The 114,912-nt window shown below is 58.9% G+C and carries 105 protein-coding genes and 1 pseudogene (1 of these 106 only partly in view); 51 read left to right on the forward strand and 55 right to left on the reverse strand.

Translation table 11 applies throughout. The annotated features are described in order from the left end of the window. The 4 genes from AB8A38_RS29680 to AB8A38_RS29695 all read right to left on the reverse strand — a co-directional run. Positions 1-872: biotin/lipoyl-binding protein (locus tag AB8A38_RS29680; RefSeq protein WP_439088634.1), on the reverse strand; the 872-nt coding region annotated here is incomplete at its 3' end. Positions 873-892: 20 nt separating this feature from the next. Next, positions 893-3,235, reverse strand: a complete 2,343-nt coding sequence (locus AB8A38_RS29685; RefSeq protein ID WP_439088635.1) for a calcium-binding protein — start codon at positions 3,233-3,235, stop codon at positions 893-895. After that, positions 3,232-4,983 (reverse strand): type I secretion system permease/ATPase, encoded by a 1,752-nt coding sequence (locus tag AB8A38_RS29690; RefSeq protein WP_439088636.1) that lies wholly within the window; start codon positions 4,981-4,983, stop codon positions 3,232-3,234. The genes AB8A38_RS29685 and AB8A38_RS29690 overlap by 4 nt, the downstream gene beginning before the upstream one ends. A gap of 81 nt (positions 4,984-5,064) precedes the next feature. Further along, positions 5,065-12,036 carry a peroxidase family protein gene (locus tag AB8A38_RS29695; protein ID WP_439088637.1) on the reverse strand — a complete coding sequence of 2,324 codons (6,972 nt, stop codon included), beginning with the start codon at positions 12,034-12,036 and terminating at the stop codon, positions 5,065-5,067. A gap of 543 nt (positions 12,037-12,579) precedes the next feature. Between AB8A38_RS29695 and AB8A38_RS29700 the strand changes: the two genes are divergently transcribed. The 3 genes from AB8A38_RS29700 to AB8A38_RS29710 all read left to right on the forward strand — a co-directional run bounded on the left by AB8A38_RS29700 (position 12,580) and on the right by AB8A38_RS29710 (position 17,207). Then, complete coding sequence (locus tag AB8A38_RS29700) at positions 12,580-13,977, forward strand: sensor histidine kinase (RefSeq protein WP_439088638.1); 1,398 nt, start codon at positions 12,580-12,582, stop codon at positions 13,975-13,977. A gap of 171 nt (positions 13,978-14,148) precedes the next feature. Further along, complete coding sequence (locus AB8A38_RS29705; RefSeq protein WP_439088639.1) at positions 14,149-14,808, forward strand: response regulator; 660 nt, start codon at positions 14,149-14,151, stop codon at positions 14,806-14,808. 1,430 nt (positions 14,809-16,238) lie between these two features. Further along, positions 16,239-17,207 carry a DUF808 domain-containing protein gene (locus AB8A38_RS29710; RefSeq protein WP_439088640.1) on the forward strand — a complete coding sequence of 323 codons (969 nt, stop codon included), beginning with the start codon at positions 16,239-16,241 and terminating at the stop codon, positions 17,205-17,207. Between the two features lie 834 nt (positions 17,208-18,041). Here the strand turns inward: AB8A38_RS29710 and AB8A38_RS29715 are convergent. The 3 genes from AB8A38_RS29715 to AB8A38_RS29725 form a co-directional block, all read right to left on the reverse strand. Then, entirely contained in the window at positions 18,042-21,209 is a 3,168-nt protein-coding gene (locus AB8A38_RS29715) for an efflux RND transporter permease subunit (protein WP_439088641.1), read from the reverse strand. Next, entirely contained in the window at positions 21,206-22,378 is a 1,173-nt protein-coding gene (locus tag AB8A38_RS29720; protein ID WP_439088642.1) for an efflux RND transporter periplasmic adaptor subunit, read from the reverse strand. Before AB8A38_RS29720 ends, AB8A38_RS29715 begins: the two co-directional genes overlap by 4 nt. 295 nt (positions 22,379-22,673) lie before the next feature. Continuing rightward, complete coding sequence (locus AB8A38_RS29725; protein WP_439088643.1) at positions 22,674-23,375, reverse strand: gamma-glutamylcyclotransferase; 702 nt, start codon at positions 23,373-23,375, stop codon at positions 22,674-22,676. A gap of 246 nt (positions 23,376-23,621) precedes the next feature. Here AB8A38_RS29725 and AB8A38_RS29730 point away from each other — a divergent pair, with 246 nt between their 5' ends. Then, positions 23,622-24,530 (forward strand): LysR family transcriptional regulator, encoded by a 909-nt coding sequence (locus AB8A38_RS29730; RefSeq protein WP_439088644.1) that lies wholly within the window; start codon positions 23,622-23,624, stop codon positions 24,528-24,530. A gap of 290 nt (positions 24,531-24,820) precedes the next feature. Here AB8A38_RS29730 and AB8A38_RS29735 read toward each other — a convergent pair whose 3' ends face one another. Then, positions 24,821-25,462 (reverse strand): glutathione S-transferase family protein, encoded by a 642-nt coding sequence (locus AB8A38_RS29735; protein WP_439088645.1) that lies wholly within the window; start codon positions 25,460-25,462, stop codon positions 24,821-24,823. A 240-nt stretch (positions 25,463-25,702) separates the two neighbouring features. Here AB8A38_RS29735 and AB8A38_RS29740 point away from each other — a divergent pair, with 240 nt between their 5' ends. Continuing rightward, positions 25,703-27,289: an MFS transporter gene (locus AB8A38_RS29740; RefSeq protein WP_439088646.1), complete on the forward strand. Its 1,587-nt coding sequence runs from the start codon at positions 25,703-25,705 to the stop codon at positions 27,287-27,289. Between the two features lie 430 nt (positions 27,290-27,719). On the opposite strand, the gene AB8A38_RS29745 is transcribed toward AB8A38_RS29740, so the two are convergent. The 4 genes from AB8A38_RS29745 to AB8A38_RS29760 all read right to left on the reverse strand — a co-directional run bounded on the left by AB8A38_RS29745 (position 27,720) and on the right by AB8A38_RS29760 (position 31,962). Then, positions 27,720-28,919 (reverse strand): MFS transporter, encoded by a 1,200-nt coding sequence (locus AB8A38_RS29745; RefSeq protein WP_439088647.1) that lies wholly within the window; start codon positions 28,917-28,919, stop codon positions 27,720-27,722. A 14-nt stretch (positions 28,920-28,933) separates the two neighbouring features. Beyond that, on the reverse strand, positions 28,934-30,112 hold the full coding sequence (locus tag AB8A38_RS29750; protein ID WP_439088756.1) for an MFS transporter: 1,179 nt from the start codon (positions 30,110-30,112) through the stop codon (positions 28,934-28,936). Positions 30,113-30,221: 109 nt separating this feature from the next. Continuing rightward, positions 30,222-31,595, reverse strand: coding sequence for an NAD(P)-binding domain-containing protein (locus AB8A38_RS29755; RefSeq protein WP_439088648.1), 1,374 nt, complete (start codon positions 31,593-31,595; stop codon positions 30,222-30,224). 49 nt (positions 31,596-31,644) lie between these two features. Then, positions 31,645-31,962 carry an ArsR/SmtB family transcription factor gene (locus AB8A38_RS29760; RefSeq protein ID WP_439088649.1) on the reverse strand — a complete coding sequence of 106 codons (318 nt, stop codon included), beginning with the start codon at positions 31,960-31,962 and terminating at the stop codon, positions 31,645-31,647. A 237-nt stretch (positions 31,963-32,199) separates the two neighbouring features. On the opposite strand from AB8A38_RS29760, the gene AB8A38_RS29765 reads away from it, so the two are divergent. Genes AB8A38_RS29765 through arsH form a run of 5 tightly spaced genes read left to right on the forward strand, consistent with a single transcriptional unit; the run spans position 32,200 to position 35,260 of the window. Further along, complete coding sequence (locus AB8A38_RS29765; protein WP_439075254.1) at positions 32,200-32,571, forward strand: ArsR/SmtB family transcription factor; 372 nt, start codon at positions 32,200-32,202, stop codon at positions 32,569-32,571. Further along, positions 32,564-33,091, forward strand: coding sequence for an arsenate reductase ArsC (locus tag AB8A38_RS29770; protein ID WP_439088650.1), 528 nt, complete (start codon positions 32,564-32,566; stop codon positions 33,089-33,091). The genes AB8A38_RS29765 and AB8A38_RS29770 overlap by 8 nt, the downstream gene beginning before the upstream one ends. A 3-nt stretch (positions 33,092-33,094) precedes the next feature. Then, on the forward strand, positions 33,095-34,153 hold the full coding sequence (gene arsB, locus AB8A38_RS29775) for an ACR3 family arsenite efflux transporter (protein WP_439088651.1): 1,059 nt from the start codon (positions 33,095-33,097) through the stop codon (positions 34,151-34,153). Further along, positions 34,150-34,554 (forward strand): arsenate reductase (glutaredoxin), encoded by a 405-nt coding sequence (arsC, locus tag AB8A38_RS29780; protein WP_439088652.1) that lies wholly within the window; start codon positions 34,150-34,152, stop codon positions 34,552-34,554. Before arsB ends, arsC begins: the two co-directional genes overlap by 4 nt. Next, positions 34,544-35,260, forward strand: coding sequence for an arsenical resistance protein ArsH (arsH, locus tag AB8A38_RS29785; RefSeq protein WP_439088653.1), 717 nt, complete (start codon positions 34,544-34,546; stop codon positions 35,258-35,260). The genes arsC and arsH overlap by 11 nt, the downstream gene beginning before the upstream one ends. A gap of 31 nt (positions 35,261-35,291) precedes the next feature. Here arsH and AB8A38_RS29790 read toward each other — a convergent pair whose 3' ends face one another. After that, positions 35,292-35,696 (reverse strand): acyl-CoA dehydrogenase family protein, encoded by a 405-nt coding sequence (locus tag AB8A38_RS29790; RefSeq protein WP_439088757.1) that lies wholly within the window; start codon positions 35,694-35,696, stop codon positions 35,292-35,294. Between AB8A38_RS29790 and AB8A38_RS29795 the strand changes: the two genes are divergently transcribed. After that, positions 35,632-36,924 (forward strand): hypothetical protein, encoded by a 1,293-nt coding sequence (locus AB8A38_RS29795; RefSeq protein ID WP_439088758.1) that lies wholly within the window; start codon positions 35,632-35,634, stop codon positions 36,922-36,924. The genes AB8A38_RS29790 and AB8A38_RS29795 overlap by 65 nt on opposite strands. Before the next feature lie 196 nt (positions 36,925-37,120). Here the strand turns inward: AB8A38_RS29795 and AB8A38_RS29800 are convergent, their stop codons facing one another. From AB8A38_RS29800 to AB8A38_RS29825, 6 genes are all read right to left on the reverse strand, one after another. Further along, the gene (locus AB8A38_RS29800) at positions 37,121-37,300 is read right to left on the reverse strand and encodes a hypothetical protein (RefSeq protein ID WP_439088654.1); all 180 of its coding nucleotides are present in this window, start codon (positions 37,298-37,300) and stop codon (positions 37,121-37,123) included. Between the two features lie 148 nt (positions 37,301-37,448). Next, on the reverse strand, positions 37,449-37,670 hold the full coding sequence (locus AB8A38_RS29805; protein ID WP_439088655.1) for a hypothetical protein: 222 nt from the start codon (positions 37,668-37,670) through the stop codon (positions 37,449-37,451). Between the two features lie 648 nt (positions 37,671-38,318). After that, positions 38,319-38,831, reverse strand: coding sequence for a hypothetical protein (locus AB8A38_RS29810; protein WP_439088656.1), 513 nt, complete (start codon positions 38,829-38,831; stop codon positions 38,319-38,321). 22 nt (positions 38,832-38,853) lie between these two features. Next, the gene (locus tag AB8A38_RS29815) at positions 38,854-39,129 is read right to left on the reverse strand and encodes a hypothetical protein (RefSeq protein WP_439088657.1); all 276 of its coding nucleotides are present in this window, start codon (positions 39,127-39,129) and stop codon (positions 38,854-38,856) included. 769 nt (positions 39,130-39,898) lie between these two features. Continuing rightward, complete coding sequence (locus tag AB8A38_RS29820; protein ID WP_439088658.1) at positions 39,899-40,144, reverse strand: hypothetical protein; 246 nt, start codon at positions 40,142-40,144, stop codon at positions 39,899-39,901. Between the two features lie 316 nt (positions 40,145-40,460). Beyond that, positions 40,461-40,715 (reverse strand): hypothetical protein, encoded by a 255-nt coding sequence (locus AB8A38_RS29825; protein WP_439088659.1) that lies wholly within the window; start codon positions 40,713-40,715, stop codon positions 40,461-40,463. A gap of 108 nt (positions 40,716-40,823) precedes the next feature. Between AB8A38_RS29825 and AB8A38_RS29830 the strand changes: the two genes are divergently transcribed. Then, positions 40,824-41,039 carry a DUF6894 family protein gene (locus AB8A38_RS29830; RefSeq protein ID WP_439088660.1) on the forward strand — a complete coding sequence of 72 codons (216 nt, stop codon included), beginning with the start codon at positions 40,824-40,826 and terminating at the stop codon, positions 41,037-41,039. A gap of 529 nt (positions 41,040-41,568) precedes the next feature. Here AB8A38_RS29830 and AB8A38_RS29835 read toward each other — a convergent pair. Continuing rightward, positions 41,569-41,922, reverse strand: a complete 354-nt coding sequence (locus AB8A38_RS29835; RefSeq protein ID WP_439088661.1) for a response regulator — start codon at positions 41,920-41,922, stop codon at positions 41,569-41,571. 293 nt (positions 41,923-42,215) lie between these two features. Next, the gene (locus AB8A38_RS29840; protein WP_439088662.1) at positions 42,216-42,659 is read right to left on the reverse strand and encodes a hypothetical protein; all 444 of its coding nucleotides are present in this window, start codon (positions 42,657-42,659) and stop codon (positions 42,216-42,218) included. Positions 42,660-43,522: 863 nt separating this feature from the next. Here AB8A38_RS29840 and AB8A38_RS29845 point away from each other — a divergent pair. After that, a complete protein-coding gene (locus tag AB8A38_RS29845; RefSeq protein WP_439088663.1) occupies positions 43,523-43,846 on the forward strand; it encodes a hypothetical protein in 324 nt (107 codons plus the stop codon). On the opposite strand, the gene AB8A38_RS29850 is transcribed toward AB8A38_RS29845, so the two are convergent. From AB8A38_RS29850 to AB8A38_RS29860, 3 genes are all read right to left on the reverse strand, one after another. Further along, on the reverse strand, positions 43,820-44,092 hold the full coding sequence (locus tag AB8A38_RS29850) for a hypothetical protein (protein WP_439088664.1): 273 nt from the start codon (positions 44,090-44,092) through the stop codon (positions 43,820-43,822). The two genes, AB8A38_RS29845 and AB8A38_RS29850, sit on opposite strands and share 27 nt — an antisense overlap. A 462-nt stretch (positions 44,093-44,554) precedes the next feature. Then, positions 44,555-44,743 (reverse strand): hypothetical protein, encoded by a 189-nt coding sequence (locus AB8A38_RS29855; RefSeq protein ID WP_439088665.1) that lies wholly within the window; start codon positions 44,741-44,743, stop codon positions 44,555-44,557. 864 nt (positions 44,744-45,607) lie between these two features. Continuing rightward, a complete protein-coding gene (locus AB8A38_RS29860) occupies positions 45,608-45,934 on the reverse strand; it encodes a hypothetical protein (RefSeq protein ID WP_439088666.1) in 327 nt (108 codons plus the stop codon). Positions 45,935-45,962: 28 nt separating this feature from the next. Between AB8A38_RS29860 and AB8A38_RS29865 the strand changes: the two genes are divergently transcribed. Beyond that, positions 45,963-46,208 (forward strand): hypothetical protein, encoded by a 246-nt coding sequence (locus AB8A38_RS29865; RefSeq protein ID WP_439071618.1) that lies wholly within the window; start codon positions 45,963-45,965, stop codon positions 46,206-46,208. 147 nt (positions 46,209-46,355) lie between these two features. On the opposite strand, the gene AB8A38_RS29870 is transcribed toward AB8A38_RS29865, so the two are convergent. After that, positions 46,356-46,607 carry a ribbon-helix-helix domain-containing protein gene (locus tag AB8A38_RS29870; protein WP_439088667.1) on the reverse strand — a complete coding sequence of 84 codons (252 nt, stop codon included), beginning with the start codon at positions 46,605-46,607 and terminating at the stop codon, positions 46,356-46,358. Beyond that, positions 46,608-46,853 (reverse strand): hypothetical protein, encoded by a 246-nt coding sequence (locus AB8A38_RS29875; protein ID WP_439088668.1) that lies wholly within the window; start codon positions 46,851-46,853, stop codon positions 46,608-46,610. It lies immediately after the preceding gene. A 162-nt stretch (positions 46,854-47,015) separates the two neighbouring features. Here AB8A38_RS29875 and AB8A38_RS29880 point away from each other — a divergent pair, with 162 nt between their 5' ends. Together AB8A38_RS29880 and AB8A38_RS29885 are read left to right on the forward strand one after the other, a co-directional pair. Continuing rightward, entirely contained in the window at positions 47,016-47,336 is a 321-nt protein-coding gene (locus tag AB8A38_RS29880) for a hypothetical protein (protein WP_439088669.1), read from the forward strand. Continuing rightward, positions 47,336-47,683, forward strand: a complete 348-nt coding sequence (locus tag AB8A38_RS29885) for a hypothetical protein (RefSeq protein WP_439088670.1) — start codon at positions 47,336-47,338, stop codon at positions 47,681-47,683. The genes AB8A38_RS29880 and AB8A38_RS29885 overlap by 1 nt, the downstream gene beginning before the upstream one ends. Before the next feature lie 351 nt (positions 47,684-48,034). On the opposite strand, the gene AB8A38_RS29890 is transcribed toward AB8A38_RS29885, so the two are convergent. Together AB8A38_RS29890 and AB8A38_RS29895 are read right to left on the reverse strand one after the other, a co-directional pair. Continuing rightward, on the reverse strand, positions 48,035-48,679 hold the full coding sequence (locus AB8A38_RS29890) for a hypothetical protein (RefSeq protein WP_439088671.1): 645 nt from the start codon (positions 48,677-48,679) through the stop codon (positions 48,035-48,037). Positions 48,680-48,769: 90 nt separating this feature from the next. After that, positions 48,770-49,015, reverse strand: a complete 246-nt coding sequence (locus AB8A38_RS29895) for a hypothetical protein (RefSeq protein WP_439088672.1) — start codon at positions 49,013-49,015, stop codon at positions 48,770-48,772. A gap of 183 nt (positions 49,016-49,198) precedes the next feature. Here AB8A38_RS29895 and AB8A38_RS29900 point away from each other — a divergent pair, with 183 nt between their 5' ends. Next, positions 49,199-49,426: a hypothetical protein gene (locus AB8A38_RS29900; protein WP_439088673.1), complete on the forward strand. Its 228-nt coding sequence runs from the start codon at positions 49,199-49,201 to the stop codon at positions 49,424-49,426. Positions 49,427-49,988: 562 nt separating this feature from the next. Here the strand turns inward: AB8A38_RS29900 and AB8A38_RS29905 are convergent. The 3 genes and pseudogenes from AB8A38_RS29905 to AB8A38_RS29915 all read right to left on the reverse strand — a co-directional run bounded on the left by AB8A38_RS29905 (position 49,989) and on the right by AB8A38_RS29915 (position 53,444). Further along, positions 49,989-50,623: pseudogene (locus tag AB8A38_RS29905) on the reverse strand (DsbA family protein). 8 nt (positions 50,624-50,631) lie between these two features. Further along, the gene (locus tag AB8A38_RS29910) at positions 50,632-52,713 is read right to left on the reverse strand and encodes a protein-disulfide reductase DsbD family protein (protein ID WP_439088674.1); all 2,082 of its coding nucleotides are present in this window, start codon (positions 52,711-52,713) and stop codon (positions 50,632-50,634) included. Then, positions 52,710-53,444 carry a L,D-transpeptidase gene (locus AB8A38_RS29915; protein ID WP_439088675.1) on the reverse strand — a complete coding sequence of 245 codons (735 nt, stop codon included), beginning with the start codon at positions 53,442-53,444 and terminating at the stop codon, positions 52,710-52,712. Before AB8A38_RS29915 ends, AB8A38_RS29910 begins: the two co-directional genes overlap by 4 nt. Positions 53,445-54,012: 568 nt before the next feature. Between AB8A38_RS29915 and AB8A38_RS29920 the strand changes: the two genes are divergently transcribed. The 9 genes from AB8A38_RS29920 to AB8A38_RS29960 all read left to right on the forward strand — a co-directional run bounded on the left by AB8A38_RS29920 (position 54,013) and on the right by AB8A38_RS29960 (position 61,239). After that, positions 54,013-54,363 carry an ArsR/SmtB family transcription factor gene (locus AB8A38_RS29920; RefSeq protein ID WP_439088676.1) on the forward strand — a complete coding sequence of 117 codons (351 nt, stop codon included), beginning with the start codon at positions 54,013-54,015 and terminating at the stop codon, positions 54,361-54,363. After that, on the forward strand, positions 54,360-54,785 hold the full coding sequence (locus tag AB8A38_RS29925; RefSeq protein ID WP_439088677.1) for a YeeE/YedE family protein: 426 nt from the start codon (positions 54,360-54,362) through the stop codon (positions 54,783-54,785). The genes AB8A38_RS29920 and AB8A38_RS29925 overlap by 4 nt, the downstream gene beginning before the upstream one ends. 1 nt (position 54,786) lies before the next feature. After that, positions 54,787-55,236 carry a DUF6691 family protein gene (locus AB8A38_RS29930; RefSeq protein ID WP_439088678.1) on the forward strand — a complete coding sequence of 150 codons (450 nt, stop codon included), beginning with the start codon at positions 54,787-54,789 and terminating at the stop codon, positions 55,234-55,236. Continuing rightward, a complete protein-coding gene (locus tag AB8A38_RS29935) occupies positions 55,236-56,042 on the forward strand; it encodes a sulfite exporter TauE/SafE family protein (protein WP_439088679.1) in 807 nt (268 codons plus the stop codon). Before AB8A38_RS29930 ends, AB8A38_RS29935 begins: the two co-directional genes overlap by 1 nt. Before the next feature lie 3 nt (positions 56,043-56,045). Then, the gene (locus AB8A38_RS29940; protein WP_439088680.1) at positions 56,046-56,957 is read left to right on the forward strand and encodes an MBL fold metallo-hydrolase; all 912 of its coding nucleotides are present in this window, start codon (positions 56,046-56,048) and stop codon (positions 56,955-56,957) included. Positions 56,958-56,994: 37 nt separating this feature from the next. Further along, entirely contained in the window at positions 56,995-57,372 is a 378-nt protein-coding gene (locus AB8A38_RS29945; protein WP_439088681.1) for a rhodanese-like domain-containing protein, read from the forward strand. A gap of 513 nt (positions 57,373-57,885) precedes the next feature. Then, positions 57,886-58,329 carry a hypothetical protein gene (locus AB8A38_RS29950; protein WP_439088682.1) on the forward strand — a complete coding sequence of 148 codons (444 nt, stop codon included), beginning with the start codon at positions 57,886-57,888 and terminating at the stop codon, positions 58,327-58,329. A 1,303-nt stretch (positions 58,330-59,632) separates the two neighbouring features. Next, positions 59,633-60,739, forward strand: a complete 1,107-nt coding sequence (locus AB8A38_RS29955; RefSeq protein WP_439088683.1) for a histidine kinase dimerization/phosphoacceptor domain -containing protein — start codon at positions 59,633-59,635, stop codon at positions 60,737-60,739. Between the two features lie 29 nt (positions 60,740-60,768). Further along, a complete protein-coding gene (locus AB8A38_RS29960) occupies positions 60,769-61,239 on the forward strand; it encodes an EAL domain-containing protein (RefSeq protein WP_439088684.1) in 471 nt (156 codons plus the stop codon). Positions 61,240-61,545: 306 nt separating this feature from the next. Here AB8A38_RS29960 and cysK read toward each other — a convergent pair whose 3' ends face one another. Next, on the reverse strand, positions 61,546-62,601 hold the full coding sequence (gene cysK, locus AB8A38_RS29965) for a cysteine synthase A (protein ID WP_439088685.1): 1,056 nt from the start codon (positions 62,599-62,601) through the stop codon (positions 61,546-61,548). Positions 62,602-62,864: 263 nt separating this feature from the next. Here cysK and AB8A38_RS29970 point away from each other — a divergent pair, with 263 nt between their 5' ends. Continuing rightward, positions 62,865-64,646: an adenylate/guanylate cyclase domain-containing protein gene (locus AB8A38_RS29970; protein ID WP_439088686.1), complete on the forward strand. Its 1,782-nt coding sequence runs from the start codon at positions 62,865-62,867 to the stop codon at positions 64,644-64,646. 206 nt (positions 64,647-64,852) lie between these two features. Here the strand turns inward: AB8A38_RS29970 and AB8A38_RS29975 are convergent, their stop codons facing one another. The 4 genes from AB8A38_RS29975 to AB8A38_RS29990 form a co-directional block, all read right to left on the reverse strand. Then, complete coding sequence (locus tag AB8A38_RS29975; protein WP_439088687.1) at positions 64,853-65,047, reverse strand: hypothetical protein; 195 nt, start codon at positions 65,045-65,047, stop codon at positions 64,853-64,855. Positions 65,048-65,430: 383 nt separating this feature from the next. Further along, positions 65,431-66,156 (reverse strand): hypothetical protein, encoded by a 726-nt coding sequence (locus AB8A38_RS29980; protein ID WP_439088688.1) that lies wholly within the window; start codon positions 66,154-66,156, stop codon positions 65,431-65,433. Positions 66,157-66,184: 28 nt separating this feature from the next. Then, on the reverse strand, positions 66,185-67,063 hold the full coding sequence (locus tag AB8A38_RS29985; protein WP_439088689.1) for an alpha/beta fold hydrolase: 879 nt from the start codon (positions 67,061-67,063) through the stop codon (positions 66,185-66,187). 94 nt (positions 67,064-67,157) lie between these two features. Beyond that, positions 67,158-68,108: a Bug family tripartite tricarboxylate transporter substrate binding protein gene (locus tag AB8A38_RS29990; protein ID WP_439088690.1), complete on the reverse strand. Its 951-nt coding sequence runs from the start codon at positions 68,106-68,108 to the stop codon at positions 67,158-67,160. A gap of 385 nt (positions 68,109-68,493) precedes the next feature. On the opposite strand from AB8A38_RS29990, the gene AB8A38_RS29995 reads away from it, so the two are divergent. Then, entirely contained in the window at positions 68,494-69,330 is an 837-nt protein-coding gene (locus AB8A38_RS29995; RefSeq protein ID WP_439080096.1) for an alpha/beta fold hydrolase, read from the forward strand. Between the two features lie 85 nt (positions 69,331-69,415). On the opposite strand, the gene AB8A38_RS30000 is transcribed toward AB8A38_RS29995, so the two are convergent. Then, positions 69,416-70,294, reverse strand: a complete 879-nt coding sequence (locus AB8A38_RS30000; RefSeq protein WP_439088691.1) for a LysR substrate-binding domain-containing protein — start codon at positions 70,292-70,294, stop codon at positions 69,416-69,418. Positions 70,295-70,372: 78 nt separating this feature from the next. On the opposite strand from AB8A38_RS30000, the gene AB8A38_RS30005 reads away from it, so the two are divergent. Further along, positions 70,373-73,219, forward strand: coding sequence for a winged helix-turn-helix domain-containing protein (locus AB8A38_RS30005; protein WP_439088692.1), 2,847 nt, complete (start codon positions 70,373-70,375; stop codon positions 73,217-73,219). A gap of 4 nt (positions 73,220-73,223) precedes the next feature. On the opposite strand, the gene tehA is transcribed toward AB8A38_RS30005, so the two are convergent. Both tehA and AB8A38_RS30015 read right to left on the reverse strand, forming a co-directional pair. After that, positions 73,224-74,198 (reverse strand): dicarboxylate transporter/tellurite-resistance protein TehA, encoded by a 975-nt coding sequence (gene tehA / locus AB8A38_RS30010; protein WP_439088693.1) that lies wholly within the window; start codon positions 74,196-74,198, stop codon positions 73,224-73,226. 44 nt (positions 74,199-74,242) lie between these two features. Next, positions 74,243-75,550: an MATE family efflux transporter gene (locus AB8A38_RS30015; protein WP_439088694.1), complete on the reverse strand. Its 1,308-nt coding sequence runs from the start codon at positions 75,548-75,550 to the stop codon at positions 74,243-74,245. A 326-nt stretch (positions 75,551-75,876) separates the two neighbouring features. On the opposite strand from AB8A38_RS30015, the gene AB8A38_RS30020 reads away from it, so the two are divergent. Both AB8A38_RS30020 and AB8A38_RS30025 read left to right on the forward strand, forming a co-directional pair. Then, on the forward strand, positions 75,877-76,521 hold the full coding sequence (locus AB8A38_RS30020; RefSeq protein ID WP_439088695.1) for a response regulator transcription factor: 645 nt from the start codon (positions 75,877-75,879) through the stop codon (positions 76,519-76,521). A 40-nt stretch (positions 76,522-76,561) separates the two neighbouring features. Then, entirely contained in the window at positions 76,562-77,365 is an 804-nt protein-coding gene (locus AB8A38_RS30025; RefSeq protein ID WP_439088696.1) for a sensor histidine kinase, read from the forward strand. A gap of 263 nt (positions 77,366-77,628) precedes the next feature. Here the strand turns inward: AB8A38_RS30025 and AB8A38_RS30030 are convergent, their stop codons facing one another. Both AB8A38_RS30030 and AB8A38_RS30035 read right to left on the reverse strand, forming a co-directional pair. After that, positions 77,629-79,392: a CocE/NonD family hydrolase gene (locus AB8A38_RS30030; protein ID WP_439088697.1), complete on the reverse strand. Its 1,764-nt coding sequence runs from the start codon at positions 79,390-79,392 to the stop codon at positions 77,629-77,631. Positions 79,393-79,434: 42 nt separating this feature from the next. Continuing rightward, positions 79,435-80,397 carry a Bug family tripartite tricarboxylate transporter substrate binding protein gene (locus tag AB8A38_RS30035; protein ID WP_439088698.1) on the reverse strand — a complete coding sequence of 321 codons (963 nt, stop codon included), beginning with the start codon at positions 80,395-80,397 and terminating at the stop codon, positions 79,435-79,437. Positions 80,398-80,466: 69 nt separating this feature from the next. On the opposite strand from AB8A38_RS30035, the gene AB8A38_RS30040 reads away from it, so the two are divergent. Then, on the forward strand, positions 80,467-81,513 hold the full coding sequence (locus AB8A38_RS30040) for a LysR family transcriptional regulator (protein WP_439088699.1): 1,047 nt from the start codon (positions 80,467-80,469) through the stop codon (positions 81,511-81,513). Positions 81,514-81,557: 44 nt separating this feature from the next. Here AB8A38_RS30040 and AB8A38_RS30045 read toward each other — a convergent pair whose 3' ends face one another. Beyond that, positions 81,558-81,758, reverse strand: a complete 201-nt coding sequence (locus tag AB8A38_RS30045) for a hypothetical protein (protein WP_439088700.1) — start codon at positions 81,756-81,758, stop codon at positions 81,558-81,560. Positions 81,759-82,465: 707 nt separating this feature from the next. Here AB8A38_RS30045 and AB8A38_RS30050 point away from each other — a divergent pair. From AB8A38_RS30050 to AB8A38_RS30070, 5 genes are all read left to right on the forward strand, one after another. Continuing rightward, positions 82,466-82,783: a hypothetical protein gene (locus AB8A38_RS30050; RefSeq protein ID WP_439088701.1), complete on the forward strand. Its 318-nt coding sequence runs from the start codon at positions 82,466-82,468 to the stop codon at positions 82,781-82,783. A 280-nt stretch (positions 82,784-83,063) separates the two neighbouring features. Next, positions 83,064-83,639 carry an RNA polymerase sigma factor gene (locus AB8A38_RS30055; RefSeq protein ID WP_439088702.1) on the forward strand — a complete coding sequence of 192 codons (576 nt, stop codon included), beginning with the start codon at positions 83,064-83,066 and terminating at the stop codon, positions 83,637-83,639. Between the two features lie 196 nt (positions 83,640-83,835). Beyond that, on the forward strand, positions 83,836-84,435 hold the full coding sequence (locus tag AB8A38_RS30060; RefSeq protein WP_439088703.1) for a hypothetical protein: 600 nt from the start codon (positions 83,836-83,838) through the stop codon (positions 84,433-84,435). A gap of 7 nt (positions 84,436-84,442) precedes the next feature. Next, complete coding sequence (locus tag AB8A38_RS30065; RefSeq protein ID WP_439088704.1) at positions 84,443-84,778, forward strand: DUF6634 family protein; 336 nt, start codon at positions 84,443-84,445, stop codon at positions 84,776-84,778. Further along, entirely contained in the window at positions 84,775-84,996 is a 222-nt protein-coding gene (locus AB8A38_RS30070; RefSeq protein ID WP_439088705.1) for a hypothetical protein, read from the forward strand. Before AB8A38_RS30065 ends, AB8A38_RS30070 begins: the two co-directional genes overlap by 4 nt. A gap of 628 nt (positions 84,997-85,624) precedes the next feature. Here the strand turns inward: AB8A38_RS30070 and AB8A38_RS30075 are convergent. Continuing rightward, on the reverse strand, positions 85,625-85,798 hold the full coding sequence (locus AB8A38_RS30075) for a hypothetical protein (RefSeq protein WP_439088706.1): 174 nt from the start codon (positions 85,796-85,798) through the stop codon (positions 85,625-85,627). Positions 85,799-85,906: 108 nt separating this feature from the next. On the opposite strand from AB8A38_RS30075, the gene AB8A38_RS30080 reads away from it, so the two are divergent. Continuing rightward, entirely contained in the window at positions 85,907-86,698 is a 792-nt protein-coding gene (locus AB8A38_RS30080) for a phytanoyl-CoA dioxygenase family protein (protein WP_439088707.1), read from the forward strand. 352 nt (positions 86,699-87,050) lie between these two features. On the opposite strand, the gene repC is transcribed toward AB8A38_RS30080, so the two are convergent. The 3 genes from repC to repA form a co-directional block, all read right to left on the reverse strand. Next, positions 87,051-88,283, reverse strand: coding sequence for a plasmid replication protein RepC (repC, locus tag AB8A38_RS30085; RefSeq protein ID WP_439088708.1), 1,233 nt, complete (start codon positions 88,281-88,283; stop codon positions 87,051-87,053). Positions 88,284-88,435: 152 nt separating this feature from the next. Further along, a complete protein-coding gene (repB, locus tag AB8A38_RS30090) occupies positions 88,436-89,437 on the reverse strand; it encodes a plasmid partitioning protein RepB (RefSeq protein ID WP_439088709.1) in 1,002 nt (333 codons plus the stop codon). A gap of 79 nt (positions 89,438-89,516) precedes the next feature. Continuing rightward, positions 89,517-90,710, reverse strand: a complete 1,194-nt coding sequence (gene repA / locus AB8A38_RS30095) for a plasmid partitioning protein RepA (protein WP_439088710.1) — start codon at positions 90,708-90,710, stop codon at positions 89,517-89,519. Positions 90,711-91,158: 448 nt separating this feature from the next. Here repA and AB8A38_RS30100 point away from each other — a divergent pair, with 448 nt between their 5' ends. Further along, entirely contained in the window at positions 91,159-91,404 is a 246-nt protein-coding gene (locus AB8A38_RS30100) for a type II toxin-antitoxin system VapB family antitoxin (RefSeq protein WP_120286850.1), read from the forward strand. Further along, positions 91,404-91,799: a type II toxin-antitoxin system VapC family toxin gene (locus AB8A38_RS30105; RefSeq protein WP_439088711.1), complete on the forward strand. Its 396-nt coding sequence runs from the start codon at positions 91,404-91,406 to the stop codon at positions 91,797-91,799. Before AB8A38_RS30100 ends, AB8A38_RS30105 begins: the two co-directional genes overlap by 1 nt. Before the next feature lie 36 nt (positions 91,800-91,835). On the opposite strand, the gene AB8A38_RS30110 is transcribed toward AB8A38_RS30105, so the two are convergent. Further along, entirely contained in the window at positions 91,836-92,975 is a 1,140-nt protein-coding gene (locus AB8A38_RS30110) for a site-specific integrase (RefSeq protein WP_439088712.1), read from the reverse strand. A gap of 122 nt (positions 92,976-93,097) precedes the next feature. On the opposite strand from AB8A38_RS30110, the gene AB8A38_RS30115 reads away from it, so the two are divergent. Both AB8A38_RS30115 and scpB read left to right on the forward strand, forming a co-directional pair. Continuing rightward, a complete protein-coding gene (locus tag AB8A38_RS30115; RefSeq protein ID WP_439088713.1) occupies positions 93,098-94,039 on the forward strand; it encodes a DUF1403 family protein in 942 nt (313 codons plus the stop codon). A 1-nt stretch (position 94,040) separates the two neighbouring features. Beyond that, entirely contained in the window at positions 94,041-94,691 is a 651-nt protein-coding gene (gene scpB, locus AB8A38_RS30120) for an SMC-Scp complex subunit ScpB (RefSeq protein WP_439088714.1), read from the forward strand. 569 nt (positions 94,692-95,260) lie between these two features. Here scpB and AB8A38_RS30125 read toward each other — a convergent pair. The 3 genes from AB8A38_RS30125 to AB8A38_RS30135 form a co-directional block, all read right to left on the reverse strand. Further along, positions 95,261-95,452, reverse strand: a complete 192-nt coding sequence (locus AB8A38_RS30125; RefSeq protein ID WP_210291521.1) for a TenA/THI-4 family protein — start codon at positions 95,450-95,452, stop codon at positions 95,261-95,263. Positions 95,453-96,480: 1,028 nt separating this feature from the next. Then, positions 96,481-97,719 carry an APC family permease gene (locus AB8A38_RS30130; RefSeq protein ID WP_439088715.1) on the reverse strand — a complete coding sequence of 413 codons (1,239 nt, stop codon included), beginning with the start codon at positions 97,717-97,719 and terminating at the stop codon, positions 96,481-96,483. A 60-nt stretch (positions 97,720-97,779) separates the two neighbouring features. After that, positions 97,780-98,400, reverse strand: a complete 621-nt coding sequence (locus AB8A38_RS30135) for a cytochrome b (protein WP_439088716.1) — start codon at positions 98,398-98,400, stop codon at positions 97,780-97,782. A gap of 210 nt (positions 98,401-98,610) precedes the next feature. On the opposite strand from AB8A38_RS30135, the gene AB8A38_RS30140 reads away from it, so the two are divergent. From AB8A38_RS30140 to AB8A38_RS30165, 6 genes are all read left to right on the forward strand, one after another. Then, positions 98,611-99,000, forward strand: coding sequence for an OsmC family protein (locus AB8A38_RS30140; RefSeq protein WP_439088717.1), 390 nt, complete (start codon positions 98,611-98,613; stop codon positions 98,998-99,000). After that, positions 98,997-99,698 carry a VIT1/CCC1 transporter family protein gene (locus AB8A38_RS30145; protein WP_439088718.1) on the forward strand — a complete coding sequence of 234 codons (702 nt, stop codon included), beginning with the start codon at positions 98,997-98,999 and terminating at the stop codon, positions 99,696-99,698. Before AB8A38_RS30140 ends, AB8A38_RS30145 begins: the two co-directional genes overlap by 4 nt. A 137-nt stretch (positions 99,699-99,835) precedes the next feature. Continuing rightward, the gene (locus tag AB8A38_RS30150) at positions 99,836-100,306 is read left to right on the forward strand and encodes a hypothetical protein (RefSeq protein ID WP_439088719.1); all 471 of its coding nucleotides are present in this window, start codon (positions 99,836-99,838) and stop codon (positions 100,304-100,306) included. Between the two features lie 172 nt (positions 100,307-100,478). Beyond that, positions 100,479-101,618 carry an efflux RND transporter periplasmic adaptor subunit gene (locus AB8A38_RS30155; protein WP_439088720.1) on the forward strand — a complete coding sequence of 380 codons (1,140 nt, stop codon included), beginning with the start codon at positions 100,479-100,481 and terminating at the stop codon, positions 101,616-101,618. Then, complete coding sequence (locus tag AB8A38_RS30160; protein WP_439088721.1) at positions 101,618-104,695, forward strand: efflux RND transporter permease subunit; 3,078 nt, start codon at positions 101,618-101,620, stop codon at positions 104,693-104,695. Before AB8A38_RS30155 ends, AB8A38_RS30160 begins: the two co-directional genes overlap by 1 nt. Beyond that, complete coding sequence (locus AB8A38_RS30165; RefSeq protein ID WP_439088722.1) at positions 104,692-105,012, forward strand: DUF3240 family protein; 321 nt, start codon at positions 104,692-104,694, stop codon at positions 105,010-105,012. Before AB8A38_RS30160 ends, AB8A38_RS30165 begins: the two co-directional genes overlap by 4 nt. Positions 105,013-105,093: 81 nt before the next feature. Here AB8A38_RS30165 and AB8A38_RS30170 read toward each other — a convergent pair whose 3' ends face one another. From AB8A38_RS30170 to AB8A38_RS30180, 3 genes are all read right to left on the reverse strand, one after another. Next, positions 105,094-105,864 carry an MgtC/SapB family protein gene (locus AB8A38_RS30170; protein WP_439088723.1) on the reverse strand — a complete coding sequence of 257 codons (771 nt, stop codon included), beginning with the start codon at positions 105,862-105,864 and terminating at the stop codon, positions 105,094-105,096. Between the two features lie 183 nt (positions 105,865-106,047). Further along, positions 106,048-107,103, reverse strand: coding sequence for an alpha/beta fold hydrolase (locus tag AB8A38_RS30175; protein ID WP_439088724.1), 1,056 nt, complete (start codon positions 107,101-107,103; stop codon positions 106,048-106,050). Between the two features lie 246 nt (positions 107,104-107,349). After that, positions 107,350-107,670, reverse strand: coding sequence for a helix-turn-helix domain-containing protein (locus tag AB8A38_RS30180; RefSeq protein ID WP_439088725.1), 321 nt, complete (start codon positions 107,668-107,670; stop codon positions 107,350-107,352). A gap of 364 nt (positions 107,671-108,034) precedes the next feature. Here AB8A38_RS30180 and AB8A38_RS30185 point away from each other — a divergent pair, with 364 nt between their 5' ends. Both AB8A38_RS30185 and AB8A38_RS30190 read left to right on the forward strand, forming a co-directional pair. After that, positions 108,035-108,622 (forward strand): class I SAM-dependent methyltransferase, encoded by a 588-nt coding sequence (locus tag AB8A38_RS30185; RefSeq protein ID WP_439088726.1) that lies wholly within the window; start codon positions 108,035-108,037, stop codon positions 108,620-108,622. A gap of 89 nt (positions 108,623-108,711) precedes the next feature. Further along, positions 108,712-109,449 (forward strand): YoaK family protein, encoded by a 738-nt coding sequence (locus tag AB8A38_RS30190; protein WP_439088727.1) that lies wholly within the window; start codon positions 108,712-108,714, stop codon positions 109,447-109,449. A gap of 432 nt (positions 109,450-109,881) precedes the next feature. On the opposite strand, the gene AB8A38_RS30195 is transcribed toward AB8A38_RS30190, so the two are convergent. Continuing rightward, positions 109,882-110,541 carry a response regulator transcription factor gene (locus tag AB8A38_RS30195; RefSeq protein WP_439088728.1) on the reverse strand — a complete coding sequence of 220 codons (660 nt, stop codon included), beginning with the start codon at positions 110,539-110,541 and terminating at the stop codon, positions 109,882-109,884. Between the two features lie 81 nt (positions 110,542-110,622). Continuing rightward, positions 110,623-112,200 (reverse strand): sensor histidine kinase, encoded by a 1,578-nt coding sequence (locus AB8A38_RS30200; RefSeq protein ID WP_439088729.1) that lies wholly within the window; start codon positions 112,198-112,200, stop codon positions 110,623-110,625. A 402-nt stretch (positions 112,201-112,602) separates the two neighbouring features. On the opposite strand from AB8A38_RS30200, the gene AB8A38_RS30205 reads away from it, so the two are divergent. Continuing rightward, positions 112,603-114,912: the 5' portion of a peroxidase family protein gene (locus AB8A38_RS30205; RefSeq protein ID WP_439088730.1), read on the forward strand. Its footprint extends 5,331 nt past the window's final position; 2,310 of the gene's 7,641 nt are visible here — the first part of the coding sequence; the start codon lies at positions 112,603-112,605; its stop codon lies beyond the right edge, outside the window.

Genomic DNA, 114,912 nt, shown 5'->3' on the forward strand with positions numbered 1-114,912 from the left:
TCGATGGCGAGCTTGCGTTCGTTCAACTCAGAAATTCGGGCATCAATTAGTCTGAGATCACGCTGCGCCTCGGTGCTGGCGTTTTGATCGACGGCAATAATCTGTACGCGAATTTCGCTAGTCCGGACCTTCGCACGGGCGATGCTAGAGATGATTTCGCCGCGTTCGCCGCGAATCCGCGCCCAATCCCGGTGAACCGAATAGACGCGGGTGTATTCGACGATCTGCTTGGCAAAAAGATCATTCAGCTTGTCCCGCTCGACGCCCACGAGCTTGATCTCTTCCTCCTTAGCTGCCAGACGCGCTTCCATTCCGTTAATTTCTTCGCCGGTTTGAGCAATGCTCAGCTCAAGCTGTTCCTTCTGGCTATCTCGACCAAGCTTGTTGCCTGCAAACAAGCGCCGTTCTCCCAGAATCACAGTATCAACTGAGGTCGAGATTGCTGGAAGTTCGGCAGGGAATTCAATGGACGGCAAGTTATCACGCTCAGCGATCAATCGCGCCTGACGCCCCAGGGACTCGCCAAGCTGCGACCGTACGATCAGGTGTTCGGCCCTAATCTGCACATCATCAAGCGTCGCGAGAATCTGCCCCTGCTTGACGAAATCACCGTGCCGGACGGCGAGAGTCTTTACGATACCTCCATCCCTATGCTGAACTTCTTTTAGGTTCTGGTCGACTTTCGCCACACCCGCCGCGACAACGGCCCCCTCCAGCATTGCCAACGCGGCCCATCCCCCGCAGCCGGCCACCAATAGTAGAACGAGTGTAAGACCTCCCACGACACGCGGCCATATACGGAAGGAACTGCCGCGAACGGGCTTCGGCGCGACAACTTCTGCCTCAAACTGTCTAGCGTCAAAATGTTTCATTATCCGAGGTCCTGCCTGCTTTAGCTTATGGCAACGGTGAACTGGAGCTGGTGATGGCCGGCGACTTCGATGGAGAAAAAGTCGTCTGAATCCGGTCGGTCATGCACATCCACCACGGTAAATTCACCTTCATCCAGATGTTCGAACCGAAAGCGAACCGGTCGGTTATCCTGATTGCCTTGCAAATAGATGTCGTCGAACATATCCGCGATCTGCTGCCCGGCGTCCGTTTCTTGCAAATAGGCGATTTCGTATGTCGCCGCAAAAATGCGATCGCCCACCGTGAAGTCGGTGATCTTGCGGATCAGGAGCGGCTCCTGGTCGTCATCGCTGCGTTGAAACTCAAAACGATCCCTGCCCGAGCCGCCGGTCATGGAAACGGATCCCGAACCGGCAATCAGGCGATCGTCCCCCCCTCCACCAATGATCTTTTCAAACGAATTGATCAGGTCGTGACCAATGTCCTGACCGTCCGCGCGTCCATTCGCAAGGTCGATGGTGACGCTGAGAGTCGCGGTGGCATAAGACAGTGTATCTGAGCCGTCGCCTCCATCGTATTGATCACTCGCAGCATCAGCGGTTGCCGAAACCTGATCATTGCCCTCCCCGGTCTGTACGACGTCCTCGTCCGCACCATCCGCGACGACATCGTCACCAATTCCTCCGATCAATCTGTCGTTGCCCGCCGCCCCATCCATTGATAGCGACCACGCTCCAGCGGTGATTGTGTCACCGCCACTTCCGCCAATCACCGCTTCAAATCGCGCGATCTGGTCGTTTCCGATGTCCGCGCCGCTCGCTGCATTATTTGCGACGTCGACTAAAACTCCGGATGTCGCAGTCGAATAATCCAAAGTGTCGATGCCCGCGCCGCCATCGTAGCTGTCCGCTTCGCCGTCTGCAGCCGCAATTAGATAGTCATCGCCCGTGCCGCCATCAACGGTGTCGCGGCCGACACCATCGAAAAGTGTATCGTTACCGTCACCGCCAGTGAGGAAATCATTGCCGGCACCGGCAATCACAATGTCCGCGCCATCGCCGCCGTCGAGACTATCGTCACCATCTCCACCGTCGAGTGTGTCGTTGCCTCGATCGCCACTAGCAAGATCTTCCCCCGCACCGGCAAGAATGATGTCATTACCTGCGCCACCGAACAGCACATCATTGCCATGTTCACCCATCAAGTTGTCGTCGCCGTCTTCGCCGTAGATCCGGTCGTTTCCTGCCCCGCCAAAGACGATGTCATCGCCAGAACCTGCAAACACAACATCATTTCCCGCACCGGCATAGACGACGTCATTGCCGGCCCCAGCGACGATGTGGTCGTCACCCCCTCCACCGATAATGACATCATTGCCTTCGCGCGCATCTATATTGTCATTGCCGTCGCCAGCGTTGATGGTATCAGCGCATTGCGTACCAAGAAGATTGTCGTCCCCGCTGGTTCCGAGAATCGGTGGCGCTGCCACGACATTAAAATAGGCTACTTGAGGTACAACGACGAACCCGTCAGTGATGAAATAAGTCAACTTGACCGGTCCGAGCATTCCCTGATCATGAACAAAAGACCAATCGCCGTCGGCGCTTTGGCTCACGCTCCCAGAGTTCGCAGACAAGCCGACAACACGAAGACTGTCGCCGTCAGCATCGCTAGCGCCTGCCAGAAGAGCGAGCATTGAAATCAAGAACGCCTGACAACCATATATGTCTTGGAGATATATCGGACCGTTGATGCGCGGCGCCCTGTTCCGCGCCGTCTCTGGATTCACGCCTCCGGGATTTGGAATGTCGATCAGGGGTGGACGCGGTCCTTGCGGCTGAGCGCCCGATCCTCTGCTGTCTCCATCTCCGCCGCCGCCGCCGCCGCCTCCGCCGCCTCCGCCGGTTCGCCCGGTGTCACCCTGCCCCGCTGGCCGGTCATCCTTCGGGCGCTCCGGATCGATCGATGATCCGGAACTTAGGTGCACAACAGGTGGCCGTTCCAGCCCATTCCCATGCGTAACGGAGCTGTTCTGTACGCCCTCTTCCGATTTAGGCAGGACCGGAGCATCGGATCTCGACGATCCTCGCGTCCGTTCCGTGCCGCCAGTTACGTCCTCTTCTGATTCTGCTTCGCCTTCGACGCGTTGTTCGTTGTCGCGTCCGTCTTCGCTGCTCTCTTTATTAGGCTGTTCGTGCTTTTCGTCCGCGCGCGCTTCGACGCGAATCGGCAGAAAGCTGCGCAGATAGGCTACGCAACTGGCCAAAAATAAAAGAAAGACAACCGGAACAAGACTTCCCTTGTGGTTGTCGCTCTCGACAAAATCATCGCGGCTCTGCTTCGCCGGTCCGGATTCCTGCTTGGTGGCCCTGGCTGTAATCATGCTGGCCTCCTGACCATTGTTTGCTGATCTTCTGTAACCGGCTTGGCAGCTCCCTGCAGACCCGGCGTCATAATGTCGTGCTTATTGCCGAAAGCGACCATCCGGCCGTTCTGTACGATGGCGACGAGGTCCACCGCCACAAGCGCGCTTGGCCGATGCGCGATGACGATCGTGATCCCCCCGCGCTCGCGAATACCCTCGATCGCTCGCGTGAGTGCTTCTTCGCCTTCGCCGTCAAGGTTTGAATTCGGCTCGTCCATGACGACGATGAAGGGGTTGCCATAGAGGGCGCGTGCCAACGCGACGCGCTGTCGTTGACCGGCGGACAAAGCCGCGCCTTGCGGACCCAGTTGGGTCCGATATCCCGACGGCATCTTCACGATCATCTCATGAACGCCAGCCGCTTTCGCGGCGTCGACAACCTTACGAAAGTCGGGCTGCGGCTCGAACCGACAGATGTTCTCTTCGATTGTTGCATCCATCAAGCTAACTTCTTGTGGCAGGTAGCCGATGTGCTGGCCAATCTCGTCCTCGCGCCATTGGCTAAGATCGGCCCCGTCGAGCCTCACACTTCCACGCAGCACCGGCCATATGCCGGTCAGTGCACGCACCATGGTGGTCTTACCGCCCGCACTGGGGCCTATGATTCCAAGCGCCTGTCCCGCCTCGATCTCGAAGTTGATATCGCTCAAAATAATTTGGCCTGATCCCGGGGCAGCAATGGTCGCCTTGTCCACCGTTAGACGCATGCTCGGGGCTGGTAATTGCATTGGCTGGTCCGCGGCAGCAAGAGCGATCACCGTATCGCGTAGCCGCGCATAAGCCATGCGTGCTGCGATAAACGACTTCCAGTTTCCGATCGCGAGATCGACTGGCGCGAGCGCGCGCGAAGAGGCTACCGAACATGCAATGATCGCACCGGCGGACAATTCATTCTTGATTGTTAAATATGCGCCAAGGCCAAGCAGCGCCGATTGCAGGATCATGCGGAAGACCCGAGAGACAGCTGCAAATGTACCTGTGATATCGTTGGCTTTGGTCTGCAATTCCAGATGCTCGCCGTTTGCCTCGTTGAAACGACCCACAGCTCGCCCGGCAAAGCCCATGGCCTTGAGAACGTCGGCATTGCGCGCATTGCAGTCGGCAATCGTGTTTCGCGCGAGCGCCGCCTTGCGTGTTGACACGCTGAGTCGTTTTGTCAGCACTTCGCTGATAACCGTCATAACCGTCAGAAAGAGCGCGCCCGCGATCGTCAACGCACCAAGCAGCGGATGAAGGAAATAGATGAATGCGAGATAGATCGGCATCCAGGGTAGATCGAACAGTGCTGCCGGTCCCTGACTGCCCAGGAAACCACGAACCGTATCGACATCGCGACCCCGCTCAAGAGCCTCCGATGTCGAAAAGCCAAAACGCGGCATATCGATCGCGACCCGGTGCGCGAGTGGCGCAATCTTCTTGTCCATCCGGGCACCGACACGAACAAGCACTTGGGACCGGATGACGTCGAAACAGCCCTGAAACAGATACAGCCCCACAGCCAGACCTGAGAGCACGACCAGCGTCGGTATGCTTCCGCTGGTCAAGGCTCGGTCATAGATCTGCATCATATATAGCGAGCCAGTCAGAGCCAGAACGTTGATCAGCCCCGATACGATGAACAAGAAAATAACGATTCCGCGCAAGCCGCGCGTGAGTTCTGCAAGGCTCCTGCGTTTTGCGGGAGTGAGTTCTTTTGATTTTACCATTGTGATGCCGCCCGGATTTCAAACTCAAGAGGACGAGTTGGGAGCAGTGGATCAACGATCCACCGCTCCCAATCTTGCAGACTAGAGCCCGACGTTGGCCGCCGTCAGCTGCTGATGCCCAGCGATTTCGATCTTGAAATCGGCATCCGTGTTTCCATCGATGTTGCCCTGCACGATTGTGAAGTCACCGTCGTCTCGTGACACGAAGCTAACAGCCAGTTGGCCCGCGGCACTGAATGCCGCACCATTGATCAGCTCGAACGCCTGATCGCCAGTTGCAGTCATATTGGCATCGATGCCGGTGAGGTCGATCCGGTCGCCCGGCTGGAATCCGAGGATGGTGTCGCCGTTAGTGGCCGACGCGGATGTGAATGTGAACGTGTCATTACCTAGACCGCCGTTCATCACGTTGACGGCATTACTCGCAATGATGACATCGTTCCCGGATCCGGTTGTAACGTTCTCAATGCCCCAGATCGTGTCATTACCGGTCTGCGAGCTTGATACGCTTCCATTGGCAAAGGCGGCCGGGCCGGAGCCCATATTGACGGTGATGTTGGCGGTGATCGCCGACATATTGAGGGTATCTATCCCCGTCCCGCCTTCACTATCGTCACCGAAATAGACATCGTCGCCGTCAGCCACCTCCGCCACGATCAGGTCGTCGCCGGCACCGCCGAACACCGTGTCTGCTCCGGCGCCGCCATTGATCAGATCGTTGCCTGCTTCACCCAGGATACGGTCTGCTCCGGATTCGCCGTAGATAATGTCGGCCTGGTTACCCCCGAACACCTGATCGTCGCCGTTGCCGGCGAAGATCACATCCCGGCCGTCGCCGCTGTTGACGAAGTCGGCACCGTCGCCCGCCGAAATCGCATCGGCTCCAGCATTGCCGATCACGACGTCATCACCATCGAATGCAATGATGTTGTCGTCGCTTGCCGTTCCGACTAGCACGTCCATCTGCTGGGTTCCGGTTCGGACTGCGCCGGTTGACGGGACAGCATTCCCGGCTTCCTCGTTGTCTTCGTCATCGCCACCACAATCATCGTCGTGATCGCCGGAACCCACCTGAGGGCCAGCGCCGGCTGCGACGTAGCTGATGCTGTGGGCACCGTTAGTTAGGGTCGTTACGCCGTTCGTGACCGTCTCATCGTAGTCGGCGGCCGTCGTACCTGCAGGCAGTTCGATCACATCCTGCGGACGCAGAGTTCCAATGATGGTGTCGTGGCCCCCATTGGAGCGGAACACGATGCGATGCGCCGAACTCAGGGCGGTGATATCCACGGTGTCGTCGCCGACATTGCCGTCGATGGTGATGGTGCTGAAGTTGAGGCTGGTGTTCGGCAGGTTGAAGTCGCCGATCACCGTGATCGTGTCGCCGCTCGAAGCACCGCCGTTCAGGCCGCCGCCGTCATTGGCGGTGACGTTGGTGGTGTTGATCTGGATTTCCTCGATGTTGTCGAGTTCGGCAATGACCGAGGCATTGTTGGTGCCGTTACGTGTGATCACAATTTCAGTGCCAGCGGCGAGCGAGGAAAGGTTATTTCCCGCCACAGCACCCCATGCCGCTCTTGTATAGATACGGAAGGCTTCGGCAGCGGCAACACCAGTGAGCACGTAGGTGTCCGAGGATGTATCCCGGCCGGCGGTTATCGCGGTCGTGCCACCATCGATGATATCGCGGCCGTCGGTGCTGAGCTGAGTGATCGTGTCGGCGCCTGAACCGCCACGGATCGCATCGTTGGCCGCTCCGCCATTGATGGCATCGTTGCCCCCACCGCCCTCGATGGTGTCGGTACCGCCAAGACCCAGCAGGGTATTGGCATTGCCGTCGCCGGTGATCGTATCGTTACCGGCGCCGCCGGTGACGTTTTCGATGCCCGACACGAACGAGAAGCCCGATGCCGCGCCGTTGTTGAGATCCACCGTGACGGAACCCGCCGACGTATAGATCAGGGTATCGGTGCCACCGGCCAGGTCGGCCGTAACCGATTCAACGCCGGCAATGGTGCCGCCCTCGAACAGGGTAAGCGCCGTGCCGTTGAAGGACACGTCGAGCGTCTCACCACCGCCAGTCCCGGTGATTTCCAGCGCGTCGATATCAGCGCCGCCGTCCACGGTATCGGTGTCATCGCCGAATGTGTAGCGGATGGTATCGTTGCCGGCACCGCCGTTGACGATATCGTTGCCGTCGCCACCGGTCAGGGTGTCGTCGCCGATGCCGCCGTTCAGCGTGTCGGTGCCGTCCTGGCCGAGCAGCGTGTCATTGCCACCGTTGCCGTTCAGGGTGTCGTTGCCGGTTTGGCCGAATATCGTATCGTTGCCGATATTGCCGCTCAGGGTGTCGTTGCCAGCAACGCCGCCATAGATGATGTGATCGTTCGTAAGCGTTATGGCGATCGTATCGTTGGCGTTCGATCCGGTTCTGATCGTGAAGGTCTCGACACGGGTCAACCCGGTGTCGTCCGTCACACGGACATTGAGCGTGTAAGTGGCGTTCGTGCCCATGGTGCCGCCGGTGCGCGCCACCGTGCCGCCGTTGCTCACCGTAAAGCCTGCGCTGCTCCCGGCCAGCAAGGCGTAGGTGAAGGTACCTGCACCATTGGGATCGACTGCGCTCAGGGTTGCAATCGTGCCGTTCCCGGGGAGCGTTGTGTTGCCCGGCGTGACACCGTTCCACTGGATGTCAGTGGGCGGACGCGGCACGTCTATTTCCACGTCGGAGAAGCGCAGGCGCTCCATGTTGCGGAGGACATCGATGCCATCCAGACCGCCGGGTGTGAACCCACCTGCCCCATCTGGAATCAGATGCTCCACCCGGATACTGCCATCCGCATTACCCGTGATCGTGTAGTTTGCCCGGATATCGGAGAAGACGGCGGTGTCGGTATCGCCAACTCCAGTGGCCGAGACGATGTCGCGGACGATCTTGAGCTGGCCGGGATTGACTGTGCCGGACAGAACCGAAGAGACCAGCGTCGTCATCGAGTCATGGTAGCTAAGGACTGTGTTGCCGGTCGGACCATTGGCGTCGAAGCTGGACATGACCGCGATGCGGACCCTCAGCCACTGGTCGCCATCGAGGATGTCGTCGCCGCCACGGCCTTCGATGAGGTCGCTGCCGGCACCGCCGAGGAGGATGTTGCCCCCGACAAAGCTGCCCTGGGCATCGAACGAGGCTGCCCCGGCGCCAACTAGCAGCTGCTGCAGACCCTGGATAAGGGCTATGCCCTCGGCATCCAGGGCACTGCCGCGGAAGCCTTCGGTCGGCACATCCGCGGCGGTGACGTCGGTACCGCGGATCACGTCATCCTTGGTCGAGCCCGAAGCACCTTCCACCTGGGTGAATGTATCCAGTGCCACATTAGCTGGAAGGACCGGGACGCCGGGAAGTATCTGCCGGGCGAGATCGACATCCACGGCGAAGTTCATGTCGCCGTAGATCGTCCAGTCGTAGCCGGACATGCCGTCGAACTTGCCGCGGCCAAGGCTGCCGAACCAGATATCGTCGCCGCCTTCGCCGATGAACTCGTCGAAGCCGCCATCGCCATGGAACACGTCGTGACCCTTGACCGCGTCGGCCTGGAACTGGTCGTCGAAGTTATCGCCGACCGCACCGGTCCAGGCGCCGACTTCGATCCAGTCGTCGCCTTCGCCACCAAGCGTCTGCTCGGTGGTCTTGCTGCCTAGCACGAAGTCGTTGCCGACCCCGCCAAAAGCCTCGTCAAGCATATCGGCACCCAGGACGATGAAGTCCTGCCCCGCGTCGCCGACGATCAAATCGACGCCGGCGCCAGCATTGATCGCATCGTGTCCTGCCCCGGACCGGATAATGTCGTCGCCGAACAGATCGGTGATGATGTCGTCGCCGTCGCCGCCGAAGTAGGAGTCGTTTCCGGCGCCGCCTTCGAGCCGATCATTGCCGCCGTCAGCATAGAGCGTATCGTCGCCTTCGCTGCCGATTAGGATGTCGTTGCCATTGGTGCCACCGAGCAAAACGTGTTCAATGCCGGTATATTTCAGGTAGTTCGAATCCGGGCCAACCGTGCCGGGGTTATTACGAATAACCAGCGGGGTAAGAATGCTGCCGCCGGTCGGATCGTTACCCAGGTTGTCGGCGGATTCGTCGATCGCTGTGCTCGGATCGTCCAGTAGGATGCCGTCTTGGCCGGCAGTTTCACCGAGGCCGGGATTCCATTGCTTGGTCCGGTCGATTTCCAGAATAAGGCCGGGCGTCGAGAAGACGTCGGAGGGCAAATGGCCCGCGTCCGCGTTGAGGCTGATGATTTTGGCGAAGGTGTTGTTTTCCATTTCCGACAGGAAATGCATGCCATCCAGGCGCTGCAGATAATAGAACCGGTCGCCGTCCTGTAGTTGCTCGAGCTGGACTTCGAACACAAAGTTGAAAGTCGAGCCGAGCATGCCGCCAAACGGCAGGATCTTTTCGGCAAGACCACCAATCCACAGGTCGATGTTGTCGAGTCCGGTGGTCGTGACGCCGCTGGGCAAGCTGGCCCACGCGCCGGTGCCGTTCAAGAAATCCTCCGCGTCAGCCGGGACGCTGATCGTGCGGGCTTCATTCGCCGCAGTCGCCGGGTTATCGAGGATAGACTGTGGCGTGCCAAAGATGATGGCCATCGCCGCAGCGCGCTTACCTTCAATCGTTGCCTCGCCAGTAATCGAGCTGTGCAGGCCATAGGCGGCCATGAAGTTGATGACCGAGGCTTCATTCTTGAGATTGCCGGCAAACTCCACCCAGCTATCGTAGGGCTTGAGTTCTGGCGCGTGCGAACTTGCCTCGAAGAACTCGCGGCGAGCAGCATTTAGCGAAGGAACGCCTGCATCCCGGCCGCGCGCGAGATTGATGGTGGCCAGATCGAGCGGCAGCCCCAGCAGATTGTTGCGCAGGGCACTGGTGACGAACTCGTCGATTTCATTGCCAACCTGGCGCGTCATTCCGCGGATGATATCACCAGCGGCGATGCTGTCGGCGACGGTGTGGCCCGTATCGAACTCGATCGGGTTGAGAAAGCCTTCAATCAGGCTGATCTGATCATTGGTGAACGAAGCATCCAGCCGGTCGATCTGCTCGGTCAGCATGGAGTGGCCGAAGCGGTAAACCACATGGGCGAACTCAGCCACGATGGCCGGGTTAATGTCCGCGTGATACCCGTCCGGAACTACGAAGAAGTCGATATTGGGTTGGATTTTGCGCGCAAAGTCCTCGAACACCGTATGCTGATATTGCATTTCAGTGCCGAACTTGGCTGCCTGGAACAAGCGCTCGCCGTCCCAGGTCAAGGTAGCGGCATGGGCTGCAAGGGCGGCCGGGTTCGTCGGGATGGCATTGACCTGCGCTTGCGTCAGATCGATGTCCAGCCACTCGTTGATAAAGGCCATGTCCTTGCTGGCGAGCACGATTTCCTTGGTGTGCTCGACCAGACGGTTGTGCTCGGAGTGGAAAATGTGATGCACGGCAGTCAGGCCGATATTCTCGTTGACACGGCCGTCACCGGCGATGAAGTGCGCATCAAGCAATTCGTTGTCATAGACCGCCGGGTTGTTGCCGGGGTTCAGCAGGCCGATTTCAATGTCGCCGTCCGCAATGCCATTTGGCACCGCGTCATGGGCAATATCTGCCAGGAATGCCGCATTGATGCGGATTGCGCTGGCGAGGCCGACCGGGGCGGCAAAGGTGCCGGAGATGACGACGTCATCGGCAGTATTGGGAACGCCATCGGCGCCAACGCCGGTGATTATCTGGGCAAACCCGGCGGCATTTGGGATGAAGTTGCCGTAGGCGTCGGTGCGGAGCAGTGGCACAGCGCCAACATCCTGGTCGGTCAGAAGGATGCCAAGCATCTTGGCCTGTTCCTTGACCTCGGCCCAAGTGGCCATGCCGCCCGGCTGAGCGCCTCCGCCTTCGATGAGTTTACCAGTGGCGTGCGGCTTGCCATCCACACCCATCGCGTACTGCCGCAGGAAAACCTGATGCGAAGCGTGCGAGGTATAGGTCTGATTCTGGTCAACGAAGGGCGTTGTGGTGTTGACCGGGCGGGTGTCGTCGGCCGTTCCCATGATGCCGTCGGCACCGGGGCCTACCGTAGCGCGTGTCAGCACCATGAAATTGGTCGGGCTGCCCGCCACATAAAGCGGGTCGTCCGGCTGCAGCGGAACAAACACTGTGCCGCTGCCGCCCTTGTTCACGAGATCAAGGCCGTGATCGAAGAACTGGCCGAACAGGGTGAACCAAGAATTGAATGGAGCCGACAGGCCTGCGTCAGGTGCCACGTTGGTTACTCTGACGTTATCGCCATCCATGACGATTCCGAACGGCTCAAGCGCCGCATCGCGAACGATGCTCGCGGCTTCAAGATTGACAACCGCGACATCGTGCGCGGCAGTCGCCGCTGCCAGCGTATCTATCGCAGTCTGCTCGGCGGGTGTCGGAGGTGTGTCCGGATTGCCATCGCTGAGGGCGTTTGCCGCTGCTTTGGCATTATCCATGACAACGCGCGACTGGTATTCCGCATTGGAGACCGGCTTGTAAACGTCGTAAATGGCCTGCACCAGGGCCACGTTGGCGAGGTCCGCGGCCACGAGACCGCCAACCTGCAAACCCTTGATGATGGCTGCCGGATTGCCCAGGGTCTGGTCGACGATCAAGTTGGAGATTGTGCGCAGACTGGAGTCGAAGACCATCGAACCAGGATTGTTGGAGGGATTGTAGTTGGTCGGCACTGGGGGGCCGAAGCCGGGCGGGATGGTTTGGGCCGGCCGAAACACCGGATCGAGCAATTCTGGGAATGGCAGATCGGCCGCGCCCCAATGTTCCTGGCCCGGCAACAGGTTGTTGTATGAACCGTCGACGGTGCGCAGCCCAAGGCTCAGCGTATAGGCGGGAACCGAGCCAATCTGACCGGCATCCCCTACACCATAGAGCGGGGCAGCGTTCGGATCATCCGGGTTGGCAACATAGGCGGCGTGCTTCTCGGCGATCTTGATCTGCTCTAGAATGAATTCCAGATCGCTCTTGATATAATTGGCCATTATGCTCTCCCTATGTAAGTCGTTTCACCCTTGAGCCCGTCTGCGACTATTCCGTCCGACAAATTTCTATGTCCAAACGGAGTTCACAATGAAGCTGGTGGTCATGGCTGGCCCCTCTGGCGTCAGATCCACGCTAGGGTCGGCCTGTTCAATTGCTTAGGGGACAAGGTCCGAGCAGCACTCGGACTGAAGACCAATCACGATAGGACCTTGGTCTGACGACCTTGTGTCGGTACCGGGAGAACATTCAATGGTCTTGGGTGCAGGAAAACGCGTTTTGGATCCGTGCGTCCGCCCAATGATCTGTATTTAAATTTGTATCGGAGCCGACCATCGGCGAGCTAGCATTGCGGAATAGCTCGCGGTCCGGCGGAAGGATAGATGCGACAGTTTCAATCGTGATGCTTTCGCTTAGTTATCGCTTTCAAAAAAATGCAAAAAATCCGGCTTTATCCGGCACCACCCGTCGATTTCTCATTCTGCCTATCAGGACATCAAATGCGATTTCATTAACTCGATTATTCTCCAAAGCGGAACCTCGAAATGATCTGGCACCGACTCGATATCGGTCACAAATCAAGCCTCTTTCGACAATTCTTCATTGCCGCCACGCTGACGATCGTCATTTCCATGACGATGCTCGCTTACTTCATCTCGCGCCAGCTTGAGACGAGCATGATGGAAACGGCAGCCGAGGAAGGCGCGATTCTAGTCGACGTATTCCTTGGCCCCTCCCTACAAGAGCTGGCAACGTCCTCGACGCTAACTTCCAGCACGGCACTAACACTGGACAATCTGCTTAAGACAACCATCGGTGAGCGCACTAAGGCGCTAAAGGTCTGGTTACGAGATGGTACGTTGGCTTATGCAACCGACAAGCGGCTCATCGGGCAGAAATTTCCATCTGCCGAACGGGATGCGGCGTTTGTCGGTAAGGCTTTTGGCGGATTTGCGGATACGGACGATGCAGAACATCAGACAGAACAGCCATTCGAACGACCGTTGATCGAGATTTACGCACCAATCTATGCGACGGGAAGTCGCGACATCATTGCAGTCGGAGAAGTATACAATAGTGGAGCGCGCTTCACCGCCGAACTACAGACGATGAGGGTGACCACAGCCAGCATTGTCGGCGCCGTTACCGCCCCCATGATGATCATACTGTTTGTGACGGTATGGCGCGCCAATGCCGTTGTTTCGGGTCAGCGGCTCTCGCTTCAAAAACGAATTGACGAGGCTCAAGCACTTGCAGCGCAGAATGATCAGTTGCGCCGCACTTCCGAAGCCGTACAACTTGCCGCCATGCACTCCAACGAACGCCTGTTAGGAGAAATCGGACAAGATCTTCACGATGGTCCCATTCAACTCGCCAGCGTTTTGGCACTTAAATTGAGCGAACTTGCTGACACAAATCCGAACGCGACACGTGTATTGTTGACGAACGTTATAGACCTCACTTCCAATATCCTCAAAGAACTGCGCGACATCTCAACCGGCCTCGTGTTGCCTGAGCTTGACGGGCTCACCTGCGCCGAGACAGTTCAGCTCGCAGTGTGGCGCCACGAACGAAACACGGCGACCAATGTGACATGCGAGATCGATTCATTATCTTTCCGTCCAGAACAGTCACTTCAAGTATGCGTGTTTCGTGTGGTTCAGGAATGTCTGAACAACGCATATGCGCATGGAGACGGCCAGGACCAACATGTGACAGCGTTCCGGGATGCATCGTCTGTGACGATCATTGTGGGCAACAGCGGGATCACCGAATTCAGCACGAAACCTTCGTCTGGCAGAGGCGCGCGGCTCGGGCTGTTGGGCCTTCGCAGGAGAGTGACGGCGCTTGGCGGCAGCTTCTTCGTGGAACCGCAAGATGACCGTATGACAGTGACCGTAACGCTTCCAATATCAAAAATATCGACCCCCGCGCAACCTTAAATAGCAACGTATAATCAGCCAGCGCGGAGCTTAACGCTAAGTTAAATTTGACATTTACAACGCCTCTAAAGCGTGCACAGTTTAGCTCATTGTTCATGCACACTAGCATGCGTATTTGTACATATTAGTCTTGCTTGATTTAAAATTCCTCAGCGATTTGTGGGGCTTGTAATGAGTTTAATGTCCGTCGCTTTGGTGGATGATCATCCATTAATGATTGAGGCGATATCGTCACTGCTTCTGCGGTCCGGTAGATTTGACGTCGTTGCTACAGGCATATGTGCGAATGATGTGGTCGATATTTGCACACGAAACACGCCGCAAGTCATCGTCGTCGACCTGAATATGCCGGGCGATATTTATACTGCAATGTCGGCAGCTATTTGCGCTTCGCCTTCGACAAAGGTTATAGCCTTCACCGCGGCGACGGGTGTCGATTCAGCAATACGTGCACTCGACTCCGGCGCCACCGGCTATGTATTGAAAGGCAGTAGCTCACGCGAGCTCATCGACGCCATCACAGCTGCGCATTCCGGCGAAACCTACATCACACAACATTTTGCCAGCCGCGTCATTGCCGCCTTGCGAGATACATCATTACGGCGTCGGGCTGCCGAAGCCGTGAAACTGAGCATTCGCGAGCAGCAAATCGTTCGCCTCCTCCTTCATGGAAAAACGAACAAGGAAATCGCGCTTACGATCCGCATTAGCGAGAAGACTGTGAAACACTACATGACGCTGCTGATGCAGAAGCTTCACGTTCGAAATCGCCTAGAAGTTGTCATTGCGGCCCAAAAGCTGGATGAGCGAGGCGGGGCAGCTGTTCACTAGTGCGCATGGGGTCGAGACGATAGCCCAAAGTTGTCGACACAAGGCGCTGAAACAGCGACCATAAGCGAGGAGAAATAACACGCGAACCTCGTTGTCGAGCTCGCTAGTCAATCGGCGACTTCTGCTTCGTAACGTCCCCCGGTCCCTCGCCCGGCCGCGACGCGCCGAAAGTCAGGGAGCCGCTTAGCCGTTCTGCACGCTCCCATGTACGTCTTGACCTTCGAGACCAAACCCCTGGTCGGGAAGGAAGCGACAGCCAGCTATTATGCTCGTGCTCAGGAGCGAACGAACTGAGCACTGAGCCGATAATGAAAAGAGGTCGACGACCAGCGGAGAAAATGACGGAGGTTCGCATTGACGCGAGCCGCCCCGGCATAACAAAAAACTTCAAGAAGCCACCAAGTCCTGCTTCCCCCGTGCGCCTCCGCATCAAAAGCGGTCATGGATCGCCAAAGTCATCGCAAGACGTTCCGTGGATCACGTCTGTGACCTACCGCCCGGGTACGTCCGGAAGGGTGGTGGGCAGATTAGACGGCGCCATCTGATTGCGATAGTGCGCGAGGACCTGAAGCCGGATGGCCGACGAAAGACACTGCCCCAGCCGACGTAATTGCGCCAAAGCAGATCTCCGTTCGGGTGCTGCTCGTCGAGTACCGCAGGGCCCCCTGTGACGACACCCGCCCTCGACACAATCGTGTTGAACGAGACTAGTTCGCCCCGAGCGTCGCGTAACCAATCTTGAGCGACACCATTTTAGAACGCGAAAGCTATTGGTTGATTCGCGCAGTCTCGCATCAGCGCTTCTTCTTGTGTCTATTATTCAACCCCAAGGCTGGCTGGGGCTTGCCGGAGCCTTCTTCGCCCCGTTCGTTTGAACGCTCTGCTGAATCGATGGCTTGATCGGGGGCCGCACGTCAAGATCCGTAAAACTGATCAGGTCGTTTTTCCAAAACGGCCTCCACGCTCCTGACCGTTTTCCCGTGACGCCTCCCCGCCATCGGGTCAAATGGCTGGATGCCAGACTGCTTCCGCCACCGATTGAAAATGGGTCGAAGAGCATAGACATTGAGCCAGGCGACTATGAGGTCCTCGTAAACGAATAGCGCACTGGCGGTACCTTCCTTCAGCACGAATCCGCTTTGTCGAGCTCGACCACGTCGGCGAGCCAATTCGTGCTTCGGACGATCCGCTGCGGCGTCACTCAGCCGAACAGCGCCGCTCACAATTCGTCATCGGCATTGAACATCTGACCGATGAGGAACTTGAGGCATCCGGAACAAATGCGAAGCACGGGCCGCAGGCGAGAAGGTCGGAGCGAGTTGCCATCTCATCATTGTTGGCGCGCTTACTTCATTTCCATTAATCTTGCCGCGTTTATTGGCTTGCGATGACGAGCTTGCCGCGCTGCGGCTTAAAGATCCGGAGTCTGTATGAGCGTTGGACTGATCGCGCTGCTCGACGATATTGCCAGCCTTGCGAAAGTGGCTGCAGCTTCGGTCGACGACGTTGCCGGACAGGCCGCTAAGGCCGGCGCGAAAGCGGCGGGCGTGGTGATCGACGATGCCGCGGTTACTCCTCGTTACGTGACGGGCTTCAACGCCGCGCGCGAATTGCCGATCGTCAAGAAGATCGCGGTCGGCTCGCTGCGCAACAAGCTGTTGTTTCTACTGCCGGCGGCACTTTTGATGAGTCTTTTTGCGCCATGGGCCATCACGCCGCTGCTGATGATCGGTGGTGCCTATCTCTGCTTCGAAGGCACCGAGAAGGTGGTCGAAGCGGTCCTCCCCCACCATGCGGCTGACGCCAATCAAGTTCGGACGCCGGCAGCCGAGCCTCAAACCATGGAAGATGACAAGGTCGCCAGCGCGATCAAGACGGACTTCATCCTGTCGGCGGAAATCATGGCCATCACACTGGCGGCGATACCGCCGGGGCCTTTCGTCATTCGCGCAGTGGTGCTCGCTCTGGTGGCGATCGGCATTACGGTGATGGTCTATGGCGGCGTCGCGCTGATCGTGAAGGCTGATGATATCGGCCTAGCCCTGGCAAAGGGCGATACAGCGTCGCCGTGGGGGCGGATCAAGGCCGCTTTCGGACGCGCGCTGGTGCGCGGCATGCCGTACTTCCTGCGCGTGCTCGGCGGCGTCGGAACCGCGGCGATGATCTGGGTCGGCGGCGGCATTATCGTCCACGGCCTTGCCGAATACGGGCTGACGGGCATCGAACACCTGATCGCATCTGCCGCGGCACTGGCAGCACGTGCCCTGCCGGCGATCGCCGGCGCCGCAATCTGGACTGCGACCGCGGCTGGGTCAGGCGTGGTAGGCCTGCTGCTCGGCGCGGCACTGCTACCCGGAGCCCATTACATCATAGCGCCGCTCTGGGCCCGGCTCAGATGACCCCCTTCAGAACGGCAACGTCAGCCAACGCATCCGCACGCGCATTGAATGGTCTATTTACTCATATGAATGCCCGAAGTGTTGGTTCATCCACACAGCGGCTGAGAAAGATAGAAGGCACATCGAGTTGAACAACGGAGGGCTATCACGGACCGAGATCATTCTGATTTTGACGGGGGTGTTGGCTGCTGTTTCGGCAGTCGGGTATTGGAGTTTGAATCTCTCTCGAACAGCTCAGCAACGACAGCAAATGCGGGAGCACTATGAACTGAAGAGAGAGCTCAATCGTAATGATCCCTTAAAATATTTGCCGGACGCTAAATCGCGCTAAACCTACACGCTCTCGCGCAGAGAATGGACAATTGCCTCGCCTGACGTGTTGTTAATTCGGATAGAAATAAGGGCCAAAGTATGGGATTTCGTGCAAACTTAGATATGAAGCTCAGGCCTTGGCCCCACGTCGCATTGGCCGCCCTATTAGGCGCCTTGGGTGGCCCGATCATTCCCGCATTCAGATACGGGTCGCTCGTCGCCAACGTCGCCGCCGCTATTATGGGATCTGCTGTTCTTTCTGTCGTGGCTTGGAGTGTATTGCGACAACGCGGACTGCCTATCAGCGACTGTTCAAGACATGGTCGACGCCCGACAGCGCAAGAAGTCTTCACGGTCAGGCTCCAGATAAATTACGGTCCATGACACTGAGTTCTTGAGGACGTGATGGAAGCGCGCTCAAGTATTCGCGGAAGTGCCTTGTGACGCCTTCGCGACGTTTAGCGCCAGCAAACGACAGAGCGCCCACCCGCCGGGACACGGCGGATGGGCGCAACCCAATCGTCAGACCGCCGCGGCGTGCGTCTGAACAGAGGATTTGGCGTGCAGTTTCTTAACACCGAACGCACGTCGTACGACGACGTAAAACACCGGCGTAAACACCAAGCCAAACAGTGTCACGCCCAGCATTCCGAAGAAGACCGCGATGCCCATCGCCTGCCGCATCTCGGCACCCGGGCCGGACGACGTGACGAGCGGCAGGACGCCCAGAATGAACGCGAAGGATGTCATCAGGATCGGACGGAGGCGAAGCCTCGCGGCTTTCACAACAGCCTTCACCATGCCGTTGCCAGCATCTTCGAGCTGACGGGCGACCTCGACGATCAGGATCGCGTTCTTGGCGGCCAGGCCGACGAGGACGATGAAGCCGATCTGCGTCAGGATGTTGATGTCCCCGCCTAGCATTCGGACGCCAGCCGAACCCGACAGCAGACACATGGGCACAATCAGCAAAATCGAGAGCGGCAGGCTCCAACTTGCGTACTGCGCTGCCAGGACGAGGTACACGAACACGACGGACAGCGGGAAAATCAGCAGGCCCATGTTGCCGGTCGTGGTCTGCTGGTAGCTCAGGTCGGTCCATTCAAAGCCGATGCCGGGTGGCAGGATTTGCTTGGCAAGCTCCTCCATCTTGGCGACACCGTATGCGGCGCCCACGCCGGGCAGCGTATCTCCGTTCACTTCCGTTGCCGGATAGAGATTGTAACGCGGCACGCGATCGGCACCGAATGTATCGACCAGGGTGGCCACGTTGCCGAGCGGCACCATGTCGCCTGCCGCATTCTTGACCTTGATCCGCGTGAGGTCTTCAGCACGCTTCCGGAACGAGAGATCGGCCTGCGCGGTGACGTGATAGGTTCGACCGTACATGTTGAAGTCGTTGATGTAGCTTGAGCCGAAATAGGTCTCGATCGCCGCATTCACGTCCTGGCTTTGGACGCCCAGCATCTCGGCGCGTTCACGATCCAGCTCGACCTTGGTTTGCGGCGTTCCTGCCGAGAACGTCGTGTAGATGCCGACGAGACCGGGTGCCGCATTGGCAGCGGCAACGAGATCGTTGGTCGCTTTCGCAAGCACTGCCGTGCCTAACCCGGTGCGGTCTTCAAGCCTCAGCGAGAAGCCCCCTGCACTGCCAATGCCCGACACCGGCGGCGGTTGGACGATCAGGATGTTCGCGCCGTCGATTGAGGCCACGCGCTTGGTCAGTTCAGCCTGGATCCAGGCTGCAGTCTGACCGTGCTTCATGCGCTCCTCGAACGGCTTGAGAACGACATAGGCGGCCGCCGAACTCGACGAGATCGTCTGGGTGGCCCCGGAGAACCCCGCAAAGGTCGGCAGATGCGAGACGCCCGGAATCTCAAGTGCGATGCGCCCGACCTCCTTGGCGATCTCGGTCGTGCGCTCCAGCGAAGAGCCAGCGGGAAGCTGCGGGATCGCGATGATGTAGCCGCGATCCTGGGCGGGAATGTAACCCTTTGGGCTTTCGATCAGCAGATAGCCGGTCGCAGCCAGCAGCACCGCATAGACGGCAAGCATCACCTTCGAATGGCGTACCAGATGGATGACGAGCGAGCCGTACATCTGCGAAAGTTTTTCGAAGCCGATATTGAACCGGTCGGCAGCCTTCGATCCGAGGCGTTGCATACGCCCTCCTCCGCCATGTTTGGCGTGCCGCTCCAGCATCATGGACGAAAGCGCGGGTGACAGCGTGAAGGAGTTGAAGAGCGAGATCACCGTGGCCACCGCGATGGTGATGCCGAACTGACGGAAGAACTGGCCGGACAGTCCCGGCACGAACGCCGTTGGCACGAAGACCGATGCCAGCACCAATGCGATGGCGACCAGCGCGCCGCCGACCTCACGCATCGTTAGCAGGGTCGCTTCGCGGGCGGTCTTGCCTTCCGACAGGTGCCGCTCGACGTTCTCGACGACGACGATGGCGTCATCGACGACCACGCCGACGGCGAGCACCAGGCCGAACAGGCTGAGGTTATTGATGGAGAACCCGAACGCCGCCATCACCGCCATGGTGCCCACCAGTGACACAGGGATAGCCAGGATCGGGATGATCGACGGGCGCCAGCCCTGCAAGAAGACCACGACGACGATGACGACTAGCACCATCGCCTCATAGATGGTCTTCACCAGTTCGTGGATGCTGTCCGCGATGAAGCCCGTCGGATTATAGCCGATATCGTAGGCAATGCCCTTCGGGAAGTCTTTGGAAAGCTCGGCCATTGTCTTGGCGATCGCGTCCTGCGTCGCCAGCGCGTTCGCGCCCGGTCGCTGCAGCATGGCCAGCGCAACCGCAGGCTTCTCGCCGAGGTAACCTCCGGTGGAATAGGTCAGCGCCCCGAGTTCGACCCGCGCGATATCCTTCAGGCGAACGATATGCCCGCCGTCCACGGCCTTAACGATGACGTTGCCGAACTCGGCGGGCTTCTTCATCCGGCCCTCGAAGATCAGGGTCGATTGGAAGGCCTGGTCGGCGACGGGTGGCTCCGCGACAACGCCACCGGCCACCTGGGTGCTTTGGGCATTGATCGCCTTGGTGATGTCAGCAGGCGTGATGCCAAACGACGCTGCGCGATCCGGATCGAGCCAGACACGCATGGAATATTCGCGAACGCCGAAGAGCTGGATGTCACCGACACCGTCAATGCGCTTGAGCACGTCCACGACAGCGCGCAGAGCGTAATTCGAAACGTATAGCTGGTCATAGCTGCCATCGGGTGAATACAAGAACACGCCGCTCAGGATGGTCGGTGAAGACTTCTTCACCGAGATGCCGTTCCGCTGAACCGGCTGAGGCAATCTTGGCACGGCGAGTGCGACGCGGTTCTGAACGAGAACCTGAGCCTTGTCGAGGTTCGTGCCCTGTTTGAAGGTCACCGTCAGGTTCAGGCCGCCGTCGGAAGTGGCCTGGCTGTACATGTACAGCATGTCCTCGACGCCGTTGACCTCCTGCTCGATCGGCGTCGCCATGGTGTCGGCGACGGTCTGCGCGGAGGCGCCGGGATACATGGTCGAGACCACGACCGTCGGCGGGACCACGTCCGGATATTCCGTTACGGGTAGCGTGAAGTATGCAACGCCGCCGATGATGACGGTGACGATGGACAGCACGATCGCGAAGATCGGTTGCCGTACAGAGAGTTGTCCGAGGTTCACAGCACGTCTCCTTTTGATGCGAATTGTTCTGGCTTGATGGCTTCCATGCGCACGGTGACCTTGGCGCCCGCCGTCACGCGCTGCAGTCCTGACACGACGACGCGGTCGGTGGGCTCCAGCCCCCGAATGACTTCGCGCATTCTGCCGAACATGCGGCCGAGTTCGACATTCCGGACGGTCACGCGGTCGTCGCTGCCGACGACGTAAAGCGCCTGCTGCGATGAATCACTGGCAACGGCAGAGGCTGGCACCAGGACGGCTTGATGAGCGGGCTCTGCGGCGAGCGACACACGGACGAACTGACCTGGCGTGAGCACGTGGCCGGGATTTGCGATACGCGCCCGCAGGCGCAGAGTACCGGTCGAAGCGTCGAGGCGGTTCTCTGAGAAATTCAGCTTGCCACTGAAGGTCGGAGTCTTGTCGCCCGGCAACGCCATCACGACTTCGCCTCCTGATGCAAATGCGACTGTCTGGTTGCTTTCCTTGCCCGCGCGGCCGTAGCGAAGGTAGCTCTGCTCGTCGATGTCGAAATAGGCGTCGATGGTGTCGAGAGAGACGATGGTCGTCAGCAGCGTGGCATTGGCATCGCCGCCCGCGACGAGATTGCCCTCGCTGACCAGTTTTCGGCTGATGCGTCCGGCGATTGGCGCACGGACCTGCGTAAAATCAAGGTCGAGCTTCGCACGTGCCAGCGCAGCGGATGCAACGTCTACCGCAGCCTCGGCGCCCTGCTGGTTCTCCGTGCGCTGGTCCAAAACGTTCGTCGCGATCGCCTGCGTGGTGATCAGCGACCTCGCGCGAGCCAATTCCTTATTGGCCAGCGCAAGCTGAGCTTTCGCCTGAGCGAGTTGGCCTTGGGCCTGCTGCGCCGTCGCCTCATACGGGCGCTGGTCGATGACAAACAGGAGGTCGCCCTTCTGGACGTAATCGCCATCCTTGAAGGCGACACGCTCGACGTAGCCGCTCACGCGCGGGCGGACTGCAACCGTGTCCACCGCTTCCAGGCGGCCGGTGAATGTGTCCCAACCGGTCACTTCCTTCACCAGCGGCGTCGAGGCCGAGACGGATGGATCGGCAACCGGTGCTGCTACGTTGGGACTGCACGCGGCGAGCATCATTGCCACGATGCTGACCGTTGCCAGCGATGTCAGGGTGCGTCCGTAGGTCATGTTCGAAGTTCCTAAAAATGGGCGAGCAGCAGGGTTCGGCGCTTTGCAGCGTCGGCTTGTGTTCTGTCGGTTTGGATTGAGAGAGTTTCCGTTCCGGAAGCGACGACCTTCAAGGACAGGCCCGTCGGCTCATTGACCGGTGCCGTTTATGATCAGGGTCCGCGAACGAACTTGGCGGTGCATGCCTTCATGGAAGTTCTCTCTTCTCGACAGTTCTGAACCTAGCCACCGCCATGGAAAGATAAACCGCGCGAAACGCGCCAGAGTGTCTCTCGTTCGGATACAGTCGCATCAGTCAGCCAATCGGACCTGGATTCTTTTGCTCGAACGACTGCACGGCTGCGACCTCAGCCTGCAGCAATTCGAGTTCGGGATCGTGGATGCCGTGCGACCGCAATCCCTCGCATGTCCGGAACAGGTAATCTGCCGAGCTACCTAGTGCGCCAGACGCTGTTGCGAGCCTACGGACCATCTGCTCCTGGCTGAGAAGTCCGTCGTATTGGCTGCTGCCGCGATCGATCGTGAACGCGATCCCGCAGCCAAATTCCTTGCCCTCACGGTCCCGGAGGCCAAGCCAGCGCGGCACATAAGCCCCGGACACCATCTCGCGTTTCCAGAGCATCGCCAGTTCGGCATCGACAGCGGCACCGGTGATCCGGAAGGCGACGCCTTCGCAGTCGCCGCCTTCATCGAGTCCGAGCACGAGACCGGGGTTATCGGCCGAACCGCGACCGGCAGGAGTGGCCAAGCAGAAGGCGCGGTGCCACCCAGTCACCCGCGCAACGCGACGCTCTACGAAATTGACCGATGGATTCCAGATCAGGGAGCCATAACCGAATAGCCAGACGCTTTCCCGCGGCTTGGCAGCCAGCGTCAGGAGTAACGACGCCTCGCGCTCCGCCTGAGACAGGATTCGAAGCGTGGGCGCATCCTTGGCGATTATTGCATCGACGGCACCGGCCTCGATCATCTCCCGGGTGAGGTCTGGCTTCTTCACAGCGATCCCTTTCGTGTCAGGTCTCGATATGAGCGGAGGAAACACCTGAGATAAACGGTGCTCCGGGAGACAGTTTGGCTCCGCAATGGAGACAATTAGCAATTTCTCGAATTCTCTTGTGAATTGAGATAATTGCGGTCGATGGGAACAATTATCGGCCCTCGATCCTAAAAAACGAGCCTTGAATGAACAACCGCGGGATATAATATTGAGAAAACCGATCAATTATATCCATTCAGGTAACAAATGTCAGTCAACGAACTGCCGATCCACGACATCGCGACATTCGTTGCGGTCGCACAGCACGCGAGCTTCACCCGTGCCGCGGAGCAACTCGGCACCAGTAAATCCAACGTCGGCAAAGCGGTGCAGAGGTTGGAGGCGCGTCTCGGCGCCCGGCTCCTGCAGCGGACAACCCGAGCTGTCAGGCTCACCGAGGATGGAGAAATCTATCTTGAGGCGGCACGCAGCGCCCTGGATGGACTTAACGAGGCCGAGACCGCCCTTTCCGCGCGACGTGACGAGCCGGTCGGCCGTGTCCGATTGGATATTCCGATCGGCTTCGGCCGTCTGCTACTTCCAACCTTGCACCGCGTTCGCCTGCAGCATCCGAAGGTCTCCGTCGAACTGAACCTGAGCGATAGACAGTCGGACCCCGTCAAGGACGGCTGGGACATTGTCGTCCGTGCGGGCATGCTTCCTGCCGAAGGCGAGATGACCGTCAGGAAATTGTGCGATGTCAAACTCGCGCTGTACGCTTCGTCCGACTATCTTGACCGGCACGCATTGATCGCGTCGGCCGATAATTTTTCCGATCACGAAGCCATTATCTTCCGCGCCGGCAACGGAAAGACTAGGCCGTGGACGCTGAGCGATGGTACGCGCACCTTCCAGACTGCTCCGCCTGCAAGCGTCATCACCAGTGATGGGCGCGCCTTCATCGATGCAGCGATTGCAGGCATGGGCATCGCGCAAATCTTCGACCGCGTTGCCGCTCCTCACGTCGAATCCGGTGAACTGCAGCACGTGTTGCCCCAAGCAGACGTCGAGGGACCGCCGATACACGCTCTGATCCCTGCGGGTCGGCGCATGCCGCCCAAGACCCGTGTAGTGCTAGATGCGCTGGTTGAGTTCTTTAAAAAGCCGATGCCTTGATCGTCGCCGGGTGGTCGAGGCGAACCTCACCGCATGTTCCCGATCATCCTCATTCTGGGTGAACGATTATCGCTCGCGTGGACGACCAATTCAGCTCGCTATCTGACCTCGATCAATTCTTGAAATTCCAAGTGAAAAGCGGACCGCCGACTCGCATTAGCGGCCCGCTCTCTTTGACGCGAAGGCGTTATGCCGCCTTCGACGCCGAAGCACTTGGATAGTCGGGGCATCCGCGATGATCACCGCCGTGGAGCGATGACCAGTCCGACCGCAACCCCGGCGATCCGCAGTTAAGCGGCCAACTGACTGCGATGCTGGACGGCGATCTCCGCTTCGTCCTTCAGTGCCTTAACGACTGACGGGACAGCATCCATGCGGTCCTTCCAGGCCATCACATGCTGCAGATGCTCGATGTGAGCGCCGGACCGCTTGTGCCAGAAGGTCGCCCACATGTAGGCGTCCGCGACCGTCATCTTGTCGCCGGTCAGGAACGGCCGACCATCCGACAAACGGTCATCCAGGACTTTGTAGGCGCTCACGATCCTTCCACGCATCCAGGCGGTGCCCTCTTCCGTCAGCAGCTTGCGCATCAACGGAATGTGCTTCTGGGCGATCTCGGTCGCGATGAAGACGAGAAGCTGGTCGAACTGGGCGCGTTCGAACGTGCCGCGCGCCGGGATCAGGTTCGCTTCCGGATGCTGATCCGCAAGATAGGACGTGATGACGATGGTTTCGGACAGGAGGTCCTTCTTTTCGTCGTCGAGCGCCAGTACCGGCACGTACTGCATGGGATTGAGTTCGGCGAAGTTGTCGTTGTTCGACGTCGACTTGCCGAAAACATCGAAATGGATGAGTTCCGGCGCGAGCCCGAGTTCGTTGGAAATGATCTGCACTGCCTGCGAACAGGTCTGGTCTGCGATGTAGAGTTTCACTGTCGTGTCCTTTCGAGGAGTTCGTTTGCGACAGTCGAGAAATAGTCCTCCCACCTCCTTCGATAAACGCGCCTTGGCGATCCTCTCTGTCGCTTCGATGGCGACAATCGGAAAGGCCAGTAAACGCTGCGAATCTGCGGAATGTCGCCTGGGGGAGGACAGTGTGTCCATCCGCGGAGCGTTTAACGCCGGGCGCGGTGTCTTTAGTTGAGAATGACCTCAACCATTCAGGAACGTCCGATGTCCCCGACCAGCCAATCTGCCAAACATGGCGGAGCACTTTCAGTACTCTTCGCAGTGTGCCTTGCCGCCCTTACCCTGCCTCTTAGTTTCTCCGGTGGCGCGATCGCAACGCCCGCCATCGGCCGCGATCTTGCGGGTAGCGCGGCGATGGTGACCTGGATCACCAACGCATTCATGCTCACTTTCGGAAGTCTTCTGCTTACTGCAGGTACGCTCGCCGACCGCTTCGGTCGCAGGCGCATCTTCGCCGGTGGCGTCGCGCTTTTCGTCGCTGCCTCGATCGCTTCAATCTTCGCTCCGACCATCCTCGCTATCGACCTGCTTCGCGCCGTGCAGGGCGTCGGTGCTGCCGCCGCTCTCGCAGGCGGTTCAGCCGCCATCGCACAGGAATTCGAAGGCCATGCCAGAACCAAGGCATTCTCCATGCTTGGCACAACGTTCGGCATCGGCCTCGCCTTCGGACCGGTGATCATGGGCTTGCTGATCGAGCGATACGGCTGGCGTTCCATATTCGTCACGACGGCGGTGGTCGGCCTTGTTGCGATCATGCTGGGTGTGCCGCGGATGCGCGAGACGCGTGATCCGGATGCCGCACGGCTCGACTGGCCCGGCGTCATCACTTTCACCGGGACGCTCTCCCTGTTCACCTTCGCAGTAATCGAGGGCGCGTCCATCGGATGGGGCAATCCGATCATCGTGGGTGCCTTCACAGGCTCAGTCGCCCTGCTCGCTGCGTTTGTGGCTGCTGAAAGCCGCAACGACCGGCCGATGCTCGACCTTTCTCTGTTCAAATATCCGCGCTTCGTGGGCGTGCAGCTTCTACCGATCTCGACCTGTTTCTCCTACGTAGTCCTATTGATACTTCTTCCAATCCGGTTTGTTGGTATCGAGGGCCTGTCGGAGATCGAAGCGGGCCTCATGATGCTGGCATTGTCGGCACCAATGCTTGTCGTGCCGTACGTCGCGGCAGTTATGACGCGCTGGGTATCACCTGGCGTATTATCCGCGATCGGGTTGTTGGTCGCTTCGGTCGGCATGCTTTGGCTCGGCAGCGTCGCCCCCGGCACAGGCGTGTCAACGATCTCCCCACTTCTCGCCAGTCTCGCTGCGGTACCTGCGATGATTGTCATCGGTTTCGGAGCGGCAATTCCATGGGGTTTGATGGACGGCCTGTCCGTATCGGTGGTGCCAAAAGAGCGCTCAGGTATGGCGTCTGGCATCTTCAATACCTCGAAGGTCGCTAACGAGGGCATTTCGCTCGCGATCGTCACCGCAGCACTGGGCGCGATGACTGCGGGGAACATTGAGAGAAAGGTTTCCCTGTTGCCGTCCCAAGTTCAATTGCTACCGGAAATAGCTCAGGGGATCGTAGCAGGTGATCTTTCCCGCGTCGCACGACTAATACCGGAAGTCCCGCACTCGACGCTTGTCCAAGCCTACTTCTCGGCCTTCCAAAGCGTGAGCTATGTCCTGGCGAGCATCACGTTCTTCGCGGCGATTGTCATCTTCGTGTTGCTCGGTCGGACCCGGCCGACTGAGCTCTCATCGGCAGATGAAATCCGCGTTGAAGCTCCGGCGGAATAGCCGATACAGCCTGAGGAGGGTTGGGCTTGTCGGATCGTCCACTTCGGCGAAGTCTTGTAGAACTCGAAGCCAACGGCATATGACGACTTTTTTGGCGTCGTATGCCGTTGGAGGATGCGAGCAATCCGCAACAAGTCTGGTTGTCCAGACGATCAAGGCGTTTCCACGCCGTGTTCGTCGTCCTCGACACTCAGAAGATCACCGATCAATTCACGCCGTAATTCTGTCATGCCGATTGGCACGAGGAATAACCCGCTTACGGTAGTCGTGGACGACAGATTGACCCACCCACGCTGTCGCATGGACTCGCCTAAACGACTTCTGGAAGCGCCATTGTCTGCTCATGGCGTCGATGCCCTCTGGCGAGGTCAGAGAACGATTGGCAGCCCTCCTTGACCCGCATGACTGGGCGCCACACGACCTTTCGCACTCAAGATGAGGAGATCGGCTGAGGGACCGTAGCCTTGGCTGTTGCAGCTCCCTTTCGCTGCCGCGATAGGAAAAGGAGGGCGAGAAGCGCGGCGATGCTGAGCCCGGATGAAACGATCAAAACACCCCCACCCATGATGCCGATCAACAGGCCGAAGCCGAGTGGCGCCATCGCCTGACAAATTCGGGACGGTGCGCCTAGAAGACCGAGACGATATCCGTAATTCTCAGACCCGAAGACCGATAGGGGAAGAGTGCCGCGCGCGATTGTCAGGATGCCGTTCCCTGCTCCATGCAGCAGTGCGAATGCCGCGGCCGCGCCTCCCCCGAACAAGGCGATGACGCCCGCGCCGATAGGATGCGTGAGGCATGCCAGACTGGTTGAGAACAGGGGGTGGTAGCGGTTCAGTAGCCCTGCCTCGACGATACGCGCAGCCACTTGGGCCGGGCCGATCATCATGCCCGCGAAGACCGCTTGAGCGGGTGTTGCACCGAAACTCTCCACGATCCGCGGAAGATGAGCCGCCATCGCCGACGTTACGGTCCATGCTGCAGCGAACGCGAAAGACAGCAGTACCATCATCCTGTCCATCGGGATGTGCGGCTTTGCAACGGGGCCTTCGCTTCGGACGACAATCTCCGTCTTCGGAAGGAAGAACAGGTTAAGGGCCAATCCGATGACGATATGCGCCGCCGCCCATGCATAGCATGTGCCGCGCCAACCGATCGTATCGACGCCCAGTGAACTCAGTGGCCATCCGATCGTGCTGGCGAAGCCCGCCAGAAGCGTGATGCCGGTGATTGGACGCCTTGCCTGATCGCCGAATATCCGCCCGAGCGCACCGAATGCCGCGTCGTAAAGACCCAACCCCATGCCGATGCCGAGCAAAAGCCAAGCAAGACTCAGCATCCACAACGAAGACGTCAGCCCGAGCAGAGCAAGGCCGCCGGCGAACAGCAGGTTAGATGCACACAGAACCTGGCGACCGCCAACGCGGTCTATCTGACGGCCGACGCGCGGACCAAGCAGTCCGGAGATCACCAATGACGCCGAGAATGCGGCGAAGAACCAATTGGTCGAAATGCCGAGGTCTCGCGAAATCGGATCCGCGAGTATTGCCGGAAGATAGTAGCTGGAGGCCCATGCGAGCGTCTGCGTCGTTCCGAGAGCAAGAATGATGGGAAGTTGACGCTGTGTCATGCCTGCCTGCGCATTCAGATAACCGTTTGATTTGAAGTTTTGGGTTGCGACCACATCAGGGCGAGTGGGCCGAGCACGATGCCTGCCGCTAGAACCCCGAAGGCGGGAAGCCAGGCGGAAGCTGCATACGGTCCACCGAATGCGTCGAGTGTCGCGCCGACGCACCAGGCACCGAGAGCGCTGAAGCCGAATCCGACCGTCGAATGGACGGCCATTGTTGCACCACGGTTCTCGGGATTGGCCGACATCGCCATACCAGCAGTCAGCGCGCCGGAGTCGGCGGGGACGGTGATCGCATAGAGCAATATCAGCGGCACCAGTAGCCAGGGAGAACCGTCCGCGCAAATACCTATCAGGAGCGCAACTGCGGCCGATGCGAACATGAAGGTCGTGAGGGCGCGGCGACGACCGATGCGCAAGGCGACTTCGTTGCCCAAGACGCTGGACGGCATCGCCAATATCGAGAATGCGAAGCTGATGGCGATCGGGGTGAGCAGCGTACCGCCTCCCCCCTTGGCCGCAACGAACGTCCAGAAAGCAACGAGCCACGTCCTGATGCCATAGAGCTCGAAGCAATGGGCGCCGTAGCCAAGTATGAAACCCATGGCAGACCTGTTCCGGAAGACGGGTCCGAAATTCAGTAAACGTCCTTTGCTGGGCGTCGGAGCCATCGGCTTCAGAAGCAGACAGATAAACATCATCGCCAACGGACCGGCCGCCGTAACGTAAAACGCCGCCCGCCAGCCGAAGCTTTCAGCCACTAGCTGGGAGACCAGAAAGGAAAGCCCAACGCCGAGCGAGAAGCTCGACGTGTAGAACGTCACAGCGCGGGACGAGTCGCCCGGATCCAGTCTGTCGGTCAGCGCCTTGAGGCCCGGCATGTAGGCACCCGCAAAGCCGATGCCTGCCAACGCCCAAAGCGCGGCACCCGACCACAGCCCCTCCGCGAACAATCCGAACATCAGCGTCGCGAAGACACTTAACGCCGAACCGGCAATCAGAACGATGCGCGCATCGATCCTGTCCGTCAGCGTAGCCAGGAACGGCACCGCGAGCATGTAGCCCGCGGCATAGCTGCCCGCCAACAATCCGGCGTTCGCCCCGGTCAATCGCCACTCGGGAATCAGGAACTGCGCAAGGATGGAAGGCACTACGACGTGCGGCAGCAAACTTCCGAGTTGCCCCAGGCACATTGCGATGATGGCGGGACGCCCCCGCAAGTTGCCGAGACGGATCACTCCTTGCGATCCACAAACAATGGGCGCGTCCCGCGCGGCAGGCCGTGAACGCGCCCGATAACGATCATGAACATCCGCACCCCGATTTGCCGTCCTGCTTCGCCACGGCATCGGCGACGCAGCAAGCATTGTCTACTGTCGGTGCGGGCCCGCCGCAACACGTGGTGACGTCTGCCGACGAACGTGAACACACACCGGTTTCCGGAAGGACCAGTTCGACCCGTCCAGCGGCGTCATGGTCTCCCGCGATCTGCGCCGCGATCGAACGCACCTGTTCGTAGCCTGTAATCATCAGAAACGTCGGCGCGCGCCCGTAGCTCTTGATGCCGGCAAAATAAAAACCGGGCTCGTCTTGCGCCAACTCGCGTGCGCCGTGAGGACGAACGGTGCCGCAGCTATGTTCGTTCGGATCGATCAGTGGCGCCAAGGCGATCGGACATTCGATTGCGGGGTCGAGTTGGATGCGCAACTCGCGCACAAAAGCCAAGTCGGGACGGAAGCCTGTGGCCACGATGAGCTCGTCAGCGATAATCTTGCGTCCGCAGCACGCCGATCCGGCTGCGATCCGGAGGCGCCCGTTTTCCAAGGTCAAATGGGTCGTCTGGAAGGCTGGCTCGACCTTGATGTCACCTGCCGCGACCAAAGCCGCAAACGCGGCTCCCAACTCTCCACGGGCTGCAAGCTTATCGTTGGCGCCGCCACCAAAAGCCTTGGCGGGGTCGGTACCACGCAAGAGCCAGATAACCTCTGTGCCTGGCTCCTGGGCTTTCAGACGCGCGAGGTCCGTCAGGGTACCGATTGCGGAGTGGCCTGCCCCGAGAACAGCAACCGTTTTGCCAGCATAACGGGGTCGGTCCGCTCCGAGCACGTCGGGCATCGCATACGCGATCTTGCCGGCGGCCTCCTTCTCACCGATGGCAGCGAGACCGTTGGCACCCGCCGGGTTCGGTGAGGCCCACGTTCCGGAAGCGTCGATCACGGCGTCGGCCCGGGCGACCCGCTCTCCCAGCCCTTCCGCATACCCAGTGTTCTGATAGTGGATCTCGAATGGCGCGAGGTCGCGGCCCTTGGTCTTGAGCTTGTCGAAGCCTTGGCGGCTGATATCGGTGACTTTGCTCGATGTCAGAATGTGAGACTTCAAGGGCGTCTTCGTCGCCAAGGGCTCAAGGTACCGCTCAACCAGTTCGGATCCCGTGGGATATTGATCGGGAGCCGGCGAATTCCACCCTGTCGCCTCAAGCAGACGTCCTGCTGCGCGGTCGACGTTGTATTCCCAAGGCGAGAACAATTGCACGTGGCCCCATTGCCGGATCGCATGACCCACCTCAGCGCCTGCTTCGAACACGATAGGCGTCATGCCTCGTTCCAGTACATGGGCGGCAGCGGCAAGCCCAACCGGTCCTGCTCCGATGACCGCGACAGTCTTTGGTTCAGTCATTCATTCCTCCTATAATACCAGAATTATCGAATTAAAGATCTTTGATAGATCAAGCGGCGTCGTTTGCATCCTTGCATTCGACGGCGTCCGCGCAGCACTCGGCAACGAGGAAATCCACCAAGCCGCGCATCACGTCGTAGTTTGCATGACAAACGAGAGTCGTCGCCTCCCGGACTTGAGTGATCAGCCCGGCAGCCACCAGCGTCTTGATGTGATGCGAGAGCGTCGAAGGCGCTACCTTGAGTTTGTCCTGAAGGCGCCCCACCGGCAGGCCGATTTCACCCGCTCTGACCAGAGTACGATAGATCTTCAGCCTGGTCGGATTGCCAAGGGCTTCAAGGCGGGCCGCTGCATCGTCTATTTTCATTTCAATAGGCTGCGCCTTTCCCGAGCCGTCGTCAACCGTTATTCTAGAATTATAGAAATATCGTGAACGCCTCCACTTCCCAGCGACGTCCCGGGGTAGCCCTGCTCTTCGAGCTAGAAAGCCACTACCCGCCGCCTCCTTCGTTTCAATGCCCACGTCATGATTTAAACATCGCCTCGCTTCACGAATAACTGAGGCGGGTTGACAGGCTGCCTATACTTCCATAAATCCCGATATATGAAAACACTTGAAGCGATCGAAGCGTTAGGCGCCCTGGCGCAGGAAACACGGCTCGAGGCATTTCGTCTCTTGGTAAAGAACGAGCCAGATGGCGTCGCCGCAGGGGAACTGGCCCGAGACATCGGTGTTCCGCAGAATACGATGTCGACACACCTGGCGATCCTCACGCGCGCCGGTCTCGTCACCGGCGAGCGCCACAGTCGTTCGATCATCTACCGCGCCAATCTCGCGACCTTCCAGGCTTTGACCCTGTTCATGGTCCAGGACTGCTGCGGCGGCAGTCCTGAGATCTGTGCTCCGCTCCTCGAAAGCCTGACGCCTTGCTGCCCGCCCAAGTCCAAAAAGAGGAAGGAGACATCCCGTGTCTGACCGGATTTACAACGTATTGTTTCTCTGCACCGGCAACTCCGCCCGCTCGATCCTGGCCGAATCGATCCTGCGCAAGGACGGCGACGGCCGCTTCCGTTCTTTCTCGGCCGGTAACACACCGAAAGGTCAGGTCAATCCGTTCGCACTTCGTGTGCTGGAAAGTCTCGACTACCCGGCCGACGGTATGCGGTCGAAAAGCTGGACTGAATTTGCAGCGGCTGACGCGCCAGTAATGGATTTCGTTTTCACAGTCTGTGACAGCGCCGCTGGCGAGTCCTGTCCGATCTGGCCCGGGCAACCGATGACGGCCCATTGGGGCATTGAGGACCCCTCAGACGTAGAAGGGCCTGACCTTACGAAGCACACAGCATTCCTCACCGCCTTTCGGTACCTGAAAAACAGGATTGCAGCCTTCACGGCCCTCCCTATCGACAGCATCGACCAACTCTCTCTGGGGACGAAACTCCGTGAGATTGGACGCAGTGATGGCGCGACCTCCAACCGTCCCGGCGTGGCCTGATCGATGAGCATATTCGAACGCTACCTGACCCTTTGGGTCGCGCTTTGCATCGTGGTCGGCGTTGCGCTGGGCCACGTGATGCCTGGTGCATTTGGAGCCATCGCAGGCGCTGAAGTCGCGAAGGTCAATCTACCCGTCGCCGTTCTGATCTGGCTAATGATCATCCCAATGCTGTTGAGGATCGATTTCGGCGCGCTGGGAAAGATCACCGAACACATGCGCGGCGTCGGTATCACGCTCTTTATCAACTGGGCGGTCAAACCGTTCTCGATGGCGTTGCTGGGAACGTTCTTTATTGGCCACGTCTTCGCGCCATTGCTACCCAGCGAGCAGGTTTCATCCTACATCGCCGGTCTCATTCTGCTCGCCGCAGCCCCCTGCACTGCCATGGTATTCGTATGGTCCAATCTCGTCGGCGGCGAACCCCACTACACGCTCGGCCAAGTCGCCCTCAACGACGTGCTTATGATCTTTCTGTTCGCGCCTCTCGTTGGCCTGCTTCTTGGCGTGGCATCAATCACCGTCCCATGGGCTACGCTGTTGTTGTCCGTCGCCCTCTACATCATCGTGCCAGTCATCATCGCGCAGGTCTGGCGACGTGCACTTCTCGGGGCCGGCATTCCAACCTTTGAACGGACCTTGAATCGGCTGCAGCCGCTATCGCTCGTTGCCCTGCTCGCGACGCTGGTGCTGTTGTTCGGCTTCCAGGGCGAGCAAATCATCGCGCAGCCAACGGTAATCGCTATTCTCGCGGTGCCGATCCTCGTCCAAGTCTACTTCAATGCCGGTCTTGCCTACTGGCTCAGCCGCCGGTTCGGCGTGGCCTGGTGCGTGGCGGCCCCGGCAGCACTGATCGGTGCCAGCAATTTTTTCGAATTGGCGGTGGCAGCAGCGATCAGCCTGTTCGGCCTGAATTCCGGAGCCGCGCTGGCGACGGTCGTCGGCGTGCTCGTCGAGGTTCCGGTCATGCTATCCGTGGTCAAGATCGTCCAAGCGTCCCGAGGTTGGTATGAATCCGGCTCGCATCAACCAACTGCTAAAAGCGTGGAGGCCCGGTCGTGACGGTGACCATTTATCACAACCCCGACTGCGGCACGTCCCGCAACACATTGGCCATGATCCGCCAGAGCGGTGAAGACCCCGAGGTCATCGAGTACCTCAAGACGCCTCCGTCGCGAGATCGGTTGAAGGAATTGGTCGAAGCAATGGGCATCCCCATCCGATCTCTGCTGCGCGAGAAAGGAACGCCCTACGGCGAACTCGCCCTGGCCGATCCGAAACGGACCGATGACGACCTGATCGATTTCATGTTGGCCCATCCTATCCTGATCAACCGGCCCATCGTGGTGACCGACAAGGGTGTGAAGCTTTGCCGCCCGTCGGAGGCCGTTCTCGATATTCTGCCGAACCCGCACATCGGCCGCTTCGCCAAGGAAGACGGCGAGGTTATCGATGCTGGCTGATCTCCCGAACATCGACCCTGCCGCCTTCCGGCTTCCGGATGCGACCGTCCTGCAGCATGACCCGCTCGTCGGTCACCGGCCCCGCATCCTGTTGCTCTACGGCTCGTTGCGTGAGCGGTCGTTCAGCCGCTTTGCCATCGAAGAAACCGCCCGCCTGCTGAACGCTTTCGGCGCGGAGCCTCGCATCTTCAACCCCACGGGCCTGCCGCTTCCGGACGACGCGCCGGCGACCCATCCGAAAGTTGAGGAACTGCGTGAATTGTCCGCCTGGTCCGAAGGACAGGTCTGGTGCAGCCCGGAACGCCACGGGGCCATGACCGGCATCATGAAGGCCCAAATCGACTGGATCCCGCTCTCCATTGGCGCCGTGCGCCCAACCCAAGGCAAGACGCTGGCCGTCATGCAGGTCAGCGGCGGAGCGCAGTCGTTTAATGCCGTCAACCAGCTTCGCGTGTTGGGACGGTGGATGAGGATGATCACGATCCCCAATCAGTCTTCCGTTGCCAAAGCGTACGAACAGTTCGACGACGCGGGGCGGATGAATCAGTCCCCCTACTACGATCGCATCGTTGACGTCGCCGAGGAGTTGATGAAGTTCACACTGCTCACTCGGAGCATCTCGGCGCATCTGACAGACCGCTACAGCGAAAGGAAGGAAGCCGCGATTGAGGTCTCAAGACGGCTCAACCTGGAGAAAGCTGTCTGATGCTCGCAAAGTCCTGCCTGAGCGAAGTAGCCTATCGCGCGCCTCCGTACTGCTTCATCGCTTCTCTCGCCAAGGTCATTTTCATGACCTCGGTCGATCCCTCCGCGATCTGTGCAATGCGCGCCACGAAATAGAGCTGTCCGAAGCGACTTTCCTTCAGCACGCCCAGGCCACGGTGAATCTGCATCGTCCGATCGAACACCCGGCACGGCGCGAAGCACTTGACCATCGCGGCTTCCTTACGCGCGTCGAGACCCTTGTCCAGCATCCAAGCCGTCTTGTAGGCCATCAGCCGGATTTGCTCGATATCCCATCTTACAACTTCTGATAAATCCTGACGCAGCCATTCTACTGAAGAAGCGAGCCTAGATGTGAATATTAACATCACCGTTGAATGCGACACCTGCGGAGAAAAGACAAATTGCCGGATCGGCATCTCGAACCGCGAGGAGCAGCCGTTCCGTTTCTGCTGCCAGACCTGCGGCTCACCTATCGACATGATCCTTCGCCAATCGAGAGGCGGTGAATTCCACGGCGCGAAACAGATCCAACCCGATCTCTATCCTTTCGACGACAAAACCAATTTCGTGGATCTCAGTCTCGATTTCCCGGTAGCGTTCGGAAAATACGTTATGGGAAAGACGCCCTTCATGGAGGCGTTCCGCCGTATCGGTCATGAGGCTATGGGCCTCCATGGGTCGCGCCTTGCCTATCTAACGGAAGAGTCGGCTCCTAAGCAGCGTGTGTTTGCGCTCCTTCTGAAGCTTTTCCGCAACGAGAAATGGACGCCGTTCAAAACGAGCTGCAAGCGAAATTTTAATATCGAGGTCAAGTCTGACAAGCCGGAAGATCGGGCGGCCGCACTTTACCGCATCATCACCAACGTGATGATGCCGTTTGCGTATCCCAACCAGGACGAGGAAGCCTCCGACTATAATGGACGAATTATGCAGGAGTTGGCCGGAAAACACCCCGGCTCACTGCGGGCCTTCATGGCTGAGATCATGGGAAGTGGCTTCCTGAAAAATCTCCAGAACGCCTGTCTGGAGATTTATCCGAAGATCCTCGAGGCAGAGCTTCCGTTGCGGCCCGTCCTGTTCCTGGACTTTGACCAAAAATTTGCCAACAATCCTATTCCGTTGCGGATATCGAATGAAGCGTTCGAGTCCTATAAAGACCTTTATAAAGATATCTCGGAGATCGTGTCCCGACAGCTCGTTTTGGTCGCCGGCATCAATAACCTTCTCAAACGTGACAACCATAACGCCTTCAAGTCCGACATCGGCATGACCAAGGGCGGCAAAGACTTCACACCGAAATCACTGCATGACTTCGCCGACGTCCCCTTCGGCAAAAAGCTTGGCTTTATCGACGACTCTTGGTTCGAACCGCTTAAGGATGGCGCTGACAACCAACTGCGCAACGCAATCGCTCACGTCAAAACAGACTATGACGAGGTCAATCAGGTCGTAACCTACTATCCTAGGCTAGAAGGCATGTACCAGGAGAAGGCGGAGCAGATAACCTTCATACAGTTCATGAAGCGACTGCTGCAGACCTACCGCGAGATGCGGCGGTTGAACCACCTCATCAAGGGGCTTTTCTACCTGCAATACCTCATCATTGATCGAGACAAACCGGCCGCATCGACTCCTAAGGCTTAAACCGGTGGAGGTCCTGCCTTCACTCGCTCAACCATTTCGGCAATGGCATCTCGTTCAAAGATCAGCCCGGCACTTATGTCTCGCCAGCGAAACGATCCAAAGTGCGGGTTAGTGACCGGGTTATCGCGATCCAGCAGCCATTGCTGGCCAAACTGGAACGTCTCTGTTGCAATCATATCGCCAGCTTGGAGATGCGTTAGCGCGCGGTGACCGTCACTAGCCAGTAGAATACCGCGCCGACCGCGGAACCGCCCAGCAACGCCCGCCGTCGCGTCAACACCGTTGCGAAGATGAGATTAGCCAGACTTGGCCACTTTCCATATGCGCGCCGCAGTGCCGGCACATGGCTCAGTAAATCTCCGATCTGCTCACCCATCTCCGCCTCCATTCCGCTAGGAACATAATCTGAACGGATTGCGGCGGATTTATGAGGCTTATAGTCTTATCAGGAAGATTCCCACAGCTGCCACAGCGATGAGCCAGGCAGCAGCACGGCAATCGGGGTGATCCTTCGGCGAGGCGGATTAGAATTTTGCATGGGCCGAGATCACGGAAACGCAGGCCCGTTTGCGCTGCACGCCCCTCAAGGAGCCGACGACCTTCATCACCTTGCCGAAGCCACAGGTGCCGCTCTGGACGTAGGCCACGGCGAAGGGGTTTAGGGTGAGCGGCTCACGAGCGAGGATGGGTTGAGCGGACGCCTGCCCGGCCCACAGCAATGCGATACCGAAAATAACCGTACGCATAACGCAACCCCATCACCCAACAACCGCATACAATGCGGATCTTGAGATTTAGTTGCTTCTGAAGCAACCCTATCGGTCGGCGAGCAGGACATTCCGGAAGAGCCGGCGCATGAACTCCTCCGGGTAGGTCGCGTGGCTGCTCCTATAGGCTTTATGCTCATATCCCCTAGCTACGCGGTTAGGCACAGACGACAGCTGCTCCCGGGGCGACCCAGGCGGGCTGTCGTCGTGGTCCCGGATTTGCCGCTTTAGCTCACAGAGCTTAGCCATCGCAAAAGCCCGTTCAACCTCAGTAAGGCGTTCGCCGCGCACATGGATGCAGCGATGCATCTGTGGAAGGCCGTCACCGATGCTAGGGCTGAGCGAGACGCGTTTAAACGCGCTTTCCGGACGAAGCACGTGGATTGCCTCAGACTAACCAAGAAAGACGGCCCAAATGGCGAACCAAGTTAAACGAACCATCAGCATTTCGCCGGAGAGCGACTACGAGATCCACCGGCTGGCAAAGATGTAGGGCGTTCCCGTCTCACAAGCGCGGGAGAGATGCTATCACTACGCTGCGGCGACCTTCGTAGGGCCTGAGACAGTTGCCAAGGTGGCGCTGCTTCGCCAAGCTCAGGTCAAGTGGAAATGCTGGAGGCCGATCAATCAGCTAGTCTGGCATAAACGTAAAACCCGCCCTTGGCTGTCGTAGCTGCGCAGCAGGCGATAGGTTGCGAAGAACGATTGCCAAAACATTACGACCTTCTCCAGCACAATAATTGCCTCAAGCCACTGACCAGGCTCCGTCTCTATTTCGAGCAGCATTTGCTGATAACCTGGTTCAACGTACCCTGGCTCGGCATACGTGCCGGTTGACCGCGTTCTCAGGCCGCGCGGAATGAAATGCTTACTGCCGTTAGTCAGCCCCTGCACGACTGGAAACCATCCTTCACTTTGATCGAGCCAGACCTTGAATTCGCCCAGCCTCCTGACGCTTCCCATCTTCTCGCGGGTAACTTCGTCATCCTTGAGCCAGTCACCCCAGATCCATTCGTGCAGATGATAGAGCGACGTTGCGGAGTTGATCGCATGACGCGTCGAACGTGACTGCTCGGCAAAATCGTCATAGTCCTCGATCATCTTTCCATAGTAATCGACTGAATTTCGAATATCGAACATCGTCACTCCCCTACAGGGGCAACTATACAAACAGGCTGTTGTCCAGCGCAAACGCTCCCGCCCACGCGGCGTCCGCCTCGTCTTCTTTCAATTCTACGCCCCACCGCGCCTTAGCCGCAGCCTGCATGTCCGGCTTTTTGGCGTTGCCTTTGCCGGTCGCGTGAATCTTCAGTCGAGCGAGATGGATCGCCGACCACGGGAGCCCCGCCAGCTCGCAGGCGAGTACGGCAGCTCCAAGCATGGGGAGGAGAGCTTTGATGCTGGAGAACTGTCCAGAGAACGGCTCCTCGATACACACACCGACGCAATCCGGCCCGGCAAAGCGATTGATGATGCGGGCGACGCTGACCGTGCGGTGACCGATGTTGCTTTCAAGCCGAATTGTCTGGGCATCAAGACCTCCATCCGTGAATACTCTGGCAACCCCAGAGTCGTCCCCAGATCCAAGCCGAGAATAAATTTACGGCCCAATCACGGCGGCTTCGCTTGGTTTTCCAACAACGATGAGTGGAAGCTTCCGGCCCTTGGCCGAAACTAACGCGTTGACCTTCTCAGTCAGACTCACAGGGATTCGTAGAGAGACCGTAGGCTCGCCGTAGCGACCGCTGCCAACATGACGGCCAGCGCGGCGGCGAGTTCCGCCTCTTGCCTCTGGTCGTGCGTGTCTGTCCACCATTGATTGATTCTGCTCTGCATATCTGATCCTGGCAATACGCTCTTGATGATCTGGTGCGCATCCGCTTCGATACGGCATGCGCGTGCTTTCAATGATGATGGCGGCGATGACGGCTGCGGCGCTCATTGCAACCGCAATATTTTTGCTGTCAGTGGCCTGGCTCTAAGTATCACAAGAGCAATAAGGGCAAGCCAAGCGCCAGCAGGAAAATGACGAGAACGCCAAGTCCTAGGTTATCGTCGCCCCTTAAGTCTCTTGGGGTCGTCGCTTCGACCGTCGACATTTTTCGGCCTGACAATAAGCCAGCCACTTATCGACGAGCCATCCAACGCCCGTCTGCTGGCGCCTGAAATATATTTGATTTCCACCCATCGCCATTGTCATGGCCCTTCTACGAGGCCACTTGAAGCGTGCGCGCTTCGAGAGCTTCCATGTATTGAGCAATGGCTCTGTTTGAGAGCAGCAGGCGGCTTCTTACCCCCTGCCGGATCATGGTTTCCACCGAGCGGAGCAAAATGTGCGAGCAGAACTCTGCGTCCTCGATCTCGCCTGCCCGTTCCAGATAATCCCATGCAATTTGGATCGCCTCTTCCATGAGGACAGCGAGGTGAACCAGTTGGCCAGGGTTGTTTCTCATGCCTATTCAAATGGCACGAATTGGATTCGTTCCGCGCTGCTACCTTCTAAAGCCTAAGCTGGAGCGATCCTGGCGCGCTCGCGGGTTCCCTAATAAGGCGGTCGCTTCAAGAGGTCCGGCAACCGGGAAATACCCTTAGCAATCCGCCGCGCCTCATCACGTGATAAGGACTCGTTCGCATATTGGTAGTTACGAGCGTGAAGGTCTTCCCGGTGAAGGATGACGCAAATCATAAAGCCATTGGCATCCTTCACGCGGAAGCAGTCCCGATCCTCTTCCGTCACCCAAGGCGCCGGAAAACGCCGGAGGTTGTCCATCACATCCTGCGATGGTCTGGTACGCCCCGAATGGCTTTGCCGCTGGGATAGGTCCGCTGCTTGAGGCGCTCTTCGCCGTTCAACCGGTCACGCTCCTGGCAAAGCGCATCGACCTTGTCCTGCATCCGCTCCAATAGAGCCACGGCGGAGGCGGTACTGATGCCGGCCTTCTGAAGGGATGAGATGTCTTTCTGCTGCCGCTTGATCTGCACGCGCATGCGCGTGATCTCGGCCTTAATGTGGTCGAGTCCCATGAGCCAATTCCTGATGATGGGCCATAGAACAAAAAGAGAACGACAGAGTCAACAGGCTTGAGCCTGGAACTCTAAGCGCTCCTCGCAATTAACGGTGCAGGAGACAATATGCCCAAGTATCACTTTCCTATTGTTGACGGCACTAAGCTTCCCGATCCTACCGGCGTAAGCCTGAGGAACGACGAGGAAGCAAAGGACCACGCCAAGCTTATCGCCCGTACTGTCGGTGCGGCGGGTGTAAAAGCTGAGCGCAGTGTTCTCGCGGTAGACGATGACAACAACGAGGTACACCGCGAGCGTGTGCCGAAATCGGGGGATACTTAGGTCTGCCGCAGCCTGTTTTCTTCTTCAACCCCGCGGGCAATTCTCGCTTTCTTCACAGCCCGTATATCGGGGAAGGCACAGCCCAGGCGACGAGCCTCCTTCTGAACCGATGTTATTCGACGCTTGAAGATAACGGCGCAGCGGGCCGCACTTACCCCGCTCCTCACCAGCTCAACAAGCCGGGTGCTATCTTCTTCCGTCCATGACCTTTTTGTCGCACGCATGAGGCCCAACCTCCCGGGCCGCACAACGCTTAGAAGCTGGCGTAGTTCCGCTGAAGTGGTAAAAGTTTCGGTGGCTTCGATATCTCGCGAGTGTAAATTCAAGCGTACCCGAGAGACAGGATGTTACCCAACACCGACCACATTACCCGCCCCCACTGCGCAAAATGCTCGACGCGTACCTATCTGATGCGGAGGTCGCCGATGGCCGAGGGCGTTGAGCTGAGGACATTTGAGTGCCCAACCTGCGGGGAGGTTGTTGAACAGGCAGCAAGACCTCCGTTGGAGACTCCCTCTTGGCCGGAGACCTAGCTCATGTTCTCGAACGTCCGCATTGCGGTGACCACGTTCCTTCCCAGGTAGGGCTTGGGGATAAATAACGCGTTGGCCGGTATGCTCAGTGGCCGAGCCTTGCCAGTCGTTATGATGATGTGAACAGGCGGCCATCGGTCGCGGACAGCGGCGGCAAGCTTCAACCCATCCATCGAGCCGGGCATGTCGATATCCGTGAAGACGAGATGGACGTCCTGGCGCGCTTCTAGGACCGCAATGGCCTCATCAGCAGTACCGACCTGGATCACTTCAAAGCCAGCGTCCGTTAGCTCTTCGCTGACGAAATCCCTAATGAGGACTTCGTCCTCGACGACTAACACTGTTGGCATCGGGCCTCCCCGAGGGTGGGCGAATGACAGGCCACAACTGCCGAAGCTATCTAGTCCAAATTCGTTCCGTCATTAATCAGGGGGATTTAGACCTGAATTCCGCCACCCCTTGGAGCGCTCATCCACTTCATCTTTTATCTTTTTGCTGGAGCCTTCCGACTTCCCTCCGGACTTTTCGGTGGGGCCTTTTTCGGACTGGTTGTTAAGGGCATCGTCTCGTCTTGTGGACATGACACACCTCCAGTTTTTCAGCCCAAATAATGCGGTTCCCCAGCAAGAGTTCCGCGGGCCAACTAGCCTGCCAACCTCATCAGTTCACGTTTGCGTTCTAGGACATGGTGACCGCAGGCTTGGCGGACGCTGCGAACAAACTCAGCGACGCTCGGCTCCGTTGCTTCTCCCAATATCGACCAACGGACGGCCTTGGACACGGCGTAGATCGGCAAGTCGCCAACAGCCTCACACCAGACCTTGAGGTTCATCTTGACGTTTTCCTCCCCCCAAATGTCCTCCATTTGTGCCCCGTCAGCAATGTCTGAATGAGATCCATCAGCTCCGGCATGTTGTCCCGGCTGGGCCTGGTGGTTTGACCCAGCATCCATACCGATTGCTTCAGTGCGTCCGACAATTCCGGCGTTAAGGTTGGAGGGGTAACTGGTGAAAGCAGCCTGCCCTCGAAGTCCTTCGGGGCGCTGTCCAGTGAGTTCAGCCAGTGCTGAACGCTTGGCGGAAGCCATGACGTCACGGCTGCCAGGGCCGCCTTGTCCGGTTGCTGCTGAACGAGGAGCAGAGCTTCTTGCGGCGAACTTGGCCGCGTTACGGCACTAGGTGTCCCAGCAGAGGTCGTGTGTGCCTGGAGCGGATGCTGATGTGGTGATTGCGAAAGCGTGCCCACTCATCATCGATGTTGGGGAGCTGCCCGGCTCTTGCGCGGAATTCGTCGGGGATGGTGGCACGGTCTTCGAGAAGGACTGCAATACTTGTGAGAGGCGTTGGGGACTTTCGTTGGTTCGGGAGATACAGAGGGACCTACTTTTTCTGTTTTATAAGATCAGTATTACTAGTGGTGGATTTGCCGTCGCCGGTTAAACCGTCGACGGTTTTCCAGTCCGTGGTGAGCATCATCCGATAGATGGTGCCGACGAACATGCCGCCTTGGCGTGCGACACTTCTGGACCCATCCACGGACAAGAGATTCCCTCATTGCTGCGCGCAACGTGGCACGGCCTTCCGTCGATTCCGCAAGAAGCGCGGCTTCGTGAAAGATCCATCCCGTTAGGTTTGGAGAACATGAGGCCGTAAAGGCCTTTAGCGCGAAGACTCAGCGCTTTGTCGCGCAACAGCGCGTTGCAGACCATCGTGAAGTCTGTCGTAGGCTTCTCTAATTGAAAATTTGTGCCGTCATCCACGGCACCTTCTTTCTGTTAGTTGTCGATGCACCGGCAGTAAACGACGGGCTGATGAGGTGCATGTCACCGGCCTTAAAAGAATCATGCGGGAGCAAATCGTATACCTCAACAAATTTCGTGCATGGCGATGCAAGCGAAAAAGGCCCCCGCGAGGGAGCCCTTCCGTCTAGATACTCCGACGATCAGTAGCGATGACCATGGCGATGCATGTGACGATGGCCGCGCTTCACGATGACGACCTTGTTGGCTCGATGCCCGCGATGGTAGCCATGATGATGGCCCCCGCCATGACGAACCACTACTGTCTGAGCATCAGCCTGCGACGTTGCGGCAGGAACAGCGATGCAGATGGTAGCGAAGGCAGCCAGAGCCAAAAGAACTTTTCGCATTTTCTTCTCCCTATGAATAAGCGGAGAATGAATGCACAAAGGCACGGCCCGTTCCGCCGTCGCAGGATAAATTTCCTGAACAAATATTCAGAAATGTTCTCAGACCTGCTGTTGCTTGCGCCGTAGCGCCTCTACGCCCGCCATACCTGCGGACACCATGCCGCCGAACGTGTACTCACCCGCGTTCACGCGCTTAAGTATCTTCTTGGCGATGAAGCAGCGGTTCTTGTGGTTATCCAGCTCGCGCGGCAAGACCTCGCACGCTTTGGTCAGGGCCATTTCCATTTCCAGAATTGCACGGTTTCCAAAGGCGTCGACAACCAACGGCGCTGCGGTTACTGGCGGTCGGGAGAACACCTCTTCCATAGACATGATGACCTCCTTCTTTTCTCAATATCTCGCAGCCGTTGTTTTGGTTCCATACGCGCTCACACGACTTGTGATGCAGCGCATGTACGTCGCGGTGCGATTTCCTGAATTAGCATGACGGTCTCTCTCCACAGCGAGACATCATCACGCTGAGCGCATCAGCGTTCAGCTTGAGTAGGCGCACACTCACTTCGTCCACGATGACGCACTGTTGCTAGCCTCCACCCTCTCGAAACCATCCATGATGTCCCTGTTGGCATCATGTGCGAGAAGGAGTTTCCTAGCTAGGCCCAGTACGACGCAGCGGAAGAACTCGCCAGCTTCGCGGTCGGCATCAATCCCCACGTCATCGTCGTTCGACGAAGGCACCTCGCCCTTCCCGGCGCGGTTTCCGCCGGACCATCCAGCCAACGCATTTGTTTGAAACGAAATGAAAAAGCCGCCCTGTAACGGGGCGGCTTTTGCTTACGCTCGTTCTCGCTGACATTTCGCGAGAGGAATACCCAGGTCTTGGGCTCGTCGCTTGATGATGCTGATGGGCCGTTTCAACTTCACGGTCATCAACGTCAGGCTCTTACCTGCATCCGCCATCGAGCGGAGCAGCTCTTCCTCGGCCGCCGTCCAATGAGGAAAGCGGGTGATGGTCGTAGGCATGACAATGCGTCTCTAAAGCCAATGAGACAGGGCTATGGCGCTCAAAGGCGTCGCTTCCGGGAATACTCGATAGATGATGCCCAATGGTCGGTTTGCAAGTTCGTACACGGAATTTTTCCATGTCCCCGCCCGCTTCCTGAACCAATTTATCTCTGACATGCATCGACTGAAGCGTGCGCCGAAAACGATAACCAGCGTGCGAAAGGGACGACTATGAGTGGCTTCGCCGTCATACTCGGTACAACGATACTGACGCTGTCCATAGAGGTTACAGCGGGGTATTTAACCGGTTCTGACAGGGACGACTTTATAAAGGGGGCGGTCGCCTCCTGGGCCGGAGGAAGTCGAGACATGGATGCGCGCGCCATGGGATGAAGCGATGGCGCTTCAGGAGCGCATATTTCCTGACGACGCCCTCAGAATCGTGGCAAAGGGGCCGTCAAAATACGATGGTGACCCTGCCCAATGAAGTTCGTCGACCCCCGCCCTTATGCCACCCCAAAACGCTCCGGATCAACGAAGGCCGCATGCCGATCGGGGAATAGAATTCGACCTTCATATGGAAGGACAGGGCGAGCGTCGCGGAATACACGCTTGGCCGCGACAAGCTCATAGCCGACGGCATTATTAAAATGCACGAGTGCGGCGGGTTCTTCATGTGGAAGGAGCAAACGCCCGAAGGTGAACTTCGCGGCACAGATCAACCGCAGGACGCCTAGCTTACTCTCGCTGTGCTTTGAAAGCCTGGTCGGGCGGCGCGCGGCTGCCAGAGTTGCGCAAGATCAGCGCCCCTCCGAGCACCAAAAGAAGAAATACGGCAGCTACTACATATGGCCTTTGCCGCATAGGACATCCTGACCGCAGTTAATTCGGCTTCGCGGGCAACTTACCAAGGTCCTTTTCGGTCATAGGCGCATCGGCCGGTTTGACTTGTCCCGCCTCCTGCTCCCTTGCAGTCTGCGCGTGCTGCATATTCATGCCAACAAACGTCACGATGATTATCATTGCGACCGCAGCGATGACGGCGAACTTCCCGGCTCCGCGCGGTGGCGGCGTTGGCTGACCTGTCGGCATCAAGCTCTTTCGTTTGGAATAAAGATCGAACACTTCCGCTCGCACGATGTTCCGCGCATCCGTGCTGCGTAACGCCGCAGGGCTGATCACTGGTTGCGGAACGACACCGGCCGCCAATCATTGAGGCCCTGGAAGAGGAGCTCTCATGGCAAACGATATGCATACCGATGGCCGAGACCTGCGCAGCGGCACCTACGATCCGATTTCTCCTGCGGGGAAGCAGCAACCTCATCAAGTGAAAGACGCCCCCACGGCCCATGAGGCCGCTCAGCACGGTGCTGATGTAAGAAGCCAGCCGCTACCGGGCACTGACGATCCCATCCCGGAAGGGCTGCTTCGCGAGCGTAAAGGGCCGCTCAACTCACACACTGGCCGCCGGCCTGCAGATTGATGAGGAACTTATGAAGTTTTTCAAACCGAATGACGATGGGAATGAACCTGCCCCGCTGATACTGATCGGAGTAGCCTTAATTCCCCTACTCGGTGTGCTGGGGTGGGTCTTTGGGCTGTTTGGCTGAGCCCGGTCCAAGCCTGAGCATTATTGTCCAGCGCTCGATCGGATCTGCTTATAGTGATTTAGGGCAAAAATTCTCATAGCCGACGAAAGATTGGCTCTGCCGCGGCCCTCAGCGATAAAGTTGATTAGATCCGTCAGTCGCTGTTCGCGTTCTTCAGCGATTTCCTTGATCGAATCCCAGAATTCATCTTCCAGACTTACGCTTGTCTTGTGTCCCCCAATCATGACCGACCGCTTACGGATTGTACCTTCGGAGCCGTGAGGGCTCGCCACTTACTTTTTCTCCCGTCTAACCCCCTTAAACTTCTTTGCCACTGTCGTCTTCTTAGCGGTCTTCTTTTTCGCGGCGGCGGCTTTCTTCGTGGCAGCTTTCTTGGCCTTCTTAATGGCCATGAACTCACCGGACGTCTTGTCCCGCTTCGTCCAGGTCGATGCCCCGCCCATGGTTGTCTTGGTCTGACTCCGCTTTTTCACGGCGCCTTTGCGGGCATTGTCGCCCGTCGGTTTGTTGGTAGCCATCGTTAGTCTCCCGAGCACCGCGATACCGCGGCAGACTGAAAACGAGAATTCGATCAACAAGTTCCCGACAGCTTCGGAACGAATCACTAGCGTCCAGCTTGAATCCGCCGTCAGTTACGTTGGAGTTCCAGTATGCGTCAGTCCCGTTGGACACCCTCTATCGTGCCGAATATCGGCGATCAAAACGTCTATCTCGTTCTGGACTGCTTCGAGCGATCGGGATGTGCGTGGCGCGAGACCGACGCCGGGGAAACCGACTTAGAGACCGTCATCAAAGACCTGATGGCTGGCCAGTATAATGATCCGCAGCGAGTGATCGCCTTCAATACGTTCGAGCATTGGGCGGACGACGTGTCCGAGGACGTAGCCCGGGAGATCAGGCGCCGAGCTGATCTGCGCCATGAAGACCTAAGCTCGTCCATCGAGGATTTCGTGATCCGCCATGCCGGCCGTGAGCGCCAACTCGCGCTGAGGCTGGTCTGATGCCCTGGTCGACACCTTTCCCCGCCCCGATTGTCCTGCCGGATGGCGGCGAGCTAGTCACGCTTCGAGATGCTGGTGCGTATATCACCAACCTTCCAAAATCTCAGCACGACAGCGCGCCGTGGCAGAATGCAATGCACGTTCTGATCCAGGCCGCGGATCACGGCGGGCCGATCGAGTTCGCGCGCCTTGGCATGATGCAGGCGCTCTATCCCAGAGGCACGCCTGTCTATGATGCTGTCGATAAAGACCCAAAGTGGCGCAATCGCGCCAAACTGGTGAGGGATCGGCGAGAGATGAAATCGGCCCGTTTCAAGTTTGGAGAATTTTGCTCGCTCTTGCGGTGACGGCGAGCGTGATCGGCGCGGCTTATCTGACCATCGCTTTCATGATCGGATTCATGAAATAAGACATCGACATCATCATGAAGGCGTTGCACGACGCTCAAGCATTGCTGGGCGCATACATCGAGCCCGGCCCACGGGGCAGATCTTCTTCCAGAATTGCCGTCAAACTAAGCCCTCTTGTTTACTGATCCGGGCGACGATCATGAGGCTGCTCGAGTAACAAAAAAGCCGCCCGGGCATGACACCGGACGGCTTTCTGATGTGGCTGCCCGCTCTGCGATCGTTCCGGGGCAGCATTGATTGATATGAAACTGCGAGTGGGCGCCGCGAGCTTCGAACAATAATCGTCGGTTAGACCATCTGCGAAAAGAGATAACCGGGGGCGAACGGCCCATCTTTGCCCTTTTCCTCAAGCCATGCACCTTGCGTGAGCGCAGTATCCGCTTTCAGGAGTTCGAGTATCGGTGCCTTCGTGATCTGCGCGTTGAGCAACCCGACGGGATCCTGCTCGTCGTTCATCACTGCGCCGAAAGACTGCAACACTGCTTTGATCCGGCTTGCACGATCCCCGGCAAGATCTGGACCGACCATTTTATCGCCGGCAAAATCGATCTTGTCGGAAAGAAACCTGTATTCGTCGGCGATCTCGACCCCACCGCTATTGTAGACTCTAGCAATAACCTTGCCGTTGACTTTTATTTCGGTGTGAATGTTTTTGGTCTGATTGTCATCCCGGCCGCCGCCGCTCGGTGGCCCCAATTCTGCGCCTGACGCGAACGCCTCTGCTGGACTGATCACCGGATGATCTGCCAGCCACGCGGCTTTCATATCCTCGGCCGTGATCTTTTGCGGCTCGATTTTTGCGATCGTGTGAAGCCGGTATCCGAGACTTGTGCCGGCAGCGCGGGAATGCCGAACTGTGGCGACGATACCAATCCTGACGAGGGAGCGCCGATCATGTTGGCCTTCTATCTTTTGTGCGATTCGGTGGTCCATTTCAGCGCCAGAGCCTAAAGAAAAACTTAACCGCCCCCGTTAGATAGCCGCATAAAGGGGCCCGGCCAATATCGCTGGCGCTGGGCTAGTTTACAGAGACAAACAGGACAGAGTCTGATCGTTGTCGGCCCAAGTCTCAAAGTCTGCCGTGACGCTCTCCGCACCAACGGACGCAGGCAAATTGTCGGGCGGGCGCAGCGTCGGCCTGAGCGATAAATTACTGACCTCAGCGATAACGAATTCAGCTTCGGCGCGCGACGCGAATTTTAGAACCGGCGCTCCCAGAGCGAGAACCATAAATTCTCTGCCAATTTGTTTCACCGAATACTCACTCATGGATAGCTTAATACCTAAGCTATTCTCGGGTTCCTTCGCAAATGGCGAGATTGCTGCATCGCAAATAAGTCGTTAACAGAGCTGACAATACCGCTTCGCTTTTTATTTAAGTATCACCAGACGATGCGGAAGCCGCCAGTGCCCTTGTAGCTGCGGTTCAAGGCAACGCTCGATATCGTGCCCGTGGCGTTACGGGACCGTGCCGACCAGTTTCTCGAGATCAATGCGGCTTGGTTCGATGAGGTTCTGAAGGATCTCTGCGAGAACGTTGGCTGGGATTTCTTTCCGGAAAACGCTGCTGCCTTCGTCACAGTCCTGATCCCGAAACTTGAAGCTTCGAGCCCTGAGACGACTTGGCGCTGGCGAGCCGAGCCCCCAAGCGACGAGGAGTTGGGATTCTCCGATCCCTAGGGTCGAGCTACTGCAATTTTGCGGCATTATGGAGCACATCAGTCCCAGGCTCTCGGCGCTCCGACAGTCCGCGCTCCCGCCAGCACCACCGACGGTCAGGGTGATTGCTCGATCGTCGCCGATCATCGATTGCGATAGGGCTTGGCAGAGTTTCAGGAGATAGGGCTTCATTTGCACGGTGCCGATTGCCGCCGCGGCGTGCAGATGTTGCTGGACGGCGGCTACCGAGATTAAACGCAATGGCTGTCGAATATCAGGAAGAGGCGCGGGCCATCGAGGCACGCGCAGGCCTGCCGCTCACAAGAGTGGCCGAGAAGACGGCGCATACATTAAAGTTGAAGTCGGCAGGATAGCCGGCTGCTCACCTAGGAACGGATATTCTCCTCTTGGCCGCGGATCGGAACGACGCGGTTGGTGCTGACGAACAGTTTGGAGGTGGACCCGCTTTCAAGGCGGCGCCAAGAACGGCCTGACGCGTATGACCGAGATGAGAACCCCTTCGTTACCAAATTCAAGACGCCGGAACCTCGGTCGTGGCTCGCGACACGCTCGGCGTCCATGTTCAGTTTTTCTGGCGGGCGGCAGCTCGTGCATCCGTGATAGCCTGTTTGAAGCCGGCCGAATTCAGCACGCCCGGCACCCTGAATGTGCCGATAATGAAGGCAGGCGTTCCCTGGAAGCCAAACGCTTCCGCTTGTTCGTTGTTGCGAGCCAGCAGAGCTTTTATCGCGGACTTGTTGGTTTCCAGTCCTTTATCGCACGGTCGACGTCGACACCCGCATCTCCGAGCACTTTCCGAACGATTTCTTCGCTCAGCTTCGTCGGGGCGCCGATCAAGGCCGCGTGCGCCTCCTGATATTTGTTCTGATATTTGGCCGCCAGAACCATTTTGGCGGCGTATTGCGAAGCACCACCGAAGATCGGCCAGTCTTTCAGAACAATGCGCAGCTTGCCGTCCTCTTGCGCGATCTTGGCGAGTTCGGGAGCGACCTTCTTGCAGTACGGGCACTGATAATCGAAGTATTCCACGATCGTGAGATCGCCCTGTGGATTTCCGATGGCCGGCACCTCCGGGTCGCGGAGTACGCTTTCCCTGAACGCATCCTCTCCTTCGCCCCGCGCGGCTGGCGTGAAATTGATGAGAACTCCCAAGGAGAGCGTGGATGCGACGGCGACGCGGATGATCGATTTCTTCATGGTATGACCTATCTGGGTTGGGAGCTATTGGACGCTGCCGTGGCATCGTTGAACGCGGCGGACACGGATGAAGTCGAGAGGATTTCGGAAAGCGCGATTCCGTTCGGCGCCCCAGGGCCGAACACAATATTGAATGGAATTCCGAAACGGCCGTGCTGGCGCAAAAATCCAGAGATTTCGGCATCCGGCTTTGTCCAGTCGGCACGCATGGGCACGACGTCGGAAGAAAGGCGGTTCGCCACTTCCGGCTTATTGAGGACGAGCGCCTCGTTGATTTTGCAGGTGATGCACCAATCCGCCGTGACGTCTACGAACACGGTGTGGCCAGCACCGACGAGCGCCTTGAGGTCGCGGTTTGAATAGGTGCGCCACGGGATTTCGTCCTGAGCTTGGGTTCGAGGCTGCGACGTCACCAGGGCGAACACCGCCGCGCTGACGATGATCGCTGCTGCCACCACCCTTTTTGGAGTGACGTGCTTCCATAGAACCAGGAAAGTGAACAAGGTCGCACCGAGAGCGACAGCGAGACGGCTGTCGCTTACCTCTGCAAGGACGAAGAGGAGCCAGCCTGCACTCACCAGTAATGCCAAACCAAACAGCCACTTCACCCGCATCAGCCATGGCCCTGGCCGTGGCACGACACTGGCCAGTGCAGGAAACGCGGCGACAAGCAGATAGGGTGATGCCATCCCGACGCCCAGTGCGGCGAAGATAACTAAGATCTCGACGGTTCCTTGCGAGAGCGCGAAACCAACCGCCGTTCCGACTAACGGTGCGGAACAGGGAGTGGCGAGCAGTGTTGCCACAAACCCGCTGAGGAAATGCGCGGCGGCCGACGTGCCGCCAGCGATACCGCTTACTCGCGTAAGAAAGCCCGACGATACCGGAAGATGGATGAGATCGAACTGGTTGGCTGCGAATAGCGCGAGGACGACTGCCATCCCAGCGAGAAACATCGGCTGTTGGAACTGGATCCCCCATCCGACACTGGCTCCAGCTGCCTTCATCCCCGCCAGCACGCCGGCCAGCAGAAGAAAGGAAACCAGGATCCCTGCGGCGGAAGCTGCGAATCCCCTGCGAATCTGGCTGCGGCTGGCGGTGCTTCCGTGAACAAATGAGAGAAGCTTCAGTGAGAGTACCGGAAAGACGCAAGGCATGAGGTTCAGAATGAACCCGCCCGCCAGCGCGATGCCGATAAGAGCGAGAATACCGCCATGTGAACCGATTGCCGATCTGGGGTCTTGAGAACTGTCTGGTTTGGCAGCTTCGCTTGCCTGCGGTGCATGTGACACCGCCAACACCGCGGCTCCTCCAGACACTATCGTCGCGGTGATGGGGCGAGCCCGGATGCTCAAGGCGGTCATGCCGGGTAAGTTCAGGCTCAAGGTGGCACGGTTGTCGAAACCGAACGTCACGACTGGCTTGTCGCCGCTCAGCGGTGGATCGCTGTCGACGAACGCATCCAGCTCAAGCAGGGGTTTGGTTGAGGAAACGGTTAGCCGCAGGGATGCAGGGCCGGTTGTCGATCGCTCCACCGCGAGAACGGAGAGCACTTCCGACGTCATGAGGGGCACTTTGTCCCGCCAGCGATCGATCGTCGCCTGAGACTGGCCTCTTGCTCCTGGTTGGATCGTGGTAGAAAGCACGCGATCCTCGCGCACGCAGATCGTGCTGCAGGCGTAGAGAGCGATTTTCAGTTGAACCTTCGTCTCAATGGCGGGATCACGAACCCTGATCCTGACGGGAAACAGGACTTCATGCGTATATCCGATCGTCTCAATGCCTTGAATGGAAAGGCGGGACGGCGCCGGCCAATTCACCTCTGCATGGTCGAGGTTCGACGAGCCGGACCAGTCGAACTCTGATGGAAGGCCGGCGTCGCCCGGCGATTTCCAATACGTCTTCCAGCCCGGGCCGAGGTCAATCCTAACACCGATCCACGCCTCGCCGGCTTCCGAGTCGCCTGTCAGAAAGTCGGCCTTGATATCGGGCTTATAGGTCGACTCCCCGGCCGACGACTGGCCGTGCGCCGTGGGCGCCATCAAGATCAGAGCGAGCGCGGCGAGCGCGGCGTATGCAGGATGCCTCATCGCTGCACCTCAGCCTGGGGCCGCGCATTCCCTTCGATCGAAGTCCCCGCACCGGCCTCCCGCTCAGAGAGAACAACGACCTTGGAGCCCACCGGCACGCGATTGAACAAATCGACCACGTCCTGATTCAAAAGCCGGATGCATCCGCTCGATACATTTTTGCCAATGCTCTCGGGTTCGTTGGTGCCGTGTATACGGTAGAGCGTGTCCTGGCCGTTCTGAAAGAGATAGAGGGCGCGGGCACCGAGCGGATTTCCGATCCCGCCGGGCATACCCTGACTGTACTGCTTGAGCTCGGGTTGCCGAGCGACCATGCTGGATGGAGGAGTCCATGTCGGCCACTGCGCCTTGCGGTGGATGTCTGCCGTCCCAGACCATCCGAAACCGTCGCGGCCAACGCCGACGCCGTAGCGCATGGCGAAGCCGCCCTCCTGCACAAGGTAAAGAAACTTGGCATAGGGGTCGACGACCATGGTACCCGGCGGCTGCGAGGTAGCGTAGCGGACGCGCTGCTTGACGTATTTCGGGTCGATGGTTTCGGCTTCGACCGCGGGAATCCGGACACCGCGGTCTGAAAGAGCGGCGTATTGCGGTTGAAGAGGTGGCACAAAGGACGCCTGTTGCAGAGTTGCCTGGTTGCAAGCTGCCAAAAGGACGGTCAATCCGGCTGAGCAAACGACGCGCAGAAACGGATGCGCCACCGCACCGAGTGCGGTTAACGGCGATATCATGATAATTCTCCGAGGATCTATGGACGCAACGGGGCGTCAGCGCGAAGCTGACGACGTTATGCGAAGATCCGCGGAGGTCTGAACTGGGGAGCGCAGAACCACTGCACGTGCAGCGTCGCGTCCATGAAGTGAGCTGCTCCGGCAGCCGAAGACAGGGGTTCAAGAACAACCGAAGTGGCCGCTTCGAGTGCGACCATGGCGCCCGCGCTGCAGGAAGTTCCGACGGCACCCGGGACCATGCGCTGGCACGGCTTGCCGCCTTTGAGCGCATTGTCCTTTACGAACAAGGTCTGGAATGAGGTCTCCGCCCTGGACAACCCACGCGTAGACGGCGACTGCAGAAGTGATGCGCACAGTCCCGCCATACAGAGCAACGCGAGCACGAAACGAGACAGGCTCGTCCGGCGTCGGGTAGTTCTCCTGAAATAGGCAGGGTTAGGATGCATCGACGCTTTCTCTCCATCGGCAGGCCAACTGGCAAATCACCTGTCCGTGATGCCGTCCTGTTCCATACTTGACAATATATAAGGAATAGCTAATTTAGCGATTGCTAACTAGAGGCCCCACGATGTCCATCGATACTAAAGATTTTGCCGATTTTCAGAGGAACGCGGCCGAGGTCGTGGGAATCCTGAGCGCGCTCGCCAACGAGCGGCGCCTGATGATTCTCTGCCGGCTGGTGGAATGCGGCGAAGCAACCGTAGGCTCGCTTGTCGACGCAGTCGGCATAAGCCAGTCCGCATTGTCCCAGCATCTGTCCAAAATGCGCGATGAAGGCATCGTCACGTTTCGTAAGGAAAGCCAGACGGTCTGGTACCGGATCGCCGATCCTCGCATTGAGAAGCTGTTCGCGACGCTTCACCAGCTGTTCTGCCGCACCGCTCGTAAAGCCGGCAAGCCTAGGGGAGCGCGCCGATGACCGAGTTCACTCCTGGATCCGCGCTTGCTGGCGGCTTGCTGATAGGCGCGTCCGCCTCGCTGCTGTTGATCCTCAACGGAAGGATTGCGGGTATTAGCGGAATCGTCGCCGGCCTGTTCCAGCGCGATTTCCGCGAGGTCGCATGGCGCGCCGCCTTTGTGGTCGGCGTGGTGCTGGCGCCCCTCCTCTACGGCGTTCTTTTCGGTCCCCTGACCACGGTCACCTTCGATGCCTCCACGGGAGTGATAGTCGTCGCTGGCCTGCTCGTCGGCTTCGGCACACGCCTCGGATCGGGATGCACGAGTGGTCACGGCGTATGCGGCCTGTCGCGTGCATCGCCGAGATCGTTGGTCGCGACCGCCGTGTTCATAGTCACCGCCCTCGTCACGGTTTTCATCACCCGTCACTTGATCGGACATTGAGATGCTGTTGCTCTCCGCATTCGCCGCTGGCCTGCTGTTCGGCCTGGGGCTCGTAGTTTCTCAAATGGTTAATCCCGGGAAAGTCTTGGCGTTCCTTGACGTCGCTGGAGCATGGGATCCGAGCCTTGCTTTCGTAATGCTAGGCGCCATCGCCGCGTCCGCATTCGGATATGTGCTGGCGAAACGCGAGGGCAAACCGGTCTTTGGAGACAGGCTGGAAGTTCCGAGCCGGCGCGATTTCGACAAGCGCCTAGTCGGAGGTGCGATCCTCTTCGGTATCGGCTGGGGCCTCGCGGGTCTGTGCCCAGGTCCTGCCCTTGCAATTATGCCGCTCGGTCTATGGCAAGCTTGGATCTTCGTGGCCGCGATGTTGGTGGGCATGGGCCTGTTCGCCGCACTGCCCTCCGGTAAGTCAGATGTCGCTTCGCTGTTCCGAAAGGTCGACGCGTGATGCCGGATCTCGTCACCAGCCTGCTCAGCATCAGTTCGGGCGGGATCGTCGGCCTTGTCCTCGGTTTGGTGGGCGGCGGCGGATCGATCCTCGCGGTCCCCCTCTTGATCTATGCGGTTGGGGTTAAATCGCCGCATGTCGCTATCGGAACCAGTGCCGTGGCAGTGGCGGCGAGCGCGCTCGGCAATCTGTTTCCTCACTGGCGCAACGGAAACGTCAAATGGGCCTGCGCGGCGGTATTTGCGTCGGCCGGCGTCATCGGCGCATTCGGCGGGGCAGCGGCCGCGAAGGCGATGGATGGTCAAAGACTTCTTGCGCTGTTCGGCCTTGTGATGATCGTGGTCGGCGCTCTCATGCTTCGTGGACGCCGTTGCGAAGGCGACCCAAATGTGAAACTGACGAGAGAATCGGCCAGCAAGCTTGTGCCCACTCTCGTCGGCATCGGCTTCATTGTCGGGATGTTCTCGGGATTTTTCGGCATCGGGGGCGGATTTCTCATCGTTCCCGGCCTGATGCTCGCGACCGGCATGCCTCTTACCTCAGCGATCGGGACGTCGCTGTTCGCCGTAAGCGCCTTCGGCGCGGCCACCGCCGCCAGCTACGCCCTCTCCGGTTTCGTTGATTGGCCGATGGCAGGCCTGTTCGTTCTCGGCGGCCTCGGCGGCGGCGTCATGGGAGTGCAACTCGGGCAGATCCTGAGCGCGCAGAAGCGAGGCCTGACGCTTGTGTTCGGTAGTCTGGTTATCATCGTGGGGATTTATGTCGTCGCCCGCGGATTTTTGCCAGTGGCGCAAGCAGGAGAGTAGAACATGGCAAGTCAGAAGCCGGAGCGTGCGGGTCAACCGATCGTGGCCGGATTTTACGAGAAACGGACATCAAGCATTCAGTACGTGGTCGCCGATCCGGAAACGCGAGAATGTGCGATTATAGATCCCGTGCTTGACTTTGATCCGAATTCGGGAGCAACGGCAACACGATCGGCCGATGCTTTGCTTGAGCATATCGAACGCGAACAATATAGGCTGGTCTGGATCCTGGATACCCATCCGCACGCCGACCATTTCTCCGCCGCAGGCTATTTAAAATCGCGAACCGATGTGCCCACCGCGATCGGCGAAAAAGTAGTGGAGGTCCAGAAATTGTGGAAGCGCATCTACAACTACTCGGATACTTTTGCCACGGACGGTTCGCAGTGGGACAAGCTGTTTGCCGACGGAGAGCGGTTTCAGATCGGCAATCTGGATGTCGAGGTCATGCTTACGCCCGGCCACACGCTAGCATCTGTAGCTTACCTCGTCGGTGATGCCGCCTTTATTCACGACACGATTTTCATGCCGGACGGCGGCACCGCTCGCGCTGACTTTCCGGGAGGAAGCGCGCGGGCGCTATGGGCGAGTATTCAGAAGATCATGGCTTTGCCTGATCAGACCCGCTTGTTCACCGGTCATGACTATTGTCCAGCGGGACGCAAGAAACCGCTCTGGGAAAGCACTGTCAGACAACAGCGGCTCGAAAATATTCACCTGACCAAAGCAGTAACTGAGAACGAATACGTCGCCCTGCGCGAGCGCCGGGACCGTGAGCTGCCGATGCCCAAGCTCATCTTGCATTCGCTGCAGGTGAATATTCGAGGCGGTCGGCTTCCGGAACAAGAGATGAATGGCAAGCGTTATCTGAAAATACCGCTTGATGCCCTCGACGCAGCACCGTGGGCTGATTGAGCGAACGGGTTCCACGCCGCTTGTAAGGACAGCCAATATGAAAAGTGCAAAACAGCTTGTAAGCGACGCCAACCAACAGATTGAAACGCTCACTCCGAATGAAGCCATCGAGCTCGCTTCGGATAAGGGCACTGTCTTTGTCGATTTGCGAGAGCCTGCCGAAGTGGAAAAAGGCTCTTTCCCCAATGCGGTGCATGTACCACGTGGACTCCTAGAATTTCAGATCGACCCCCAAAGTCCCTCGCATAATCCGAAGCTTGCGGGCAAAAACAAGCTGGTGCTGTATTGCGGCTCGGGAGGCCGTTCGGCATTGGCTGCCAAAACTTTGAAAGACATGGGTATAACGAACGTGGCGCATGTCGCTGGCGGCTTTCCCGCTTTGCAGCAGGCAGCAAGCGCTCGAAAGACACTCTAGCTCAGTTCTGACGATTTCCTCTCCCGCGACATTGCTGTGAATTTTAAGAGATCGACAAATAGCGAGAGGACGCGCGCTTAAAGAACGACATGTGGTGGGGTGACGCAGGGCATGTGCGTTGTCGATGATGGTCGCTGCAATTTCCAACGATGCCGGCGCTTTCAACGACAATCGAAGTGGGGAACGGACGCTCGCCGGTGAGCCTGCCGTAGCATTTGATTGCAAGCACTGGCCGCTCGACATTTGTTCGAAACGGTTGGGTCCAGGCAAATTCGCAATGCCGTCATTGCATCCAGTTGCAGTGCATTGAGCAGAGGGACAAGAGCCTCGCCTTTAGTTGCGACCGCCGGATAGGTTCCGTGGGAGGTATTGCCATTTTCCAGGCCAGCACGCTGCCCGGTTTCTGAGACGCCATAGAGCTCGAAGATAGGACTGTACCGTTTTCATGGTTGCCGTGAGAACTGCAACCAAATCTATTCTTCGACGTTGTCGTGCAAATCGAGGGTTCTTTTTATGCTGAGTACACGATCCCGGGTACCTGCACATACCAGCAGCGAAATCAACGCTCAGATCCAGGAAGAGATGCGGCGTCGAGTGATGTACTATGCCGAGCACCAGGTGCAGATTCCTGAGCAATTGGCAGCCCTAAGTCGGGAGTGGGATATCGAGCGCGCTATCGAGGCGAATGCGTCTGTGCTTGCGTTTATCGGCACTGTCATGGCGAGCAAAGGCGATCGTCGCTGGCTTGGCCTTCCTGCATTGGTGACAGCTTTTCTGTTCCAGCATGCAATTCAAGGCTGGTGTCCTCCTGTCCCAATTCTTCGTCGCTTGGGCTTTCGGACGTCCTATGAAATCGAGCAGGAGCGGCAGGCACTGAAGGCTTTACGCGGCGACTTTCAGGATGTGGCAGCATCCGGCGACAGGGCCAACGCAGCATTGCGGGCGGCGAAAGCTTGATGAGGCGGCCGTCGATGAGACCTCCCAATGGCGCGAGCACTATCGCAATATGTCGTAGGACTTGACGTTGTTGAGTGACGGGGCACTAGCTAATCTCGGCTGTCACCTTCACCCCACGATCAGAAATCCGTCTTGACAACCATCCGGGCGTGCCCCGCGGACGAAGGGACGCTTCGAGCAGGGCTTCCTTTACCCAACCCCAATTAGCAACATCAAAGTCCTTCATGCTTAAATCGCTCTAGACTTTTGAATCAACTTCTGGACGCGTTACCTAAGTGTGATCGCTGCGCTCGGATGGCCGCCGGTAACCGAGAAACCAGAGCGCCCGCCACTGTAGAAGTGAAATTTCAAGGCGACGATTTCTTTTGGATAGTTCAATACAATTGAGCCCTACATCCGACCAATTATCCCGCCCGGCTTATTCTCAAAGATAGTGATGATTTCGGTGCTCGACCTTGGGTAGCGATTCAGTTTTACTGAACTTTATTCTTATCGACTCGGGGCGATAAAAAGGCTCCAGTACTCACATCACCGCCTTACCACGGCGTCCATCGGTGACTGAGAGCCGGAATGCTCCCGCCTTTCTGCGCGGTGAACCATGTCCCCACACAACAAACCCGAGATTTCGGCCGACGCTGCTGTTGCTTTCTTGCGGGGGCGCGACTCAGTGCACTCGATACTCGATGCGATGCCCACAGAGAATATCTGCCACCTCATAGAAGAAATAGAGAAAGAAATAGCCAAGCGCAGCGTTGGTGACGGGAAGCGCCAGCCTCTCTCGGCATACGAACTGAGGATCGTAGCTTTCCACGCACGCAGGATCCACGACGAGCTAGATCGACTTTCGCCTGATGGTAAAGAACGCCTCGGTTCGGCCTCTTCTGACGACTGCATCAAGCAAACGCGCCTCGATTGATAGCGCGGTGAAGTCGGTGTGATTCGCCCTGCGTGGGCGCTTCTTCCCCCTCTAGAGGGTACATCCATGGGAGGCGAACTTGCCGTTAACGCAGATCTTCGGTCTCTTGCTCGAAGGCTGGCAGTCACTCGATTTGGCCTTGCTGGGCGCAAGCGTACTCATGTTTGGAATTGCGGTAGGGCTTGTGATCTGGCTGTTTGAAATCCGATTATAGGTAAGCAAAGATGCAGTAGCGGAGAGAAAACCGCCGAGGACGATCGCCAAGCACCACAAGTAATTCACTGGACGGTCAGCGAAGAGCGCTTTTGTTCCTCTGCCCTGATGTATTTAAGTGTTCGACTTTTGACATTACGGGGCGCACCTTCGACGCCCCTTCAGCGAGCGTCGATGATCGCCATGCCTTTTGTCCCCCCAAGTATTATTCCTGACAATGAAGTCCAGCGGATGGCGGCCGTGAGGCGTTATGACATTCTCGATACTCCGCCTGATGGAACGTTCGACCGCGTCACAGCCCTGGCCGCGCGGCGCTTCAACGTACCAATCTCAATTATTAGTATCGTAGACCACGATCGCATTTGGTTTAAATCTCACCATGGCCTAGCCGTAGAGCAGATAGATCGCGATCCTGGCTTGTGCGCTTCCGCAATTCTAAAATCAGATCCGTATATACTTGAGAATGCACATACGGATGTTCGTTCCTTGACCAATCCCCTCGTTGCCGGTGAGTTCGGCCTCAAGTTTTACATGGGCGTTCCGCTTAAGACCTTTGACGGTTACAATCTCGGCACGCTCTGTGTCATCGACAAGGAGCCGCGGACAGTCGATCAAAGCCAAATAGACGACTTAAAGGACTTGGGCTCCGTCGTCATGGATCAGATGGAGCTGCGACTATCGGCACGTCGCGCGGTTGACCAGGCTCAAATAATGGCTCGCGAGATTGACCACCGCGTGATGAACAGCTTGCAGTTTGTTTCTGCGATGCTCTCGTTACAGAGCCGCTCCGGTACCGCAACCGACGCAACGACGCAGTTAAAGATAGCGGCAGATCGGGTTGGAGCCGTGGCGCGCGTCCATCGCCACTTTTATGCGGAGGGGGTGCGCGAAACGGCTTCGTGCATGCCCTACATTGCTCGGCTGTGCGCTGATTTATCGAGCATTTTGGAAACCCCAATCCATGTTAGTGGCGATGAAGGAGAGGTCCCGACAACTTCGGTGCAGCCAATTGGTCTATTGATTAATGAGCTTGTCACTAACGCCGCAAAGCATGGTGCCGGTCAAATAAGCGTTTCCTTTCGACTGGCGGATGGCGTTCGCCGGCTCGTCATTTCCGATCTAGGCCAGGGACTTCCTGCAGATTTTTCGATTGAAAGCTCCCAACAAGGATTAGGAATGAAAGTGATCCGTTCTTTGGCCGAGCAACTTGGCGGGCATGTGGAGGCGATCCCAAATCCGATTGGTCGAGGATCGTCGTTCATTGTAGAATTTCCAGCATAGTTGCGTAAGCAGAGCTGCGCGAAGGCGGCATGATAGTTCCGGAACCCAAAGGCAAACCCGCGCGTTCTGCCAATTCGCCGCCCCAATGCATCACGGAGACGGCCATCATACATGACAGCGAGGGTGTGTTTGCGGCGCTCGCGCGCTTGCACGATTTCGGGGTGCAAATAGCGCTCGACGACTTCGGCACGGGCTATTCATCTCTAAGTTTTCTGCAGAGGTTTCCGTTCGACAAGATCAAGATTGATCGAAGCTTCGTCAACGAGCTGACGAGCCCGAGAGAAGAAGCGCGGATGATCGCCCGCGCCGTGGTTAGCTTTGCCGTGAGCCTGGGCAAGACGACAACGGCCGAGGGTGTTGAAACCAAGGAACAGCAAGACATTCTGCGTTCGGAACGCTGCACTGAAATGCAAGGCTACTATTTCAGTCGCCCGCGACCTTCCGGCGAAATTACGCAACTGCTCGCCGGTGCCACCAACAGACGAGCGACCGCGGCCTAGCGTCAGTCTGATTTTCTCGAAATTGCGGCCGCCGTAGACTGCGACAACTTTGCGCGCGAGCATTGGGATGGTTGATTAAACGGATTAATGCCTGCAGCCTCCCCATGAGGATTTCGCCTGCACAATGCTGACATTTAGCTTTGCGGCTACACAATTGTTCGCCGTTCGGATGTTATGGAACCGAGGAAAAAGCCTCGATGACGTACTTTGGACAATTCCGTTTCATTGAGCGCAACGAGACGTCTGTCGGGCGAACTGATGGCGCGCAGAGCATCGCGGTCTCCGGGCCTCATAACTTCCGATGATTCAAGAGCTAGGCTTGAGCTGTGCGCTCGGCGTAGAGCGTGAGATCTCAAGCTCTTCCTCGTTCATGTCAGCCGACACATCAGCGAAAAGGGGTGTGCTCAAATAGCGCTCGCCGGTGTCGGGAAGCATGCAGAGAATATTTGCGCCTTTCTCTGCCTCGGCTGCAACCTTGAGCGCGCCCGCAAAGGTTGCGCCCGAGGTAATACCCACGAAGATGCCCTCTTTAGTAGCGAGGTCCTTGCTGCAGCAAATGGCATCCGGACCCGAGATGGCTAAGATGCGATCGATGACATTCATTGCGACGGCATCGTCGGTGAGTTTGGGGATGAAATCCGGCGTCCAGCCTTGCATCGGATGGGGCTTGAATGTCGGATGCGGGGCGGCCGGAGTTCCATCTGAGTTTCGCGACTGCGGGGTGCCACTGGCCAACAACTGCGCATCCTCTGGCTCGCAAACCACTATCTTCGTCTCGGGACGCTCCTCTGCGAGTACCCGCGCCACGCCCTTTAACGTTCCGCCCGTTCCATAGCCCGTGACCCAATAATCCAACCGTTCCCCGGAGAAATCGTCGAGTATCTCACGCGCTGTCGTACGCGAATGCATATCGGGATTGGCTTCATTCTCAAACTGCCTAGTCATGTACCAGCCATGCGCCCTGGCGAGCTCGATGGTCTTGTTGATCATCCCTACGGCGCGCTCAGCGGCGGGAGTTACGATGACCTTCGCTCCAAGGAACCGCATGAGCTTACGCCGCTCGACGCTAAATGGCTCTGCCATGGTGATCACAAGCGGGTATCCCTTGGCGGCGCAGACCATGGCAAGACCAATGCCCGTATTTCCGCTTGTCGCCTCTATGACCGTCTGACCAGGCTTGAGCTCTCCGGATTGTTCGGCCGCCTCGATTACTCCAAGAGCCAATCGGTCCTTCACTGAACCAAGCGGGTTGAAGGCTTCGATTTTTACGAAAAGATTCACGCCTTCCGGCGCCAGACGATTGATCCGCACTACCGGAGTATTACCGATCGTTTCGACGATGCTTTGATATTTCCGTCCCATGATGCATTTCCCGACATTGCGTTGTTTGCGACGAATAATATTGCGGCGCAATTGCCATGCATTGCGTCAAGCTGCCTTCGGTTATTGGGGACAATCATTGGGCGCGCAAGGGTTAGCTTCCAGGGCGTACCCGGCTTCACTGCCCGTCCCTGATTGATCGTAGGGCGGCAAATGGACCTGTTTTGGACATTGTACCTAGCGGAACAGCCACTGCCTATGCTTTGGTAGAAGCAGATAGTTTTCACCGAGCCAGGGAGCGTTTTTTGCCCGGCGAGCGCGTGGAACGGCGACTGGCGGCTGTGCTGGCGGCGGATGTCGCCGGCTATAGCCGGTTGATGGGTCATGCCGAGGAGCGCACGCTTGCGGAGCTAAAGACGTTTCGAAAGACGCTTGTCGATCCCAGCATCGCCACGCACCGCGGTCGCATCGTCAAGACCACTGGCGATGGCATGCTGGTCGAATTCGCCAGTGCTGTCGATGCAGCGCGCTGTTCGGTGGAAATCCAGCAAGAGATGGCTCAACAAAACGCCGCCGTTCCGCCGGAACTCAGGATTGAATTTCGCATCGGCATACACGTTGGGGACATCATCATCGACGACAACGATATTTTCGGCGATGGTGTCAACATCGCAGCCCGTCTTGAGGGAATTGCCGAGCCAGGCGGTATCTGCATCTCCGATGATGCACACAGGCAAATTCGCGGCAAGCTCGACGTCGCCTTCGACGACATCGGCGAGCAGACTTTAAAGAATATTGCCGAACCAATGCGCGTATGGCTCATACGGCTTGCCCGCGAGAGCGCCCCTGCGATCCCGTCAAATTCGTCTGCGAAACAAGTTCGAGATCTAGCTCTACCTGACAAACCGTCCATCGTCGTCCTGCCGTTCGACAACATGTCCGCTGAGGCGGGGCAGGATTACCTTGCTGATGGTATCGTCGAGGCAATTACCGCAGCTCTTTCGTGCATTCGCTCTTTTTTCGTCATCGCCCGTAGCTCAGCGTTCACCTATAAGGGCCGCGCGATAAATGCGCGCAACGTCGGTAAGGAGTTGGGCGTTGCTTATTTGCTTGAGGGTAGCGTGCAGAAAGTCGGCAATCGCCTCCGCATTATCGTTCAGCTAATCGAAACCGAGGGAGGGGCACATGTTTGGAGCTCACGCTTTGACGGCGCAGTCGACGAGTTCTTTGACCTCGAAGACCGAATAACGGAGCAGGTGGCAGGCGCTCTACAGCCTTCCATCCGCATTGCCGAGATTGAGCGGTCGCGACGCAAACGGCCGCAAGACCTGAGCAGCTATGACTATACTATGAGAGCGATGCCTCATGTCTGGGCGTTGGAGAAGGAAGAGAGCGCTAAAGCGATTGAACTTCTCGAAAAGGCGCTCGCGATTGATCCCGAATATCCCCTAGCTTTGTCGCTTGCTGGTTGGTGCCACGCCCAGCGCTCGGTCTATAACTGGGCGGACGACATCGTTGGAAGCCAGGCAATGGCGCGATCGCTCGCCGAGCGGGCAGCAGAGATGAGTGGCGATGACCCCGTCATTCTGGCGGTACTCGGCGCAGTGCACACATTTGTACGCAACCATGGAACCGCGCGTATACTGCTTGAGCGAGCCGTCAGCCTCGACCCCAACGCTGCATGGGCCTGGAGTAGGCTCGGATGGCTAGAGAACTATGCCGATCAGCCTCAGAAGGCGATTGACAATTTCGAGCGCGCTCTCCGCCTGAGCCCGATCGATCCAATGAATTTCAACAACTATGTAGGAATAGCCTCTGCGCATGAAGTAGCGCAGGAATACGACAAGGCTGCCGCGTTCTATCGGCGCGCCCTCGAAGAACGGCCGAACGCTAGTTGGATTTATCGCAATTTGGCGTCGGTCCTGTCGGGAGCCGGCCGGGTCGGCGAAGCTAAACAAGCATTCGAGGAGTTGATGCTTACTTACCCCGATCTGACGATTTCAAAATTCAAACAGGCAATGGTGTTTTCGCCTGCTGTTCTGAACCGTATGGCAGAAAACCTCAGAAAGCTCGGGTTGCCTGACTAGGACGACCGGAGAGAGCCAGCCGGCATCGATACCGTTCCGAGCACATTTCGTTGAGCTGACTTTGCTTGTGGCACTTTTCGGACCTGAGGCGATATCCGACCTGAGTCCGTTATAGGCACCTAAGCGGACGTCCGCCGTCCGCTCGAAGTTTATGGGTTCACGCCCTAACTGTTTTCGACCAACCACGCCGGCGGGCCGAGTCAGGGTTATCCGACGCGCAAGTTTTCTGCCGAAGTCTTCCCGCGGTTTTCTTTCTCTTCGTAGCTGACCTTGGCACCCTCGTTGACGGTTTTCTGGGCGAGGCGGCCGCTGGCGCTCTGATTTAAGCCTGCCCAGCAAACGTTGCGGCTTTGTCGCGAGCTGGCCGGTGAGCCATAAGCCGGCGCCACTGCTGCATCCATGAGCGCTATGTTGTTCTTGGCTGTCGCATTGGCATGCCGTGAGTTACGAAAGCGCCGGTCCCAGTTGCGTCGTGCTCCGGACGGCACCGATGGCTTTCGAAGCGAACGATGTTTCGCTCGACGCCGGATGGAATGCCGTTACCGTCGGAATTGCCGGTCAGCGCCACGACATCAACGGGGGTTCATCAGTCCCGTCGCGAACGTGGCGCCGACAGGGCGGCCCATTATAGCTGCTGTTTATGTGCGGCTTTGAGGCATTCAGTCATCGGCATTACTGCCTATGCAGCGTCATCGATCGCTAGGCCACAACATCAGGACAACGGTCTCAATGAAGCGTGTGTTGTCTGACATTGTAATTACTTTCATTGATGGTTCATGACCGGTTACGTACGTGCGAGCTTGATGTCCGAAAGATCGATGGAGACGACGAGCGGATCGGGCAGCGATTGGCCGTCCGGCCCGCGCGGGAAGATTTTTCGCGTGGTGGGAAACTTGAATCCCTGCACCTCGACATAGTCCGACACATAGTGGGCGCCGGGCGTGTTGCCGGCGATCTCGACGTCATAGTCGTGGCGCTTCAGGAGACCATCCGCATCGACATAAAGCGTCTGCACCCTGCTATGCGTTGCGATGTGGTCCGGAAATGTCACCTGCAGCCGCTGCCACGTCACTCCGTTCTCGGTCCAGTCTGTAAGAGGCGACGTGACAACGTGGGGGCGCGCGAGCAGAAACGGCATGTTGAGATAGGTCCACATGGCGCAGCCGGCGAAATAGGCCAGTTGAAGCTCGGACCACGGCGTTTCCAAGCGATGACCGGCGAATGACGCGCGCGGATTTTTGAGTTCTTCAAGCACTTTTCTGTCGCCATCTTTGAGGATGACGCTGCCGGGACTGAAGAACGAGACCTTTCCCGATGGGCCGAACGGCGCGTGAGACGCCCACTCGTCCTTGAGGCCGACAGTCACGGAGGTGTCGTCCAGTTTTCCGGCGTGCCCCTTCATGCCCCAGAGCGCACCGCCCTGCTTCAGTGTCGCCGTCACGCTGTTGAATGTCTGCCAGTCGGCGAGATTGCCATGCGCCTCGACGATTTTTTGTGCGAGCTTTTCCATGTGAATGTCCTGTCAGGTTTGGTTGAAATCAGGCGGTGAGAAACAGATCGACGTGGGATGCGAACGTATCGGCGTATTGGAAAAGCGCGCCATGCGCTGAATCGGGATATATCATCAGGGTCGCGTCGTTCATGGCCTTGAACATGTTCCAGGCGTTGATCACCGGAAACATCGTGTCTGCGTTGCCATGGACGATCAGCGTCGGCTGGGAGATCTGCTTGAGAACCGCGTTGCCGGCCGTCTTGTCTGCACACCACGCGATGATCGCCTTGGCCTGCGCATTGCGGATATCCTCGCCACTTTCGGGATCGCGTTCGTGCTTTCTAAACGACGCGCGGTCGATAAAAGCCTTGCCGGCTGCCTGGCTTTTCGCGGATGGCGTGAAGAACAGCGGCAGCCGGACGTCGGCCGCATTTTTCGCGAAGGCTTCGGTCACAACCTGCAGCAGATGCTCTTCACCACCCTGCGGGGCGCTTCCAACCGACACGAGTTTCCTGACGGACACCTGCCCCCGCGCCGCAATCAACTGCGCGATGAACCCGCCCAGCGAAAAACCCAACAAATCCACCTCTCCTAACTGGAGGGCTTGGATGAAGTGTTCCGCGTCGATGGTCATCTGCGCGATCGAGTCCGGCGTCTTGCCTCTGGATGTACCGACACCGGCGTTGTCGAAGACGATGACGGTCCGGTCTTGGGCAATTGCGTCGATGAGCTTTGGATCCCAGGAGTCCATCGTCCCGGTGAAGTGCTGCAGGAACAGCAACGGTGTCGTTCCCTGCTTCTCCATTTTCCTGTACGCGTATTCTACGCCATCAGATGCAACGACGTAGAGGTTGGGGGTCGTTTCGAATTTGGAGTCCATGACGATTTCCTCGAGGTGAGTTAAACGCCATCCGGTGTCGTTCATTTTCACCCCGCTCGAAATCATACGGAGGGTTAGGTGCGTCCCTCATTGAGGGTAGTGCGTCATCGCTGACGCAGCGATGCGGGCCGAGCGGCGCCTAGCGTATTTTGAGGGATTCGATCGTGGCGCCAAAACGCACGTAGTCGTGGCGGAAGATTTTATCCGCGTCAGCGCTGCTGTCGCCTATCGGCTCGAAGCCGAGCTTCCTGAGTTGCTGGATGACCTCCGGGTCCCGCAGCGCCTTGACGAATTCCGCGTTAAGCCGATCGATGATCGGTTGCGGCGTCGCGGCCGGCACGAAAACGCCCTGCCATCCTTCCACAACGACATTCGGAAAGCGGGAAGCAATTGTCGGCACGCCTGCAAACAGCGTCATCGGCATTGCCGTCGTCACCGCCAGCGCGCGTAACGTGCCGTCCTTCACGAACGGCGCGACATTCGCCGGAACCTCCATCGCACAGGTCAAAAGGCCGGACCTGATATCGGGATAGGACTGGTTGAAACCGCGATAGGGAATGTGAACGATGTCGAGCCCCGCGGCTTGCTTCAACATCTCAAGCGCAAGATGCGGCGGCGAGCCGACCCCATAGGTCGAGCATGAAAATGTGCCGGGCTCAGACCGCGCTTTTGCCACGAAATCATCGAGCGTCGTGATCGGCGATTCTGAGCGGACGACGAGAACATAGGGAGAAAGCCCGACACGGGTCACCGCAACGAGATCTTTCGGCGGATCGAAACTCGTTGCCGCGAGCTGCGTGCTGCTGGTGATGGCCGAGGTTGTGAACAGTAAGGTGTAGCCGTCGGCATCCGCAGTAGCCACCGATTGCGCCGCTATGTTGCCGGAAGCGCCTGCCCTGTTCTCGACAACGACGGTTTCTCCCAGCCCGTCGCGCAACCGGTCTGCTAGGATGCGGGCCACGACATCGACCGATCCTCCCGCCGGTAGGGCTACCACCAGACGGACGGGCCGATCGGGAAACTCAGCCTGCGCCGGCGGGAAGAAACAAAGAACCGACAGCAGGACAAACAGCGCGCGGCGCATCGACATTCGGCAACCAGACCCGTTGTTTGGCGGCTCTTGCGAGCGCTGACGTTTAAGGCCGGCGAAAACTGTTTTGCAAGTGCCGCGGTATATCGCGCGCAATTTACCGATACCCAACCTGACGATGCACTACCTACCAAGGTATAGGCCGGCCTAGATCTGTGCGCGATGTCGCGGACTGGTTCCCCGGCGCATGGTCTGGAAGAGCCGGAATTCACGGCCGACGAAGTCACATACCGGGAGCGTGGCGATCATGACGCTGACCAGCATTCACCCAACCCGTCGCGACGTCGTGTCCGCCTCGTTGGCGCTCGCAAGCGCCCTGGCGCTGACGACACCGTCCTTCGCACAACTCACCGGCACCCCATCTTCCAAGAAAGGCAACCGCCCAATGACCACCGGCTTCGTGAAGACCTCCGACGGCACGCAGATATTTTTCAAAGACTGGGGGTCTGGTCAGCCGATTGTCTTCCATCATGGCTGGCCGCTGTCGTCAGATGACTGGGATGCGCAGATGCTGTTCTTTCTCGACAAGGGCTATCGCGTGATTGCGCATGACCGCCGCGGTCATGGGCGCTCCAGCCAGACGGATCACGGCAACGACATGGACACCTATGCCGCCGACGTCGCGGTTCTCGCCAAGGAGCTGGACCTGAAGGACGCCGTCCATGTCGGCCACTCGACCGGCGGCGGCGAAGTCGCCCGTTATGTGGCACGACACGGTAAAGGCCGGGTTGCCAAGGCGATCCTGGTCGGTGCCGTGCCGCCGATCATGGTGCAATCTGAGGCCAATCCCGGCGGCCTTCCGATGGACGTCTTCGATGGCTTCCGAAAGTCGCTGGCGCTCAATCGCGCGCAGTTCTTCCTCGATGTGGCGAGCGGCCCCTTCTACGGCTTCAATCGGCCGAATGCCGTGAAGTCCGAAGCGACGGTGCGCAACTGGTGGCGGCAGAGCATGGAAGGCGGCGCCAAGGCTCATTACGATTGCATCAAGGCGTTTTCGGAAACCGATTTCACATCGGACCTGAAAGCCATCGCTGTCCCCACATTCTTCATGCATGGCGAGGACGATCAGATTGTCCCGATCGAGGATTCCGCACGGCTTGCGGTCCAACTGGTCAACGATGCCAGGCTGAAGACCTATCCGGGTTTCCCGCACGGCATGTGCACTACGCATCCGCAGACGATCAACGCCGACATGCTGGCGTTCATACAGGGGCGCATATAGCGCACCGCTGACGAGGCACACGCGAGAAGGCAGATCAGCAATCCAGCGAACTGGTCTCCTTCGAGCGGCTGCCATCTTAGCGCTGCTAACCGAGCTGCGCTTCCTCGAGCAGCCAATCCCGAAATGCCATCACGCTGTCATCGGCTTCTGCCGAAGGTGGATAGACCACATAATGGGACAGCGGCAGCTTGTAACGAAGGCTGGAGAGCTGCACCAGCCGACCGCTATTCAGGTCAGGCGCCGCAACCGAGGCCCTGATGAGGGCAATGCCCTGCCCCGCGCATGCTGCATCCATCAGCAGATTGGCATCGATGAATGACGTTCCCAGAAGGTGGCGATCGACCTTCACCCCGGCGGCACGAAACCACAGCGACCACGGGATATTGCGGTCGAGCAGCAGCGGCAGACCGGGAAAATCGGACGGCTTCTTCGGCAACTTGCCGCCATTGAACATCGGACTGCAGACCGGAAACACGTCTTCATCGAACAGTTTTCTGGACCGCGCGCCTTTCCAGTGTCCGTTGCCGAGGCGTACCGCGAGGTCGATGCCATCGGTCTTGAAATTGGCGAGTGTGCGGTTGCCCGTCACATTGACGAAGATCCGCGGGTAGATCGCATTGAAGCGCGGCAATCTTGGCACAAGCCAGCGCGACGCCATCACCGGCAGCAGGCTGACATTGATCTCGCTGTCCGCCGCTGCAGATGAGAGACCGCGCATCGACGTTACGAGCTGCGACAGGGCCTGACTCACCGTCGCGTGCAGCCTGACGCCGCTCGGCGTCAGCGCCATCCGGTTTCCTCTGCGCTGGAACAGTTGCACATTGAGATGGGTCTCGAGCTGGGCGATGCGTTGGCTGACGGCGCCATGGGTGACGCCCAGTTCTGCTGCCGCGCGTGAGTAGCTACCGACCCTTCCGGCAACCTCAAAGACGCGCAGCGTTTCAAGCGGTGGAAGCCGGAACATCCATGGCTGTTAAAATCCCTAACAGTCGCTGTCAAATAATTTTATTCGCCCCATACGCCCGGATCGGGTAGTGATCGCATGAATTTTGCATCGTATCAGCTGTCTGTCGGCTGGGATGATATTGCGCGCTTTCAGTCTGTCATGATGGAAAAGACGGAAATTACGGGATCCCGGATCTTCAAGTTCGGACTGTTCCAGTTGCGGCCGGCTACCCGTCTTTTGGAAGAGGCGGGTCAAAGGGTTGTCGTGGGTGATCGCGCCTTCGACATCCTGTGCGTCCTGGTCCAGAATAACAATGACGTCGTCACGGTCGCCGATCTCAAACAGGCGGTCTGGAAGAATGTTCACGTCGAAGATGGCGTCATCCGGGTTCACATCTCCGCGCTGCGCAAGATCCTCGGCAATGAATTTATTAAGAACATCGCCGGGCGCGGCTACCAATTCTCGGGCGAGATCGCAGCCCAGGGCGGCAGGACATCCAGTCCGGACATCTTCTATCGCGACAAGCTCAGCAAGCCGCCGAACTATCCCCTTCGCCTGATCGGACGCGACCAGGTCGTCGAGCAGGTTCTCGAACGACTGCATGACAAGCGCTTCGTCACGATCGTCGGCCCCGGCGGCGTCGGCAAGACCACGTTGTCGTTGGTCGTCAGCCGGCATCTCAGCGCCAAGTTCGACGAGGCAATCTGCTTCGTTGATCTGTCTCCAATTAGCGACGCATCGTTGGTCACCAGCACGATCGCATCCAGTCTCGGTCTTTCGGTGTCGTCAGACGATCCGACCACGAATCTGCTGAAGTTCGTGCGCGACAAGACGCTGCTGCTCGTGATCGATAATTGCGAGCATGTCATCGAAGGCACCGCGCCGATCGTCGAGCAGATCCATGCTGCCGCACCGGATGTGCATATCCTGGCCACCAGCCGCGAACCGCTGCGTGTGGCGGGAGAGCACCTGCTGCGCGTCGGTCCGCTAGACGCCCCCCGCATCGATGAACAGGCGACGGTCGCGGACATCGCGCGTTTCTCGGCGATGGAACTCTTCGTCGAGCGCGCAACGGCTGCCGGCTCCGCAGCGCCTCTGCAAGACGAAGACGCCGCACTGATCGGCGACATCTGCCGCAAACTCGACGGGCTTCCGCTGGCGATCGAACTGGCGGCGGCGCGCTGCGACACCTACGGTTTGCCGGAATTGCATGCCGTGCTGGATGATCGTGTGAAGATGCTCTGGAAGGGTCGGCGCACCGCACCGACGCGACACCAGACGCTTGATGCCCTGATCGACTGGAGTTTTACGCTGCTGGGTCCGGACGAACGATCGGTCCTGTCTGCCATATCGAGCTTTCAGGGTGCTTTCCGGATTCGCGCCGCGCAGGCTGTGGCCGCGCCGCTTTGCGGCGAAAATTGTGATTTCCGCGAGGTGTTTCAACACCTCGTCACTAATTCGCTGGTCACGGTCGACAATACGGGCACCGAGCCGCGCTATCGCCTGCTCGACGCGACCCGCGCCTATGCTGCGCTCAAGCTTGAAGGCGCACCGTTTCGGTACAAGACCAAGCAGCGCTATCTCGACTACCTCCTCAGGGCCGTGGAGGAAGCTGATAGCGCCTGGCGTAATCAGTCGCCCGATGCATGGATCAAGGCGCACGGCGCCTATGTCTATGATGTGCGGTCCGCACTCGCCTTCGCATTTTCCGACGCCGCCTCCGAGGAGGACACGCTTACCGGCATTCGTCTGGTCGCGCGTTCATCGACGATTTGGTTTCAGCTATCGCTGACCAGCGAATATCTGAAGCGCCTGCAGACCGCCCTGGCGGCGCTCGACAAGCGAAACGACGTTTTACATACGGAACGCATGTCGATCTGCATTTCGCTCGGCTATGTGACTTGGCACACGACCGGCCGCCCGTCCGAGATGATCCGCTATTTCAGCGAGGCGTCGGACATTGCGGAACGGCTGCAGGATACGCCCGGTCGCCTGCTCGCGCTATGGGGTCTGTGGCGCGCGACCAGCATCGCTGGCGACGAGTCCAAGGCGCTCGCGATCGCCGACCTGCACGCGGCACTGGTCGACCCGGTCGCCAATCCGCATGACTATCTGACCAACCTGCGGATGAAGGCACTTTCGCTGCACTGGCTTGGCGAGCAGCGAAAGGCGAGCGCTATCACGCAGGAAATGCAAGCCAGGCAGCCCGCTATTGCGAGCGGCTGGCCCGGCATCCTGCTCGATGCCAAGGTGACCAGCGACTCGCTGATGAGCCGCGTCTACTGGCTGCACGGAAAGCCGAACCTCGCGCTGCAGGCAGCGGAAGATGCCGCCGACTATGCGCTCGAGAAGAAGCACATCCTGTCTTACTGCTACAGTCTGGTGACAGGCATCTGCCCTGTCTCAATGTGGGTCGGCGACTTCAAAGGGGCGCGCTATTATGCGGAGAGGCTGATCGCCCTCGCATCGAGCTATGGCTACTCGCATTGGGGCAGCTTCGGCACGCATTATCTCCGCGCCCTCGATCATCTGTCGGGAAACCTGACGAACGTTCCGCAGCCTGATCGCCAGGCGCATCGAAACCCGTTCATCAGTGAATTGCTGCTGACGGTCTGCCCGGACGCCCTGTCTGCTGACGACTTCGCACAGCTCAAGGGCAATGATGCGCGGTGGTATGCGCCTGAACTGCTCAGACTCCAGGCCGAACAGCTTGCCGACGTGGCCGGCCGTGAAGCGCTTCTGGAACGTTCGCTCTCGCTTGCCCGTCATCAGGGCGCACTGAGCTGGGAATTGCGAGCGACGGTGAGCAAGGCTCGCTTGTGGGCCAGCGCAGATCGTTCCGTTGACGCGCGCGAGATGCTATCGGATGTGATGTCGCGCTTCGACGAAGGATTTGAGACCCGCGATCTCGTCGAAGCGAACGACTTTCTGGAGCAGCTCTGACGGCTCAGGTTGTCTTTGGTCCAGCGGGTGTGGCGCTTGGGAGCAGTCGCCCCTGTACCAGCAACATCAGAGTTCCGATTACGATGATGCCCAGCAGCAGATTGACGATCACGAAGACGCCTTCCGCCAGAGTTGTAAACATGTGCGACCCGCCACGCTCGGCAAATCGCATCGTGTCATAGGACAGCGCCGTCAAGCCGAAGGTGAAGGCCCAGTAGCCCGGCGTAAAGGACTGCTGGATGAGCCAAGGCAGCAGACGCGCAAGGATCAGGGCCTGCATCAGACCGTAGCCCAGCAGCCCTTTGGCGAGCAGATCCGGCTCGCCGGATGTCAGCGCCAGATAGGCGGAGCATGCGACCACCGGCGGCGCGAGCTGGATGCCGAGCGTCGGCCGCAGTGCCGGGGCCATCGGCGCTTGCGTGTAGAGCCGATGCATCAGCACGGATTCCAGCGCGAACCAGGCCAGGACGCCGGCACCGAAGAACAAGGCGGCGATATCCGGCAGATGAAACGCCGAGGCAAGATTGGACGACACCAGATTTCCCGCCACCGTGGGCAGATAGAGAACCGCAGTCGTCGTGGTCTGATCGCGGCCGCCTGTCCAGAGCACACCTGTGCGATAGACCGCAAATGTGACCTGCCCCGCCGCGCCGATGGTGCCGATGATTGCGCCAGCCAATGAACTATAGGGAATCAGTAGGATGCCAACGAGCATTGTCGACACCGGCATCAACCCGATGAAGCAGCATTGCACGGGATGCTCGAATTCCATGACAGCGTCGCTGGTGCGATAGATCCATTTCCCGATGTAGAGCAGGCTCAACACCGCCCACACGGCAACAGTTATCCAGATGATCGTCTCGCCGATCATCGCAGGCAGCCCCCACAGCCGGGCCGCCATACGCCAGCAGCCGCCAAGGCCGGCAAGTCCGAGCACCATGCCGAAATAGCTTGCCGGGACGTTCAAAATTGTGGGCATTTTCATCTCCTCGAAGTTTTTGAGAAATTTGCTGAATTCTGTGCTCATCGTGTCTGGTAGCCGACGCGGCCGATCAGTGCAGGAAGCGCGATGAGGCCGAAGGCGGCCATGCCGACCGACACGGCGATGAAATTTGCGCGCAAACCGGCCCCCGTCACGATCAGGACATAGCCGCCGAGAATGGCGACGCCCGCTCGGACGAGAGCGCCGAGCACGGACAAGGTCATGCGGCCGGTGGCCTGTCCCGTGCAGTAGAGAACATAGCCCATGCCGAAAAAGCCGAAGAACGGACCGACGATGCGCAGATAACTGCTACCGACGGCAACAACCTGTGGATCGCCGCTGAACACGCTGATCCAGGTTTCCGGAAAGAGCGCAGCCGACACACCGACAAGCTCGGCTATACCAAAAGCGATGAGTATACCGAGCCAAGAGGCCTTCACGGCACGGTCGATATAGCCGGCACCGAGATTGGTGCTCACGATGATGCCCACCGGACCACCGATTCCGTAGGAAAGAGGAATCAGCAGGAATTCGAGCCGCGAGCCTGCGCCGTAGCCGGCAAGCGCCTGCACGCCATGAAGGCCGACATAGGCGGTGACGATGGCGAGGGTCAGATTGGTGGTGCTGCCAACGATCGCCGACATGCCGCCGATCCGCAGCACTTTGAGTGCGGGCGCCAGCGACAACCGCGGTGGGCTATGGTCGGGCCGCAGGACGCCGCGGTGCGACCATAAATACCAAGCGTATGCGAGACTGCCAAATGCATAATAAAGCAGCATGGCGATCGCACCGCCCGACGGACCAACGCCGGAAAAACCCAGTCCGCCATAGATCAGGAGCAGTGAGACTGGAACTGAGATGACCGCGCCTACACACACAACCATCACCGGCACGAACAGATTGCCGGTGCCGCGCACGCAGGCCATCAGGAGATTGAACGACCAGATCAGTCCGGCGCCCCCGAAGATAATCGTGGAATAAGCGCTCGCGATCTCGAGCTGCTCGCCTTTGGCACCCATCGAAGCGTAAAACCATCCGCCGAAGGCAATCATCACGGCGGTCGTCAACGCACCGAAGACCACGCTGAGTGCCAAGGCATACCAGGCGAAATTGCTGGCGGCTTTGACCTCGCCACGTCCGAGACAGCGCGCGATCGAGGTGACGATGCCACCGCCGACGGCTCCTTGCGACACGCCGACGATCAGCGAGACTAACGGAAAGACTTGAGAAACACCCGCCAGCGCCTCGACGCCGAGGCGCGACACGAAGAAAATCTCGAGCAAACCGATCATCACCTGCACCGCAATGACAACGGTATTGGGAATGGCGAGACGAATGATGTTGGACATGAGCGACTCCTCGAGTAGCCGTCGTGTACGCGGGTTCAATTCCGCGGCTTTGCTGACATTCTCGTCAGTCATGTTCCCCCCACAGCGCCTCGTCGTTGATGACGCAGCGAGGATGGCCTGTCTTGGATGGCTTTCCACCTATACAGGCGTATGGGACACCCGCTGCCGTTTACAGGCGCGCGTGTCAGCTCACTGATATCTCACCGCTTTTCGTCGCATGCGCGCGCCGTTAAGCCGATTTAACAACTCTGAACTCGTGTTTTCCGGCGCATCCCCCGACATTGACGACGGGCCGGTGATCGTACCGGCGTCATGACGAGGACTTGATGATGATCGGCTTGAGTGAAGGCAATCTGCGGGGGCTCGTCCATGTCGTGGACGATGACGTGACGCTCGCCGACGGACTTTCTCACCAGCTGAAGTCATCGGGCTTCGACGTACAAAACCATCGATCGCCCGCAGCCTTTGTTCAGGCGCGGCGCGAAGCCGAGGCCTGCTGCCTCCTTCTCAGCATCGAATTTCCGACCGCGAACGGCTTGGACTTCCAGGAGATCCTGCCGGCCGTCGGCATTCATCTGCCGGTCATCCTGATGACCCAGCATCCCGACATCAACTGGTCCATCCGCGGCATGAAAGCCGGCGCGGTCGATTTCCTGCTGAAGCCGCTGCATGAGGCGGAGGTGTTGTCGTCCGTCAGGATGGCTTTGCAGAAGGATAGGGAACGGCATGCGGAAGATGCACGCCGCCGTAAGGCCGACGCCACGCTGGCCAGGCTGACCGCACGCGAGCGCCAGGTGATGGGGCATGTCGTGCGCGGCTTGATGAACAAGCAGATCGCGGGGGTCCTGGGGCTGAGCGAAATCACCGTGAAGCTGCACCGCGGCAGCATGATGCGGAAGATGGCGGTGCGGAATGTGCCCGATCTGGTCCGCGCGGTCGAATTCAGCGGCGCATCCGTACTCGCTCACTGAACCAAGTCAACCTTATGTTATTCCGTGAAAGGGCCGTGCAATGATGCACTCCGACCTAACAATTCTGCGCGATGCGGCCCAGAGCGAGATCGACGGTGTGGAATCCTCCATTGTCGATCTGACCATGCTGCCGGCGTTGATGGACATCCCGATCACATCGGGCCCGGATGTGATGGGCTGCCGCGTCGGCGCTGTCATTCACGACTTCAACAATTCGTTGCAGGCGATCGTCAGCGTATTGAACCTTTTGCAGTGCCGGATCAGCCCGGGCAGCATCAAGGACTTCGATCACCTGATGGACATCGCGCTGACGTCGACCGACAAGGCTCATTTGCGGGTGCGCGAACTGGCATCTTGCATGAAAGAGCGCGCCTCATCGGCACGGCCAACGGTCATCGATGACGTCGTCAGATCGCTGCAGCCGCTGCTGGTCGCTACCATAGGCGATGATATCGCGGTCAATCTGCGCCTCGCAGCCCATGGCAAAAAGGTGCTTTGTGAGGCCCGGGACATCGAAAACGTTCTGGTCAATCTTGTAAACAATGCGCGCGATGCCATGCCCGCCGGCGGAGCACTCCTGATAGAGACCGTGGTCGTACCACCCGGTGAGGAGCGCTCCTACAGCTTCGTCGGCCTGCAGGTGGCCGACACCGGTATGGGCATGTCACCGGATGCAATCGAATATGCCTGTCGAGCGTATTATTCCACCAAGGGTCCTGCCAAAGGGTCGGGCCTTGGCCTCTGGTCGGTGAAGGATTTCACTGATCGTCACGGCGGCCAGCTTTCCATCCGCAGCTCGGAGGGCCTAGGAACGGCTGTTCAGATCCTGCTGCCGGTCGCATGAATAAGCCGCCGTTCCAGATCCGGGACGACGGCCTCGCTACGTTGCGAATAATATAAGATCAGGCTGCAGCGGCAGTCTTCTGACAAGCACCCGCCATTCGCCGTTCGGATGTATGGAATATCGCTGCTCATCGATTTGCTTTGAATTGAGCTACATCCGAGACGCCGTTGCGTTTGGCATTGAACTGCGCGCGCAACCGATCACCGCCGACGGCACGACAGGTGGTGATATTCGGCCGCCTACTTCTTGCCGCTTGGCCCAGATCACCCAGCTTTCACATCCAACTCCGTCAGTGAACCTAGATCCTTGGTGTCGGATTCGCGAGATAATCGGTTTGGAACGATGGGTAGAAGCAGGTGTGACTGATGTTCAGGCCCAGTATACAACGTTGTTGTTCCCTGGAATATCATAGCCGGCCTGTCGAATACGTCATCGTGCAGCCAGGGACCAGATCCACGATGCGGAGAGCCCGCATCGCCATTCTCTCTCGCGAAGTCGCTGCCGCGAATATCGAGAGCGATGCGATATCCCTGCGGGAGCACGATGCACGTCGGCCAGATCTCGACATCCAGTTCATAGATTTGACCGGGGATCAGCGGCTGCTTCTCGTTATGCGTATGATAAGGTTGATACGGCGTCGAGCGCTCGGCACATAGTTTTCGGTGAGAGGCCCGTAGCCATCCCTGCGCGAGCGGCGTATGAGGATCGACCGTTCCTTGAAACTCGACTTCATGGCCATCTGGAGCAAATGCTTGCAGCGTGACGAAAACGTCTGCATCGACCGTCGATGACGACAGGAATAGCTTGAGCGCCAGCGGTCCGGTGAACTCCGTCTCGCTTTCGAGCGGAGGCGACGTCCATTTGAGATGATCGACCGTCGCCGCGAATGACGTCACGCCCTTTGCGGCGGGCGGCTCCCACGCCAGAGAGCGATCTCCGGCGTCCAGATACAGCTTGGTCCACTCGGTTCCAGCGAGGGGCCAGGCTTCCTCCTTCCTCAACTGAACGGCTTCCGTGAAGGGGCGACGAAGGTGCAGCCAGACACGCGGCTCGCCATCCCAGCCGTTCTGCTCTCCCCGCAGGAAAAAATCGAAGAAGCGCTTCTGCAGTTTCATTCCGTATTCGAGGTAGAACCATTCTTCATGCCGTCCGGGATGCGCCTCAAGCCACTTGTGCTCGGACGCTGCATTCGTGAATGCGGAGAAATTCCCGCGAGGGTGTAATCCGTAACCGGCCCAGTTCGCTGCACTCAGGAACGGCGTGACCACCTTGGACCAGTCCGGCGATCTGCGCCGATACCACTCATCCTCCAGTTCTCGCGCGCGAGCGTTGGCAAGCGTTGCCAAACGATTTGACGCAAGTTGCTCTTTCGACAATTCCTCCGGTCCGGACGACGATTCGTTCAACCAGATATCTGGCGGTGCATCCGGATTGCCATGCTGAACTGACAGAACCTGACGGGGGTACCAATTCTCGAGAAACTTGTTCGAGAGGATTCCTCCATGGCGGAAAAAGTCGCGATAGGTGTCGGCGGCGCCCTCCCAAGGTATCATCGCGGTGAGATGCGGCGGCTGCAGCGCGGCGACGTGCCACTGATTGATCGCGTAGTAGGAGATACCGTTTAAGCCGACCTTGCCGGTAGACCACGGCTGCACGCCTGCCCACTCGATGGCGTGATAGTAATCGAGGGTCTCGCGCTCGGAGAGAATGTCAAGAAAACCGGGAGAACGCCCGGCTCCGCGAGAATCCACTCGCACGACCGCGTATCCCCAGGAAACCCAGATCTCTGGATCAACTGTCTCCCACGTGAGCCAGCGTCGCTGCGATCCCGGCAAGAGATCGGGATGCCTGCTCGTCATCCAATCCCAACTTGGCTTATAATGATGATCCTGATACCGGACCCCCTTTCCGTACGGGCCCATCGTCATGATGACCGGCACCGGCCCGGCGAGGTCGGGCCGATAAACATCGGCACGCAGCTGCAAGCCATCGTCCATTGGAATGGGAAGATCACGTTCGATTATCATTGCAAAAGACCTATCGGAGGGAAGAGAAGCCATCGCTACAGGCTATTCAGCCGTCACACCCGAGGCTTCGACGATGCTGCGCCACTGATCGACGAGTGAGCGATAAAACGCTGGAAGTTCTTCGGGCTTTTCCGTTGCCGGATTGACCCCGAGTTCGAGCAGCTTTCGCTTCATTTCGGGCGTCGAGATCGCATCGGCGAAGGCGTTGGCGAGCTTCTCGATGATCGGCTTGGGCGTTGCGGCCGGAGCGAGGAATATCTGAAAGCCTCGGGCCTGCGTAAAGCCACGAATGCCTTGCGACGCCAGCGTCGGCCAGTCCGGATAGGCGGCGGTCTCGTCAGGGCTCGTCGTCCCGATCAGCGTGACCTGTCCCTGATCGACATAGGGCTTCGCGGAAACGATCATGGCGAGATCCGCTTCTCCGGAAATCACCGCCTGTATCGCGGCTGCTTCCCCCTTGTAAGGAACGTGCAGCATATCCACGCCATTTTCCTTCTTTAGGACTTCGCCGAATAGGTGTCCGGCCGAGGCGTGTCCGAATGTGGCATAGGTGAGTTTGCCGGGATTCTTGCGCGCATAGGCGAGAAACTCCTGCCCGCTTTTGATCGGCAGTTTGGTTGATGCGACCAGGGCAAGTTGGGTCTCACCCACGCGTGCGATCGGTGCGAAGTCCTTGATCGGATCGTATTGGAGTTTCTTGTTCAGGGTCGGCAACGCGCCATGGGACGCTCCATTCGCGAGCAGAATAGTGTAGCCGTCCGCTGCCGCCCGCATGACGTTGGTGCTTCCGATCGCACCGCTAGCGCCTGGACGATTCTCGACGACGAATGTTGCTCGGAGGCTCGCTCCTGCTTTATCGCCAACCAGGCGCGCCAGAATGTCTCCCAGCCCCCCGGCTGCGCTGGGCACGACGATCGTGATCGGTCTGCTCGGATACTGATCGGCGCCCCCGCTGGTGGCGCCGATGCAAACCCCGGCAACGACAAGGGCCAACATCTTTATCATCTGCACGCTCCCTCCTGCGGGCCATGCAGATGGCCCGCTTACGCCCTCGTTCGCGGGGCTTGAGGGAGAATGGTCACGTTTTCTGGTATCTTTAAAATAGATATTTACTATGCACGCCATGCCTATTCAGCATATCATGTCGACATGGATTTGATCTCGCTCCGCTTTTTTATCGAGACGGCCCGGCAGCGCAGCATTTCGAAGGCCGCCGTCTCTCTCGGCGTAGTCCAGCCCGCCCTCTCCCGTCGTATCCAGTTGTTGGAAGACTCTTTGGGCGTTCGATTGCTCATGCGACACCGCAGGGGTGTCGAACCGACAGAAGCGGGCCACATATTGCTCGCGCGCGGGGAGCTTCTTCTTAGAACGTTTCAGCAGGTCGAGGCCGAATTGCGTTCGGAGGGGGCCGAGCCTCTTGGTCAGGTTGGGCTGGGTTTCCCGCCATCGATCGCCAATCTTTTCATGGGTCGACTGCTGTCTCAGAGCCTTGCGAGATATCCGAAGATCGAGCTCTATCTGCAAGAGGACTACGCTCTCGCGGTTCGCGATGCTTTACTTGCCGGGAAGATTGACTTGGGCATCATGAGCTTCGAAGCGCAGCATCCGGAGCTCGCGTCGCAAGCTCTGTTCGAGGAATCCATGTGGCTGGTTGGCACTCTGGAGAACTGGACTTTCGGCGATCGCAACGCGTCCCTCAGGGCCAGTGTTCTGAACGACCTTCCTTTGATCGTTGGAAGTTTCATGCACACGCTGCTGAAGAAACATGAGATACGGGGGAAGTTCCGGCTCCGCGTCCTGACGGAAGCGAATTCGTTGACGCTGTGTCGAGAAGCATTGCGCGCCGGTGCCGGCTTTCTGGTGGTCCCGCCCTCTTCCTTCGACCGCGAACTCCGCTCGGGAGAATTCGTCGGAGCACCGTTGCAGGGCCTGGCCGTGACCCGCGGCCTATTCCATCACCGCGATCGTCCGCTCGGCCGCGCGGCTCTGGCCATCAAAGCGATGATCGAGGAAGAGGTCCGACAACTTTGCCAATCGCGTTCCGAAATCATTCGCCCGTTGAAGCGTACCGATCCGAGTCTTGCCGGGCGAAGACGGAAATCCGGCTCGGGCGCTCGGTAGACGAGATCCTATCTTGCATTCCCCGCCCGCATTTTCGCTATCAATCAGAAGGTCGCCGGTTGTAGTCGCGCACCGGATGATTTGGACAGCGTCAGCGTTGCTGCGCCCATGACGCCGAAGGCAATCGCAATCATCTTCAGAACCGAAAGCCGCTCGCGCAGGAAAACGGCAGCGAATCGCGCAGCCAGAGGCGGAAACAGGCTGAGCAGCAACACCGCATGGGCGGCGCTAGTGCCATGACGCAAACTTCGTCAATGAATGTTGCATGCACCCCGAAAACAGTTGCGCAAATGCGATTCAAACATGAATAAGCGCGATTCAAAGCATCATATTGTCGTTACAAGCATCGATATAATCGATTCAAAGTCCAACAACGCCGATTCAAAACTCGAGACACGCGTTGCGACATGTATGGCGTCAGTCTATCCATCCAACTGGATCGCTTTGTAACGTCGCAGGCTTTGCGGGAACGTTAATAGCAGTGTCGGCACACCGCCTTGATGCGTACAGGCATCGTCTCACGTTGCTGAAAACCGGAGACAACGTTCAGAGACATCGATTGCAGTTGTCGCCAGCGCGGAAGCAGTTGCGTATTCCCGATTCAAAGATTGAGACCAGCGATTCAATATCGAAAATTTCCGTTGCAAAGTTCAAGATTGGTGTTGCGAAGTTCAACATTTTTGATTCAGCCGTGGAAGATATAGTTCGCTGAACGGATCACCCCTCCCCCCTAGGAAACGGCGCTCTCGATCTGCACTGCGCCTGCGATATCGTTCCGGCAGAATTTCGGAACTGCGTCGGCCTTCCTGCTCGGCTCAAAACGGGCGGCGCATCGCCGGCGCGGATTGGTTTCTTGCAACGTGAGGGGGCAGAATGGAATCGCTGAGACATATGCGCGGGAGGCGGCAGCGTCGCCGGCGTGCCCAAAGGAGAAGAGATGCGAATATCGAGAATGACGCGCCTGAGCGAGCAAGCCCGTTATCAGCGGAGCTACCGCGCGGAGCAGAAGATGCTGCGCAAACCCTCGCGCGACGATGTCGCACGGGTGGCATTGCACGTGATGATCGTTGACGTGCTCGAGCGGAATGAGGACGGCGAACTCGCTGCGCTGTGCGAGGCACTGGTGACCCGCTTGGCCGATCTGGGCTTCGACCGAGGTTCCGCGTATTGCCGCGTAGACGATCTCGTGGAGCGCTATGCCGATGGGTGGGCACCTCAGCGCAAGCCCCATCTCACGACGCCGAGCATGGTTGACGCCAGCGAGATTTGATCTCTCCCCCCGTTACTTGAGCAAACTGCGTTTGTCTTTGAATCGCCCCCGCAACGGTTCTCGAAACCGCTCTCCTACGGGATTTGGTGGATGTAGAACAGCGCCAATCCGGATCGATCCGGATCGTCCCGCAGAGTGATCTGCTACCTTAGGACGCACAGCGTGCCAAGATTGTTGACCAAGCTCAGCGGCTTCAAGGTCGGTCCACAAAATGGGAAATAGATCCTAGACAGACGAATGAGATCCTGCCAGGTTGCAGCCCTCACAAGGAGAGCTGCCGATGTTGCCCGAGTTTGCCCCCGATATGATCGACCGAATGGTGGCCCTCCGCCCCGCGTTGCGCCGGCATGCCGCAATCCTGATCGGCAAACGAACCCACATTGGGGCGCCCGAGGACTTCGTGCAGGACGCATTCGTCACTGCGCTGCGCAGCGTGGACAGGTACGCCGACGACAACTTGGCCGGCTGGATGATGGCGATCCTGGAAGGACATGTCCGGAATGCGAGCCGGCGCGCCCATGTCCGGACTTCGGTGCCGCTGGTGCCAGCGGGGGCCGCGGAGGACAGCCATGCGGATATGATGGAGTTCCCGGTCGCCGCAAACCAAGAGCTGCGGCTCGAGGTCAATGACGTGGTAGACGCGCTTCGCAAATTATCCGCGGCTGATCAGGAAATCATTTGGCTCGCCCGTGTCGATGAATTGTCTCATGAGCAGATCGCGGAGCGGCTTCGCGTGCCGCTCGGGACGCTGCATTCGCGCCTCTCGCGCGCGACCGCCAGGCTTCGAGATGCCTATGAGGCTGGACCGGAGGTGGGAACTGCATGCCCGTCTTTCCACCCTCGCCGAGCAGCGTGAGGACACGAGAATGGCCATGCGAATCTGTCTCGTCGGGCGCCGAGTCCTTGTCAACAATTGGACCGTCGCGAAATCGATTACCGTTGGAACAACCAGTCGTTAACGGGGGAATCCTTTGTCGGCACCAGTATTCGTCCTCCACGGCAGTAAAGGCGGCTGCGGCCGCAGCGCGTCAGCCGTCATTCTCGCGACCGGCTTGGCCGCGCTGGGTTGGAATCCGCTGCACATCCAAGTGACTTTGGATGGTGTTCCCCCGGTCATCGCTGGCGCTGAAGGCGTGCCATTTCGAACCGCCTGGGTCCCTGACGAAGATGTCGGTACATACAGGCCAATCATGAATGCGATTGTCCGACATTCCGATTGTCAGGCGATCGTTGTCGATATGACGCGGGTGCCGATCTGGGAGCTCGTGCTCAACGACCCCGCCGTCGTCATTTTTCCCGTGCGCCGGGAGGTCTATGAGATCGAAACCGCGCTGATCGACTACAGGGATTTCGATCGTTATCTGCGCTCGAAGGGCTTTGCGCCGCACCCATGGACGCCACCTGACAAGCGTCACCGTCCGAAGTTTTTGATGCCGGTGTCGTGGCCGAAAAACATGAGCGATGACCATGTAGCGGCAAAGATCGCGCAGCATGATCCGGAGCCGGGCACGCCGCTGTCGTTTCTGATGCCGGGCATTCCAGAACTTCCGGAAGACGACCTGCACGATCTGATCAATACGACTCGTTTCAAGTGCAGTCAGACCATCCGCGAAGCCGCCGTTGAGATCGCCCAGGCGGCCATTAAACTCTAGGGACTGAATGCTCGTAATCAAAAAAGATCGCCCGGTCGATATCGCTAAGATTGTCGCGGAAGTGCACCGGATCGACCAACTTTCGATCGACCTGATGATGCTCGTCGACGGGCACTACAACGTCCCGAACGATGCCCCTATCATCGACCAATGGAGCCTGGCCCCGTCGCCGCCGTCGGTCTGCCTGACGGGCTTGGGGGCAGGCCACCCGCTCCTTCCGGGAAACAGCCGCGGTATCGTAACGAGCGATCTCGCGCTGATCGCCGAGGACGTGGGGGTCGCGCGCACAATGAGCCGTTGGTATCGGCTCGGCCGACCTGCAGGGAGCACCCAGTCGTCATGAGCAAAAGCAGTGATCCTGACGAAGCCGCGACCAAGGAATTCCTCGCAAAACAGATCGTTTCGATGATGCAAGATCGTCTTGAGGAGATTTCCGTTTGGCGACTGATGAAAGCACTGACGTGTCTGGGCTTCGATGTGTCCATCGCGTCTCAGACAGCATCGTCAGAGACGGGTGAAATCACGTGCTTCAGAACGGATGATCGACCGAAAGATGAGTGATGCGGGCGTATGACACGCTGCGGCAATTGGTCCGCACTCACGAATGCCACCGAACGCCGCCACTATCCTGACCCCGCGACGACTGTAGTGCAGATCGAGAAGCATCTCCGCAGACGCTTCCTGCTGAAAGAGGGTTGAACGGAGGGGAACTCACACCTACCCATCCCCGTTCTACTGGTCTCATCGACCAACGCGACATTCGAACAGTATGACTGTGTCTCTCCGTAAGCCTGCTCAGACGGGCGACGAACAAAGCCTCATCAAGGCCCGCTACTGCCGATCGATTTTGAAGGTCGCCGCGATCAGCACGGATCACGAAGCCCGCATTTTGCTTAACGGTCTGGCCACAGAACAACCGACGCCGAACACGTCGGCTGCAATGGCCGAGGCTGAACGAGCAGCCCTCGCCGCCCTCCGCGAGCTTGCCGGCGCGCAGTACGGACGAAGCATACCCCAAAGTTCCAGCGAGTGGACGCGTGCCACGCGAGCGATCCAGTTGTGGCTCACCGTATCCGAGGGATAGACCTCGGCCTTTAACGCACGCGCATATCCGACCCTCAGTCGGACAGGTCCACAACGCAGACGCTCGCAGGACTGCAACCCTTGTCCTGGGCGAGGAAAGAAATGTTCAGCTGAGGAACATTTCTTCGATCTGTAGTTGGCACACCCGCAGCTTTGAGAAAACGCGGCGCGGAAACGCGCGTTCGCTGACGTTCGGAAGGCTGCGGTAAGACCTGGCATTCACGGCGTGGACCTTGAGGCTGCTCCGACTGTCATGGTATTCTAGCGTCATGATGTTCATTTCTACGTTCTTTCCGCTCCTGAACGGCCGCCAGCCGTCCGGTGCTTTTCGCGCCGATTCAGATCAGGACGGCTTCGCTAGTGCGATAGCCGAGCGGAGATACATGCAATGCCGAATAGTGCGCAGATTGGCCTGACATCCCGTCGGGTCCTGAGCTTCATTGACGACGGATTCGTTAAAATCGAGAATGCCTTCAGTGCTGACCTTGCAAGGCAATGCCGAGATGAATTGTGGACAGATATCGGCTTGTCAGCCAGCGAACCGAAAGGCTGGACTCGACCGGTCATCCGGGTGAACTCGAAATCCACCCCTCCTTTTATTGAGGCGGCCAATACGCCGGCCCTGCACGAGGCCTATGATCAGCTCGTCGGCGTGGACCGTTGGATTGCTCCCAAGGGGCTTGGGACCTTTCCGATCCGGTTCCCTTCGGAGCAAGCGCCGGGGGATGATGGCTGGCATGTCGATGTGAGCTTTGGCATCGATAATCCGGACTTTATGGAATGGCGAGCCGATGTGAAGAGCAGCGGACGAGCCCTCCTTATGCTGTTCCTCCTGTCGGATGTTGGCCCGGACGATGCTCCTACGAGAATTCGCCGGGGCTCCCATGCCATGATTGCGCGGGAGCTTCTGCCCTATGGCGAAAAGGGAGCTACACTCCGGGAGATATCCGCGAACGGTTACGCCTCCAGCGCGGACTGCCCGATCGACGCCGCGACCGGATCCGCAGGCACAGTCTATCTATGCCATCCGTTTCTCGTTCACGCGGCACAACCCCATCGCGGTCAGCGTCCTCGATTCATGGCGCAACCCCCGCTGTTACCACGGAGCGAGTTCGATCCGTCCTTGCCACCCTCCCCGGTTCAGATCGCTATCCGTCAAGCTTGCGGATTGACCTTCTGATCTGGGCATCCGGGGCCGTCTTAAGGCTCCGGGTCGCCGGCCCCTGGCTCGGCTTTCACTGGCGGGGGCGTTCGAAGAAACTGTTCCGACGGTTTCAGTCCAATAACCCCTTCCTGATCGGAAGGGGTTTTTCCCTGCGCATGTGTTGCGTGAAAGCCGACCCTCAAAACCCGTACGCCGATGGTACAGGTTTTGACTGGGGACGCAGTCGCGTGAAAGTTAGAGCGACTGCAGGTGCCCAATGTGCTTGGCCTTTAAGATTCTCCTGCCGCGATTTCGGCGCTATCGATGGACCCTTCGGTCGCTGCGCAACGGCCAGTACTGATCTCGTAGCTGCGTTTTAGGCTGCGCGTCACGCCCGCCGCTTTTCACGAAGCTTCGAATTGATCTGCGACATCAAAATCGGCCCGAGCGAGAACTCCCCATCCCTGGCTTTCTGCGTCAGGCCGCGCAGGTAGCCGCCGGCGGATCTGATCGCCTCGCCGCGCTGCAGGATGCACGCAACCACGATCGCGGCCGGCGTTTCTCCCAGCACCTTCTCGGCCTCCTCCCAGGCGCTTGGACTGATCCCCAGCATCGACCGGATGACCGCGGCGGTGGCGAGGAAATCGCGCCAGTTCGCGATCCCGTTCTTGGCGTAGTCGACGATGTCGGGGCAAGCGTTCAGCACCATCCCCAATGGATAGGTCGCTTCCACCCTCGCCTCGGCCCGTGGCTTTGTCTCGAGAGTTTCAGCCCTGCCTTCTGTAAGGCTAGGTTCAATATCAATAAGGGGGTCTGTATTTGAACTCTGTATGTGGCGCTCGAAATGGGACTCATTGGCGCTCGTATTCTTGGATTTAATGTGTGTTTCGAGAAGATTGAGGACGTCATCCGCGAGCTGCGACAGCTCCTCGGCGATCGGCTCGAGCTCTTGTCTCGTCGCGGTGCGCGGAATCCCGTCGACGATGGAGCGGAAGGCCGTGTGGACTTCCTGCCAGTCGGCCGGGCCCTGCCCTCCCCGACGTGTCGGGACATCATCCTCGATGCCCGTAGCGATCATCTTGGCGATGTCGCGCCGGCATAGTGTGATCCGCTCACGGACTAACTTCAGCGCCCGCGCTTCTGCCTGGATCTCGGCGGCGAGGCCTGCGAACTCTTCCGATCGGACAACCAGCGGGGACAGGTCGAAGCCGAAAGCGAATTCGATCTCGCCGGCAGTGCCCTTGCGGGCATAGCGCTTGCCGTTCGGGCTATCGCGCCGAACCACCAAACCGGCATCGACCAGCACGGCAAGATGACGTCGCAACGTGGATGCCGGCATCCCGTGTGCGCGCAACGACAACTGATGGTTGGACGGGAAGACGATCAAATCGCCCTCCCCCGTCAGTGTGGTCTCGGGATGAAACGTCAGGAGCGCATTCAGCACCGAGAGCGATCGCTCGGACACGCCAAGTCTGGGCCTTGCCGCACAGATGGTCTGATAAACCTTCCATTTGTGCACCACCTTCTCAGGCGGCCTTTCAGTGGCCACCATCTGGCTTGCCACATGGGCGAGCGTCAGCGACCGCCGCCCAAAGGGCGTCGTGGGGGTATGCGTATTCATATGTTCGCCCTCAGTTAGGGCAAAAGAAATCTGCTCGCCGAAAACGGCGCCAAGACTTGACAGTGATTCGCGGAAGTGTGATTCTCAGAGTGCCAACTTAGAGAAGGGCTTCCGGAACGGCGACGTGACGGGGGCCTTTTTCTTTTGCTCGTCTAATCTCCTGTTTTCTTCTTCGCTCGTCTGAAATCCTGATAAATGGACTCCAGGTTGTTCAAAATCCAATCGCCGAGTTGCGGCCCGTCTTTAGCCGACAGCGCAAGCGTGTAAGACTTTCCGGAACGCCTGCCTGAGACCTTTACGGATTGATCCGACGGCGACCAGGTCGTCGGCTTCGCAAGCTTCGGCCCACCTTGAGGTTTGCGTTGGGATTGCAGGTGGCTCAACAACGTGTTGAAGCGGGCATCCGATTGTGCCTCGGCAAATTTCTCGCCCTCAACGAAGGCGACGGCCTTGGCGGTCATCGTCGGCGTCTGCACAATTTTCTTGAGTTCCTCCCAACGGTCGCGGCCGACACCCTTTGCGGCGCCGATAGCCTCAAGCACGGCGTCCGGGATCAACTCCGCGACAGAGAGCATGCGCGACAGCAAGGTATCGTCGATGGCCAGCGCCGCCTTTATCGTGTCCTTGCCGTAGCTGAGATCAGAAAGACGTCTTGCAAAGCGCGCCTTCTCGATAAACGAAAGATTGGAACGAGCAGCATTTTCCTGTCCCTGGGCGACGATGGCAGTAGTGTCGTCCAGCTGCTTGATCACGGCCTTCACCTGAAGTCCGAGCTCAAGCGCGACTTTCAGCCGCCGGCGCCCGAAGACAATGACGTAACGGCCCGCCGCCTTGGGATGAGGCCGCACTAGGATCGGGGTATCTTGGCCGCGGGCCTGAATGGCATCCAACAATTCTTGATACTCTTGATCTTCTGCCTGGATGCGATCGAGGATCGGCGACTGGTCTACCAGCGCGGGGTCGAGGCTGACGATAGTTTCGCCTTCCATCAACCTTTGGGATGCTTGTGCGAGTTCATCCAAAGAGCGGCGCATAGCGCCAGAAGCACCGCGCATCGCATAGTCAGCGCGAGCCGTCGTAGCCCCAGCTGGAACCTCAGGCCCCCGTTGCGTCGCATCAGCGCCAGAGAGGGTGCCGAGCAAATTCTTCCTCATGACCGGTCCCCCCATCTAGGAGCTAGACAATTGATCCGATTAAGAAATCTGGCGACTTGCACGGCTGTCAATTTAGCGCTCATCGCCGGCCCCATGCGCTATGAATCAAGCCGGCGATTTCGCTGTTGACCGCGTTCATGCTTTCAACGGCGCGCTCGTAAGTCGAGCGGATGAACTGCGACTTCTCTACCTCGTAGAGCGACTGTTTGGTGATGCCGGCATCCGAGATAGCGGTTGATTTTAACATATGGTTGGAGAGCACATTGCCGGCGAACATAGCCTGCATAAACCCGACCATCTGCGCCTGCGGCCCGTCGGTCGGCTCAAAGCGCGTAACGAGATAACGAAACCATTTGAGTTTTACGGCGGCGCCGGCACCCTTAATCGATTGCAGGATGCCCCCGAGCATCAGCAGAAATTGCGACATCGATAGGATGTCGAGCATCTGCGGGTGGACGGTGATCAGGACCGAGGTCGAAGCCATCAGCGCCGTAAGTGTGAGATAGCCAAGCTGCGGAGGGCAATCGATCACGACCACATCGTATCGGTCGTCCACGTCCTTCAAAGCCGACGATATGCGCGTAAAGAATGTTCGCCCTTCGTTGGAGCTGCGGTCCGCTGCAGCCAGAGGCGTCTCGTATTCGTATTCTTGAAGTTCGAGGTTGGCCGGCACGATGTCCAGCCCAGGAAAGTTCGTAGGACGGATCGTTTCTCTGATCGACTTTCGGTTAGAATCGTAGCGTAGGGCCTCATACAGCGACGGGTTTTTGTCGAGTTCGGGTTGGATCCCATGCAGGGCCGAGAGCGAGGCTTGGGGATCCAGATCAATTACGAGGACACGATGACCAGTCAGCGCCAGATATTGCGCGAGATGGGCGGCCGTCGTCGTCTTGCCCGAACCGCCCTTGAAATTTACGACCGATATGACTTGCATCGACTCCCCTGCCCGGCGCCGGGGTACGTACCGTTTGACATCGGCCCGCCCGTTCTTGTCCAGGAATTGGCGAAGCTCCATCATCTGCTCGGCCGTGTAAGTCCTCCGTCCCGACGGCGTGGTGGCGGGTTCAGGCCCCTTGCCCTCGAGGTGGATTTTTTTGATGTGACTGGCGGTGACGCCTAAGAATGCAGCGACTTCGGCCAGCGAGAATCCACGAAGCCCTTTGGTTGCATCAGGCGGGAACTGCTCGAATCGCAATATGTTCAGCTTCTCGGAGACAAGCTCACCCTGCTGCAGGATGGTCGTGTCAAAATCGATATCTGTGTTCGCATCCATCAGACCAGTCCCAAAAAACGCTTTTCCGACGCAAATTACCGTTCAAGTGTGAATGTGCCCGATTCTTGAAATCCGGCAAGGATTTTTCCGTTAATGAAAGGTTAACGCGCCAAATCCGGGTCTACGACGGATTGAAATCGCGAGTGCGCGGCATGACGGGCCGGAAGCGGCTTGTGTCGAGATCTTGCCGCAGTGCTCTCGATAAGAGAGTCATATAGCGCCCAGAGCGCAATTGACGTATTATATACTTACTTGAAATGACTATGATATTTTTGATTCTGCACGGCTGTCAATTTAAGGCGGCGCGCCAAGGACGAAAGTTCCCGGCAAAACCCGGCAGCTCAGAAACACGGGCTGAGTTCAGTTAGTTTCATTGGACACCGGCCACTTCTAATCGTCTATCCTTCTCGTTATATTAGGCTACACGACGCAAGGTAGAGGCCGTCCCATGGCTTTCCATATTAAAAATCCCGAGACGGACGCGTTAGCCCGGCGCGTCGCGGCGCTTAAGAATATCGGTTTGACCGAGGCCGTGCATGCTGCCTTGGCTCATGAACTTGAGCGCGAACAGGGCGCGCCGAGCTTAGTCGATCTTGGGGTACAATTCTGTCGCGATCTGAGAGCCAAGGCTGATCCGCAGAATGGTAAGCCTGCGGATAAGGCGTTCCGCGACAGCCTATATGAAGACGCCTGATGTTTATCGACGCGTCGGCGCTCACGGCGATGCTGACCGACGAAAATGAGGCGCGGGAGCTGCTCGCCCGGGTCCAGCGCGCGAAAACCCGACTGACTTCGCCTCTCGCAGTATGGGAAACAGCGATCGCCGTCGCGCGCATTCTTAATCTTCCGATAGCCGACGCTGCTGAGGCTGTTGAAAGTTACTTGTCGCTTATGGAGATCACGGCGGTGCCTGTACCGCCTGAGGCGGCCCAGATTGCACTCAACGCTTTCGACCGTTTCGGCAAAGGTCGACACCCAGCTCGGCTGAATTTCGGGGACTGCTTCGCTTACGCGTGTGCTCATCATCTTGGCGAGCCCCTAATGTTTAAGGGTGGCGATTTTCCGCAGACCGACATTGAGGCAGCCTAGTTCGGATCGTCCAACAACAGCTACGCCAAACAAAAGCTAAAACCCTGCCGCCTTGGTCAGATTGACCCGGAAGCGGTCGCGCCGCCGCTGGTACTTCCGGGTCTGCTCGGCGCTGGCGTGGCCGAGCTGCTTCTGGACGTAGCGCTCATCGACCTCGGCGGAGGTGGCTAGGCCGGCACGCAGCGAATGCCCGGCGAACTTGCTCTCCCGGTCGCCTTCGTCCAGATCGGCGCGGACGCCGGCGGCAAGCACGGCCCGTTTGACCAGCCGGGCGACCTCCTGGTCGTGCAGGCGATCCGGGCCGACCTCCCTGCCCTGGCCGGTGACCCGGCGGAACAGCGGGCCGTGACCGATGCGGGCAAGGTTCAACCAGGTCTGCAGCGCCGTGAGCGGGCAGGTGACATCCGACGAGCCGCGGCCGATCTCGATCTCGCGCCAGCCGGTCTTGCCGCGCAGAGTGACGAGCATGCCCTTGTCGAGAATCTCGACCCAGCCGCGGCCGTCCTCGGTGTCGTCCCGATGCAGGTCGAGGCCGACGATCTCAGAGCGCCGCAACCCGCCGGCAAAACCCATCAGCAGCATGGCGCGGTCGCGCAGGCCCCGCAGGGTGCCGCGACCCAAGGTTTCCAGCATGGCGATGACGTCCTCGGGCAGCACCGCGTCTTTCTGCCGGGGCGGGGCGCCATGGGTGTTGCGGATCCCGGCCATCACGGTAGCGATGTGGCGGTCGGCCCGGTCCAAAGGAGTGCCGCGCTGGGCGTAATGCCAGCTCAGCGCCGACAGCCGGCGCTCGATGGTGGCGACAGAATTCGGCAGGCCATCGGCGGCCGCGGCGCCGGAGGCGCAGGCGGCGACGTAAAGTCCGACGGTCTGCGGCGAGGGCGGCAGCACCTCGAGATGATGGCGCCGGCACCAGGCGGCAAAATGCTTCCAGTCGGCGGCATAGGCGCGGCGGGTATTGGCGGAGCTCGCGGCATCGACATAGTCGCGGGCGCGGTCGGCCAGCCGGGCGAGGTGCGGCGGCATCCGGGAGTCTCTGGCCGGGGCGGGCAGGGCGCTACGGCCATCGCCCGCCAGGTCTCCGACCGCACGATCGCCGGCGGCGGCCGCGCCGTCGGGCGCAGCGGCGCCGTCTGGGGTCTGGGATTCGGCGCTAAACGGGGCGGCAGGACTCATCGCAGCGACTATCGGCAAAACGAATGATAAGGCAACATTATCGTTCGTTTTTATTAACCATAACCTGGGGCGGTTTTGGCGGTTTTTATGGCGCAAAGCGCCGCGCCGACTTACGCTGCGGCATGTCTTCTCGCGTCCGCCTGATTCCCGCACCGCCCCGCCGCTTCCCGCCGATGCCGGGCTGGGCGCGGCTGCGCGATGTCTCTGGCATCGCGGACGCTGCGCCATTCGTGGCTGGCGCAGCGCTGGCGGCGCTGCATCCGATTGCGCGCGACGAGCATCTGCTCGGCGCGTTGTGGCGCCAGCGCCTGGCGCTGACATGCGCAGCTAAGCTGGCCGGGCAGGGCGGCCGCACGGAAGACGAAGCAACGCTGCGTGATCACTGGTATCTGCGCCAGAACCGCGATGATCCGGGCCCCGCCGGCCGACTGCTCGGCGCCTGGCGGCGCCTTGGGACCAGCAAGGCGCTCACGCTGAAGGATACTTGGCCGACCATGCTGCCGGCGCTGCTGGCTTACCGCGACGACGAAGCGCTGCAGGAGTTGATGGCATATGCCCTCGCGCAGTGCATCGGCGGCGGCAATCCGGTGCACGCCGCCGCGGCAACGGCGGCGATGAGCCTGCGGCTGCGCCCGGACTGCTGGCCGCTGGCGCTGTGGCTGGCCGATGCCGTGCTCGCCCATCACCTCAGCTGGCCGGCGCCGGTGCCGCTGCTGGCAGCGCATCTCACCGGAAATGCTCTGCGCCGCGCGGCAACCAACTGCGATGATCAAGGCTGGATGCAGACCTGCAGCCTGGCTTATGCGCGCGCCGCCGCGGCCGCCTGGGATCGCTATGCCGAGCTCGGACACCGCGCCGATCGTCTGCTCGCCGCAGCGCCAAAACTGCGCAGCAGGGATGCCGACACCATGGTGGCGACCTTGCTCAGCGAGGATGTGCAGCCGGCGCGGGGAGGGCAGACCGCCAGCGATCGCTCCAGCCGCCGGCTGTTCGAACGCCTGGTGTCGCTCGGCGTCGTCCGCGAACTGACCGGCCGCCCCACATTCAGACTGTACGGGCTCTAAGATGGGACGCCGACCAAGAGCCAACGTTACGCTGGATACCACGCTGACGGACCTGCCGAGCGCGCTGCGCTGGCGCGAGTGGATGGGCCGCGTCGAAGCCGTGATCTTTGCATCACGCGAGCCGGTCACCCGCGCCATGCTGGCGAAGGTCGTCGGCCCCGACTGCAATCTCGATCTGATCATCGACGACATCCAGGCCGAGCTGCGCGGCCGGCCCTATGAGCTGGTCGCCGTCGCCGGCGGCTGGCAGCACCGCACCCGCAAACAGTTTGCCGACGCGATCTGCACCGCGACCGGCACCGGGGAGCCGGGCAGCGCGCTGTCGGCGAGCGAGATGCAGGTGCTCTTGTGTGTGGGATATTTCCAGCCGATCACCCGCGGCGAACTGGGGAAGTTTTTCGGCAAGGAGATCAGCCGCGACGTCATCGGGCATCTGCGCAGGCTGGATTTGATCGGGTCCGGCCCGCGGGCGCCGCAGCCCGGCGCGCCATACACTTATGTGACCACTAAAGCATTCCTGGCGCAGTTCGGGTTCGATACGCTGCGCGACCTGCCGGACATCGAGGCGCTCGAGGACGCCGGCCTGCTCAGCAAGGACAAGCTGTTCGCCGGCGACCTACTGCCGTCGGATGACGTGATCGACGAGGAATGACAAGCTCGGAACGCGGAGTTTCTGCAAGTCATCGCAATTGGTGGATGTGATGGAACAACGTCCTTCGCGGATGGGGGTAGGTATTGCCCTCGGGTTGTGCCTCGGAGCTGTTCTCGGCTTGGCTATTAAAAACGTAACCGCTGGCATCATTATCGGCATCGCCGTGGGCGCTGCCATCGTTGGTTACCTGGATCATAGATCCCACTAGCAAGCGCGCGCCGTTTCAAAAAACCGCGTTCCGCAAAAAAATGGAATTCGGTAGGGTGTCGCAGAGGGCGGCGGCGGCCAGCCTTCATGGCGCAAAACGAACATGCGGCGAGTCGAGCCAACGGGCGCGTGCCGTACAGGCCAGAGTTCTGGACAGTCATCGCGAGGCATCCCGCCTGCTCGAGAAGAGCCGGCAGATCGCGATTGTCTCTGCAGACACCGAGGACAACGCTCGGACTATCGCCACAGGAGCAGACCCCATGGGCGGAAACTGACGAAGCTCGTCTATTCACTGCCGGACTTACTCATGGAAGCCCATGCGATCAAAACCCCTCGCATCGCAGTATGATTGATCGGGTCAATCAGTCCGCAGCCGCAATACCCTGATCAGTCGCATCGTAAACGACGTCCGTCTTATTCACGATGACAGGAATAAGCCAGCCGAGTTCGACGAGGCGCTCATAGCGACTACGGTCGATGTTGCCTGCCGTGTATTTGCGGCGGCCGTTCAGGACGATGTCGCGGATCAGGACTAAATCTTCAGGTGTCACCATTTAGCTCCAGGCATTGATCGGGAGCAGCTCGGTCCGACAGCCGAGCAGCACTTTCGCTGAGCCTACCGGATAGGGTCCGCCCAAATCCGCTCTTTGCGACTTAGACCGGCGAGGCCATGGAAACAAGCCGGCTGCGTTCGAAGCAGTCAAACGCCCAACCTCGAAATCGAAATCCGTAATGCGACGAATGTTATCAGATAGTTAGGTGCTGGATGTGCAGTGGTGTGCAACTAGGCGCTGAGCAAACGCGCCTGGATATCCTCGGCAGCTTTCTGATCGGCCTCGGCGTCCGCGAACATGCCCGTATGTGTCGAATGTCATCTGTATCGTTCGCGAATCCTTCTTTAAGAATTGAAGCGCATTCTATTCAAGGGCGGATTAGTAATGCGTACCGCTAGCTGGTAGACGAAACGACTGACCCGCCGGCGCGACCGGCGAGTTTTCTTTACCTCTTTAACCGGCATTTAATCTGCAAGTTGCTTCCTTGGGCCATGGAGCGCGTTGCAAGAGATCGAAGGCCGGGAATTACGCCAGAGCTAAAGGCTGGGCCAAAGCGGCCTCGATTCTCACATTTAGCGAGACGTCGTTCGCGATTCTTCGACTTCCGAACTTCAGTGTTCCTTCTCGCATCGACGGGCTTCATTTTGTACATGCTGGATCGCCTATTTCTGGAGAGCTCTGGCGCCAGGGTGGTGGCGAAGTGCATCGCGATCATTCGCGCTTCCATCGGATTTTGACAGCAGCCAGACGCCGGGCAGGCATCTGTTCGTTAAGGAATCAGCGACACTATGCTCGCAGCGGGCCAGTAATGCCGGACTGCTAGCAGGTATGCGAAAAACCCGCCGGAGCGACCCGGCGGGTTTTCTTTGGAGGCGACAGTGGCATCGGCAATTGTCGGCCTAATCGAGTTTTCCGCTGGCGTGATAGATATTGCCGACTCCATGCAGGCCGTGAGCTACCATCGACGACATGCCAAGCTTTCTGGCGAGTGCGATCGCACGACGAGAAGTCGCTCCCCGGCTTCGGCATTATCGCGGAATCAAATCAGCGACCAGCAGCAAAATCGTCGTGACTAAGCCGAGGACCGGAACCCAAAGTGGGCAAATGAAGACGCCGGTCGGCGCGCCGTCCCCGCGCAGCTTAATTCGAATCAGCGCGGCATTGACTATTGCGAAGATTGCCAGCGTGAGACGCGATGTCAGGTCGGCGAGGCCGACCAGCGGCACGGCCAACGCCAATAATAAGATCGCGCCGACGCCGATCGCTGTCGCCGCAATCGGCGTATGAGTGATCGGACTGATCTGGGCAAGGAATCTCGGCAAGCTGCCCTGGTCGGCTAGGCCATAAAGCACTCTCCCGATCATGATAACATGCACGATCACACCGTTCAGCGTCGCGACTACGGCAATGACACTCATGGTGACGAGCGGTAGTCCGGTCAAGCGTTCGAACACCAGCGCCAGCGGGGCAGAAGAATTGGCCAGTTCGGCCGGCGGCACCGCAAGGACAGCGATCCAAACAATTAGGCTATAGATAAGCGCTGTGAGTCCTAAAGTCAGAAATAGCGCGCGCGGTAATGTACTGCTCGGCTGTCGCATTTCCTCTGAGACGTTGACGAGATGCTCAAAACCGATAAAGGCGAAGACTGCGATGAGCGACGTGCCGGCGACTCCGGTCCAGGCTGCAGAGCCGTACGCCGGCCACATTTCGGGCAGGCGGAGAATTACCTCTGGACCTAGCGTCAGGCCGGCCAAAAGTATCAGTATCAGTCCGCCGACTTCGACCACCGTCATGAAGCCTGCGAGCGAGACCGACTGCACAGTGGCGAGACAACCAATGGCGCCCATCGCCAGGACGACGCCCGCAATGATCCAGGCCGATGGGACGGGCACGAAGACGGCGATGTAGCCCGCACTGCCGGCGCTGATCGTGGCCGCCGACACGACGGCAGCCACCACCACAAGAAGTCCGACCCCGGTGCTGAGCCAGTTGCGTCGAAACGCTTTCTGCACGTAGGCAGCCTCGCTTGCGCTCACCGGCATCCGCGTGCCCAGCTCGGCAAATGACGCGGCCGTGAAGGACATCACCAATGCCGCGCCGACGAAGGCCAGCGGCGCGTGCATGCCGCTACGTCCGGCAGCCACACCAACGAGAACATAGATGCCCGCCCCGATAGTAACGCCGAGGCCATATAGCACCGCATGCGTCAACGTCAGTGACCGCAACAAATACCTGCGCGTTCTGGTATCGACTGGCTCGACTGTCATTGCGAAGTTTCCGAATTGATCGAGGGTGACCTGGCCAACCGCCAAGGCGGCTGGTACCGTTCACTTGCCTGGCAGCATACGAAGCAGCGTACGATCACCCAGAACCCAGTGATGAAACAGCGCTGCCGCTGCATGTAAAGCCGCCACCGCCATCAGCGTATGAGCTAGCAGTTCGTGGATCTCTTTTAGCGACCGCGCGAATGGTCGATCGGCCACCCACGGCGAAGCAATTTGAAACAGGCCAAAGACCGGCAGGCTGTTACCCTTCGCGAACTGAACGCCGATGCCAACGAGCGGCACGATAATTAGCAAAGTGTACAGGCTTAGATGGGTGACTTTCGATGCGATCAGAAGCAGTCGTGCCCGTGCAGTACCGTTGATATTCACGTACCGCGTTACATCTATGCTGCGCCATGCGAGGCGCGTGACCGCCAACAGGAATACGAGCAGTCCGGCGGCCATATGAACAAACAAGCCAGCCGTTTGTGCTAACTTGCCAGGCAACGAATCGCCGAAAACGCCGAGCAACCAGGCGGCAATTACGAATATGACCGTGGCCCAATGTAACCATTGGGCGATCGCGCCGAAGCGCAAGGCTGAACTGAACATCTCGCTGTGCCTATCCTGTGTCTTGGCTTTGTACCTTGCTTCGGCAAGTCCGAAGCGTAATAGCGCGGGCATTACGTCTCAAAGTCGGGCTTTCAATCAGCCGCAGCGGTTGCAAGACGCAATATCCTTGAGGGCGGAACAGACACCTTTCTAGGTAACAGTCTCGTATATTTAAGCTCACCAGTTTGACCTAAATCAAACCTGGCCTGCGGCGAGCAGCGCAAATAGCGGATCGACCATCTCAGGGGCGAGATCGAAAGGAGCGCAAAGGTGGAGTATCGCTTGATCGCCCGACGCGTGGACGCGCATGGAAGCATCGCCACTTGCAAGGATGCAATCGTTACGCTCGATACGGATGTCAACGGCAGGCATGACGCGTTCAACCCAGCAGAGCTGCTTCTTGCAGCGATCGCTGCTTGCATGATCAAGGGGATTGAGCGAGTGACGCCGATGCTCAAATTCGATATTCGCGGCGTCGAAATTCACCTGAGCGGCGTGCGTCAGGAAAGTCCACCGAAAATGGCGTCCATCGACTATCAGATCATCGTTGATACCGATGAAGACGACCATCGTCTTGATCTGCTGCATCAGAATGTTCGGAAATACGGCACAGTATCGAACACGGTAGCGAACGCGACGCAATTACAGGGCGTCATCAGGAGAATGGCATGAGCCGCCTCCGCTCGCACGCCGAGAGCCATCTTGTTGATCGGATCGGATGGCTTCGAGCCGCCGTCCTGGGAGCGAATGACGGTATCATCTCGACCGCGAGCTTGATCGTCGGCGTCGCAGCCGCGAACGCAACGCGAAACGACGTGCTGGTTGCAGGTATTGCTGGCTTAGTGGCCGGAGCGATGTCGATGGCAGCTGGCGAATACGTTTCTGTCAGTTCACAGTCAGACACGGAGCGGGCCGATCTTGCACGAGAGCGCAAGGAGTTGAAAGATAGCCCCGCTTCTGAGCTCGACGAACTGGCCGAAATCTACGTCGGGCGAGGGGTCGACAGGCCCTTAGCACGGCAGGTGGCCGAGCAGTTAATGGCGAAAGACGCGTTGGGGACCCATGCGCGCGACGAACTGGGAATCTCGGAAATCTCTGCCGCGCACCCCGTCCAGGCTGCGTTTGCCTCGGCGGCAATGTTTTCACTGGGCGCGGCGATGCCGTTGCTAATGGTGATTGTATCGCCGAGCAATTCATTGGTCCCGATAGTCTCAGCCGCATCATTGGGCTTTCTCGCCGCTCTGGGAGCGGCTGGCGCAAAGGCGGGCGGTGCGAACATTCTGCGGGCGACCGTTCGCGTGACGTTTTGGGGTGCCTTTGCCTTGGCGCTCACCGCCGGTATTGGAAAGCTGTTCGGGACTGTCGTGTAGAACTCCGACCAACCCGGCTTTCGCGCGCGGCCGCGAATGAGAGATTGAGCTTGGTTATCCGTTGACTTGCGTCAATCAACTCTCCCGCCAGGCATGCGAGGATTCAAGCGTGATCAACTCGATGTCGAGGGGTAGCCATGAAATCGCGGAGACTCGTTTCGACGATCGCAGTTGCGTTTTTCGGTCTGTGGGGAATGCTCCAGCCAGCATTTCCGTATGGTGGGAGAGCTCAGGATCATTGGAATCCTGCTCATCTCCAGAATCTGCCACGTGGACTCCGCGCTATCGTCCAGAAATGGGAGGCAGCCTGTGGTGGATCGATTGCTGCCGCGCAGCAGTTTGCGCTCTATCTCACTGTTCCGGGCGGTGAACTCGTCGCCCTTCATTTTGATGACTTTCGTTGTGCCAACAAGTCAGTCCACTGCAGCACCACGGGATGTCTGCACGAAGTCTATATCGCAACCAATGGACAATATCGGCGGGTGCTTGCCGTGCGCGCTCGCGATATTCGACTGCTTGGCGATCAGGATACGGCCCTGGTCGAGATATCCGGCGTCAGTGGCGAGACAAGAGCGCTCCGTTGGAATGGCCGCCGATTTGTCGAGTGACAGGAATGTCGGACGCCACCGGGTGGGCGAGCGCTGGCCGGCTGATGGTCGTCCGGCACCGCGTACACGAATTCGCGTTGCTTGACATGATCGACCGCCCGAGAGCTGACAAGACTGGTTCAATCTCAGCGACGGTCAATCTTTCGCTGGATCGCACGCATATGGAATATTGATGATGAATCTCCGTCAAGCGAGGTTGCACCTGCGCACCCGGCAGAGCCTGGCTCGAACCGTGTTTGCGGTCGCGCTCATCGCCCTCCCATCCGTGTCGACGGCTGAGGAGGAGGTGAAGCTCAGTCCCGCGCAGGCACAGACCTTGGGCGTTCGCGTTGTACATCCGATCTCGAGCCGGACCGATCTGACTCTGCCCTATCCCGCCCAGATCGTTATCCCCACGCCGCAATTGTGGGTCGTGAGCGCGCCCGTGGCGGGCATGGTCACCAGCCTGTCGGTTGCGCGCGGCGATCGGGTCGTCTCCGGCCAACCGCTTGTTACGCTTGAGAGCCCCAGTTTCGTTTCGCTTCAGCGTGACTACCTTCAGGCCTTCGCGCAGGACGTGCTTGCTGCTCAGCAGCTCAAGCGGAACACCGATCTGTTTGAAGGAAAGGCGGTGTCGCAACGCGTTCTGGAAACCACTCAAGCTGAGGCCCGCCAGGCAAGCATCGCCGTTGCAGAACGACGTCAGATGCTCCGGCTCAGCGGACTCCCGGACGCGGAAATTTCGCGCCTGACAAGCGAGACAGCGATTTCGGCGACAGTCTCGGTCACAGCGCGCCAGCAGGCAACGGTGGTTGAAATCCTGGTTTCCCCGGGCCAGCGGGTCGAGCAGGCGGCTCCGCTCGTCAAGCTTGCGCGCTTGTCGGCCCTTTGGGCGGAAATCGCGATTCCGGCGTCGAGTATCCGAGCCATCCGGCCGGGCGCGCGCGTGGAAATCGACGGCTACGCGACGCCGGGCCAGGTCATACTGGTTTCGGAGACAACGGACGCGGCGACCCAAACCGTCCTGGTGCGAGCGGAAGTGCCGAACATGGGCGAACTGCGCCCCGGGCAAACTGCGGCGGTACGGATCGGCTTTCTATCCTTCGGTGAAAGCGCCTGGGAAATTCCATACAGCGCGCTTGTCCGGCGCGGCGACAAGGCATCGGTCTTTGTTGCAATCGAGGGCGGATTTCGGCTGATGCCTGTGACGCTCGTCGAGGAGGATCAGGATCACGTCGTGGTTTCGGGCGTGATCACGGACAAGGATGAGGTGGCCGTCAGCGGCATCTCTGCGCTTCGCGGGATCTTGCTGCGGCTCGGAGCCGGCGAGTGATGCTGCAGCGTCTGGTCGCGTTCGCGCTTTCGCAGCGCATGTTCGTCGCGTTGAGCGTCCTTCTGCTTATCGGCGCAGGCATCGTTGTTCTGCCGACCCTGCCGATCGACGCATTTCCTGACGTCTCACCCGTTCAGGTGAAGGTGATCATGAAAGCACCCGGTCTCACCCCGGAGGAGGTGGAACAGCGGATCACGGTACCCATCGAGCTTGAACTGCTCGGATTGCCCAACAAGAAGATCCTTCGCTCGACGACAAAATACGCGCTTGCCGACATCACCGTCGATTTTGAGGATGGCACTGACATCTACTGGGCTCGCAACCAGGTCTCGGAACGCCTGTCCAACATCGCGCGCGATCTGCCGGAAGGCGTGACCGGCGGTCTCGCACCGATCACGAGCCCTCTCGGTGAAATGTTCATGTTCACGATCGACAGCCCCGATCTTTCGCTGGCCGAGCGTCGAACGCTGCTCGACTGGACCATCCGGCCGGCACTGCGCACGGTCCCGGGAGTTGCCGACGTCAACTCGCTGGGCGGTCACGTCCGGGCGTTCGAGATCGTGCCGCTCAACGAAGCTCTCGCGGCGCGCGGCATCTCATCGGACGTGTTCCGGCGCGCGATCGAGACCAATAGCCGCAATGACGGCGCCGGCCGCGTCAACCAGGGCGAAGACAGTGCTCTCGTCCGCATCGAGGGCAGCATTCGCTCCATCGAGGACATCAAGGCCATCGTGGTCGATACAAGGGACGGCATTCCGATCCGGGTCAACGATGTCGCCCGCGTTCAGGTTGGCTCGCTGACGCGCTATGGCGCCGTCACGATCGACGGCCGAGGCGAAACGGTCGAAGGACTCGTGCTCGGCCTGCGCGGCGCCAATGCCGGCCAGCTCGTACGCGACGTCCGCCAGCGCCTGCTGGAGCTGCAGCCTTCGCTGCCGAAGAGCGTGACCATCAATGTGTTCTACGATCGAAGCCGGCTGGTCGGCCGCGCCGTCGGAACCGTTGTCCGAGCGCTCGGCGAAGCCACGGTCCTCGTCATCGTCCTGCTGCTGTTGTTTCTCGGCAACTGGCGCGCCTCGCTGATCATCGCGGTCAGCCTGCCGCTCGCGATCATGATCGCGCTGATCGTCATGCGCTTGGTCGGCATGTCGGCCAATCTGATGAGTCTGGGCGGCCTCGCGATCGCCATCGGCATGTTGATCGACGCCCTGGTAGTCGTTGTCGAGAATATCGTGGGAAACCTCAGCAAGGATCAGGATGGAAAGACGACGCCGCTCATCCATATCGTGTTCCGGTCGGTTTGCGAGGTGCTGGAACCGGTTGCCACGGGCGTCATGATCATCATCATCGTTTTCGTCCCGCTGCTTGCGCTGCAGGGTCTTGAGGGGAAGCTGTTCATCCCCGTGGCGCTTGCGATCATCTTTGCGCTGGCTGCCTCGCTGTTGCTGGCGCTCACGGTGCTTCCCGTCGCGACGTCGTTTCTTCTCAAGGCGGCCCCGCACTGGGAACCATGGCTGATCCGCCAGGCGTCGCGCGGCTATGCGCCGGCGCTTGGCTGGGCGCTGGCCAATGAACGCAAGGTGATGATCGCGGCCGTGGCGGCCCTCATTGCGGCCGGCTTTGCCTACACGCAGCTCGGCAAGACATTCATGCCGACCATGGACGAAGGCGACATTATCATCAGCGTCGAGGCAATCCCGTCCATCAATCTCGATCAGTCGATTGCGATAAATGGCAAGCTTCAGGCCGCCATTCTGGCGCGGGTACCCGACATCGCGGGGGTTATCGCGCGAACGGGATCGGATGAGCTCGGCCTCGATCCGATGGGCCTCAACCAGACCGACACGTTTCTGGTCTTGAAGCCGTTGGAGGAGCGCAAGACGACCGACAAGGCTGTCCTCCTACAGCAGCTTCGACAGGTGCTCGCCGACTTTCCGGGGCTGTCCCTCAGCTTCACGCAACCGATCGACATGCGAGTTCAGGAGATGATCAGCGGTGTGCGTGGCGACGTCGCGGTGAAGATCTTCGGTCCTGACATTACGAAGCTCAATGAGATAGCGAGCGCGCTGTCTGCGATCCTGACCGGCATCAATGGCGCCGAGGACGTCTACACGACGCTGAACGAGGGCGCGCAGTATTATACGGTCGCGGTCAATCGGCTGGAGGCGGGCCGCCTTGGTCTGGCAGTGGACGGAATTGCCGCCTCGCTGCGCACCCAGATCGAGGGCCGGACCATCGGCACGGCGCTGGAAGCGGGACGCCGTACGCCGATCCTGGTGCGCGGCAGTGAGAAGACTCGCGAGGCACCTGCCATGCTGGTCAATCTGCCCCTGACGCTTGCGTCCGGTCAGCACGTGGCGCTCTCTCAGGTGGCCCGCATTCACCGGGTTGACGGTCCGGTCAAGATCGACCGCGAAGATGGTGCCCGGATGAGCGTGGTCCGATCCAATGTTCGGGGGCGCGACATGGTGGGCTTCGTCCTGGCCGCACAGCAGAAGGTGGCGGCGGACCTGGCGCTGCCGCAGGGCTATCGGCTCACCTGGGGAGGCCAGTTCGAAAACCAGCAACGCGCCGCCGCGCGCCTGTCCGTCGTTGTCCCGGTCGCCATCGGACTGATCTTCGTTCTGCTGTTCACCACGTTCGGCTCGATCCGGCAGGCGTTGATGGTCCTGGTGAATATCCCCTTCGCACTCATCGGCGGTGTCTTCGCGCTGGTCCTGACGGGGGAATATCTGTCGGTGCCGGCCTCGGTCGGATTTATCGCGCTGCTCGGCATCGCTGTCCTGAATGGGGTTGTGCTCGTCTCTTACTTCAATCAGTTGCGCGCCCACGGTGTTGCCGAGGATCGCATTGTCGTGGAAGGCGCGCAGCGCCGGCTTCGGCCGGTGCTGATGACCGCCAGCATCACCGCGCTCGGACTGGTCCCGTTGCTGTTCGCTTCTGGCCCCGGCTCTGAAATCCAGAAGCCGCTCGCGATCGTGGTCATCGGTGGTTTGCTGTCGTCGACCCTTTTGACCCTGATCCTTCTGCCGATCCTCTATCGCCGGTTCGGCAGCGTTGCGAGGACGGCCCCATGACAGTTGAGCCTGTTTGCCTGACGCTGATCGCCGCCCGCAGGCTTCGCGATGAGTTGTTCGATTATCTGAGCGAGCAACGCGACCTGGTATCGGGCTTCACTGCATCCGATGGCGCCGGCTACGGCCCGACGGTCCGTCTGCACTCGACGGCCGAGCGGGTCAAAGGCAGCGCGGACATGGTCCTGGTGCGTATCATTTTGGAAAGATCGGATGCCACGCAATTGCTCGCCCGCCTTAAAACGGCGTTCGCCGGAACCGGCCTTGTCTACTGGATCATGCCCGTCACAGAGTTCGGCGTGATTGATGACCCACGATGAAGAAGCCGAAAAACTGAACGCGCGATCTAAATGCGTCGCTCGTATGAAGGTCACGGCGTCGGCAACCGGTACCCGACCTGCTCAGCCGGCGAGCAAGCCGTAGAGCGCGCCGGCCCATGCGGCAAGGGCAACGAGAATCAATCCGGGGATCACTCGAGCGGCAAATGATAGACCACCACTTGATGCTGCAAGGACGAGTTTGCTAATCGTGTTGGTGGAAAGGCCTGCCAGAATGGGCAGGATCGCGTCGGATGCGGCAAGCTTTCCTGATGCCACAAGAGAAGCCACCGATATCGCGGCAGAGTGGGTGTCGGCGAAACCTGCAATGGCTGCGGCAAAGACAATACCGCGCTCGCCGAACCGGTCCTGCAGTGCCGCGGATGCGACGAGTATGACCGACAGGGTAAGCGCAAAGACGAATGCCGTCCGAAGACTGAACGCGCGGCCGCCCTGCGGAGAGGCTTCTGTTTCTTCGCGCAGAGCCAGTATTGTGACAATCGTTCCGTAAGCGATGGCAGCGACGCCGGCGCAGATCAGGGGGGCGGCCAGAGACACAAGGGTCGTCATGCTTGTGGTGGCCAGAACAAGGGCCATCTGGATCACCGTCGCAATCGTGGACAAGACTGCGCCGGCAACCGCGGGGGCGATCAAGTTTTCCGCCTTTGCAGCGCGCACACCCATTGCGGCAATTGTCGCCGTACTGGAAATGAAACCCGAAGCGAGGCCAGCAGCAGGAAATCCAAATCTGGTGCCAAGGAGGCGTACGGCTATGTGGCCTGCCGCGCTAATGGCCATGATGAGAATGACGATCACCCAGATGGCATGCGGATTCAACGCGCCGTAAGGTCCCATCGGACGATTAGGCATAAGTGGAAAAACGACGAGCGTTGCGCTCTGGCTGCCCTCGCGTGGTTCGAAAGCTCATTTGCCCTTAGGCGACTGCCGGGCGCTGGCCTGCACCTTTGCGCCACGACCTTCGGGCTTCGCGACAGACGCTATGCACAATCCGTCCGTTCATAGAACTTGCGTCTGAGGTTACTTCTCCGCCTTCGGCAGGGCCTTGCAATTGGTGCCGCCGGTGACACCGCGGAAGCGAGCATTGATGAAGGCCAGCCCGTCGGCGCCGCCTTTGACCATTGAACCGTCGTGGTCGGCCTCTGCGACAGGCATGTAGTCAAGGAGGCTACCGCGGGCGCAGAGTTCTCGCGCCGCGTGGTCGGTGGCACCGGGCATCACGGTAATGTCGTCCTTGCCCTGCACGACCATCGTCGGCGCCTTAATGCGCAGCAGGCCCGGCTCGTTCTTCTGCGCCATAGCTGCGAATGCGCGTAGGTCGGGCTTAGCCACGAACTGATCCTTGGAAATTGCTGTTGACCAGTAACCAGTTGTCAGCGCGTGTGTCATGCAGCCCCGCATCAAGTCAGGCAGATGAGACAGCGCCGTTGCCGTCAGGATTTTCTTGAGGTCAATGTTAGGATTGCTCCTAGCAAATGACTTCAATGTGTAAAGCACATACGGTAATGACAGCTCGGTTTTGCCTGAGGTCATCACCAGCTTGATCCGGTCCATGATCTGCGAGCCCGGCGCGAAGGCAACGTTGCCCAGCAGGTTGAATTCGGGAACGTAGGTGGGGCCCAGCGCTGCAGCGAACAGATCGACCTGACCACCCTGCGAATGCCCGACGACCATGTAGTTCTTACCGAGTTTCGGCTCGATAGCGCGCCCAGCGCGTAACATATCGAGGGCATTGCGGCCGGTCGGAACACCCTGCAGGAACGGATGGTTGCCAGCTACGCCGAGCCCTTCATAATCGGTGGCGACAATCGCGTAACCACTGCGGACGAAGCTATCGAGCAGCGTGCGGATCACCGCGATGTATGCATGCTCCGGCCCAGTATCGTTGTCGCGCGATGGCGCGCAAGCCGGCGCCAGGCCGGTGGTGCCGTGAGTCCAGACGATCACCGGCCAGCCACCGAGGGGAGGATTGCCTTTCGGGACTGATAACGTGCCGGAAACGGCAACGATCCCGCCGGCGGCGCCGGTGGAGCGATACAGAACCAGACTGTTTGTAGCAGCGCTGGGCAACGCCATCGTCCCTTCCAGAGGTCGACTCCAGATCACCGAACCGCGCGCGCCCAGGGGCAATGGTGAAGGTGGCGTATAGAACGCGTCGCCGGTAGGGCCAACCGAAACGGACGCCGCCAGTGCCGGAGATATTACGGTCAACACCGCATATGCGACGGCAGCGGCAACACGATTTATGAAGCTCATAACAGTCCTAGGTTCGAGGGCGTCGCTGCTAAAGCGAAAGGCAATCCAGTATTACAGCACCGCCGCCTATCGCGCGCGCTCAAGGCTTCGCAGCGACGTCGGCTTTGGTTTCTTGGTGCCTTTCATCTTCGGTTTCGCAACGCTCTCCTTGAGTCGAACACCGCGACCCGTGGCCGAGCTTGGGCTACCCGGATTCAGGAGTTCGATGCCAGCTTTCTCTAAAGCGGAAATCAGCTTCATCAGGGAATCTACGTTGCCACGAATCACTCCGTCGCTCGCTTCCATCCGCTGGATCGTGGGCACCGATAACTCTGTCAATTCGGCCGTCTGGCGCTGGTCGATGTCTAGCAGCGCCCGGGCAGCTCTGAGTTGGTTGGCTGTAATCATTAGTAACGGTCCGGATACGGATGGAGTGTCGATGAAACGGCAGATACACCATCCCAAACCCTGTTTCAACCATCACTTTTGATGTTCAGAACATCATATCTTGCACCTATCGGGTTTCGGCCTGCCGCCTAAAGATTTGCCTGCAGCATCCTACGTGATAAGACATGTTTAATACATGCTTTCTAACGCATGCATATTTATGTGTGGTGATCTTGTGCGGCTGTTGGGACGTTATATGGGGCGAGGCGGAGAGATTGTAGTCTCCGAGTATTCGGCGAGCGGCACGCGTGCGTATTTCGAAGAGGGGATCCTCCAAAGCCAAGCGACACCCGACGGCGAGAGCATCTTTACATATGTCAAGCTCATGGACGAACTGTTGCGTCGGTCCGCCAACATACTGGTTCTCGGCTGTGGCGGCGGTAATCTCGCGACGAAGCTCGCCCGTCTCGGCAAAGAAATGACCATCGTCGACAACAATCCCGTCAGTTTCTTTATTGCACAGCAATTTTTCGGACTGCCGGATGGCTTGCCGTGCGTAGTATCCGACTTCCGCAATTTCGTCTTCGACGATCGGGCCTGCTACGACGGTATCGCGATCGATGTTGGGGGACCAGGGTTTCATTTCAATCGAGAGTTTGACTCCGAGACATGCGGCGCAATCCGGGCGCGCTTGGCACCTGGCGGGCGGATCGTGATGAACGTGCTGGTGGACAACGATATGGATCCGGTGCCGGATTGGATCGCAGCGCGGCTCGCCGGCGACAGCCTCCATCGGTGGATTGTCGACGAGCAGGGAATTGAAGACCGGAATGCTGTGATCGCATGCATTCCGGAGAAACATCTGATCAAGCGGGCTTCGTTGCGAGACGCTATGAGCAATAACGGCGAGAGATGGTGGCTGAGGCGAGGACGGCAACGCAGCGGTGACATCTCCTACGGTGCGCGCGCATGATCGGTCACACCCGTAGCCCCGCGAGACTTCCGCCGACATCTGGAGCAGCCCTCCAGCCAGCCAGAGCTAAGAGGTCCTAGGGAATATTCATGCTCGTACAGCAAGGCGAAGAGCGGGGAAATGACGTCGACCAACGTCTTGCGTGCACATTGGCCGCCGTTGCCGGTGCGTTGAATACCGCGGCGTTCGAAGCGGTCGGTTTCTTTTCCGCGAACATGACAGGAAATGTGTCCCTGCTTTCCGACCATCTAGCGACAGGGAATTTGCTCACGGGCAGCTTCTTTTTGGCGATCGTAGTTGCCTTCATCGCTGGCTCTGTAGTGTCGACGGTCTTGGTCAACTTCGGCAGAAGGCGCCAGATTCACGGTATCTACGCCTACAGTATCCTCGCCGAGGCCGCTTTGCTCGTGTTGCTGGGCTGCGCCGATCTCGGACTTCAGCCCTTGCACCGGGGGCCGACGCTGATTCTTGGATTGAGTTTTCTGATGGGGCTTCAGAACGCGATAGTCACGCGGATATCGGGCGCACGTGTTCGTACCACCCACGTTTCCGGAATGGCTACCGACATCGGAATCGAATTGGGAATGCTCATCGACATCCTGCTTGGGCGGGAGCCAGACGAAAGCGCTGCGCCTTACTGGACCAAGCTTCGACTGCACGGGATGAGTGTTCTCTCCTTCCTGGCTGGCGGAGTGATAGGTGTGCTTGTTTATCAGGCCGTGGGAGGCCTGCTACTGCTAGGCACCGCAATTCTGTTGTTCATGATCGCGATCTCCGGGATCCGGAGGGCCCGGGTACTTCGAACGCAGGATGCAGCAGCCGAATGAGGTTGCGCTTCATCTTCGGAACGCCGTTGGATGTCTTTAAACTGAGCGTGCAGAATGGGGAGCTTTTCCATCTCGCTCGCGAGCGTCTGCTTGGCGAACGCAGTAAGTTTCGGTTGGCGAACCGGTTTCGGTCGCGCCGCGCTGCACTCTGTGATGTTAGCCGAGACGTGCTGGGTAGGCGCAGCGTAGTTGCATCGCGCAAAGTGAGAATTGTCGCATCGGTCAAGGTTGCCGCCTGAGCGTCTACTGCTGGCGTAGATGCGGATGGCGCCCTGGACACGACGATTGAGGCGCCACGTGACTACTACAAACATCGCACGGCGCGGCCGCGTCGAGGTGATATCAAAGGCACTCCCATCCATCAGGAATGGTGTGTAAGTCATTATCTCGTTCGCGCCTTGGCCGGTGAGTACCGCGCGGTTCGGCCCGTGTTCAGGCGTGTTGGCCAGATTGGCGCATCTTTTGATATGCCATGACCGCAGAAACGCGGTTGGTGGCGCCGCACTTATTCATGATACTGCTCATGTAGTGCTTAACCGTCTTCTCGCTGATTCTAAGTTTTTCAGCGACCATTCGATTGGTGGAGCCGTTTTCGACCTCCGCGATGATCTGGAGTTCGCGGTGACTAAGGCCCACATTAATCGCTACCACATCCTTCCGTTGAACAGCGGAGAGCAGGCGCGCGGCAAACTCCGGTGAGACGAACGAGGACTCGTTCTTGAAGACGGCCCAGATTGCGGCTTTCAGCTCGCTCGCGCTTACCCCCTTCAATATGTAACCGTGTGCACCAGCATTCAAGGCGGCGATGCCTGTCTGCGGGTCGTCGCAAGCGGTTAGTATCACGCAATGCGTGCTGGGGAATTCGAGGCACAACTGCCTAAGCGTGTCGAGGCTATCGCCGGGAATTCCGAGATCGAGGATCATCACGTGAGGCCGATGCGCCTTCACGATGTCGAGCACGTCTGCCGACGATGCGCCTTCGGCCACAATCTTGAAGCGGGCCTCCGCTCGAAAAACGGCAACCAGTCCTTGACGGTAAATCGGATGGTCGTCGACGATGGCAATCGTGGCTTGCTCACTCAACATTTCCATAGCGTACACCATACTAAGAAAACAAATGGGAAAAGCGGCACTCCAGAATGATCGGAGAGTAGACATCAAAAAGAAACAGTTTCAATACTTTTGAATAGATGGATCGATGCTCGCGGCGTCCCGCACTGCAACCGTGGAACCGTAAGGGGAGAGCACACACAGAATCTCGGTACCCTTTTCCGGGCTGGTGATGACTGAGAATTCACCTCCGAGAGCTCTTACTCGCGAGACCATCCCCGGCATTCCTAGACCTGATTGCGAGGTCGCGGGAGCGGCATTGGAAAAGCCGCATCCACCATCTCGCACCGAGAGACGGAGCATCTCGTTTGCATACGCAAGCCTCACAGCCTGTCGATTGCTTCCTGAGTGCTTGTATGAATTGTTTAGCGACTCTTGAACGACTCTGACGACGCAGCGAACTATATCGCGCGGCAGCGTCTCAGGTACGTTTACCGCCTCGAAATCCACGATGCATCCTGTGCGGCTTTCATGCCCCTGTATGATCTTGCGTAGCGCTTGTGATGGATCTCCGACCTCCCCGATTTCTGGAAGAAGAAGGTCCGCGGCGATAGCGCGAAGCTCTTTGAGCGCGTCCTGCAGCGCGCTCCTGAGTTCTGCCAGTAGCGCCCGCGAACTTGCCGGTCGGTCGTTCATGTCGCCTTCAAGAGCCTCCAGGCGCAGTAGAACGAAAGACATCAGTTGTGCGGGCCCATCGTGGAGCTCTGCTCCAAGCCGAGTATGCACGAGATCGTCGATACGGGCGGCTGTGCGAAGGGCATTTTCGGTTTCCAATTTGAGAGTGTCGTTATGGCGATGCAGCAGCATTTTGTCCCGGAAGCGTTGCTTGATGGCCGATCGCTGCATTTTGATGGTCACGCTTCCTTGGTGTACGACTACGAATAGCGTCAACAGAGTGCCGAGCCCGACAAATCCCACTACTAACCACGCACTGCGCTCGGCGCTTGCCTGGTCGCGGAGAAGCGAGCGGGCGTCTTCGTAGATTTCGGCGACCGCAATGATCTTCTCTGTCTCGTTCTTGTAGAGCGGGATGAATATCTCGTAGAGAGGCATCGATAGAGCGCGCTCGAACTCACTGTCATCGTCCGTCAGATCGGCCATTCCTGCGTGAATCTCCCCGCGCAGCGAAGGAGCGATGTCAGTTGTCGGGAAACGACGTCCGATCAGTCCTTTTTGGGTGCTATAAACGATGGTGCCGTCCGGACGCCATATCTTGATGGAAGCGACATGGCGCCTCGATTTCAGCAGTTCGCCAACGGCGTCGAGGCTGCGAGCGTCTTCTGCGCTGGGGACCCCTCCGTCATCCATCGACTGGACGTATGGCTCCAAGAAATTTGACACGTATAGCGCGGCGGCTCCGCTAGTTCCGCGCAAAACGCCATCGGCGATGCGGGTGCCGACCCATCCGCCGACCGCGAGAACCGAAAGGGACAGAACCAGCGTGGACAACATCGCGAATTGTTCGAAGAGAGATCTCCGAATCCACCAACTGCGCAGTTGCCGTCGGGCTGTTCTGATGTTTCTTGTCGGGCTGGACGAAGCGCGCTCGGTCATCAACTCCTCTTCGCCGGTGATCGAAGAAGACACGTCGTCGCGTGGAATGCGTCCAGCCACGTTGGCCGCAGTTGCGACGTTCCCCACTGGTGACTCCATGCGATGGTTCGCGAAAATCTGTCATCGGTGAATAAATGCTTAAATCGGCGGCATCATATGCTCCGATCCGATCCGCTTTCAATGTTTTAGCTGAACATGGTGAAGACCGGGCGCGGTTCCTTGGAAGTCTATCGTAAAGGCTGCCGCTTGGGCTCAACACGTTCAAGCCCCCGGGCCATAAATCCGAGGCGCGCCCGTGCGCCGAAAGGTCGATCTGACATCAGACCAAAGTCCGAAGCGGGGGACGTTTAGTCTGATGCGTAGGGCCCGACTATCGGCGAAATTTTTCGCTCGACCTTCTGCCCTACACAATCTTCGACGCACTCGACATGCTTCTGCAATGCGGAGATCCGGCCGTTCGGTCTCCATGAAGCTGGCAGGAGCGCACCAATGGCCAACTACCTCAAGCCGTTCAACATCGATCAGACCGACATCGACTTCATCCTCAGCCAGGTGAATTTCCGGCCGCTCTTTGACGCGCACGGTAACGCGGTAATCCTTTGGAACGGAACCGGATCCATCTATGATGCCCACGGCAACCTGATCGGCACCGGTGGCGCCCTCGCCGGCGACGCCGTCTCGCTCGCGGCCATCGCGCAATGGGGCCAGTCCTACTATTCGGAATTCGACTTCGCCGGACTGCGCGATCCTAGCGGCCTGAACAACAATCTGTCCTTGATCAATTCCAGCTTCGGTGCGGTGGATCAGATTTTCACCCGCTCGGCAGCCGCCGACTACGCCGGCTATTCGTCCGTGATGCAAGCCGTCGCCGACCGCGTTTACGCCGCGGCCAAGACCTACTATTCGTCCTACAGCGCTGCCACCGGGGGCTTCAACCCGGCGCTGAACGGCGACTACACGATCAAGGTCGACACGACGCCCGGCCAACCGGGAGACCATACGGCCAGCGACGGCACGCCGATCGAGATCCAGAACGTGGTCGACTACACGCCCCGGATGATCAGCCTGACGACGACGACCGCGGGCGTCTCGTTCGACACTTGGGCCAACCACACGGGAGATGCCGGCGCGACAGCGCATCAGCCTAACGAAATCTACTACGATCCCTCCACTGGCGAGGCGAAGGTACTAAACTGGGGGCTGCTCAGCACTGTGGCCGACGGCGGCCTCGGCCAAGTCGATACCCAAGCGCGGCTCGCGGCATCTGCAGGGCAAGACGACCATTTCATCGGTGGGCTCAATCCGGGCGTGTCACCGTCGAACGGTTTCTTCGTGTTGTTCGGTCAGTTCTTTGACCATGGGCTCGACTTCATCGGAAAGGCGTCCGGGCAGACCATCAAGATCGCGCTGGCAAGCGACGACCCTCTCTATGGTATGCTGGGACCGGACGGACGGCCGGTCCACGAGATAACGGTCAGTCGCGCCACCGTTGCCACCGTGGACGCGAACGGCGCTGAATATATCAACCACACTTCGCCGTTCATCGACCAGAGCCAGACCTACGGTTCACACGAGCAACTCACGAACCTGTTACGGGAATGGGTCAAGGATCCGGCCAGCGGCCAATACCACGCCGGCATGAACCTGTTCGACGGCCAGACTCTGGAAACCGCTTGGACCAAGGCCGACGGGTCCGAAACCCACAACACACTGCCTACGCTCGACGAATTGCGCGCCCACGTTGACGCCACCGGGCGCGATGCCCTGACCTGGGAGGACGTCAACGATCTGCGCAACCGCGACGCCGGCGGCCACGTAATTGCCGGTACCAGCTCTTCCGCTCTCCTGCTGGACATGAATCCGCGCTTTGATGCCGGCCACATGGGCGGCTTCTACGATCTCGACGGCAACGGTGCCCAAAATGCGGGCGAGGCGAGCTACGGCACTGCCGCACAAGCCGCCAAGGTCGCCGCCGCCATCGCCAGCATCGACGCCTACGCGAAGGCGAACTTCGGCGCAGGATCCAGTTTCGGGATCGACGCGGGCACGCATAAGCTGACGCTGATCATGGAAAATCTGCCGCCCGGTACGCCAACGGGAACTCCGCACAGCCTGAATGGCGCCAGCGCGCTATTTCCCTTCGTCAACTTCGCCGACTTCAGCATCACCGTGCCTGCTGGCGCGCTGCACGACGCTGTCGGCGAGATCCTGATGGCGTCGGTGGGCGACCACTACGTGGCCGGCGATGGCCGGGTGAACGAGAACTTCGGACTGACCTCGATCCACCATGTCTTCCACGAAGAGCACAATTACCAGATCGACAACATCATCGACGCGTTGCACCGGCAAGACATCGTCTCGGCGGACCCAACCCATGCCGCGCTGCACGGCTTCCAGATCGATACTGGAAATGGCACCAACGCTGCCGGCGATTATCTGGATGGCACCGGCGCTATTTCCTGGGACCAAGACAAGATGTTCAACGCCGCCAAGCTCGTGGTGGAAATGGAATACCAGCACGCGGCTGTCGACCAGTATGCCCGCAACGTTTCACCCAACATCCAAGAGTTCGGCGCATATTCCACAGAGGTGGATTCGGCGATCTCGCTAGAATATTCCCAAGCCGCCTTCCGCTTCGGCCACTCGACGCTGCGAGAGACCATCGACACAATTGATCCGTCCGGAGGTCTGACCGGAAAAATCATGGGATACGCGCTCAAGGCCGCATTCCTGGCGCCCGACAAGTTCGCCGACGTAGGTCCGTCCGCGATCATCCTCGGCATGTCTCACCAGCAAATG

Source organism: Tardiphaga sp. 839_C3_N1_4, assembly GCF_051811045.1.
Classification (GTDB): domain Bacteria; phylum Pseudomonadota; class Alphaproteobacteria; order Rhizobiales; family Xanthobacteraceae; genus Tardiphaga.

What these genes read in the sequence shown, in the direction of transcription:
- AB8A38_RS29685 (WP_439088635.1), bottom strand. Translation starts at nt 3,235, where the DNA reads ATGATTACAGCCAGGGCCACCAAGCAGGAATCCGGACCGGCGAAGCAG.
- AB8A38_RS29690 (WP_439088636.1), bottom strand. Translation starts at nt 4,983, where the DNA reads ATGGTAAAATCAAAAGAACTCACTCCCGCAAAACGCAGGAGCCTTGCA.
- AB8A38_RS29695 (WP_439088637.1), bottom strand. Translation starts at nt 12,036, where the DNA reads ATGGCCAATTATATCAAGAGCGATCTGGAATTCATTCTAGAGCAGATC.
- AB8A38_RS29700 (WP_439088638.1), top strand. Translation starts at nt 12,580, where the DNA reads ATGATCTGGCACCGACTCGATATCGGTCACAAATCAAGCCTCTTTCGA.
- AB8A38_RS29705 (WP_439088639.1), top strand. Translation starts at nt 14,149, where the DNA reads ATGAGTTTAATGTCCGTCGCTTTGGTGGATGATCATCCATTAATGATT.
- AB8A38_RS29710 (WP_439088640.1), top strand. Translation starts at nt 16,239, where the DNA reads ATGAGCGTTGGACTGATCGCGCTGCTCGACGATATTGCCAGCCTTGCG.
- AB8A38_RS29720 (WP_439088642.1), bottom strand. Translation starts at nt 22,378, where the DNA reads ATGACCTACGGACGCACCCTGACATCGCTGGCAACGGTCAGCATCGTG.
- AB8A38_RS29730 (WP_439088644.1), top strand. Translation starts at nt 23,622, where the DNA reads ATGTCAGTCAACGAACTGCCGATCCACGACATCGCGACATTCGTTGCG.
- AB8A38_RS29740 (WP_439088646.1), top strand. Translation starts at nt 25,703, where the DNA reads ATGTCCCCGACCAGCCAATCTGCCAAACATGGCGGAGCACTTTCAGTA.
- AB8A38_RS29745 (WP_439088647.1), bottom strand. Translation starts at nt 28,919, where the DNA reads ATGACACAGCGTCAACTTCCCATCATTCTTGCTCTCGGAACGACGCAG.
- AB8A38_RS29750 (WP_439088756.1), bottom strand. Translation starts at nt 30,112, where the DNA reads ATGTGCCTGGGGCAACTCGGAAGTTTGCTGCCGCACGTCGTAGTGCCT.
- AB8A38_RS29755 (WP_439088648.1), bottom strand. Translation starts at nt 31,595, where the DNA reads ATGACTGAACCAAAGACTGTCGCGGTCATCGGAGCAGGACCGGTTGGG.
- AB8A38_RS29760 (WP_439088649.1), bottom strand. Translation starts at nt 31,962, where the DNA reads ATGAAAATAGACGATGCAGCGGCCCGCCTTGAAGCCCTTGGCAATCCG.
- AB8A38_RS29765 (WP_439075254.1), top strand. Translation starts at nt 32,200, where the DNA reads ATGAAAACACTTGAAGCGATCGAAGCGTTAGGCGCCCTGGCGCAGGAA.
- arsB (WP_439088651.1), top strand. Translation starts at nt 33,095, where the DNA reads ATGAGCATATTCGAACGCTACCTGACCCTTTGGGTCGCGCTTTGCATC.
- arsH (WP_439088653.1), top strand. Translation starts at nt 34,544, where the DNA reads ATGCTGGCTGATCTCCCGAACATCGACCCTGCCGCCTTCCGGCTTCCG.
- AB8A38_RS29790 (WP_439088757.1), bottom strand. Translation starts at nt 35,696, where the DNA reads ATGCCGATCCGGCAATTTGTCTTTTCTCCGCAGGTGTCGCATTCAACG.
- AB8A38_RS29800 (WP_439088654.1), bottom strand. Translation starts at nt 37,300, where the DNA reads ATGGGTGAGCAGATCGGAGATTTACTGAGCCATGTGCCGGCACTGCGG.
- AB8A38_RS29805 (WP_439088655.1), bottom strand. Translation starts at nt 37,670, where the DNA reads ATGCGTACGGTTATTTTCGGTATCGCATTGCTGTGGGCCGGGCAGGCG.
- AB8A38_RS29810 (WP_439088656.1), bottom strand. Translation starts at nt 38,831, where the DNA reads ATGTTCGATATTCGAAATTCAGTCGATTACTATGGAAAGATGATCGAG.
- AB8A38_RS29820 (WP_439088658.1), bottom strand. Translation starts at nt 40,144, where the DNA reads ATGAGAAACAACCCTGGCCAACTGGTTCACCTCGCTGTCCTCATGGAA.
- AB8A38_RS29825 (WP_439088659.1), bottom strand. Translation starts at nt 40,715, where the DNA reads ATGGGACTCGACCACATTAAGGCCGAGATCACGCGCATGCGCGTGCAG.
- AB8A38_RS29830 (WP_439088660.1), top strand. Translation starts at nt 40,824, where the DNA reads ATGCCCAAGTATCACTTTCCTATTGTTGACGGCACTAAGCTTCCCGAT.
- AB8A38_RS29835 (WP_439088661.1), bottom strand. Translation starts at nt 41,922, where the DNA reads ATGCCAACAGTGTTAGTCGTCGAGGACGAAGTCCTCATTAGGGATTTC.
- AB8A38_RS29840 (WP_439088662.1), bottom strand. Translation starts at nt 42,659, where the DNA reads ATGGCTTCCGCCAAGCGTTCAGCACTGGCTGAACTCACTGGACAGCGC.
- AB8A38_RS29845 (WP_439088663.1), top strand. Translation starts at nt 43,523, where the DNA reads ATGACCATGGCGATGCATGTGACGATGGCCGCGCTTCACGATGACGAC.
- AB8A38_RS29850 (WP_439088664.1), bottom strand. Translation starts at nt 44,092, where the DNA reads ATGTCTATGGAAGAGGTGTTCTCCCGACCGCCAGTAACCGCAGCGCCG.
- AB8A38_RS29855 (WP_439088665.1), bottom strand. Translation starts at nt 44,743, where the DNA reads ATGCCTACGACCATCACCCGCTTTCCTCATTGGACGGCGGCCGAGGAA.
- AB8A38_RS29865 (WP_439071618.1), top strand. Translation starts at nt 45,963, where the DNA reads ATGGCAAACGATATGCATACCGATGGCCGAGACCTGCGCAGCGGCACC.
- AB8A38_RS29875 (WP_439088668.1), bottom strand. Translation starts at nt 46,853, where the DNA reads ATGGCTACCAACAAACCGACGGGCGACAATGCCCGCAAAGGCGCCGTG.
- AB8A38_RS29885 (WP_439088670.1), top strand. Translation starts at nt 47,336, where the DNA reads ATGCCCTGGTCGACACCTTTCCCCGCCCCGATTGTCCTGCCGGATGGC.
- AB8A38_RS29890 (WP_439088671.1), bottom strand. Translation starts at nt 48,679, where the DNA reads ATGGACCACCGAATCGCACAAAAGATAGAAGGCCAACATGATCGGCGC.
- AB8A38_RS29895 (WP_439088672.1), bottom strand. Translation starts at nt 49,015, where the DNA reads ATGAGTGAGTATTCGGTGAAACAAATTGGCAGAGAATTTATGGTTCTC.
- AB8A38_RS29910 (WP_439088674.1), bottom strand. Translation starts at nt 52,713, where the DNA reads ATGAGGCATCCTGCATACGCCGCGCTCGCCGCGCTCGCTCTGATCTTG.
- AB8A38_RS29915 (WP_439088675.1), bottom strand. Translation starts at nt 53,444, where the DNA reads ATGATATCGCCGTTAACCGCACTCGGTGCGGTGGCGCATCCGTTTCTG.
- AB8A38_RS29920 (WP_439088676.1), top strand. Translation starts at nt 54,013, where the DNA reads ATGTCCATCGATACTAAAGATTTTGCCGATTTTCAGAGGAACGCGGCC.
- AB8A38_RS29925 (WP_439088677.1), top strand. Translation starts at nt 54,360, where the DNA reads ATGACCGAGTTCACTCCTGGATCCGCGCTTGCTGGCGGCTTGCTGATA.
- AB8A38_RS29930 (WP_439088678.1), top strand. Translation starts at nt 54,787, where the DNA reads ATGCTGTTGCTCTCCGCATTCGCCGCTGGCCTGCTGTTCGGCCTGGGG.
- AB8A38_RS29935 (WP_439088679.1), top strand. Translation starts at nt 55,236, where the DNA reads ATGCCGGATCTCGTCACCAGCCTGCTCAGCATCAGTTCGGGCGGGATC.
- AB8A38_RS29940 (WP_439088680.1), top strand. Translation starts at nt 56,046, where the DNA reads ATGGCAAGTCAGAAGCCGGAGCGTGCGGGTCAACCGATCGTGGCCGGA.
- AB8A38_RS29945 (WP_439088681.1), top strand. Translation starts at nt 56,995, where the DNA reads ATGAAAAGTGCAAAACAGCTTGTAAGCGACGCCAACCAACAGATTGAA.
- AB8A38_RS29950 (WP_439088682.1), top strand. Translation starts at nt 57,886, where the DNA reads ATGCTGAGTACACGATCCCGGGTACCTGCACATACCAGCAGCGAAATC.
- AB8A38_RS29955 (WP_439088683.1), top strand. Translation starts at nt 59,633, where the DNA reads ATGATCGCCATGCCTTTTGTCCCCCCAAGTATTATTCCTGACAATGAA.
- AB8A38_RS29960 (WP_439088684.1), top strand. Translation starts at nt 60,769, where the DNA reads ATGATAGTTCCGGAACCCAAAGGCAAACCCGCGCGTTCTGCCAATTCG.
- cysK (WP_439088685.1), bottom strand. Translation starts at nt 62,601, where the DNA reads ATGGGACGGAAATATCAAAGCATCGTCGAAACGATCGGTAATACTCCG.
- AB8A38_RS29975 (WP_439088687.1), bottom strand. Translation starts at nt 65,047, where the DNA reads ATGGATGCAGCAGTGGCGCCGGCTTATGGCTCACCGGCCAGCTCGCGA.
- AB8A38_RS29980 (WP_439088688.1), bottom strand. Translation starts at nt 66,156, where the DNA reads ATGGAAAAGCTCGCACAAAAAATCGTCGAGGCGCATGGCAATCTCGCC.
- AB8A38_RS29985 (WP_439088689.1), bottom strand. Translation starts at nt 67,063, where the DNA reads ATGAACGACACCGGATGGCGTTTAACTCACCTCGAGGAAATCGTCATG.
- AB8A38_RS29990 (WP_439088690.1), bottom strand. Translation starts at nt 68,108, where the DNA reads ATGTCGATGCGCCGCGCGCTGTTTGTCCTGCTGTCGGTTCTTTGTTTC.
- AB8A38_RS29995 (WP_439080096.1), top strand. Translation starts at nt 68,494, where the DNA reads ATGACCACCGGCTTCGTGAAGACCTCCGACGGCACGCAGATATTTTTC.
- AB8A38_RS30000 (WP_439088691.1), bottom strand. Translation starts at nt 70,294, where the DNA reads ATGTTCCGGCTTCCACCGCTTGAAACGCTGCGCGTCTTTGAGGTTGCC.
- AB8A38_RS30005 (WP_439088692.1), top strand. Translation starts at nt 70,373, where the DNA reads ATGAATTTTGCATCGTATCAGCTGTCTGTCGGCTGGGATGATATTGCG.
- tehA (WP_439088693.1), bottom strand. Translation starts at nt 74,198, where the DNA reads ATGCCCACAATTTTGAACGTCCCGGCAAGCTATTTCGGCATGGTGCTC.
- AB8A38_RS30015 (WP_439088694.1), bottom strand. Translation starts at nt 75,550, where the DNA reads ATGTCCAACATCATTCGTCTCGCCATTCCCAATACCGTTGTCATTGCG.
- AB8A38_RS30020 (WP_439088695.1), top strand. Translation starts at nt 75,877, where the DNA reads ATGATGATCGGCTTGAGTGAAGGCAATCTGCGGGGGCTCGTCCATGTC.
- AB8A38_RS30025 (WP_439088696.1), top strand. Translation starts at nt 76,562, where the DNA reads ATGATGCACTCCGACCTAACAATTCTGCGCGATGCGGCCCAGAGCGAG.
- AB8A38_RS30030 (WP_439088697.1), bottom strand. Translation starts at nt 79,392, where the DNA reads ATGATAATCGAACGTGATCTTCCCATTCCAATGGACGATGGCTTGCAG.
- AB8A38_RS30035 (WP_439088698.1), bottom strand. Translation starts at nt 80,397, where the DNA reads ATGATAAAGATGTTGGCCCTTGTCGTTGCCGGGGTTTGCATCGGCGCC.
- AB8A38_RS30040 (WP_439088699.1), top strand. Translation starts at nt 80,467, where the DNA reads ATGGTCACGTTTTCTGGTATCTTTAAAATAGATATTTACTATGCACGC.
- AB8A38_RS30050 (WP_439088701.1), top strand. Translation starts at nt 82,466, where the DNA reads ATGACGCGCCTGAGCGAGCAAGCCCGTTATCAGCGGAGCTACCGCGCG.
- AB8A38_RS30055 (WP_439088702.1), top strand. Translation starts at nt 83,064, where the DNA reads ATGTTGCCCGAGTTTGCCCCCGATATGATCGACCGAATGGTGGCCCTC.
- AB8A38_RS30065 (WP_439088704.1), top strand. Translation starts at nt 84,443, where the DNA reads ATGCTCGTAATCAAAAAAGATCGCCCGGTCGATATCGCTAAGATTGTC.
- AB8A38_RS30070 (WP_439088705.1), top strand. Translation starts at nt 84,775, where the DNA reads ATGAGCAAAAGCAGTGATCCTGACGAAGCCGCGACCAAGGAATTCCTC.
- AB8A38_RS30075 (WP_439088706.1), bottom strand. Translation starts at nt 85,798, where the DNA reads ATGAACATCATGACGCTAGAATACCATGACAGTCGGAGCAGCCTCAAG.
- AB8A38_RS30080 (WP_439088707.1), top strand. Translation starts at nt 85,907, where the DNA reads ATGCCGAATAGTGCGCAGATTGGCCTGACATCCCGTCGGGTCCTGAGC.
- repC (WP_439088708.1), bottom strand. Translation starts at nt 88,283, where the DNA reads ATGAATACGCATACCCCCACGACGCCCTTTGGGCGGCGGTCGCTGACG.
- repB (WP_439088709.1), bottom strand. Translation starts at nt 89,437, where the DNA reads ATGAGGAAGAATTTGCTCGGCACCCTCTCTGGCGCTGATGCGACGCAA.
- repA (WP_439088710.1), bottom strand. Translation starts at nt 90,710, where the DNA reads ATGGATGCGAACACAGATATCGATTTTGACACGACCATCCTGCAGCAG.
- AB8A38_RS30100 (WP_120286850.1), top strand. Translation starts at nt 91,159, where the DNA reads ATGGCTTTCCATATTAAAAATCCCGAGACGGACGCGTTAGCCCGGCGC.
- AB8A38_RS30105 (WP_439088711.1), top strand. Translation starts at nt 91,404, where the DNA reads ATGTTTATCGACGCGTCGGCGCTCACGGCGATGCTGACCGACGAAAAT.
- AB8A38_RS30110 (WP_439088712.1), bottom strand. Translation starts at nt 92,975, where the DNA reads ATGAGTCCTGCCGCCCCGTTTAGCGCCGAATCCCAGACCCCAGACGGC.
- AB8A38_RS30115 (WP_439088713.1), top strand. Translation starts at nt 93,098, where the DNA reads ATGTCTTCTCGCGTCCGCCTGATTCCCGCACCGCCCCGCCGCTTCCCG.
- scpB (WP_439088714.1), top strand. Translation starts at nt 94,041, where the DNA reads ATGGGACGCCGACCAAGAGCCAACGTTACGCTGGATACCACGCTGACG.
- AB8A38_RS30125 (WP_210291521.1), bottom strand. Translation starts at nt 95,452, where the DNA reads ATGGTGACACCTGAAGATTTAGTCCTGATCCGCGACATCGTCCTGAAC.
- AB8A38_RS30130 (WP_439088715.1), bottom strand. Translation starts at nt 97,719, where the DNA reads ATGACAGTCGAGCCAGTCGATACCAGAACGCGCAGGTATTTGTTGCGG.
- AB8A38_RS30135 (WP_439088716.1), bottom strand. Translation starts at nt 98,400, where the DNA reads ATGCCCGCGCTATTACGCTTCGGACTTGCCGAAGCAAGGTACAAAGCC.
- AB8A38_RS30145 (WP_439088718.1), top strand. Translation starts at nt 98,997, where the DNA reads ATGAGCCGCCTCCGCTCGCACGCCGAGAGCCATCTTGTTGATCGGATC.
- AB8A38_RS30150 (WP_439088719.1), top strand. Translation starts at nt 99,836, where the DNA reads ATGAAATCGCGGAGACTCGTTTCGACGATCGCAGTTGCGTTTTTCGGT.
- AB8A38_RS30155 (WP_439088720.1), top strand. Translation starts at nt 100,479, where the DNA reads ATGATGAATCTCCGTCAAGCGAGGTTGCACCTGCGCACCCGGCAGAGC.
- AB8A38_RS30160 (WP_439088721.1), top strand. Translation starts at nt 101,618, where the DNA reads ATGCTGCAGCGTCTGGTCGCGTTCGCGCTTTCGCAGCGCATGTTCGTC.
- AB8A38_RS30165 (WP_439088722.1), top strand. Translation starts at nt 104,692, where the DNA reads ATGACAGTTGAGCCTGTTTGCCTGACGCTGATCGCCGCCCGCAGGCTT.
- AB8A38_RS30170 (WP_439088723.1), bottom strand. Translation starts at nt 105,864, where the DNA reads ATGGGACCTTACGGCGCGTTGAATCCGCATGCCATCTGGGTGATCGTC.
- AB8A38_RS30175 (WP_439088724.1), bottom strand. Translation starts at nt 107,103, where the DNA reads ATGGCGTTGCCCAGCGCTGCTACAAACAGTCTGGTTCTGTATCGCTCC.
- AB8A38_RS30180 (WP_439088725.1), bottom strand. Translation starts at nt 107,670, where the DNA reads ATGATTACAGCCAACCAACTCAGAGCTGCCCGGGCGCTGCTAGACATC.
- AB8A38_RS30185 (WP_439088726.1), top strand. Translation starts at nt 108,035, where the DNA reads ATGGACGAACTGTTGCGTCGGTCCGCCAACATACTGGTTCTCGGCTGT.
- AB8A38_RS30190 (WP_439088727.1), top strand. Translation starts at nt 108,712, where the DNA reads ATGCTCGTACAGCAAGGCGAAGAGCGGGGAAATGACGTCGACCAACGT.
- AB8A38_RS30195 (WP_439088728.1), bottom strand. Translation starts at nt 110,541, where the DNA reads ATGGAAATGTTGAGTGAGCAAGCCACGATTGCCATCGTCGACGACCAT.